This is a genomic window from Mannheimia granulomatis, from assembly GCF_011455695.1.
GTDB lineage: Bacteria > Pseudomonadota > Gammaproteobacteria > Enterobacterales > Pasteurellaceae > Mannheimia > Mannheimia granulomatis_A.
The window spans coordinates 1,959,494-2,074,836 of record NZ_CP015030.1; the positions used below are offsets into that span (position 1 = coordinate 1,959,494).

A 115,343-nucleotide genomic window follows, 5' to 3' on the forward strand; every position below is an offset into this window, starting at 1 on the left:
ATTACAAGCGGAAAGTAACAAGAAAAAAACCGTAATGTAGCTAATCGCCGCACTATTAAAATAACCCATACTGTCATCATGAGTTGAAAATCCACCGATAGAAATCGTCGAAAAACTATGTGAAATCGCATCAAATGGGGTCATACCTGCCAGCCAGAATGCAAAGGCACAAAGCAAAGTGAGACTCAGATAAATCATCCACAATGCTTTTGCTGTTTCTGCAATACGAGGACGCATTTTTTGCTCTTTTAATGGCCCCGGCATTTCAGCTCGATAAAGTTGCATTCCACCAATTCCCAATAACGGAATAATCGCCACTGCTAATACAATGATCCCCATTCCCCCTAGCCATTGCAGAAATTGACGATAGAATAAAATTGCTTTCGGTAAACTATCTAAGCCGGTAATTACAGTTGCTCCGGTAGTCGTCAAACCGGAAAAGGACTCAAAGATCGACTCCACCACATTCAAATCCGGTTTTTCTAAAATAATAAATGGCACTGCTCCTAACAAGCCCAACACAACCCAAAACAGCACCACAATTAAAAAACCTTCTCTGGCTCGTAGCTCGTTTTTGTTACTGCGACAAAACCACCACAGCATCGTTCCGACCACAAAATTCAAAGCAAAAGCCTCTAAAAAAGCCCGTCCGCCACCATCACCATAAATTAAGGCAACCGTTGCCGGCACAAGCATTGTGAAAGAAAAGCACATCACTAAAATGCCGACTATGCGAATAATTGAAAAAAACTGCATTTTTACTCTTAATTCTCTTGTTTAATTAATGCCAACTTCCCCGAAAAACGTTGAGTGAGCTCATTGGAAAACATCTCAAAATCGCTGGGGTTAAAGGCTAATAATAAGTTTACTTTATCGCTAAATTCCTGCTCTAATATCACAATATCTTTCTCACTGATAAGGTGTGAAATGGTATTAAATTGCTCATATTCACATTGCAAGCGGTAGTTTTCTCGTAAAACTTTGCGACTTTTTTCCAACTGCAATAAGGCTTGCTGCACACCGCTACCGTAAGCCTTCACCAATCCACCTGTTCCGAGCTGAATACCACCGTAATATCGCACTACCACAGCAGTTACCTCACCCAAACCAGAACCAAGCAGATAATTTAGCATCGGTTTACCTGCCGTGCCGGAAGGCTCACCGTCGTCAGAAAAACCGTATTGTTGGGAGTCATTCGGTGTGCCTGCAACCGTTGCCCAACACCAATGACGAGCATGCGGATGCAGCATTTTCATCTCTTGCCAAAAGGCTTTAGCTTGTTCCATTCCCTCTGTATGGCGAATATAGGTAATAAAACGGCTTTTTTTAATCTCTTCTTCAAATACTGTTTCTGCTTTTGGGATAAAAAATTCCATAATCTATTACTTCTTGCGCTTTTTGGTGCAATCATACCACATCCATCCACTTTTTATTTAGGCTATTTAATGGTTTAATAAGGCTTTACTTTATCCACTTTTATACAATAACGATTATGTCAAAACTCAATATTATTTTTGCCGGCACACCTGATTTTGCCGCTCAACATTTACAAGCATTATTAGATTCAGAGCATAATGTAATTGCCGTTTACACCCAACCGGACAAACCTGCCGGTCGTGGTAAAAAACTGCAAGCCAGCCCGGTGAAGCAACTGGCTGAAACACATAACATTCCTGTTTTTCAACCGAAATCACTACGCAATGCAGAAGCACAAGCAGAACTCAACGCCTTAAATGCGGACGTGATGGTCGTAGTGGCTTATGGCTTAATTCTGCCGGAAGCCGTACTGAACGCTCCTAAATACGGTTGCTTGAATGTGCATGGCTCGCTGCTACCCCGTTGGCGTGGAGCAGCTCCGATTCAGCGTTCAATTTGGGCGGGCGACAACGAAACCGGCGTAACAATTATGCAAATGGATATCGGCTTAGACACCGGTGATATGCTGCATAAAGTTACAACACCAATTGAGCCAAATGAAACCTCAGCCTCTCTTTACACTAAACTGGCAGAACTTGCCCCACCTGCATTGTTGGAGGTATTAAACGGCTTAGAAAGCCAAGCCTTTAAGGCGGAAAAACAGGATGAAACCCAATCTAATTATGCAGAAAAATTATCCAAAGAAGAGGCAAAATTGGACTGGAATCTCTCAGCCTCACAACTCGAACGCAATATCCGTGCTTTTAATCCGTGGCCGATGAGCTTTTTAACTCTAGAGGTTGAAGGCGTTGAGCAAAGCATTAAAATCCATCAAGCAACTGTATTACCACACCAAAACAAAGCGGCAGGTTCTGTGGTGAATGTGGATAAAACAGGCATTCAAATTGCCACCCAAGAGGGAGTTTTAAACATTACTCAACTGCAGCCGGCAGGCAAAAAACCGATGTCGGTACAAGATTTCCTAAACGGACGAACTGATTGGTTCAGCGTTGGAAAACAGTTATAAAAATCAAACAATAATAAATATAGAAAAATATGCAAACACAACACTCTCTTCACATTGACAATGCTGCTTTTTCACTACATAAACAGCAAAAATTAACCATAAAAAAGCTCATCATTCAACCCAATGATTTCTGGGTGGTAATTGGCGGTAATGGATCGGGGAAGACCGCCTTTTCCCTTGCGTTGCAAGGTAAACTTCCTGTTTATTCTGGAAGTTACGACAACCATTTTCAAAATATTCAGCTCCTCTCTTTCGAGCAACAACAAAAAATCATTGAGAAAATTTTTAACGACCGCAATAACGATAGCGTTTCCCCCGATGATTTCGGCTTAACTGCCCGCCAAATTATGCTAAACGGTAGCGACAAAAACGCTCTCTGTGAGGAATATGCGGAAAAGCTTCGCATCACTCACCTGCTTGAACGCCCGTTTATTCAGCTTTCCACAGGCGAAAGCCGCAAAGTGTTGTTCTGCCAAATGTTGGTGAGTGAACCAGACTTACTGATTTTAGACGAACCGTTTGAAGGCTTAGATCAACAATCGGTACAATATTGGATGCAGCTTGTCGGTGAGCTGCAAAGCAAAATGGCATTAGTGCTGATTGTAAACCGTTTTAACGATATTCCCGAAGCTGCCAGTCATATTGCCCTGCTCGACCATTTACAGCTCATTTTGCAAGGAAAACGGGTGGAAATGGAACAACAAGCGGTCTATTCTCAACTAAAATTTGCAGAAGAGAATATCAATGTACCTTTGCCTGACAGTGCTGTACCGCTGACGGTATTGGATAATGCCATTAATCCATTTGAGCTGGAAAAGGTGAATATTCAATATGGTGAGAAAAAAATTCTCGACAACCTAACGTGGACAGTTGCCCCGAAACAGAATTGGTGGATTAAAGGCCCGAATGGTGCAGGCAAATCCACACTACTTTCAATTATCACAGGCGATCACCCGCAATCTTATGCTAACAAAGTCCGCTTATTCGGTTGCCAACGTGGTAGTGGCGAAACCATTTGGGATATTAAGAAAAACATCGGCTATGTCAGCAGCCAATTACATATGGATTACCGCGTAAATTGTGCGGCAATTGATGTGATTATTTCCGGCTTTTTCGACAGTATTGGTGTATATCAACAAATCCCCAACAGTTTACAACTCAAAGCAATGGAGTGGCTGGAACGCCTTAACTTAGCTGATGTTGCCAGAAAACCGTTCCGCTCACTCTCGTGGGGGCAACAACGCCTGTTGCTTATCACCCGAGCGATGGTAAAACACCCGCCGATTTTGATTTTAGACGAACCGCTACAAGGCTTGGACGGCATTAACCGTAAATTAGTGAAACAGTTTATCGACCAACTGGTCAATAACAGCCAAACCCAGCTTTTATTTGTTTCCCACCAAGACAGCGACGCCCCAAATTGCATCACGCATTTGTTTGAATTTGTTGCAAAAGGGGAAACAAATGAGTCGGGATATGAGTATAGGCAGACAGCGATCATTAAATAATAATCCCTCTCTTATAATCAGCTTATCATCAAGGAAATATGTGCATCATATTTCCTTTTATTACTCACCTATATATTCTGCTTTGATATAAATAAGCTTTTTTTATTATTGGGAATTCTATTAGCTTTACTGCAACATAAATTATGTTTGTAATTATATCGCATTTCATAATAGGAGCATTTATGAGCAGAATTCTAACCCTTCAAGATGTTGATTTTGCTGTAAAAGGAGGATCTATATTTGCATGTGGCGGCGGTGGCTGGATGGAACATGGTTACACTCTAGGCCGTGCAGCTGTTACTATCGGCAAGCCGGAATTAGTTAGCATGGAGGAGGTTGATGATAATGCGTGGATTGCAACTGCCGCAGCTATTGGTGCACCCGGTGGTCTAACTGACTGGGAGATGCTTGGCGTGGATTATGTTAAAGCAGTTCAATTACTACAAGAAGCACTAGGTGAAAAACTATATGGCTTAATGATAGGTCAAAATGGCATGTCTTCAACCGTAAATGGCTGGCTACCCTCTGCAATTCTAGGCACAAAAGTAATTGATGCTGTAGGCGATTTACGTGCTCATCCTACAGGCGATATGGGTTCTATTGGACTTGCCAACTCCCCTGAACAAATGATTCAAACTGCTGCCGGTGGTAATCGCAAAAATAATCAATACATTGAATTAGTGACTAAAGGTGCTACCTCCAAAATTTCTCCGATATTACGCAAAGCATCCGATATGTCTGGTGGCTTTATTGCAAGCTGCCGCAATCCAATACGCGCCAGTTATGTTCGCCAAAACGCAGCACTTGGCGGTATATCACGGGCACTCTCTTTAGGTAAAGCGATCGTTCAAGCCGAAGGCAAAGGCGGCTCAAAAATTATTGAGGCGATTTGTACACATACGGGAGGTTCTATTATTGCATCCGGTAAAGTAAAGAAAAATACCCTTCAATATACCGATCAGGCTTTTGATGTCGGTATCATCCAAATAGGTATAGGGAAAAATGCAGTAAAAATTCACGTAATGAATGAACACATGGCGGTAGATCTTGCAGATGGAACCCGTATTGCCACTTACCCGGATGTCATTACTACTCTTGATACAAATGGCCAGCCAATTAGTGCCGGACAAGTTAAAGAAGATATGGAAATAGTGGTCTTTCACATTGATAAAAACAAGATTCCTCTTTCATCAAGTGTAATCGATCCCAGTGTTTATCCGCCTGTAGAGGCTATTTTAGGCATTGACTTACATAGCTATGCGTTAGGAGAAAAATAAAATGGCTTTTCAAATTCCAACCACAGCAAACTGGGAAAATGGACTTCGTTGCAAAAATTGGCGTACAGAGGCATTACTGCGTTTGCTGGAGAATGTATTAATTGTAGGGGAGGCTCCCGAAAAATTAATTGTTTACGCCGCTCTTGGTAAAGCAGCACGTAATCAAGCCAGTTATGAGTCGATTGTCACATCATTGAAAACAATGACTGAAGATTACACACTCATCGTACAATCAGGTAAACCTATTGGCTTACTAAAAACGCATGCTAAAGCTCCTATTGTCATTATGGCAAATTGCAATATCGTAGGTCAGTGGGCTAAAGCAGATATTTTCTATGAATTAGAACGCCGAGGCTTAATATGTTGGGGAGGTCTTACCGCAGGGGATTGGCAATATATCGGATCTCAAGGGGTCATCCAAGGCACTTATGAAATATTTAGTCGTATCGCAGAACGTTACTTTAAAGGTAATCTAGCCGGTCGCTTTATTCTTTCTGCAGGTCTTGGAGGCATGGGAGGCGCTCAACCATTAGCCGGTTACATGGCAGGAGCCGCAATTCTCGTAGTTGATGCAAATCCTGAAAGTATTAAAAAACGTTTACGGATTGGCTATCTCAAAAAACATACAGATAATCTGGATGAAGCATTAACTTGGATCAAAGCAGCCACAGACAAAAAAGAAGCTATATCGGTTGGTTTATTAGGTAATGCCGCTGAGATTTACCCTCAAATTTACGCACAAGGCCTAATACCAGATATTGTCACAGACCAAACTTCGGCTCATGATTTAGTCTATGGCTATCTGCCACCGGAATTTGATTTAGAAACTGTCAGAAAATTACGAGAAACAGATCATCAAACGTTAATTAATGCAAACTTAAGTGCAATTAAACGCCACCTACAAGCTATGCTTGATTTCCAAAAAGCGGGTTCTATTGTATTCGATAATGGAAATTTAATTCGTACACACGCCAAAAATGCAGGTATTGAAAACGCCTTCGATATTCCTATTTTTACCGAAGCCTTTTTACGCCCATTATTTAGCCGTGCAATAGGCCCTTTTCGCTGGATTGCTCTCTCAAATAACCCTCAAGATATTGCTACGATAGATAATTATGTACTGGAACATTTTTCACAAAACAAAATTATCACAAATTGGATAAATCTTGCCCGTCAATACGTTCCCTTTGAAGGATTACCTGCTCGTATTGCTTGGTTAGGTCACCAAGAACGTACTGACTTAGCTATTGCGGTAAATCAAATGGTTGCTGAAGGTAAGCTTTCCGCCCCCATTGCCTTTACCAGAGACCACTTAGATGCCGGAGCAATGGCTCACCCCAACATTATGACCGAAAACCTCATTGATGGCTCTGATGCCATTGCAGACTGGCCGCTTATCAATGCCATGGTGAATTGTGCCTCACAAGCTGATTTGGTCGCAATTCACTCAGGCGGAGGTGGGTATAGCGGTTATATGACCTCAGCTGGAGTCACTGTCATTGCAGATGGCTCACCGGAAGCTGCTGAACGCTTACGGCTTTCCATGACCAATGATACCAGCCTTGGCATTATGCGTTATGCCGATGCCGGTTACCCGGAAGCACTGGATGAAGCGATACAAAAAGGTCTAAATTATATTCAGCTAAGTTAACCCTAATCTTTATTTAGCAAAAAAATACATAAAAAAGACCGCTTGTAAATTCATAAGAAATTAAAGGAAAAATATATATGCAACACAACACTCAAACTAAAAACAGCTCCGGAAAAGCAGTAGCTGCAACCTCTATAGGTAATGCTTTGGAATGGTATGACTTTAGTATTTTCGCTTTCTTTGCAGCCTATATCGGACATAGTTTTTTTGAAGACGGAAACGAAACCTCCTCCTTAGTGAAAACCTTTCTGGTATTTGGTGTAGGATTTATTGCTCGGCCATTAGGTGCAATATTTCTCGGAGCCTATGGCGATAAAGTTGGCCGCAAGGCAGCACTTACGTTAACCATCGGATTAATGGCATTAGGTACATTTATTATTGCCATTGCTCCCCCGGTTTGGGTGATTGGTGCTGGGGCCCCAATACTTTTATTAGTTGGGCGCTTATTACAAGGCTTTTCAGCCGGTGGGGAAATTGGAGGAGCAACGGCATTTCTCGTAGAATCAGCACCGACTCATAAAAAAGCAACCTATGCCGCATGGTTACAAGCAAGTATGGGTATATCCAATATCCTTGCCGCACTTGCAGGCTGGAGTGTCAGTTCCCTTTTTTCTCCGGAAGAAATTAATCAATGGGCATGGCGTTTACCCTTTATCTTCGGTTTACTTATTGTGCCTGTAGGATTCTATATTCGCAAAACATTACATGAAACAGAGGAATTCACAACCTTACAACAACAAAAAACCGAAAAAACGCCTTTATTAGATATTGTAAGTAAATATCCATCTCATCTGATTGCGGGAATCTTATTCTCTATCCTTTGGACTGTCTGCGTGTATACGTTAATCATTTATATGCCAACCTATTATGCCTCACCTAATATAGGATTAGGTTTCCAACGGAGTGATAGTTTTTTAGGAGCATTACTAGGCAATATCTTTATGGTTATTGGATGTCTATTGTCCGGACGTTTAGCTGATAAGGTTGGTCCTTATAAGATCTTAATCTGTGCAATTCTCGTACTCATGGTAGGTAGCTATCCTATTCTTGCTTGGCTACATTCAAATCCTACAGTGAATAATTTAATCATTACACAAAGTCTGTTCTGCATTATGGTTTCTATCTTTGCAGGTGTTGCACCTTCTGTTTTGGCAAATTTCTTTCCTGTAAGAATACGCTCAACAGGTATGTCAATAACATATAACATTGCCGCTATTTTCTTTGCAGGCTTTACACCAGCATTAATGGCTTGGGCAACAAATATCAATAAATTTGCTCCATCCTTTTACTTGGCCATAACGGGCGTAGTTGCATTAATAGGGTTAGTTTGGATGAGAAAATTAAGCCCAACTACTATTTATTAAAAACATAAAAATCGGAGAACTGACATGCCAAATAAACTCATAAACATATCGATATTACTAACACTATCTTTTACCAGTATAAGCAGCTTCGCATTACAACTTACACCTGACCGCAATCTTACACTTGAACAGGTTGAACAAGTTGCCCGTAAAAATGAGACAGTTAATATCAATGATCAAGCCTGGAAAAATATTGAGCAGGGTCATAATGTAATTCTAGAAGCAGCTCTGAATAATGTACCCGTTTATGGTTTAACCGTGGGTGTTGGCTGGAATAAAGATAAACCTATCTTCATGGAAAAAAACGGCACTAAGGTAGTATCAGATGAATTATTAGCAGTATCAAAAAAGTTTAATAAATCCTCATTAAGAGCTCATTCAGCCGGCCTAGGTGATCCACTGCCTATTGAAACTGTACGAGCAGGTATGTTGATTCGCTTAAATACGATGCTAAATGGAGAAACCGGTGTACAACGAGAAGTAGCCGAAAAATATCTTGAGTTCCTCAACCATGGGATTACACCTGTTGTACCAAGTCGAGGAACTGTAGGAGAAGCAGATATTACCCTAGCCTCGCATATTGGTTTAGCTATGATAGGTGAATGGGACGTATTTTATCAAGGTAAGCGCCAAACTGCTAAAACAGTAATGGAAAGATTAGGCATTCAACCACTAGACCCTGTTGGTAAAGATTTTTTATCTATCTTAAGCACGAATAGCTTAATGGCAGGCGAAGCAACACTTCTCACATTAGATAACCAACGTTTCTTAGATAAACAAATTGCATTATTCGGATTGGTATTAGAAGGATTCAATGGTAATGTGGCGCCATTTAGCGAAATAGCTGTTAATGCCCGTCCTTATGCAGGAATGAGGAAAGTCGCCGAAAAAATACGCAAAACACTTAACGGAAGCGATTTGTGGAAACCATCGGATACTCGCTCATTGCAAGATCCTCTCTCATTCCGTTCTATGGCATATACATTAGGTGCCATTTCGGAAAATATTGACGCACTCAAACAAGCGGTAGAAATTCAGATCAATTCAACCGATGATAATCCTTTAGTATTGACTAAATCTCCTGTGATATCAGCAGACCAGACACAACTCAAACGCTATGAAATTAAAGAAGGTGAATTAGGGGCAATTTACCCTACATCAAACTTTAACTTCTTATCTATCACAAACAAGGTAGAATATTTAAACCAATCATTAGCAAAATTAGCAGAAGTGATGACACAGCAAATTATTCGATTCGAAAATCCGGAATTTACTAAGTTAAGTCGCTTTTTATCTGTACCACAAAATGAAGGGCATGCATTCGGCGCTATTCAAAAACCATTTACAGAAACGAATATCAGAATTAAGCAGCTTGCTCAACCGGTTTCATTCAGCTCAAGTACATTAGCCGGAAATATAGAAGATACTATTACAATGTCTAGCATTGCACTTGCCAATAATCGCCAAATTGTAAACGGATTATATGAAATTGCCTCATTCCAACTTCTGCATGGAACACAGGCTTTAGATTTACGTAGTAACTTTATAGCTAGTGATAGTACGAAAACTATTTGGCAAGAATACCGTAAAATTGTCCCTTTTATAGAACAAGATAAACCTTACACACCAATCATCATAGAAGGAATTGAGTTTTGGAAAAATTATAAGCAATAGGTATCAATAAAAAAATGCGGATAACTATGTATTTATCCGCATTCTGGAATCAAATATTCATTCTTATGGGATTACTTCACCAACTCCCCTTTCGCCTGTAAGTCAGCGTGGTAGGAAGAGCGGACGAATGGACCACATGCAGCGTGTTCGAAGCCCATTTTTTCTGCCTCAGCTCGGAACATATCAAACTCTGCCGGTGGTACATAGCGTTCCACTTTTAGATGATGGCGGCTTGGTTGTAGATATTGACCGATAGTTAGCATTGTCACCCCGTGGTCACGCAAGTCTTGCATCACTTCTAAAATTTCTTCGTTAGTTTCCCCTAATCCAACCATTAAGCCTGATTTAGTTGGAATATTCGGAAACTCTCGCTTAAAGATTTTAAGTAACTCTAACGACCATTTATAATCCGCTCCCGGACGAACTTCGCGGTATAAGCGTGGCACATTTTCTAAATTGTGATTGAATACATCCGGTGGATTTTCTTTCAGAATTGCGACCGCTTGTTCAACACGTCCACGGAAATCCGGCACCAAAATCTCCACTTTACAGTTTGGGTTTAACGCTTTAATTTCACGCACCGTTGCTGAAAAGTGTGCGGCACCACGATCAGGCAAGTCATCACGATCCACTGAGGTAATTACTACATACTTGAGTTTCATATCCTGCACGGTTTCTGCCACTTTACGCGGTTCATCCGGGTCAAGCGGTAGAGGTTTACCGTGTGCCACATCACAGAAGGGACAGCGACGAGTGCAAATTGCCCCCATAATCATAAAGGTAGCTGTACCATGGTTAAAACATTCGTGTAAGTTCGGGCAAGAGGCCTCTTCACACACAGAATGCAAACCGTGACGACGCATACCATTTTTGATACTGTCAATTTTTGCCGAATTTGCCGGTAATTTAATTTTCATCCAGTCCGGTTTTTTCAGTAATTCTTGGTCTGGATCGATATTTCTTACTTGAATAATTGAGGTCTTAGCCGCATCACGATATTTCACGCCCTTTTCCATTTTAAAAGGAGCCATTTTATTCGGATTGGACTGAGCTGTAACCGTAGTCATTAAAATTCTGTATCCTAATTGTTAATAATTTGGGAGGTATTATAGCCTAAAATTGAGATAAAATGATTCACTAATTTTGGCGATACTTCATCACAAGTTAAATCGTTTCGAGCAATTAATTCACTAAGCTGGCACATTTCCAGCCCAACATAACCGCATGGGTTAATATTTCTGAAAGGCGTTAAATCCATATTGATATTCAAGGCTAAACCATGAAAAGAACGACCTTTACGAATCCGCAAACCAAGTGAGCAGATTTTTTGTTCATCCACATAAACTCCGGGAGCATCCGCTTTAGGGTATCCTTCAACACCGTAATCTGCCAAAGTTTTCACCACAGATTGTTCCAATGCCGTCACCAATTCACGCACTGACATCTCTTTACCATTAGCTTTTAAGCGTTTAATATCCAACAGCACATACATGATTTGCTGTCCTAGCCCATGGTAAGTGATTTGACCGCCACGATCACTTTGCACTACAGGGATATTAGTCGGATTGAGCAGATGCTCCGGCTTGCCTGCAGAACCTTGAGTAAAGACAGAAGGATGCTGCACCAGCCAGATCTCATCATCAGTATTTTCATCACGGCTATCGGTGAAAGATTGCATTTTATGCCAAATTTCTTCATAGGGCTGAATACCGAGTTGGCGAATAATCAATTTCATATTTCACACCTATTAAAATAAAGTTGCCCCTAAAGGGGCAGCTTGTGTTCGAAATTATAATACCATTCTTACGCCGGCAATTTTGGCTAATTCGGTATAGAGTGTTTCCACTTGCTCAATATTTTCTGCCAAGATGTCAATCGACACAGAATTATAAGTGCCTTTTGAGCTTTGTTGTTGACGGGGATTGTAGTCGCCCTTGGCGTAAAGCTGAGTAACAGCCACCACATCATCCACTAAATTTTCACGATTCGCACCTACTACTTTGAAAGTAAAGCTGCACGGAAATTCTAATAAATCTTTTAATTTGGCTTGTGGTAAATCTTGTAAATTAATAGCTTTTGATTGCATTTTTTATCCTTATTTTTAAACGGTAAGCGGTGAAATTTTGCAAATTTTTTGCAAAATCACACCGCTTGATCTTGTTCCACACTAAATGGGGATGAAATTTTTAATTACAAGATTAATCAAATAAGCTCTTAACCGTCAAAGCAATCCAATCCCAAGCCTTACCGAAAATACCGGCTTCTGGTACATCTTGTAATACTTGTAAGTTGGTACTCGCAACATCTTTACCATCTAATTGGTAAATCATTTTGCCCACAACCTGTCCTTTGACTAAAGGAGCTTCCAGATTTTTCTTCTCAAGTTCATAACGGGCTTTCAAATCTGTTGATCTGCCTTTTGGTACAGTAACAAAGCTATCTTGGATAGAACCTAATTGTACTTTGTTTGCTTCACCATAATAAACGGCCTGCTCCGCAACTGCTTGAGACGCTTGAATAGATTTTACTGTTTCAAAGTTAGCAAAACCCCATTGAAGCAGCTTTTTACTTTCTACTTCACGGCCTTTATAAGTCGGCACCCCCATTACTACAGAAATCAAACGAGTATTACTATTGGTTGCAGATGCCACCAAGTTATAACCTGCTTTATCTGTGTGCCCGGTCTTCATGCCATCTACGTTAAGCGTTTTATCCCATAACAAACCGTTTCGGTTAGGCTGCGGTTTTTTAATGTTATAGTGAAACTCTTTTTCAGCATAAATTTTATATTCTTCTGGCTGATCACGAATAATATGTGAACCGATAATCGCCATATCACGAGCTGAGGAATATTGCTCCGGATCATCTAAACCATGAACAGTCGTAAAATGGGTATTTTTCAGACCAAACTGTTGTGCGTATTTATTCATTTCATTAATAAATGCCGCTTGAGAGCCTGATACGTGTTCTGCAAGTGCCACTGATGCGTCATTTCCTGACACAATAATTAAGCCTTTCATTAAATCAGCAACAGACACTTTAGTGTTTAAATCCAAAAACATTAATGAAGACCCCGGGAATTTCTGTGCCCAAGAATTCTCGGTAACAGTAACCATATCGCTGTTTTTAACACGACCTTCTTTTAACGCCTCACCTACTACATAGCTAGTCATCATTTTAGTTAATGATGCCGGATACTGGCGTTGATCGGCGTTCAAACTAGCCAACACTTCACCGGAGTTATAATCCATTAAAATATAAGTCTGAGCATTTAATTGCGGAGCTTGTAAATTAAAATTCGCATTTAAATCGGCATAAGCTAAGCTTGATGCTGCGATACTCATAAAACTCATTGCTTTCACTAATGTTTTTTTCATAAATTGTTTCAAATTCCTCTTAGTTACTTCAAAGCATAAAGCTCATTATCTGAGCTTGATTTTATATTCCTATTCAAAATGGCAATTCTGACCTTTGCCGTACCTGAATTATGCATACCAATTTTCTTCGCTGCAGCAGATGATAAATCCACTACGCGAGCATGGCTATATGGCCCTCGGTCATTTATTCTTACGATAACAGAGCGTCCGTTTCGTAAATTAGTGACTTCAATTAAAGTGCCAAAGGGTAAGGTTTTATGGGCTGCCGTCATCTTCGTATTACTAAAAATTTCACCATTTGCAGTGCGACGCCCGTTAAATTTATTAGCATAATAACTCGCAACACCAGTTTGGAAATGCTTGCGAGTAGAATTTTCTTGTAGTGCTTTTGCCGACTGTTTCTGAATCGCCGATCTCTTTTTAGCAACGTTATAAATTGCCTTTTTAGACGTTTTAACTACTTTTTTAGTTACTTTAGAAGTTAACTGCTTCTTTGTTGAGATACTTGACTTAGCTTTTGTACTCTTTGTTGAAGCCAAAGAATTTAATGAACCAAAAGTCAGAAATCCAGCTAACAACAGGGTTACAATTTTACCTAACCTCATATAAGTTTTCCTCTATGTGGATGTCGTTATTGTTTGTAACGATGATAGTTTCACTGCTTTTTGATACCGCAAAAAAGCAAAAAGTTCAAAAGTGCATTGCTTCAATCAATGCACCTAAATATTATTTCAGCTTGTCATAGGGATTATTACTACCCACACGTTTACGATGAACATAGGTAGACATCATTAATCCAAATGCCGCCATCAGTGTTACATAAGAAGTACCACCATAACTGAAAAGCGGTAATGGTACACCTACTACAGGTAAAATACCACTCACCATGCCAATATTTACAAAAACATAAACAAAAAACAGGAGAGCTGTCCCGCCGGATAATATCCGTCCAAAGGCAGAATCTGCTTTTGTTCCGATAACCAATCCTCTGGCAATGATAAATAAATAGATTGCCAATAAAATCAAGACGCCTATCATACCATGTTCTTCACTTAGCACAGCAAAAATAAAATCTGTATGTGGTTCAGGAAGAAACTCTAATTGAGATTGAGTTCCCTCCATCCAGCCTTTACCGTTAATCCCCCCCGAACCAATTGCAATTTTCGATTGAATAATATGATAGCCCGCCCCTAGCGGATCTTTATTCGGGTCAATTAAGGTCATTACCCTTGTTTTTTGGTAATCGTGCATCAGGAAAAACCACATAATTGGGATAAATCCTGCCAAAAATACCACACCTGCCCCAATTAATTTCCAGCTAAGACCGGCTAAAAACAAAACAAAAATACCCGCAGAACAAACCAGAATTGAAGTACCTAAATCAGGCTGTATAGCAACCAACAAGGTTGGGACTAAAATAATAGCAAGAGCAATAAAAGTATCTTTAAAGCTGGGAGGAAGCGGTCTTTTACCTAAATACGTAGCTACCATTAGAGGAACTGCAAGTTTGGCGATTTCTGATGGTTGAAAACGGACAAAACCTAAATTTAACCAGCGTTGAGCGCCTTTACTGGTTTCCCCGACTAAGTCCACCAAAATCAGTAATACTAAACAAAATAGATATAAATAAGGTGATACTTTTTGATAGAAACGAGGAGGAACCATCGCCATCATAAACATTAGCCCCATTCCAAGAGCTACTTGAATAAGACGGTTAGTAAACATCCGCTCATTAGCACCACTTGCACTATATAAGACCAATAAGCCATATCCTGTAATAGAAAATAAACCCACTAACAACAGAATATCCAGCGAAAAAATTTTCCAGAAAAATTTCCTAATTCCACTACTCATTATTGTCCTCTACTGCAAGCGATCGATTTTGTTCAGAATTTTGCAAATTAGGCGGAATGCCAATTCCTTTGCGCAAGGCATAATCCATAATTTGACGAGCTACAGGTGCAGCTGTACTACCGCCACCTCCGGCATTTTCCAAAATTAAGGCAACTACCACTTGAGGTTGTTCATACGGAGCATAACCAATAAACCACGCATGGTCATGTAACTCTTTTTTAATAGCATTTTTATCATAGTTTTTGCCATTTAAATTAAATACCTGAGCTGTCCCTGTTTTACCTGCCGAATGATAAAAAGCTCCGGCAAACACTTTGCGAGCAGTACCGTTTGCGGCATGATTTACATTATACATTCCCTGTTTTGCCAGATTCCAATAAGCATCCGGCACGCCTTTAATATCTTCATATAATAATGGATCTTGATAAGGTGTTACCGTATTACTGCCTTGTACTTCAAGCATTAAATGAGGTGTGTTTACCCGTCCGTTATTAATCAATACTGCGGTTGCTTTTGCTAATTGTAACGGAGTTGAAATCCAATAACCCTGCCCGATCCCAACAGGAATAGTATCGCCTTGTACCCAAGGTTTTTTATAGCGTTTTTGCTTCCACTCACGAGTTGGCATCACGCCGGCAGATTCCTCAAAAATATCAATACCGGTTTTCACACCAAAACCAAATTTTTTCATCCATTCCGACATTTTATCAATCCCCATTTTGTAGGCTAATTGATAAAAGAAAGTATCTGATGATTCTGTAATGGCCTTATTCACATTAGTTAAGCCGTGTCCGCTACGTTTCCAATCTCGATAACGCTGAGTCGTGCCGGGCAAAATCCAATAACCGGGATCGGAAATCGTGGTACTTGGCGTAATCATCCCCTCTTCCAAGCCGGCAACAGCCATAAACGGCTTGATCGTTGAAGCCGGTGGATAAGTTCCTTGGGTAGTACGGCTGTAAAGTGGACGGGTTGGATCTTCTAATAATGCTTTGTAATCCTTACCTGAAATCCCTCCCACAAATAGATTGTTATCATAACTTGGGCTTGACACCATAGCTAAAATACTACTATCTCGTGGATCAAGCACAACAACCGCCCCTTTGTGATTAGAAAGTAACGACATCACATATTGCTGTAATTCCACATCAATACTTAAACGAACACTACTACCGGCAACCCCTTCTTGGTCACGTAACTTGCGAATCACTTTACCGCGGTTATTGATTTCAACTTCCTCAAAACCTGTTTTGCCGTGAAGCTGATCTTCATAGAATTTCTCAATACCCAATTTCCCCATATCATGAGAACCGGCATAATTACCGAACTTACCCTCTTCTTGCAGCTTTTTCTTATCATTTTCATTAATTTTCGCTACATAACCGATAATATGAGTTAAAAGTTCCCCATAAGGATAATTACGTTTATAGTAAGCCTGCACATCTAAACTTGGGAAACGGAACTGATTCACCGCAAAACGAGCCATCTGTGTTTCATTCAGATTACCTTTAAGCATAATCGGCGTATAACGAGAAGTCCGCTTTTTCTCTTTATTGTAGTTCTCAATATCTTCGTCTGTTAAACCGACAATCTCTTTTAACTCCAACAAAGTCTGCTCAATATTTTCCGTTTTCTCCGGCACAATAAACAGACCAAAATAAGTCAAGTTCTCCGCCAACACCTTACCGTTACGATCATAAATCAAGCCACGAGCCGGCGGCACAGGCAAAAGCTTGATACGGTTACCGTTTGAACGAGTTTGGTAATCCTCATAATTCACCACTTGCAAATGATAGAGGTTGGTTAACAGCACACCTGTTAACGCAAGCACCCCCAGAAACGCTACTAAGGCACGACGTGCAAACAAATTACTCTCTGCTTGCCCGTCCCGCACCTTCTCTCGCGAATGGGATGAGGTGAGTTTTCCTAATTTACCAAACATAATATTTTATCTGATACTCTCTGCTAACTATTCTCGGTGATAGGGATGATTAATAGTTAATGACCATGCCCGATATAAACTCTCTGCCACAACAACACGAACGAGCGGGTGAGGTAAAGTTAAAGGCGAAAGCGACCAACTCTGCTCAGCCGCTGCTTTACATTCAGGCGATAATCCTTCAGGTCCACCAATTAATAAGGCGACATCACGCCCATCATTTTTCCATGCCTCTAATTGCGAAGCTAATTGCTCTGTTGTCCAAGGTTTACCGGGAATATCCAAGGTCACCACTTTAGCTTTACCGGCGGCAGCCAACATTGCCTTACCTTCCAGCTCTAAAATGCGTTTGGTATCGGCATTTTTACCGCGTTTTCCTGCCGGAATTTCAATTAACTCAAACGGCATATCTTTTGGAAAGCGACGTTGATACTCCTCAAAACCGGTAGTAACCCACGCCGGCATTCTAGTACCTACCGCAATTAATTGAATTTTCATCTTATGTTTAACTCAACTACAAGCGGTTACTTTTTTATAAAAATTTACTCGCTACGCTCGCACTTCGTACCATCAGTAAAGCCGATGTTCAAACGCAAGTGCTTTTGCAAAATAATCACAAAAAATAACCGCTTGTCTTCTACTAAATTAAAATTATGCCCAAAGTTTCTCTAACTGATACATATCACGGCTATCTGATTGTAATAAATGAACAATTGCTTGCCCAAAATCTACCACTATCCAGTCTGCCACCGCCTTACCTTCGTCACCAAATACTTCAAACCCGGCTTGTTTTGCCTCTGTAATTAAACGATCAGCGGTTGAAGCCACATGACGGCTGGATGTTCCTGTTGCAACAATCATCGTATCAGTAATGCTGGATTTGCCTTTTACATCAATGGCTAAAATATCTTGTGCTTTTAAATCATCTAAGGTTTTTGTTAAAAATTCGACTAAATTTTGTTCCACGTTAATTCTCTCTCATATCATAAAAACGTGGAATTTTAACATAGATTCGAAGGAGAGAAGAAAGAAAGCGGTTATTTTTAGTGAAAAATTTACATACTCCAGCAAACAAAAATCAGGGAAAAACTTCAAAAATGTGAAGTAGATCACATTTATAAAAAACCAACCAAAAATTTTATGTGATCTACTTCACATTTCCAATAGAAACATTTTTGTAACTTTTAAAAGTGGTGCTAATTTACACAACAATTTATTCAACCCTAATTTCTCTCCTTTTCGAGGTCTTTATGTCTAATGTTAAAGTGAAAGTCCAAGGTTTTGGGCGTTTCTTATCAAATATGGTGATGCCGAACATCGGTGCGTTTATCGCCTGGGGTTTCATCACCGCCTTATTTATTCCAACCGGTTGGTTACCAAACGAAACCTTCGCAAAACTGGTCGGCCCGATGATTCAATACTTGCTGCCGCTGTTAATCGGTTATAGCGGCGGTAAATTAGTCGGCGGCGAGCGTGGTGCGGTGGTCGGTGCGATTACCACTATGGGTATCATTGTCGGTACGGATATTCCAATGTTCTTAGGGGCGATGATCGTGGGCCCACTGGGCGGCTGGGCGATCAAAACCTTCGATAAAGCTATTGAAGGCAAAGTGAAAAGCGGCTTTGAGATGTTGGTAAACAACTTCTCGGTCGGTATCATCGGGATGATTTTAGCGATGTTATCCTTCGCTTTCATCGGCGGTATTGTGACCCAAATTTCTGCGGCGTTAGGTGCAGGTGTAGGGGCGTTGGTTGATGCAGGGTTACTGCCATTAACTTCCATCATCGTTGAACCGGCGAAAATCCTGTTCTTAAACAATGCGATCAACCACGGTGTGTTCACCCCGCTTGGTACGGCACAAGCACAAGAAGTGGGTAAATCTATCCTATTCTTGATTGAAGCGAACCCGGGCCCGGGCTTTGGTATCCTGTTGGCGTATATGTTCTTCGGTCGTGGCACAGCAAAACAAACCGCAGGGAGTGCGTCAATCATTCACTTCTTAGGTGGTATTCACGAAATTTACTTCCCGTATGTGTTAATGAGCCCACGTTTAATTTTAGCGGTGATCGCTGGTGGTGCAACAGGCGTGTTAACTAACTCATTATTAGGCGGTGGCTTGATTGCGCCGGCTTCTCCGGGTTCAATCTTCGCGGTACTGGCGATGACCGCACCGGGTGCACACTTTGCAGTGATCGCCTCTGTGGTACTCTCTTGTGCAGTCACCTTCGCCTTAGCGTCTATCTTACTCAAAACTCAAAAAGGTGAAGCCTCATTAGAAGATGCACAAGCACAAACCCAAGCGATGAAAGCGGAAAGCAAAGGTATTGCGACCGCAGCGGTAAACGGCAATGTTCGCAAAATCTATGTGGCGTGCGATGCCGGTATGGGTTCAAGCGCAATGGGCGCGAGTATGTTACGCAAAAAAGTACAAGCAGCCGGCTTAAACATTGAAGTGCAAAACTTAGCGATCAACGATTTACCGCAAGATGCACAGCTGGTTATCACCCACAAAGACTTAACCGCCCGTGCGCAACAACGTGTAGCGACCGCTCAACACTTATCTTTAACCAACTTCTTAGACAGTGCATTCTATGACGGTTTAGTGGCGAAATTAGGCAACAGCCAGCCACAACAAGCGGTGCAAACGGCTGAAAATTCTGCAAAAGAAGAAGCAAACGAAGGCGGTTTAAAACTGCAAGCAGCCCAAGTTTTCTTAGGCTTATCAGCCGAAAACAAAGCGGACGCTATCCGCTTCGCCGGTGAACAGTTAGTGAAAGCCGGTTTCGTTGAGCCAAGCTATGTCAATGCGATGTTCGCCCGTGAAGAGATGGTTTCTACCTACTTAGGCGAAGGCTTAGCCGTACCACACGGCACATCTGATGCGAAAGATAGCGTGATCAAAACCGGTATCGTGGTGTGCCAATATCCAAACGGCGTACGCTTCACCGATGAAGAAGACGGCGTGGCGAAACTGGTTGTCGGTATCGCCGCTAAAGGCAACGACCACATTCAGATTTTAAGCAGCATTACCAATGCGCTTGACGATGAAGAGGCGATGAAAACATTGACCTCAACCAACGATGTTGAGAAGGTGTTGGCGTTGCTAGCGAAGTAATGTAAAAATCTGCCCCCGCTTGCGGGGGCAGAATTATTGTTTATCAGAGGAAAAATTATGAACGCACTCCATTTCGGTGCAGGCAATATCGGGCGTGGTTTTATCGGCAAATTACTCGCCGATGCCGGCATTTTCGTGACTTTTGCCGACATTAACCAAACCCAAATCGACCAAATCAACCAAAACAAACAGTACGGCGTGAAAATCGTGGGTGACGACAGCCGTGTTGAAATCGTGAAAAACATCGCTGCCATCAACTCGAAAGACGAACATGCAGTGATTGAGCAAGTAAAAACTACTGATTTAATCACCACCGCTGTCGGCCCGAACGTGTTGGGCTTTATCGCCCCATTGTTCGCCAAAACGTTAGTCGCCCGTGTGGAAAGCGGCAATACTCAACCGCTGAACATCATTGCTTGTGAAAATATGGTGCGTGGCACGAGTTTCTTCAAAGGCAAAATTTTCGAAAACTTGACCGCTGAACAACAAGCAGAAATAGAGAAATTTGTTGGTTTTGTGGATTCTGCGGTAGATAGAATTGTGCCGCCAGCCGAAGCGAACCCAGCCGATCCACTGGAAGTGACGGTGGAAGAGTTCAGCGAGTGGATTGTCGATCAAACCCAATTCAAGGGCGAGATCCCGCAAATCAAAGGTATGGAGCTGACCGACAACTTAATGGCGTTCGTGGAACGTAAACTGTTCACCCTCAACACGGGGCATTTAATCTGTGCCTACCTCGGTAAACAGGCGGGCGTGCAGTGGATTAAAGAGGCGATTGCGATTGATGAAATCAAAGCCCAAGTGAAAGCGACAATGGAAGAGAGCGGTGCAGTGCTGATTAAGCGTTACGGCTTTGATGCACAAGCCCACGCTGCCTACATCGAAAAAATCCTCAAACGTTTTGCTAACCCATACCTTAACGATGACGTAAATCGTGTAGGGCGTGAGCCAATCCGCAAACTGAGCGAAAACGACCGCTTAATCAAGCCACTGCGTGGTACGTTAGAATACGGCTTGCCGTATGCGAACCTCGTCAAAGGCGTAGTGATGGCGTTGCACTACCGCAACGAAGACGACCCACAAGCGGTTGAATTAGCCGATTTTCTTGCAAAAAACGGCGTGGAAGCGGCGGTAAAAAAATACACCGGCTTAACAGACCAAACTGTTATCGATCATATTGTTGCTTTATACAAATAGTGGTTATTAAACTATTGTGGATTATATAGACAAACTAAACGAGGAACCTACATTAAGAGGGTTCCTCACTCTTGCAACTCAGCTATTTTCCAACCAAGTTGAACAGCTAATTGAGCGGGTATTTCGCAAAACTGATTTTGCCTTAAAATCGGTGGTGGATTCTTTATTTGAGCACCAAGGCCCTTTAGCTGAACTGTCGGTTCGCTTAAAAGTATTACTTGGGTTGGGCGTGATTTCTCCTAAAGTGTTTGAAGACATTTCACTCTTTCTTGAAGTCAAACAGCATTTATATGAAGAAGAGGAGGAGTTCTCTTTTTCACACCCTGCTGTAGTGCAATTTGTAAAAGATTTACATCATATTGATTTTTTCCCCATCAATGAATTGCTAAAAGGTAAATCCTCGCAGGGTAATAAAGGCTCCATGTTATTTCAAATGCAGCAAATGCGTTTAGAAAAAATGATCCGTTCAAGCTTGATTCTTGCTATTACTGAAATTGACGAGCAACTTAATGTTGAAAGTCCGCTGTAATAGGTGGAACTTTCAACTATTTTTTTGATTATCTCGGCTTTTTTCTTTCTTCAAAGAGGTGTAATCTAGCTTAAAGTCTTTTTGAGGATATGGCTATGCAATCGCTTCTCTCTTTTCTTCCCGATTTCTTACAACAACCGCTCTTTTGGGTAATGACGTTGCTCATTTTTGCTATTTGGCAATTTATCCAAAACAAATTGCGGATGGATATTGTGGCATTAATTGTCATGCTCTTTTTCAGTCTAACCGGTATTTTATCAGTTAACGAAGTGCTTGCCGGGCTTAGCGATCCAAATGTAGTACTGATTGCCTTACTCTTTATTGTGGGGGAAGGTTTAGTGCGAACGGGTGTAGCAAATCAAGTCAGTGATTGGTTAGTGAGAGTATCGGGAGCAAATGAAACGAAGGTATTGATTTTATTAATGCTTTCTATTGCAGGGCTTGGTTCATTTATGAGTTCTACCGGCATTGTGGCGATTTTTATCCCGGTAGTATTAGCCATTTGTTCAGGCATGGGAATTTCACCTCGCCGCCTAATGATGCCTCTAAGTATTGCCGGCTTAATCAGCGGAATGATGACTTTAATTGCAACACCGCCCAACTTAGTAGCCCATTCTGAATTAGTAAAAAGTGGTTTTGAAGGCTTCAACTTCTTTAGCTTCACACCAATAGGCCTAATCATTTTAGTGCTGGGAATCGGCTATATGCTGATTGCTCGTCGATGGTTGGATAACGGAGAACAAAACGAAAACCAATCTAGCATTCAAGATTTCTCAATGTCGCATCTTATTGAAGAATATCAGCTACAAGGTCGAGCAAAAATGTTATTGGTTGAACCGGATTCCGAATGTGTGGGTAAAACTATCGGGCAACTAAATCTACGTATTGAATATGGATTAAATATTGTTGCCATTCAACGTAACAAACATTTTAGAACTATCACTATCAATGCATCTGTTAATGAGGCTTTCCAACCAAAAGATATTTTATTGCTTGATACTGCATTAGATGCAGAAACTTATCAACGCTGCTATGAACACTTAAAATTAAAACCCATTGCATTAAAAGGTGAGTATTTTTCCTCCTACGCTAAATCTGTCGGTATGGCAGAAATTTCTGTGATGCCGGAAGCAGAATGCATAGGTAAAACGATTCGCGAACTGAAATTCCGTTCAAAATACCATTTAAGCATTGTAGGCTTAAAACGCAATGGCGAAATTATTCAAAACGAGCTTATCGAAACACCCCTTAAGTTTGGTGATATTTTATTGGTGATGGGCGTTTGGCAACAAATCCGAAAAATGGATAACGATAACCGAGATTTCTTCTTACTTAGATCACCGGAAGAAAGCAAAAAAGCCCCACCGGCATTAAGCCAAGCTCCTCATGCTTTATTTGCCGTTTTTACAATGGTGGTATTAATGATTACAGGCATTGTGCCAAATGTAATGGCAGCGCTAATTGCCTGTTTGTTATTAGTAAAATTCCGATGTGTAGATATAAAAAGTGCTTATGAATCTATTCATATGCCAAGTATCGTATTAATTGTAGGAATGATGCCTTTTTCAATTGCATTACAAAAAACAGGCGGGGTTGATTTAATCGTACAATTCCTACTTGAAGTTATGCAAGATTTAGATGTCCATTTTGTATTAATCACTCTCTTTGTCTTTACCGCTGTCATTAGTGCTTTCATTTCAAATACAGCAACTGCGATCTTAGTTATGCCGATTGCACTTGCGATAGCTAAACAGCTCGGCTACTCTCCTGCTCCATTTGCAATGATTGTTGCAGTTTCCGCTTCCGCTGCATTTATGACTCCGGTATCTTCACCGGTTAATACGATGGTCATGGCACCTGCCGGTTATAAGTTTATTGATTTCGTCAAAATCGGCGTCCCCTTTACCCTATTGGTTATGTTGGTTTCTGTATTTATTATTCCTATCTTATTTCCACTATAGCCTATTACAAGCGGTCATTTTTAGTAAAGAGTTTACTAAAAATGACCGCACTCCAAATGAAAATTTATTTTACAAAATCAGTTTGGTGATCCATACTAATTGCAGATAGTCATTATCTACTATCTAATTACTATTCATTAATCTAATTTAAGGAAACGGTATTATGAAAAAATTAGCAAAACTCAGCCTTACATTATTAGCGGTCACCGTAATTTCAGCATGTGGTAGTTCTGGCGGTAGTAGCAACAATTCTAATTCACAAGCGACTCCATCAAAACCGACTGTAACCACTCCTGCTCCGACAAAGCCGACAACAACCAATCCAACAACAAAACCTACCACAACGAAACCAACAACATCAACTAGCTCTAGCGACAAAATGTGAACAGCTTTCCGTGTTAACGATAGTAAAGAGTTCGATATTAAAAAAGCCTCAACATATAAAACAGAATTAGTAGTTGACAGTAAAACATTACCTGTAGCTTGGAATGGCATTGTATCGGGTGGATTCACAAAACTAAGCAATGCAACAATTAATGGGGTAACTTATAAAGACTTTACCGTTAGTGGTACAAGATATTCTTCTGTGAAATTTGGTCATATTGATGGCTATGTATTTACACAAGGAGATGTAACACCAAAAGCTAGCATTCCAACCAGCGGCAACGCAACTTATCTTGTAGATGGTGTTTTTGTTGCAAACGGTAAAACCTCAACTTCCCAAGGTCATAGCCTAAACGTTGATTTTGCGAATAAAACTTTAAATGGTACTATCGCAACTGATGTAACAGTAACAAATGCTAAAATCAGTGGCAATGAATTTGAAGGTAAAGCCGTTCATAATGGTAAATCAGCAGAACTAGAAGGTCATTTCTATGGCTCGAATGCTGCTGAAATTGGTGGTGCTTATAGCTCATCAAACTTCTCAGGTGCATTTGGCGGTAAAAAACAATAAATTTTTTATTGATATTTTTTGAAGGCTATTGAAAAATAGCCTTTTTTATATCTTATATATCAAATATCACTCATTATGAAAAAAACACTTTTTACTTTCTTAGCTCTCTCGACACCTTTTGTATTAGCAGATGACAAAACACAGCAAATTCAAGAGCAATTAGATAACCAAAGAATGCAACAAAACCGGTATATGGAACCCGCTGAACATCGAGTTAAGCCATTAAATGTAAAGGCTAAAAACCAGGGTAAGAGAGTTTCCATTACTCCTCAGGAGTTATCAAGACAGCCTCAACTGCTTAATTCAGCAATGCTCACAGCATTAGTCATGAATCACACAGATAATGTGGTATTTTTACGACCTATTTATCAGCAACTGCCTGCGAATGAGCAAAATGAACAGATCTTATTATGGGCAGAAGCAATACAACAAAAATCTGAACGTAACTATTCAGACTCAATTCGCCTATATCGTACGCTCATTGCACAAAACCCACAAAGCCAGCCTATTAGATTTCAATTAGCTGCTGCCTTGTTTGAGAATAGAGAAACCGAAGCAGCAGAGGAACAATTCCGCAAACTACAAACAGAGCAATTACCTGCAGAAATTGCTCATATTATTGAGCAGTATTTAAACGCAATCAATAAACAGGATAAATGGAATTTCCAAGGAGGTTTAACCTATTTAAACGACCCTAATATTAATAATGCTCCAGATTCAGGCATAACATATAAGGGTTGGACACCTCCCAAAAAAGAATCCGCACAAGGAATCGGCTTTAATTTTGATGCCGATAAAAAATGGTCTTGGGGTAATGGTTTCTTCCATCAGTTCCGCCTAAATGGTAGCGGAAAATATTACTGGAATAACAAAAAATACAATGAATATTCTTTGCGAGAAAGTCTAGGTTTAGGCTATCAAAATGCGAAGCACAGAATCATGTTTCTGCCTTTTTTAGAACAAATGTGGTATAGCGGTGGTTCAAGCCAAAGCACAAGCACCAAACGTTACTCTAAAGCAGGTGGAATAAATACCCGCTGGCATTATTGGCTAACGCCTCAATGGCAATCGGTACTGAATTACGAATACGCTGAGCAGCGTTATACACGCCGCAAACATCTAAATGGTAACTATCACTTTGTTGCACCATCGCTTTATTACTATCCTAACAGCCAGCAGTATTGGTTTGTTGGTGCAAACTTTAACCGTACCAGTACTAGAGATTTAGACGACAGCTTTATCCGCCGAGGTCTTACCTTAGGTTGGGGACAAGAATGGAAAAACGGATTATCCAGCCAGTTAAGCGTAAGTTATGCTCTAAAACAATATAGAGGTCCAAACTTTTTCAATATCACACAGAAAAATAAAGAATATGGTATTCAAGCAAGTTTGTGGCATAGAGCAGTACATTTTTGGGGAATTACACCACGTTTAACATGGAGTTACACAAAAATAAAAAGTAACCACCCATTCAATAATTATGATAAAAATCGCATATACCTTGATTTTTCTCATACATTCTAAATTATTACTTGTAAATAAAATCGCCCCTATAAATGGGGCGATTTTTTTATGTATTTGCCAACAACTTCTTCAAGCGATACAGCTCATCCAATGCTTGTTTTGGGGTAAGCTCATCGGGTTGAATGGATTTCAAGGCTTTTTCCACCTCACTTTCAGCCGTTACAAGCGGTGGAATTTCATCAATTTCTTGCAAATCAGGCGTAAAGAGTAAATCCGCCTGTGGATGTTCATTTGCTTGCTTGGTTTGCTGAGAAATTTCCTCTAAATGAGCCAAGCGCTGCTTAGCAAGTTGAATGACCTGTTTTGGCACGCCCGCCAACGCTGCCACCGCCAAGCCATAACTTTTGCTTGCTGCCCCTTCTTGCACCGTGTGCATAAAGGCGATGGTATCATTATGCTCCATCGCATCTAAATGCACATTCGCCACACCTTTAAGCTGATTCGGAAGACCGGTTAATTCAAAATAGTGAGTGGCAAAAAGCGTGAGAGATTGGGTTTTCTTCGCCAACCATTCCGCACACGCCCACGCAAGCGATAAGCCATCGTAAGTAGAAGTACCCCGCCCGATTTCATCAATCAGCACGAGACTATGGTCGGTGGCTTGGTGAAGAATATTCGCCATTTCTGTCATCTCTACCATAAAGGTAGAACGCCCTGAGGCGAGATCATCACTTGCACCAATCCGAGTAAAAATACGGTCAATTGGCCCAATCTCCGCACTCTCTGCCGGCACAAAGCTGCCGATATACGCCATCAACGTAATCAAGGCAATTTGTCGCATATAGGTGCTTTTACCACCCATATTCGGGCCGGTCACAATCAACAAATGGCGTTGTGCATTTAAGAAAACAGGGTTGGCAATAAAGGGATCTTTTAACACCTGCTCAACCACCGGGTGTCTGCCGCCTTTAATATTCACTCCTCGCGTTGGGCTGAATGTTGGGCAAACATAGTTCAGGCTATCTGCCCGTTCAGCAAGATTGGTTAGCACATCTAATTCTGACAACACCAATGCCGCAAGCTGTAATTCCCCCAAACGTGGCATCATTAAATCAAACAATTCATCATAAAGCTGTTTTTCGAGTGCCAGCGAAGCCCCTTTCGCTTTCAGCACTTTATCTTCATAAGTTTTCAGCTCAGGGATAATATACCGCTCGGCATTTTTTAGCGTTTGACGACGAACATAGTGAATCGGTGCTTTATGCGACTGCCCCTGTGAAATCTGAATATAATAGCCGTGTACTGCATTAAAACCGATTTTGAGTGTATCAATACCGGTCGTTTCCCGCTCACGCACTTCCAAATTCTCTAAATATTGCGTTGCCCCTTCTGAAAGCTCTCTCCACTCATCCAACTCAGCATGATAGCCCGGTGCAATCACACCGCCATCTCGAATCAGCTGCGGTGGAGTGTCGATAATCGCTCGCTCAAGTAAAGCGTGTAGATCGCCAAAATTCGCAATTTGAGCCAATAATTTATCGAGACTAGCGGTCAAATTTTGTGAATTTTTTGCAATTTCAGGTAATTGGGCTAACGCTGTGCGTAAACGAGTGAGATCTCGCGGACGTGCCGAACGCAATGCGACACGAGCTAAGATTCGCTCCATATCGCCGACTTGCTGTAATAACGGCTGCAATAGATCAATTCGCTGATTTTTAATGAGAGAAGCGATGGTTTGCTGCCTTTCTTGCAATTTGGCACAATCACGAATCGGCTGGTGAATCCAACGTTTCAATAAACGACTGCCCATTGGGGTTACGCATTTATCCAACACATCAGAAAGCGTGTTTTCCGTACCACCGGCAAGATTTTGTGTCAGCTCAAGATTTCTGCGAGTTGCAGCATCTAACAGTATCGTATCGCTATGTTGGGAAAGATGAATCGCATTAATATGTGGCAATGCCGTACGTTGCGTTTCTTGTGCATAATGTAACACACAACCTGCCGCACACAGAGCAACAAGGGCTTTTTCCACTCCGAATCCGGCAAGACTTTGAGTGCCGAATTGGCGGTTTAATAACTGAATAGCGGTCACGAGCTCAAATTCCCACACCGGACGACGACGTAAGCCTTTGTAATTATTTAACATTGAGGCTGCCGAAAAATCTTCAGGATACAAAATTTCCGCAGGCTGTACACGTTGCAATTCTGCGGATAACGCTTCTTTATTAGCCAGTTCACTAATTAAAAATCTGCCCGAAGTCATATCAAGGGTGGCAATCGCAAACACGCCTTTTTCTTCATAAATCGCAGCAACTAAATTATCTTGCCGCTCCGGCAAAAGAGCTTCATCGCTTACCGTACCAGGGGTGACAATACGTACCACTTTACGCTCAACCGGACCTTTTGAGGTTGTCGGATCACCAACTTGCTCACAAATTGCCACCGATTCCCCCAAGGCGACCAATTTCGCTAAATATCCCTCAACCGCGTGATACGGCACGCCTGCCATTGGAATCGGCTCACCCGCCGACTGCCCACGCTTGGTTAAAGAAATATCCAACAACGCAGCCGCTTTTTTTGCATCATCGTAAAAAAGCTCGTAAAAATCGCCCATTCGATAAAAAAGAAGAATGTCTGCATTTTGAGCTTTAAGTTGCAAATATTGTTGCATCATTGGCGTATGAATCGAAAAATCTTGTGTCATCAGTCAGTTAATCCGCTAGAAATCATTGCCGCTAGTGTAACAGATTCATAAGATGGAACAAACAATCGGTGTTTTTTCACAGAAAATTTACCACTAGGTAAACTAGTAATGCCTAAATTTTTTGCTAGAATACGCAAACTATTTCTAATAAGGTTTAATTATGGTAAGAAAACTATTATTACTTTCCACCGGATTTTTAACAGTGGCTTGTACTACCCAAGAAACAAAAATAGAAACCGCATTTCCAGGCGAATTTGCCAATGCCGATTATGTGCTTGCAGACACCGATGCCAAAAAATGGGTGATCGCAAGCGAACAAGCAAAACAATGTATTTACCCCAATTTAACCCGAATTCAGCAGGAGCATTTTTCAAAAGAAGATTCTTATATTTTCTCGCAATATGTATTTTTCTATCCGCTTGAAGAGATCATTGGCGAGCAATATGTCAAAATTATTCAAAATGATGAAAAATCAATGGGTTATGCACAATATTTATTTAAAAAATTGAAAACCAATGAAGCGGTTGAAGCATTACCAAAAAAACAATGTGCAACCTTGCGTGCTAACGCAAAAAATGATTTAGCAGTGGTGAAAGGACAATATCAAAGCGGAATGATTGAAGATGAAAAAGCCCAAGAAGGTAAAGCATCAGGCCAAAAGGTAGCCACCGATGATAATAAATTCTTCTTCGACATCATCAAATGGGGCAGTGCTCTATTGCTCTAATCTATCAACAACACAAGCGGTCATTTTTTACTTAAAAAATGACCGCTTGCTTTTTTATAGCATCCAGTTAATTTGAAATTTAATGAACTTTCTGCAAAGAAAAAAGTCTTAGAATAAAGTTTTTTTCAATAATTCACCCTCTTTTTTATTTAAGGATTTTAAATGAAAACATTAAAAACATTATTAGCATTAGGTGTAGCAATGACAGTTTCAGCAACTGCATTGGCGGAAAGTAATAACTCATTATCAACGCTTAAAGCAAATGCAACTGAACAAATGAATGCAACTAAAGCAGCCACTTCTGAGAAGGCTGCTGTAGTAAAAGCGACTGTAGCTGAAAAAGCTAATGAGGCTAAAGTGAATACCGTTGCTACAAAAGAGAACCTAAAAAACAAAGCTGAGTCAATGAAAGATTCTGCTGCTGAAAAAACAGAAGCAGCGAAAGAGAGTATGAAAGCAAAAACCGACTCAGCAAAAGAAACAGTAAAAGCCAAAGCTGGTGAAACAAAAGATGCGGTAAAAGCTAAAATGGACTCAGCAAAAATGGCTACCACTGAAAAAGCAGCGACCGCACGTGAAACCTTAAATTCTGCCAAAACAACAGTAACTGAAAAAACAAATTCGGTAAAAGCAACCGTTGCAGAAAAAACCGGTACAGTAAAAAAATCACAAAAAGTAAATATCAATACGGCAAGCGAAGAACAACTGCAGTCATTAGCCGGTATTGGCGAAGTGAAAGCAAAAGCGATCGTGGAATATCGTAAAAAAGCCGGAAAAATTAAAAATGCAGCAGAACTTGCCAATATTCCGGGTGTTGGTGATGCAACTATCGAAAAAATCGCACCATATTTAACATTCTAAATTAGAAATGGTAGGGGCGGGTTAAAACCCGCCCTTTGATTTATCAATTATTCGGTTATAGGAATAGTCAAAACTTCGCCTGCACATAATTTTACGGTTCATGCCATAATTTCGCAAAATTATGCAAAAAAATAACCGCTTGATCATTCCCCTCCTTGTATTTCACAAATTCGCCCCCATAACTAGGAAGTATTCATTTGATACTCAACTTATTTACACAAAAAAGGAACAGACAATGGCATTAGATTTCAATTCAGTTGCATTAGACTCAGTAGAAACAAAAGGCGGTTACGGTATCGGCTTACAAATCGGGCAACAACTTTTAGGCAGTGGTATGGATGTGAACGCAGAAGCTGTTGCACGCGGTATTTATGATGTATTAAACAACAACCAACCTGCTATCGACCTAAACGAAGTCACCGCAGCATTACAAGAATTGGGTCAGCGTGCAGAAGCAGCTCAAGCAGAAGCATTCAAAGCAATTGATGCGGAAAACAAAGCATTCTTAGAAGAAAACAAAAAAGCAAAAGGCGTTGTAGTAACCGACAGCGGCTTACAATATGAAATTTTAACCGAGGGTACAGGCGAAAAACCAACAGCCACTTCGACTGTGCGTGTTCACTACACCGGCTCATTAATTGATGGTACTGTGTTTGACAGCTCGGTAAAACGTGGTCAGCCAGCAGAATTCCCGGTAAACGGCGTAATCCGCGGTTGGACAGAAGCATTACAATTAATGCCAGTTGGTTCAAAATGGCGTTTAACCATTCCACAAGAGCTTGCTTACGGTGAGCGTGGTGCAGGTGCTTCAATTCCACCATTCGCAACCTTAATTTTTGAAGTAGAATTATTAGATATTCTATAATCAGCTAAAAATCATAAAGCCCTGTGAATTAAACTCACAGGGCTTTTGGATATTTAATACAACGAAACTATTAATGAATCAGAAAAAATCACTCATCACCCGATTTATCAAAAATATTTTCTTATACGGCAGTTTATTTATCATTATCAGCTTTATGGTAGATTGGTACAGATCGCCCTCAGCACCGCCACAATTTGAGCAAAAAGTGCTATACGATATTCACAAACAGCCGAACATTATTGCCCAATTAAGTCGCGGCAAACCGATGCTGCTCTATTTTTGGGGAAGTTGGTGCAGCTATTGCAAATTTGTCTCGCCCAATATCCAAAAGCTATCCGAAAACGGTACTGAAGTGTTAGGAGTAGCACTTAAATCCGGTGATGATACCGTAGTGAGAACTTATCTAAATGAAAACAGTTATACATTTGCTACTATTAACGATCCAGACGGTGAATTTTCTCAAGGCTGGGGTATTCAAGCCACACCGACAATTTTAATTATCCAAGACGGTAAAATTCGCCACCATACCACTGGCTACACCAGCTACCTAAGCTTGAAAATAAGACTTTGGATTTCAGGACTACTACCATAAAAACAAGCTTAAAAAAATCAACTACTTAGGTGTATAAATGCAAAAAATCGCTAAAAAACCACCGCTTGTATCATCATACCAAGAAAATCACCGGCACTAAATTCATTGTAATTACCGTGGTAATGGATAAAATCAAACGGGATGAACCAAAAATAAAACCGCGGTTTTTGCCGTTGTCAAATTTCACCAATAAATTCGCCATTGCGGTTAAAGCAAAGACTTCTACCACGGTAAAAATAACAGTGTAAATATAAGCAGCAGTTAAGGTTGCTGCTTCTACCGCAATAAACCAAGGTAAAATAATGGCCAGAGCGAGCAAAGGTGAAACCCAAATTAACTGTTGTTTCGTTAAATTAATCTTACGAGAAAAAGAAGATTGCAAACTCACAGTTAAAACACCGTTGATAAACAAAGCAATCGGCGAATGTTCAGGAGCATTTAGCACCTTATCAAACAAATAAGGGAAAATAATAAAATAAGAAGACGCCACACTTAGCGGCACAAATAGCATTAAATGAGCAAACAAAAAATCTTTAGTAATGATTTCCTTAATTTGAGCCAAACGAAATTTCACGCCGCCACTTACCCCCTCTATCGAAGAGAAAGGCTTTATCATAAAGGCAAACAAAACGGCTTCTAAAATAAAGCAGATCCAAATTAGCGTTTCAATCATCTCAAATTGAATAAACGGAATAATGATAAGCGGAGCAAGCATGGAAGACATACTTGTCACTTTCAGATATTTTCCCTGTAATCGCGTTTTGGCAGCATATTCATCGCCGGCAATAGCTAACAAGCAGGCTCTGGCATTGGTGCCGAATAAACAACTCCCCAAACCAAAACAGGTGGTTGCCATCAGCAAGATCAGATAATTATCGGCAGCCAAAAACAACATATAGGCGATAACATCTAACAAACAACCCAACAACATCATTTTCGCCAAACCATAACGATCCCCCCAAATGCCCGCAAGAATCGCCAATGCTTGATTACAAAACAGCAATAACGAAAGCGAAAAAGCAATTTGAGCGTTATCTAACCCTTTTCCTTTCAAATAAAAGAAAAAAACACTCTGCATTGAAAAAAATGCAGTGGTAGAAATAAAACGCCGAATAAGTAACAGTTTTTCTAAAGACATGAAATTGAGGATTGAATTGTTTAAATAAAGAGCGGCTATTCTACTCTTTCAGCGAAAAAGGAGCAATCGCCTTTTGTTTTACCTTTTCGCTTGGTTTCGGTATCATAGCGGCTATCAAAAGTGGCATAGTTTTTGCAAAATTTTTTGAAAAAATGACCGCTTGTAAACTAAATTTAAGGACAAAAAATGAAAGATACCATTGTTGCACAAGCAACACCGATTGGTCGTGGAGGCGTTGGCATTTTAAGGGTTTCCGGTCCATTAGCGGAAACCGTTGCCGAGGCAGTATTAGGTAAAAAACTACAGCCTCGCTTGGCAAATTACTTACCGTTTAAAGATGAAGACGGCACCGTACTAGATCAAGGCATTGCACTATTTTTTAAAGCCCCAAACTCTTTTACAGGTGAAGATGTATTGGAGCTACAAGGCCACGGTGGTCAAGTCATTTTAGATTTGCTGATGAAGCGAATTTTACAAGTTGATGGCATTCGCATTGCCCGTGCCGGTGAATTTTCCGAACAAGCTTTTTTAAATGATAAGCTCGATCTCGCTCAAGCAGAAGCAATTGCCGATTTAATTGATGCTACCAGCGAACAAGCAGCACGCTCAGCATTAAAATCACTACAAGGCGAGTTTTCCAATAAAGTCAATCAGCTTGTAGATTCAGTCATTTACCTCCGCACCTATGTGGAAGCTGCTATTGATTTCCCGGACGAAGAAATAGACTTTTTAGCAGACGGTAAAATTGAGAGTAAATTAAATGAAATTATCAATCAATTAGACAGTGTTCGCCGCGAAGCAAAACAAGGCTCAATTCTACGTGAAGGAATGAAAGTGGTGATTGCCGGTCGCCCAAACGCCGGAAAATCCAGCCTTCTCAATGCCTTAGCAGGACGAGAAGCAGCAATTGTTACCAATATTGCCGGCACAACCCGTGATGTATTGCGTGAGCATATCCACATTGACGGAATGCCGTTGCACATTATTGATACTGCAGGGCTGCGTGATGCCAGCGATGAAGTCGAACGCATCGGTATTAAACGAGCGTGGGATGAAATTGCCCAAGCCGATCACGTATTATTGATGATCGACAGCACCGAACAGCAAGCCGATCAATTCCGTCGTGAATGGGCAGATTTCTTAGCAAAACTACCACAAAATATGCCAGTTACCTTCATTCGAAATAAAGTCGATTTATCTGGCGAGTCGGAGGGATTAATTCAGGTGGACGATTTCACCATGATTCGCCTGTCTGCTCAAACCAAAGTCGGTATTGATTTATTGCGTGATCATCTGAAAAAATCAATGGGCTACCAAAGCTCAACGGAAGGTGGATTCTTAGCTCGCCGACGCCATCTACAAGCGTTAGAAACTGCTGCGACCCACTTAGAGCGAGGCCACGTTCAGCTTACCCAATTCTTCGCCGGCGAACTGCTAGCAGAAGAGCTGCGAATGGTGCAAAATGCGTTAAGTGAAATCACAGGGCAATTTACCTCAGATGATTTACTAGGCAACATCTTCAGTTCTTTCTGCATTGGTAAATAAGATGAGTCTATTCCACCACTTCCAAGCACAATGCCAAACGTACCTGCCAAATACAAACTGTTTTCTGGTAGGCCTAAGTGGTGGAATGGATTCCGTAACACTTCTTCACCTTTTCTCTCGAACCAGCTTTAAAATTCGAGCAATTTATATCCACCACGGATTAAGCCCGAACGCTGATCATTGGGCAGAGTTTTGCGCACAATACTGCAAGCGGTTAAATATTCCTTTTATTTTGCAAAAAGTCGACGTGGACAAATCAAATGGTATTGAAAACGGGGCAAGAACCGCACGCTACCAAGCCTTTAAACAGCACTTAAACGAAAATGAGGTGCTTGCTACCGCTCACCACTTAGATGACCAAACGGAAACCTTTCTGCTTGCCCTTAAACGAGGCAGTGGCATTAAAGGCTTATCTGCAATGCAAGCGGTCAGTTTTTTGCAAAATTTTACCGTTTTTCGACCGCTATTAAACTTCAGCAAAGCAAAATTAGCCGAATATGCCGCCCAACATAAGCTTAGGTGGATTGAAGATGAAAGCAATGCCGATAGCCGTTTCGACCGCAATTTTTTGCGAAATGAAATTCTGCCTAAGCTCAATCAACGTTGGCAACATTTTAACGAAATGGTGGTTCGTTCAGCTCAACATTGCAGTGAACAACAAGCCTTGATTGAAGAACTTTTAAGCGATGAACTCCAGAAAAGAATGGGAGAAAAACAGCAGTTATCCATCGTTGGCTTTGCCGATTTTTCACTCGCTAAACAGCAGCAACTTGTGCGTTTATGGTTAGAAAAATGCGGTATGCCAATGCCAAGCAAAGTCCAATTACAAGCGGTCATTTTTGAGCTAATTTTTGCAAAAGCCGATAAAAACCCTCAGCTTAAAATTAACAACAAATTGATCAGACGCTATCAACAAGCAATTTTTATTACTGAAGAATTAGAAACAATTCCACCTTTTGAAATGGTATTGAATACCGAAACAGAGGTAGAGTTGCCTTATCAGCTCGGTAAAATTATTCGCCATAATCAAGAAGTGATTTACAAAAAAAACGGAAAAAACGACCACTTGTTATTACCAATTGAGCTTGCCGACTCCTCCCTTTCTATCATTATTGGACAACAAGGTAAAGTAAAATGCTACGGCAAACCCCATCGGGAAGAGATGAAGAAAATTTGGCAAGCTTACGGTATACCTGCTTGGGAGCGAGATCGCACACCGCTTATTTTCTGGCAAGATGAATTGATCACCTGCCTTTCCTAACCTCTCGGATGAAAGGCTTTGTGGATCGATTTCAAACGGGCTTTTGCTACCTGAGTGTAAATTTGGGTGGTTGATAAATCGCTATGCCCCAACAACATTTGCACCACACGCAAATCCGCTCCGTGATTCACTAAATGCGTAGCAAAAGCATGACGTAGAATATGCGGCGAAAGTTTATCACCATCGATACCTGCCAGGCTGGCGTAATATTTAATACGGTGCCAAAAGGTTTGCCTTGTCATCTGCTGCCCTCGTCTGCTTGGAAACACAACATCCGACTGCTGATTGTTTAGTAATATAGGGCGAGCATATTGGAAAAACTCCTGTATCCAATAATTAGCCTCTTCACCCAGTGGAACAAGACGTTCTTTATCCCCTTTACCAATGATCCGAACCACACCTTGCTTTAAACTAAGATTATCTGTTGAAAGCGAAACTAATTCCGTTACACGCAAACCTGTCGCATAGAGTAGCTCTAACATCGCTTTATCACGCAACTCAATAGGGTCTAAAGTATTCGGACAATCCAATAAATCCATCACCTGCTCCTCACTCAATGATTTCGGCAAATGCGCAGCTTTTTTCGGTGATATTAAGGTAAGCGTGGGATCGTCTGCACGATAACTTTCAAGATATAAAAAACGGAAAAATTTTCGCAAACAACTCAACATTCTAGCAGAACTGGTTGCTTTATAACCTTGCTCTAAACGCTCTCCAAGAAAGCCTTGTAAATCAATATGATCTACCGACAGAAAAGCCTTAGGTTGGGTAAAATAGTCAGAAAAACGTTCCAAATCCGAACGATACGAGGCAACGGTATTTTCAGATAAACCATGCTCTTGCCAGAGAGTATCAAGGAATTGTTCAATAATAGGATCAAGTTCAGCCATACAAGCGGTTAAATTTAAAAGAAATTTTGCAAATTTTAGCAAACTTTGGGCTATAAAAACAAAAAAACCGATTAGTTTGTACTAATCGGTTCTCATAAGAAATATAAGTGGCGGAACGGACGGGACTCGAACCCGCGACCCCCTGCGTGACAGGCAGGTATTCTAACCAGCTGAACTACCGCTCCACAATATATGGATATTATCTAAAAATAATGGCAGGGGCGGAGAGGCTCGAACTCCCAACACCCGGTTTTGGAGACCGGTGCTCTACCAATTGAACTACGCCCCTAGAATTTTTCTATATTTATCTAGCACTAAAGCGAGTGAAAACTCGCTTATTAATAAGTGGCGGAACGGACGGGACTCGAACCCGCGACCCCCTGCGTGACAGGCAGGTATTCTAACCAGCTGAACTACCGCTCCGCGAATAAGGACTTAGCAATGCCCTACTCTCACATGGGGAAGCCCCACACTACCATCGGCGTTACTGCGTTTCACTTCTGAGTTCGGAATGGAGTCAGGTGGAGCCACAGCACTATTGTTGCTAAGAAAATTCTTTTATTATTTAGTTAGCCTACTCATTAAATAGGCTAACTAAATAAAGCCCTGATGTTGCCCTACTCTCACATGCGGAATCCACACACTACCATCGGCGTCACTGCGTTTCACTTCTGAGTTCGGAATGGAATCAGGTGGCACCACAGCACTATCGACATCAGGAAAATCTTCGATGATTCAGACTTTCTTCGTCTTTCTTTTTATCTTTGTCTTTCCAAATTGTTCTTTCGTTCTTTACTTTCTTCGGCTTTCGCCTTTCATTCGAAACAAGCTGTTACTGATTCTTAATTTCCGTCTTTTCGTTTTGTTTTGTTAATTTCTCAACCCTTTCACTAAAAACACTTGAGCGTTGTATAGTTAAGCCTCTCGGGCAATTAGTATGTGTTAGCTCAACGTCTCGCAACGCTTACACACCACACCTATCTACGTCGTAGTCTTCAACAACCCTTACCGACTTATAGTCGGGGAGAACTCATCTCTTGGCAAGTTTCGTGCTTAGATGCTTTCAGCACTTATCTCTTCCGCACATAGCTACCCGGCAATGCGTCTGGCGACACAACCGGAACACCAGGGGTGCGTCCACTCCGGTCCTCTCGTACTAGGAGCAGCCCCAATCAATTCTCCAACGCCCACGGCAGATAGGGACCGAACTGTCTCACGACGTTCTAAACCCAGCTCGCGTACCACTTTAAATGGCGAACAGCCATACCCTTGGGACCTACTTCAGCCCCAGGATGTGATGAGCCGACATCGAGGTGCCAAACACCGCCGTCGATATGAACTCTTGGGCGGTATCAGCCTGTTATCCCCGGAGTACCTTTTATCCGTTGAGCGATGGCCCTTCCATTCAGAACCACCGGATCACTATGACCTGCTTTCGCACCTGCTCGACTTGTCTGTCTCGCAGTTAAGCTTGCTTATACCATTGCACTAACCTCACGATGTCCGACCGTGATTAGCAAACCTTCGTGCTCCTCCGTTACTCTTTGGGAGGAGACCGCCCCAGTCAAACTACCCACCAGACACTGTCCGAACACCCGATTAGGGCGCTTCGTTAGAACATCAAACGTTAAAGGGTGGTATTTCAAGGACGCCTCCACACAAACTAGCGTTCATGCTTCAAAGGCTCCCACCTATCCTACACATCAAAATTCAATGTTCAGTGTCAAGCTATAGTAAAGGTTCACGGGGTCTTTCCGTCTAGCCGCGGGTACACCGCATCTTCACGGCGATTTCAATTTCACTGAGTCTCGGGTGGAGACAGCCTGGCCATCATTATGCCATTCGTGCAGGTCGGAACTTACCCGACAAGGAATTTCGCTACCTTAGGACCGTTATAGTTACGGCCGCCGTTTACTGGGGCTTCGATCAGGAGCTTCTCTTTCGATAACACCATCAATTAACCTTCCAGCACCGGGCAGGCATCACACCCTATACGTCCACTTTCGTGTTTGCAGAGTGCTGTGTTTTTAATAAACAGTTGCAGCCAGCTGGTATCTTCGACCGGTTCAACCTTCGTCCGCGAGGGACTACAATCTACGCCGGCGCACCTTCTCCCGAAGTTACGGTGCTATTTTGCCTAGTTCCTTCACCCGAGTTCTCTCAAGCGCCTGAGTATTCTCTACCTGACCACCTGTGTCGGTTTATAGTACGGTTTAGTGTAATCTGAAGCTTAGTGGCTTTTCCTGGAAGCGTGGTATCGGTTACTTCAGCTCCGTAGAGCCTCGTCATCACTTCTCGGTGTTAAAAGCGTCCGGATTTGCCTAAACGCTCCACCTACCGGCTTAAACAGGGATATCCAACACCCTGATAACCTAACCTTCTCCGTCCCCACATCGCAATTACACCAAGTACGGGAATATTAACCCGTTTCCCATCGACTACGCTTTTCAGCCTCGCCTTAGGGGCCGACTCACCCTGCCCCGATTAACGTTGGACAGGAACCCTTGGTCTTCCGGCGAACGAGTTTTTCACTCGTTTTATCGTTACTTATGTCAGCATTCGCACTTCTGATACGTCCAGCAAACCTCTCGATTCACCTTCTTCCGCTTACAGAACGCTCCCCTACCCAACAGACTTTCGTCTGATGCCGCAGCTTCGGTGACTAGTTTTAGCCCCGTTACATCTTCCGCGCAGGCCGACTCGACTAGTGAGCTATTACGCTTTCTTTAAATGATGGCTGCTTCTAAGCCAACATCCTAGCTGTCTAAGCCTTCCCACTTCGTTTCCCACTTAACTAGTACTTGGGGACCTTAGCTGGCGGTCTGGGTTGTTTCCCTCTCCACGATGGACGTTAGCACCCACCGTGTGTCTCCTGAGTATCACTCTTCGGTATTCGCAGTTTGCATCGGGTTGGTAATCCGGGATGGACCCCTAGCCGAAACAGTGCTCTACCCCCGAAGGTGTCCGCTCAAGGCTCTACCTAAATAGATTTCGGGGAGAACCAGCTATCTCCCGGTTTGATTGGCCTTTCACCCCCAGCCACAAGTCATCCGCTAATTTTTCAACATTAGTCGGTTCGGTCCTCCAATTAGTGTTACCCAATCTTCAACCTGCCCATGGCTAGATCACCGGGTTTCGGGTCTATACCTTGCAACTCAAACGCCCAGTTAAGACTCGGTTTCCCTACGGCTCCCTTATTCAGTTAACCTTGCTACAAAATATAAGTCGCTGACCCATTATACAAAAGGTACGCAGTCACAGAACAAGTCTGCTCCCACTGCTTGTACGCACAAGGTTTCAGGTTCTATTTCACTCCCCTCGCCGGGGTTCTTTTCGCCTTTCCTTCACAGTACTGGTTCACTATCGGTCAATCAGGAGTATTTAGCCTTGGAGGATGGTCCCCCCATCTTCAAACAGGATATCACGTGTCCCGCCCTACTTGTTGTTAGCCTAGTACCACAATAATGTTTTCGAGTACGGGACTATCACCCTCTGTGGTTGAGCTTCCCAGCTCATTCCTCTAACAAAACTGCTATCACTAACTGGCTCTTTCGCGTTCGCTCGCCGCTACTAACGAAATCTCGGTTGATTTCTTTTCCTCGGGGTACTTAGATGTTTCAGTTCTCCCGGTTTGCCTCATTTACCTATGTATTCAGTAAATGATAGTAGGTTCTTCACCTACTGGGTTTCCCCATTCGGACATCTTGGATTAAACGCCTCTTATCGACTCATCCAAGCTTTTCGCAGATTAGCACGTCCTTCTTCGCCTCTGATTGCCAAGGCATCCACCTTGTGCGCTTAGTCACTTAACTATACAACCTCAAATGTTTTTTTCTCGGTTGCTAAATTAACAACTTGCTTGAGTGCTTTTGTTCACTCAAGACTTCAACTACTCAGACTTTCTTTCGAAAATCTCTCAGTTTTTCAGCTTGTTTCTCAATTTTTAAAGAACATTAAGACAATAAAAATCATCTTTAAATGGCGTCCCCACGGGGATTCGAACCCCGGTTACCGCCGTGAAAGGGCGATGTCCTAGGCCTCTAGACGATGGGGACAACATTTAAAGATGCTTTCCGCTTTGCCATTTTGGGTTAAACATTCTAGCTACTTTTGCCATATCTTGCAAGATTATGACCGCTTGAATGCCTAACTTTCATTCATCTCTTGTCCTGCGCTTATCTATCAAACAATCTGTGTGAACACTTGCTGTCGTTACAGCTCCACTTCGCTCTCGCTTAGCTTCGCCCTTGATTTTTGGTAAGGAGGTGATCCAACCGCAGGTTCCCCTACGGTTACCTTGTTACGACTTCACCCCAGTCATGAATCATACCGTGGTAAACGCCCCCCTTGCGGTTAAGCTATCTACTTCTGGTACAACCCACTCCCATGGTGTGACGGGCGGTGTGTACAAGGCCCGGGAACGTATTCACCGCAACATTCTGATTTGCGATTACTAGCGATTCCGACTTCATGGAGTCGAGTTGCAGACTCCAATCCGGACTTAGACGTACTTTCTGAGATTCGCTCACCATCGCTGGGTCGCCGCCCTCTGTATACGCCATTGTAGCACGTGTGTAGCCCTACTCGTAAGGGCCATGATGACTTGACGTCATCCCCACCTTCCTCCGGTTTATCACCGGCAGTCTCCTTTGAGTTCCCGACCGAATCGCTGGCAACAAAGGATAAGGGTTGCGCTCGTTGCGGGACTTAACCCAACATTTCACAACACGAGCTGACGACAGCCATGCAGCACCTGTCTCAAAGTTCCCGAAGGCACACTCGCATCTCTGCAAGCTTCTTTGGATGTCAAGAGTAGGTAAGGTTCTTCGCGTTGCATCGAATTAAACCACATGCTCCACCGCTTGTGCGGGCCCCCGTCAATTCATTTGAGTTTTAACCTTGCGGCCGTACTCCCCAGGCGGTCGATTTATCACGTTAGCTACGGGCACCAGAGTTAAACCCCAATCCCCAAATCGACAGCGTTTACGGCGTGGACTACCAGGGTATCTAATCCTGTTTGCTCCCCACGCTTTCGCACATGAGCGTCAGTACATTCCCAAGGGGCTGCCTTCGCCTTCGGTATTCCTCCACATCTCTACGCATTTCACCGCTACACGTGGAATTCTACCCCTCCCTAAAGTACTCTAGACTCCCAGTCTGAAATGCAATTCCCAGGTTAAGCCCGGGGATTTCACACCTCACTTAAAAGTCCGCCTGCGTGCCCTTTACGCCCAGTTATTCCGATTAACGCTCGCACCCCCCGTATTACCGCGGCTGCTGGCACGGAGTTAGCCGGTGCTTCTTCTGTAGTTAACGTCAATTGATTGTTCTATTAAAACAATCACCTTCCTCGCTACCGAAAGAACTTTACAACCCGAAGGCCTTCTTCATTCACGCGGCATGGCTGCATCAGGGTTCCCCCCATTGTGCAATATTCCCCACTGCTGCCTCCCGTAGGAGTCTGGACCGTGTCTCAGTTCCAGTGTGGCTGGTCATCCTCTCAGACCAGCTAGAGATCGCGGGCTTGGTGAGCCTTTACCTCACCAACTACCTAATCCCACTTGGGCTCATCTTATGGCAGGTGGCCAAATGGTCCCACCCTTTAGTCCACAGACATTACGCGGTATTAGCTACCGTTTCCAGTAGTTATCCCCCTCCATAAGCCAGATTCCCAAGCATTACTCACCCGTCCGCCACTCGTCACCCAGGGAGCAAGCTCCCTTGTGCTACCGTTCGACTTGCATGTGTTAAGCCTGCCGCCAGCGTTCAATCTGAGCCATGATCAAACTCTTCAATTCAAAAAGTTTAATCGCTCAATATGTACTGACATAAAAATCGCACTCTCAAACTAACTTAAAAAGTTAATTTAAAGAGAAAATGAATTTCTAGTTAAGCACCTATTAAGACTTCAAAATTAAAAAATATTTTTAAATCAAGTCAATCAACAAGTGCCCACACAGATTGTCTGATAAATTTTTAAAGAACAAAATAAAACGACGCACTGCAAATCAACTTAACTCGTCACAACAGCGCGTCGTTGTGTGATGTGCATTATAGAGCTTTTTGCAAACGTTGCAAGTGGTTTTTTAAAAGTTTTTCTCGAATGTGTTATTTTTCATCAAAAACAAACTTTAAGTCTAAATATTCAGCACAAAAAGCTCATTAAACCCCCATTGTTGCATGATTTTTCGTTTAATATCTAAATCATCCGCTTCAATAGTACAAAACGCTGCATTTTTTAGATTTGAAAAACCTTTATTTTCAACCTTACTCTCTTTTTCTAACAAACTTACTACTCGCTTTGCAATGCCTATTCCTGGATCAACAAAGTGACGAATACTAGGTAATAACTGTCGTAATTCTTCTTTAACTAATGGAAAATGTGTGCAGCCTAAAATAACAGTATCTAACTCAGGATGATTTTGCCATTCTCGTACAACAGCTTGCAAACGTTGCAGATTAATCTTTCCAGTTCTCTGTTTTTCTTCCACAATCTCCACCAAATCGGTAGAACCTATTTTCTCAACCACACAATCTTTCGCATAAGTTTCTATTAACTCAGAGACATAAGGACGAGTAACCGTACCTTTAGTAGCTAACAAGCCTATTGTTTTGGTTTTTGATATTTCTGCAGCTGGCTTGATAGCAGGAACCGTTCCAACAATCGGTAAATGAAATTTTTCACGCAATGCAGGAAGCACCGCTGTACTTGCGGTATTGCAAGCCACTACTACCATATCAAGCGGTTGTTTTTCTGAAATTTTTTGCACAATTTTAACCGCTCTTTGAATAAGAACAGATTCAGTTTTTTCTGAATAGGGAAAAAAAGCATTATCAAAACAATATAAATAATGTGCATGAGGTAATACTTTACGGATTTCATCATAAACCGTTAAGCCGCCCATGCCCGAATCATAAAGAAGAATTGTTGGTTTCATGGTGATATAGCGAATAAAAAGTTGGCAAAATGCTACCTTTTTCTGATTCTACATTCAAGTCATCTATTCATTTAATTTAACCTCCTACTAACTTAAGTAAATCAAGCGGTCAATCTCTTGCTAATTTTTACTAGACATCACTTTACAAAGTCGCAATAATCAGCTTGTTATCATTCACTTAGGAGAAACAGGATGCAACAATTTAATACACAAGAAATCGGTTGGATTGGCTTAGGTCAAATGGGCGAACCTATGGTAAAGCACCTATTAAACCATGGCGTAAGAGTGGGTGTTTATAATCGCAACTCGGCAAAAGCGGAGCAAGTTGTTGCTGCTGGTGCAACCGCTTATCCTTCTGTATTAGAGTTAGTGAAAGCTCACGATGTGATTTTTTTAATGATTGCAGATTATGCCGCAGTTCAGCAAGTATTAAGCCCTGAAGTGTTAGCTGAATTAAAAGGCAAATTAGTGGTGAATATGAGTACCATTTCACCAACTCAAAACCAAGCTGTTCAAGCACTTTTAGCTCAACATGATGCGGAATTTGTGGAAGCTCCGGTTTCCGGCTCAAGTAAAGTAGCAGAGGCTGGTAAATTATTGGTGCTTTCAGCCGGTAATCAAGAGATTGTTGAACAACTCAAACCGTTGTTTGCAGCCTTTAGCACTACCACTTTCTATTATGGCGAAGTAGGTAAAGCTGGTGGAATTAAGCTTATGATCAACTCATTATTAGGAATATTTATTCAAGCCTATGGCGAAGCATTGAATTTTGCTGATCAATACGGTCTTCCGAAAGAGCAAGTGATTGAAATGATTTCCGGTTCATTTATGAATAGCCCGATTTTCCAAGCTAAGGTACCGATGTATTCGGCAAATGAATTCCCGCCAGCATTTATGATGAAACACATGACTAAAGATTTTAATCTAGCAAGCGAAGAAATCGCAAAATTAGGTAAATCATTCCCGCTAATTGAGCAAGCAACCAAAACTTACAATCAAGCCAACGATTCAGGTTTGAGCGAAGTTGATATGGCTGCCATTTATCAATTCTTGGCAAAATAAATGAAAATCGGTTGAGTTAATCAAAACACCAACCGATTTTTACAAATAAGGGAAACTTTCTAGAAACAGCTCTTTGATTTCAAGGGAAAACCCATTGATTTCATACACTCCTCGGCGAGCAAACAAACCGTTTTCGGCTTGTGTCCATTCTAATGTCTTTCTGAGAGGATTTTGGGAAAACAGCCATAACCCAATCGGTTCATTGCCGAGTTTCGGTACATTTTGGGCAATATTTTCAATAGTTGATTTCGGCACAAGGGTTTGGGCGAAAATCCAGTTTGTGGTGCCATCTTTTAATAACACTTCACGCAACCAGTATTCCTCATTACAAGCGGTCGTTTTTTGTAAATTTTTTGCAATCCACTTTTCTTGCACCACTTCCACATTAAAATCAACCGCCACTTCACACAGTTTTTGCGTTAAAGAGCCATGGTGTAGTAACCATTGTTGTTGTGCAGGAGAAAGAGCCTCTGGGTTTGTTTGCCACGCTGATTCTGAAAAAACTTGGCGATATTCAAGATAATAATCCATTGTAATTTGTAAATTTTTTGCCATTTTCGACCGCTTGCGAAAATTGAGCGAATAAAAAAAGGTAAATTGTAAACATACAATTTACCTTTTTGTCTTTCATTTTAAAAGATTATTGTTGAATTAATTTTCTCGCAGCTTCAACTACTACTGAAACAGCTTTATGTTCGGTATCGTGAATTGTTGCTTCGTTTGGAATCTCTTGTTGTGTGCGGTTTACAATTACTCCTGCGACCATTCCAGCACGTAAACCCAGTGCAGAACACATGGTAAATAAAGTGGCTGACTCCATTTCAAAATTCATCACATTAAGATCTTGCCATTGCTTTAATGAACCTTGGAAATGACGGTAAATTTTACCAGTGAAAGTGTCATAACGCTCTTGTCCTGGATAGAATGTGTCTGATGATGCCGTGATTCCGACATAAGGTTTAACACCCGATTCTACCGCAGCCGCATAAAGTGCATTAGTACATTCAAAATTTGCCACTGCAGGATATTCCATCGGTGCAAAATGCTGGCTTGCTCCATCTAAACGCACCGCCCCTGTAGTAATTAAAATATCCCCTACATTAATATGTTCTTGGATAGCCCCTGTTGTGCCGATACGTAAGAAAGTACGAACGCCTAATTGGGCTAACTCTTCCACACAGATAGAAACTGAGGGACCACCAATTCCGGTTGAGCAAACCACAACTGGTTCACCATCTAAATATCCTAACCATGAGGTAAACTCGCGAGTAGATGCTAAAAACTCCGGATTTTCCATTTTTTTCGCAATACGCTCGCTTCTTGCAGGATCACCGGGAACAATTGCAATTTTTGCCCCTTTTAACATCGCTTTGGTTAAACCTAAGTGAAATACTTCAGACATATTATTATCTCCTTAATCTTTTCCAAATGAAAGTAACCTCATTCTACCCTAGCAAGCGGTTGATTTACGAAGATTTTTTGCAATCAATGTTGGTTTTTGTGAAGCAGATCAAAGGCAAACGATTTCTTTTGCTTTCAATAAATTCTTCTTTATTCCCAAATTAATCTTCCTCCCCAACCTTCAACACTCTTCTCTGAACTAAATTTCACCATTTCTTTTACAAACTGACACGCTTGCTCCTTATTAAAGAAAAAAGGTGCTTCAAAGAAAACATTAAGACCGCCGATGTATTTAGCCGGATCTAAAATATAATTTACACTAATTGCCTTTGTACAAGCGCCTTTAACGCCAAATTCTTTTAGTTTAGCGTAAACATTTCTATCGTTGTGAATACCAGAATACCAAGCACTGCTTATAAACCTCGCCAGCTCAGCCGTCATAAAATAGCAATTTGTATCAATATGATTATCTGCAACTCCGCTAATATTCATCACACATTCTGTTTCATTTATTTGAAACGGAAACTCAAGTGGCTCTCCATAACCACGAGAATAGTCGCCAATAGACTCCATGGTATCAACACATATAAAATTACCATCAGAATCATAAAATTTACGTAACGCATAAGCATAACCGGATTGATGCTCAATCAATGCATTTACACCTGTTTCGACATGATTAGGTTCAAACCAATTATCATCATCAAGAAAACAAACAATATCTTCTTTTATTAAAAATGGAGCAATCGCATTGATACTACTATTCGTCCAACCATTTGCTCCTGTATTCATCGGCAAATAAGTAACCGTCAAATTGTCAAATTTATTTAAAATATCAGCCGCTTGTTGGTGGTATTTCTCACCATCAACAAATATATAGTGTTTACAAGGGTATGTTTGGTTTTGCACACTAAAAATAGCGCGCTCTAATTCAATTCGACCAACAGTTGAAGTAATTACTGCAACTGTAGGTTTAGTTGATTGAGTGGCACTCATTCTATTTCCTTAAGACCATTAAAAAATTATTTTTATTTATTTGTAAATTTTTATCTAAATTCAACCGCTTGTATTGGAATATTAAGGGATAATCTCACGTAAAATCGGATTTTGCAGAGAAATCAACGTTTCTGTCGATTGAATTTCATCAATTGATTGAATTTTACCAGCCAACACGCTGTGTAATTCCTCAATGGTATGAGTCATCACTTTAATGAAAATGGAATAGTTGCCTGTAGTATAGTAAGCTTCAACCACTTCATCAAATTCACTCAGCTTTGCGATGACCTTATCATAATCTTTTGCCGATTTTAGAATAACCCCAATAAAGCAGCAAACATCATATCCAAGCTTACGTTCATCTACAACAATTTTAGTCGATTTAATTACCCCGGCTTGTCGCATTTTTTCTACTCGTACATGAATAGTCGCAGCACTTACACCAAAATTTTTTGCCATTTCCGCGTAAGGTACACGTGCATCTTTAATCAACCAACGTAAAATTTGCTGATCTAGCTTGTCAATTTCCGCTCTAATACTATTTTTAGTGTGCATTTTTTCTTCCTAAACCCCAATTAATTAAATATATTATAATAAAATACATATTTTTTTAAATAATATTTAACCCAAAGGCTTTTTTATTTAATGAATATTGCATTTTTTAGAGATTTCTTTAAATTAGCACCTATCGTGATTGCATTAAACACGAGAGATAAAAATCAACACTCTTTTTTTAGGAAAGCAAAATGAAAAAATCATTCATCTTACAACAACAAGAAATCAGTTTTGTTAAAAACACCTTTACACAATATTTGATCGATAAACTAGGTATTATTGAGGTACAAGGTCCGATCTTAAGCGAAGTCGGTAACGGCATGCAAGATAACCTTTCTGGTATCGAGAAAGCCGTAAAAGTCAATGTGAAATGTATTCCAAACTCAACCTATGAAGTTGTTCACTCTCTAGCAAAATGGAAACGTCATACTTTAGCTCGTTTTGGGTTCAAAGAAGGAGAAGGTTTATTTGTGCATATGAAAGCACTACGTCCCGATGAAGATTCATTAGATCGTACTCACTCTGTATACGTAGATCAGTGGGACTGGGAAAAAGTAATCCCTGAAGGTCGCCGTGATTTTGCCTTCTTAAAAGAAACAGTAAATGAAATCTATAAAGCGATTCGTTTAACTGAATTAGCGGTAGAAGCCCGTTTTGATATTCCATCAGTGTTACCAAAACAAATTACTTTTGTGCATAGCGAAGACCTAGTACAACGCTACCCAAATATGACAAGCAAAGAGCGTGAAAATGCAATTTGTAAAGAATGCGGTGCTGTATTCTTAATTGGTATTGGCGGAAAACTATCTGACGGTAAAGCTCATGATGGACGCGCGCCGGATTACGATGACTGGACAACCGAATCAGAACAAGGTTATAAAGGATTAAACGGCGACATTCTTGTTTGGAACGAAGAATTAGGCACTGCATTTGAATTATCTTCAATGGGTATTCGTGTAGATGAAACAGCCTTACGATTACAAGTATCAATCACTGGTGATGAAGATCGCTTAGAAATGGATTGGCACAAAGATTTATTAGCAGGTAAATTACCTCTTTCAATCGGTGGCGGTATCGGTCAATCTCGCTTAACTATGTTCTTATTACGTAAAAAACATATTGGCGAAGTACAATCAAGCGTATGGCCGAAAGAAGTCTTTGAAGAATTTGAGAATATTCTTTAATGTGAAAGGCGAACAAATGTTCGCCTTTATTTCATACAAACTAAAAACAATCATAGATATGAAATTTACTCCAGATATTTGCCAAGAATTAGAATTCTATATTTATGCCCTAGTATCGCCTCTAGATAATTCTATCTTTTACATTGGAAAAGGATTTGCTAATCGCATATTTGAACACGAAATATCTGTATTAAATGATCCAAAAGAAACAGAAAAAAATTTAGAAATCAGAAAAATTCAATCCCAAAATAAACAAGTCATAAAATATATTATTACCTATGGCTTAACAGAAAAAGAAGCCTTTATTGTAGAAAATACGCTTATTAGTTTCTGCCAATTATTGGATAAACGCTCATTAAAATTAAGTTCTCTAAAAAACATTATATCTGGTCATAGAACCTCAAAACAAAAAAATAAATTAATTGCTGCTGGTACTGTTGCTGAAATTCAGTCTTTATTTTCTCCTAGACAAGTTCCTTTATCTACATTGAATTTAGGAGAGCATGAAGAAATAATGTTTGTAAAAATTAAACCAACACCTGATATGCTTGGTAAAAAAGAACGAAATTTAACCCATCAAAAATTATTAGATCCAACAGATTCAGCACTACGTATAAGAACTTTAGGTGATTGGGCAATGAATAAAAATAAAGCAGATAACATCACCTATATTTTAGGAGTTTATCCTAGAAGCGGAATGATTGTTAGTGCTTATCAAGTCGGTGTAGATAAAAGTAAAGAGCGTTATTCTTCATATGATGAAAAAAAGAACAAACATAAAGTTACACGATATAACTTTAATGATAATGCAGTTCCTATAGATAAAATTGGAGATGTAGAATTATTTGCTAAACAGGAAGATGGAACTATTCAACATATAAAAATTACTGGAACAAAATATGTCGATGACAGCGGTAAATTATTAAATATTCAATCTGAGTTAGTTTACAGTTCTGATAAATAGCAAATCTAATTATTAGATGCAAAAAATTGGCAAATTTCGACCGCTTGTAAAAAAACAAAACCCCACTAGTGTGGGGTTTTTTATTAGTTAACGTTTATTCGCCAATTTGGTTTTAGTGAGTTCGTAAACTCGCAATTTGGCAATTTCTCGAGCTAACTTAGCCGTCATGTCAGCTGTATTAGCTTTATCAAGAGTTTCTTCAACCTTACGTTTCGCAGCCAGAATACGTTGTTCATCAAGCTCATCGCCACGAATAGCAACATCAGCCAATACGGTAACAACGGTAGGTTGCACTTCGAGGAATCCACCTGAAACATAGATAAAATCTTCTTTACCATCTTCAAAAGTAAATTTCACCATACCAGGTTTGATTGCGGTTAAAAGTGGTGTATGACCTGCATACACCCCTAATTCACCGGCAACTCCTGAAACCCGTACACTTTTAACGAGACCTTCAAAGATTTTACGTTCTGCACTCACTACCGTGAGTTCAAATTGAGATGCCATTTTGTTCTCCTTTTTTTAAGAACAATTACATCTGTTTTGCTCTTTCGATCACTTCATCGATTGAACCCGCCATATAGAACGCTTGTTCTGGAATATGGTCGTATTCGCCTTCTAAAATGCCTTTAAAGCCACGGATGGTTTCTTTTAATGGAACGAATTTGCCCGGCACGCCGTTAAATACTTCCGCAACGTGGAATGGTTGTGAAAGGAAACGTTCGATTTTACGTGCACGTGCTACAAGACGTTTGTCGTCTTCTGAAAGCTCGTCCATACCTAAGATCGCAATGATGTCTTTTAACTCTTTATAACGTTGTAATGTACCTTGTACACCACGTGCTACGTTATAGTGCTCTTCACCAACCACGAGAGGGTCTAACTGGCGAGAGGTTGAGTCAAGTGGATCTACCGCAGGGTAGATACCGAGTGATGCGATGTTACGGCTTAATACTACCGTTGAATCTAAGTGAGCAAAGGTCGTTGCCGGAGACGGGTCAGTTAAGTCGTCCGCTGGAACGTAAACCGCTTGTACCGAGGTGATAGAGCCGGTTTTGGTTGAGGTAATACGCTCTTGTAACACACCCATTTCTTCCGCCAATGTCGGCTGGTAACCTACCGCAGACGGCATACGGCCTAAAAGTGCTGACACTTCAGTACCTGCAAGGGTATAACGGTAGATGTTATCCACGAAGAATAATACATCACGACCTTCATCACGGAATTTTTCCGCCATGGTTAAGCCGGTTAATGCCACACGCAGACGGTTGCCCGGTGGTTCGTTCATCTGACCATACACTAACGATACTTTATCCAATACGTTAGAGTCTTTCATTTCGTGGTAGAAGTCGTTACCTTCACGGGTACGCTCACCTACGCCTGCAAATACAGAGTAACCGCTGTGTTCGATTGCGATGTTACGGATTAACTCCATCATGTTTACGGTTTTACCTACACCCGCACCACCGAACAAGCCAACTTTACCACCCTTCGCAAACGGAGCGACTAAGTCGATAACTTTAATACCGGTTTCTAATAATTCGGTACTGTTTGCTTGCTCTTCGTAGCTTGGTGCTGCACGGTGAATCGTCCAACGCTCTTCTTCACCGATTGGACCAGCTTCATCAATAGGCTCACCTAATACGTTCATAATACGACCAAGGGTTTTAGTACCAACCGGTACTTCAATCGCTTTGTGTGTATTTTCAACTTTTAAGCCACGTTTTAAACCATCAGATGAACCGAGTGCGATACAACGAACCACACCGCCACCTAATTGTTGTTGAACTTCAAGCGTTAAGCCTGTTTCAACTTTTAATGCATCATAAACTTTTGGTACTGCATCTTGCGGAAACTCAACATCGATTACCGCACCGATGATTTGTACAATTTTTCCCGTTGCCATTACCGTTCCTCTATTCTGTGTTAAATTGCAGCGGCACCCGCAACAATTTCATTTAATTCATTCGTAATACTTGCTTGACGAGCTTTGTTATACACCAACTGTAATTCATTAATGAGGTTACCCGCATTATCAGTCGCTGCTTTCATCGCAACCATTCGAGCTGCCTGTTCGGAGGCAAGATTATCTACAATCGCTTGATACACTTGTGATTCTAAATAGCGAACAAGTAAGCTATCTAATAATGCTTGCGGACTTGGTTCGTAGATATAATCCCAAGAACCTGTTGCCGCAAGTGAATCATCTTCAAGTGCTGGCAATGGAAGTAACTGCTGAACAGTCGGTTTTTGTGACATCGTATTGACAAAGCGGTTGAAAACCACGTGCAATTCGTCAATCTCTCCATCACGATAAGCTTGCACCATTGTATTAATGATACCAACCAAATCTTCCATTGCCGGCGCATCACCCAGCCCATTAATATAACCTTTAATCTCCAATCCCATCGGATTAAAGAAAGCAGCAGCTTTATTTCCAACTAAACCGAGTTCAGCTTTTATGCCTTTATCGTCTTGTGTTTTTAACTCATTTAAGACCGTTTTAAATAAGTTGATATTTAAGCCACCACATAAACCACGGTCGGTTGAAACGACTAAATAGCCAACTTTTTTTACCGTCCGTGCTGTCAGGAATGGGTGTTTATAATCAATGTTTCCTTTGGCAATATGGCTGATCACCTTACGAATGTTTTCTGCATATGGGCGAGAAGCCGTCATACGCTCTTGGGTTTTGCGCATTTTAGATGCGGCAACCATTTCCATCGCTTTGGTAATTTTTTGCGTATTACGAACACTTGCAATTTTGGTTCTTATCTCTTTAGCACCTGCCATATTATTTCTCCGCTAAAAAGTTTGGATTACCAAGCACTGTTCTTTTTGAAACCAGATAAAATTTCGTTTAATTTATCTTTGATTTCATCATTGAAATTACCCGATTTTGATAATTCCTGCATAAATTCGCCATAATTGCTTTGAGCATAGGCTAATAAATTTGCTTCAAATGAGCTAACTCGCTCAACAGGAACATCATCAAGATAACCGTATTCTGCTGCCGCAAGAGATAAACCTAATTGTGCTACAGACATTGGCTCAAACTGTTTCTGTTTGAGTAATTCAGTTACTTTTTGACCGTGAGAAAGTTGTTTACGTGTTGCTTCATCAAGATCGGATGCAAACTGTGCAAACGCAGCTAATTCGCGGTATTGAGCAAGTGCAGTACGAATACCACCGGCTAATTTTTTAACGAGTTTAGTTTGTGCAGAACCACCTACACGAGAAACCGAGATACCCGGGTTTACCGCAGGGCGGATACCCGCATTGAATAAGCCGGATTCTAAGAAAATCTGACCATCAGTAATCGAGATAACGTTAGTTGGAACGAACGCCGATACGTCACCCGCTTGGGTTTCGATGATCGGTAATGCGGTTAAAGAACCTGTTTGACCTTTTACAGCACCATTAGTGAAACGTTCTACATAATCTGCGTTTACACGAGATGCACGCTCTAATAGACGAGAGTGGAGGTAGAATACATCACCTGGGAATGCTTCACGACCCGGTGGACGGCGTAAAAGGAGAGAAATTTGACGGTAAGCAACCGCTTGTTTAGATAAATCATCGTAAACGATTAAGGCATCTTCACCACGGTCACGGAAGTATTCACCCATCGCACAACCTGCATAAGGTGCAAGGTATTGCAATGCCGCAGATTCAGACGCGGAAGCCACCACCACGATAGTATTTTCTAACGCACCATGTTCTTCTAATTTACGCACTACGTTTGCGATAGTTGAGGCTTTTTGGCCGATCGCTACATAGATACATTTAATACCTGAATCACGTTGGTTGATGATCGCATCAATTGCCAGTGCTGTTTTACCTGTTTGACGGTCGCCGATAATAAGCTCACGCTGACCACGACCGATTGGTACCATTGAGTCTACCGCTTTGTAACCAGTTTGAACCGGCTGATCAACCGATTGACGATCGATAACGCCTGGTGCAATCACTTCGATTGGTGAGAAACCATCATTTTGGATTTCACCTTTACCATCGATTGGCTGACCAAGGGTATTCACCACACGACCTAATAAGCCACGACCAACTGGCACTTCTAAAATACGACCTGTGCATTGTACTTGCATACCTTCTGCTAAATCAGCATAAGGACCCATTACAACCGCACCAACAGAATCTCTTTCTAAGTTTAATGCAATCGCATAACGATTGCCTGGTAATGCAATCATTTCACCTTGCATTACATCAGATAAGCCGTGGATACGAATAACCCCGTCACTTACCGAAACTATTGTCCCTGTGCTTTGAGCTTCACTCACTACATTAAATTGGGCAATACGCTTTTTAATCAATTCACTAATTTCAGTTGAATTTAGTTGCATTTTTTATTCCTCTTACAAGCTCAACTCTTGACTCAAGCGGTTTAGCTGTCCACGACTACTACCATCAATAACAACATCATCATAACGAATAATGACACCCGCAATTAACGAACTATCTACCGATGAAGTAATACGTACTTTTGTTCCGAGTCGCTTTTCCATCGCGTTAGCAATTTTAGTCTGTTGTGCATCTGTTAGCTGATTTGCAGAAATCACTTCAACATCTTTCACAGCTTCGTACTCTGCACGTAGCTGTAAAAATGCACTCAATACAGCAGGTAATACCGCTAAACGTTTATTCTCTGCCATAACGCGAATGAAATTTTGCCCATATTGATCCAGTTGCTCACCACAAATATTGATAAACGTATCAGAAATCTGACCGCTTGCAAGTGATGAACCGATAAAATCAGCAACCTGCGGATTCTCGGCAACAACAGCAGAAAACTCCAGCATATCCTGCCATTTATTCAACTGACCTTGTTCTAAAGCAAAATCGAAAGCCGCTTTAGCATAGGGGCGAGCTACTGTGCTTAATTCTGACATCTGCCCCACCTTTTTATAGTTCTGCAACTAGCTTATCAATAATATCGTTGTTCGCTGCAGCATCCACTGAACGACCAACAATTTTCTCTGCACCGGCAACAGCCAATGCTGCGACTTTTTGACGAAGCTCTTCTTGAACACGTTTACGCTCACTTTCAACTTCTGCATAACCTTGTTCAATAATACGTTGACGTTCCACTTCAGCTTCTGCTTGTACAGATTCTAAAATTTCATTACGACGTTTTGTTGCTAAATCAATAATATTTTGTGCTTCTTCTTTTGCTTTAAGGATTTCTTGATCCGCTGCAGCTTTAGAATCTGCCTGTTCTTGTTTCGCTTTTTCAGCAGATGCAAGTGCGTTAGCAATGTTTGCTTGACGCTCTTCAATCGCTCTAATTAGCGGTGGCCATACAAACTTCATACAGAACGCTACAAAAAGTGCGAATGCAATCAGTTGGCCAATTAGTGTTGCATTTAAATTCACAACGCCCTCCTAAAAGTCGGTTAAGTTATTCTATTGATGAATAACGGTTAATCAAATCCCGACTTATTTCAATAAATCAATGAACGGGTTTGCGAAAATGAATAGTAAAGAAATACCTACAGCGATCATCGCGATAGCATCTAAAAGACCAGCAACGATAAACATTTTAGTTTGTAAGCTTGATGCTAATTCAGGTTGGCGAGCTGATGACTCTAAGAATTTACCACCTAAGATTGCAAAGCCAATAGCTGTACCAAGTGCAGCAAAAGCTAATAAAATTGAAGCACCAATAATTGTTGCTGTGATTACTGATTCCATAATGTTCTCCATTAAATTGAGGAATTAGCCCGAAGGCTGAGGTTGTTGATAAAAATATAAATTCAAGCAGTCAAACCTATGTAAAAAATCACAAAAATCCTACCGCTTGTAAGGTTAGTTTAATGATCCGCTTTGTTATAAGCAATACTCAAATAAACAATCGTTAGCATCATAAAAATAAAGGCTTGAAGCGTAATAACTAAAATATGGAAAATAGCCCAAACCAAGTGTAATGGAATACCTAGCGCTTGTAACGCAAAGTTATCAGCCATATACATTACTGCAATAAGGATGAAAATTAACTCACCTGCATACATATTACCGAACAAACGGAAAGCCAGTGAAATAGGTTTTGCAAGCAAAGTTACTGTTTCAAGAATAAAGTTTACCGGAATAAAAGCCCAGTGGTTAAACGGGTGTAATGTGTATTCTTTTACTAAACCACCAAAACCTTTTGATTTAACGGTATAGAATAAAATTAACGCAAATACACAGATTGACATCCCCAATGTTGCACTAATATCTGCGGTTGGCACAGCACGTAAGTAGTGAATACCGAACAGATTTGCTAACTGAGGTAAGAAATCGACCGGTACTAAGTCAATCGCATTCATAATAAACACCCAGCAGAAAATCGTTAATGCAAGAGGTGCAATAATATTACGAGGACCGTGGAAATTATCCTTAACTAAGCCATCTACCCATTCAATGACAATCTCAACAAAACACTGTAATTTACCAGGTACACCTGTAGTAGCATTTTTTGCTACTCGAGAGAAAACCCATAAGAAAATCACACCTGCCACTAAAGAGAAGAAGAGAGTATCTAAATGTACTGCCCAAAAGCTATCGCCTGTAGTTAAAAAACTCAAGTGATGGCTAATGTATTCTGCTGTAGTTCCAGCCATAACCTATCCTTTAAAAAACAAAATTAATGGTGACGTTTGCTTAATACAAACGGGATTATATTATTTAAAAATAATGCGATAAAATAACCCGCAAAAAACAAAACAAAATCTAAATTTGGAATGAGTTTAAAACAGACTATTATGAAAATAATAGTGACCAACCATTTTAGTCCTTCACCACGATAGAAAGAACTCATTTTTGTCCGATCTTTTGCAGAATTTCTAAAGAAAACCCAATATACAAAAACAATATGTGGCACAAAGCTAGAAAAACCACCTGCAAGAAAAGAGATACTGTTATAATACCCCTTCCATAAAAAAAGAGTGAAAGCCAAAACTAACATAATTCCAGCTTCAATTCTTAATGCTTTGAGATATTGTGATTTTGCTTTATTGATTACAGCAGACACTTTTTATCCTTTTTGAAGTTAAATTCGACAATCAGGCTAACCATTAGCCACTGTTGATCAATGAAAATCCAACAGAAATTATACCTTACAAATCAATAGTTGCAACCCAAAAACCAGATAAAACGAGGCATTCTTCACATTTTTGAAAAAAACTCCGATTTTTTGTAATAATTACGATAAATTATTTTAAAAAATAGCCAAAATAGTTTATATTTATAACCAAAACTAAAAAGCTGCACTTTATACTTAATCACAAATTTATTACTGCCTCAAAGAATAGATATAAGGAAAATATTATGATTAAAATGAATGACTTAGTAAATAAAACAAATACTCCAAAATCAACCATACTCTACTACATAAAAGAAGGTTTATTGCCCGAACCATACAAAGATAAGCCTAATTTTCATCTTTATGATGAAAGTAACATAAAGCTATTGGAGTTTATCAAATACCTACAATCAAACTTTAATGCAAGTATTTCGCAAATTAAGTCGCTATTTTCTCACCCTAATTTTGATAAAAACAATCCTTACGAAAGTTTGATTCACTCCTTATCATTAATTATGGGGGCAGAAAATGAAACTTTTGAGCCGGAGCAACTTTGCTACGAATTTAAGATAAGTGAGCAAACACTTAATAATTACGTAGCACAAGGATTATTAAATCCTCGTGATGGTATTTTCACCAGTAAAGAGCGTGAAATTTTAAGTATTATCAGCCATTGTAATGCAACAGAATTAAACCTACTACAAGCCTATATTGATGTAGCCAAACAACTGGCACAATTTGAAGTCAATATTACCTTAGAAGGTTTATCTAATAGTGAGCAAAAAGATAACAAACTAAAACATCTTTTTGATATTTTACTTGTACTTAAGCCTTATGTTTTCAATATGGAAACGTTGAAAACTTACCAAAAAATGACTAAATAATAAACCACCGCTCACTTTGATAGTAAGCGGTTATTTTTTAACTAAATTTCGCAAAATCTATTAATTTTATAAAGCAACACTTTACAGTTTTATAAAGATAAGTAAAATATCTATAAAAATAACTCTTAAAAGGGACTTTCTATGTTAAAACTACTGAAAATTACAGGTTTTATTCCTTACTTAGCTATAGCATTCCTTAATGCTAGTGTAGATCTGGCGCATAAAATCACCATCCAAAATATTTTATTAAAAAGTTTTGAAGGCAACACACTAGTAATTTTAACTGCCATTATTAATGCGATGATTTTATTGCCATTTATCTTGTTATTTTCACCTTCTGCATGGCTAAGTGATAAATTTTCCCGAACTAAAGTCATTCGCATCAGCACGGTAGCTGCGGTGATTTTAAGTAGCTTTATCTGCTTATGTTATCTTTTCGGTCAATTTTATTTTGCTTTTGGGCTTACACTTTTACTTGCCGTTCAAAGTGCTATCTACTCACCGGCAAAATACAGTATCATTAAATCGATTGTCGGCACCGAACACTTAGGTATGGCAAACGGTATTATTCAAGCCTTAACTATTGTAGCAATTTTATTCAGCTCATTTGCTTTCTCATTTTTCTTTGAATTTAATTACACTGTATCGAACTCTCCAAACACCATCATAGAAAGCGTTTCACCTATCGGGATTGCACTTGTTGTATTAAGTATTCTTGAAATGTTATGTGCTTTCCGCCTACCTCACTATCCGCAAGCGGTAGAAAAAGAGGAAAAATTTGCAATTCAAAAATACCTTTCGCTTGGTTATTTGCAAGACAACATCAAAGAGCTACGTAAAAACAAAAATATTTGGCTAAGTATTATTGGACTAAGCCTGTTTTGGGGTGTATCTCAAGTCTTGATATCTGCATTTCCGGCACATTATAAAACCACCTTTAACACAGATAACGCTTTGATTATTCAAGCTATTTTAGCAACCAGTGGGATAGGATTAATCATTGGCTCTTATATCGCCGGACGCTCTTCTAAATTACACATTGAGCACGGTATTGTACCGATAGGTGCTTTAGGGATTTTCCTCTCACTCCTTTACCTCTCTTTTTCCCAAAATCAATGGTTGATAACTCTTTGTTCATTTAGTTTCGGTATTTTTGGTGGATTATTTATTGTGCCACTCAATGCAACTATTCAATATTTTGCACCGGAAAAAATCAGCGGCAAAATTATGGCAGGCAATAACTTTGTGCAGAATATCGCAATGGTCTGCTTTCTAATATTAAGCATAATCTTTGTAGAACTTAGTATTTCAACTACAGGATTATTCTTTTTTGCCTCTATAGTTTGTTTAATCGGCAGTTTCTATGCCATTTTACAATTACCCCATTTATTCACCCGTTTATTGTTATTACCGATCTTAAAAACCGGCTACCGTTTCCATGTGGAGGGATTAAAAAATCTACCACAAAGCGGCGGAGTATTAATGTTGGGTAATCACATTAGCTGGATTGATTGGCTGGTACTACAAGCTGCCAGCCCTCGTGCTATTAAGTTTGTGATGTTCCGCCCTATTTATAACAAATGGTATCTAAACTGGATATTCCGTATTTTCAAAGTTATTCCTATTGGAGCAGGCTCAAGCAGAGAAAGTATTCAAACTATTCGCCATTACCTTGAGAAAGGAGAAGTAGTAGCCCTATTCCCTGAAGGTCATATTAGCTATAACGGACAAATCAATGAATTTAAAAAAGGATTTGAATATATTTTAGAAGGCTTAGAAAACGTGACTACCGTGCCTTTTTATTTACGTGGGCTATGGGGTTCAAGCTTCTCACGAGCAAATAATCATTACAAAAATCTCAGTAAAAAAGGGAAACGTGATGTATTGGTTGCATTCGGAAAACCAATTAAAGGCTTTATAAACTCAACAAAAATGAAACAGAAAGTGATTGAGCTTTCCTATTCTGCATGGAATAACTTTATGAACCGCCAAAAGCCACTAACACATCACTGGCTCGGTTCAGCCAAAGCGAATTTATTTAAAACTACTATTGTTGATGCCCAAGGCACAAAACTGAATAATGCTCAATTTATTACCGCAGTTTTACTCTTTGTGAAATCATTAGAGAAACAGCTGAAAAATGAAAAACATATTGGAGTGTTGCTTCCAAGTTCAGCAGCAGGCTCAATAGTCAATATGGCATTAATGGTTTTGGGAAAAGTCCCTGTCAATCTAAATTACACACTAAGTCCAGAAGTGATGGAAAAATCGCTAGCTAAAGCAGACATTAAAACCATAATTAGCTCTGACAAATTCATCCAAAAACTGACAGAAAAAGGTTTTGATTTTTCAACCTTGTTAGCAGATAAGTTACTTTATGCCGAAAATATTGCCAAACATACCACCAAATTTGCAAAAAGCCGTACATTTTTAACCGCTTGTATCACGCCTCAATGGTGGATAAAAGCCCGTTATTTCAAATCGGTTGAACTAAACGATACGGCAACAATTCTCTTTAGTAGCGGCAGCGAAGGTGATCCGAAGGGCATTGAATTAAGTCACAAAAATTTACTCACTAACATCAAACAAGTAAGTGAATTACTCAACTTCCAAAAAGAGGATGTCATCTTAAATTCATTGCCTATTTTTCACTCTTTCGGCTTAACGATAACGACATTATTACCACTCTGTGAGGGAATAAAAATAGTCAGTATTGCAGACCCAACAGATGGTGCGACTATTGGTAAATTAAGTGCTAAGCACAAAGTGTCTATTTTATTTGGCACATCCACTTTCTTCCGCTTATATGTACGCAATAAAAAACTTCACCCATTAATGTTCCAAAATGTGCGAATGGTAATAGCCGGTGCCGAAAAATTGAAAACAGACGTAAAAGAATCGTTCAAAATGAAATTTGGTCTGGATATATTAGAAGGCTACGGCACAACTGAAACCGCTCCTGTTGCAAGTGTGAATATGCCGAATATACTCGATCCTGACACACTCAAAGAGTTTACATTTAGTAAAGAAGGAACTGTCGGAATGCCACTACCCGGCACAATTATCAAAATAGTCGATCCTGAAACATTAGAAGAGCTTGCAGCAGGCGAAGATGGATTAATTCTTATCGGAGGCGGACAAGTCATGAAAGGCTATCTCAATGATGAAGAAAAAACAGCTGAGGTAATCGCAGAAATTGATGGAGAAAGATACTACAAAACAGGCGATAAAGGTCATATTGATGAACAAGGGTTTATCACAATTGTCGATAGATATTCCCGTTTCGCTAAAATTGGCGGGGAAATGATTAGCCTTAGCTCGGTAGAAGAAAAACTGACTCCACTTTTCAACGATGAAACAACTTTGGTTACTACAACAATTAGCGATGATAAAAAAGGCGAACGCGTTGTTTTATTGATAAAAACGGAATTAGAGTTAGAGGAAATCAAAGAAAAGATTAAATTTTCAGGCTTACCGCCAATTATGCAACCAAGCGAAATATTTATCGTTAAAGAAATCCCGTTGCTTGGATCAGGTAAAGTGGATTTTAAAGGGGCGAAAATATTGGCTCAGCAGTTATCTATATAATTTTTAATAGATAACCCTAATATACAAGCGGTCATTTTCTGTGAAAAATTTGCAAAATTTTCAGGAAAAATGACCGCTTGCTATAACAAAAAAGTAGCAACATTGTCGCGACTTCCTAGTAAATAAAATAACTTTTATCAATTAACGATATGGTTGCTCTAAAGGCACTTCTGCATCAGGTTCATGAGTAATGCGGTTACGTAAATCGCGGCGAATAACCTCAATTGTCCAGAACCAGAAAATATGACCGACTAATTCGGAAATATGCTCATATAACGGCCATTCAGCCACAGGTGGAGTTAATCCTAATGCCGGGAATGTAATATAGTGAACACAAATATTAGCGATAAGACCCGCACCAATACCTTGCCAGAACTTAATTTTAGGGAATATTTCCGCAACAATACAATACCCGATCGCAAAAACTAATGAGAAAATCATGTGAGTGACACCAATCCAGTTGAATGCATGATCAGCAAATGTAAATGCAGCTTCTGTTGGATCAATACCAATATAATCACGTAAAAATACGTGTGGCGGATTTAAAAAGGCACGCGAACATTCTTGTAATGCAATTATTTTCGCCGCCACTTGGTCTGCTGCTGCATTCATTGCATCTAAAACGGGTTGTGGACAAGCTGCTGTAAATAAATCAAGTGGGCTACGTGGCGGAAAAGGATGTTCTGCTCCCCATTTTACGAATGCAGAAATAGTGCCGGCAATAATACCGATAAAGGCAGCTAAACCATAACGACGGCGATTTGGATTAGTTTGTTGAAAAATACTCATAATAAAATCCTAATTTGAGTGAATAATAGTGTTGTGTTAATACGCCATTTTTTGAAATAGCATTTCAAAAGGCAAATGCTATTTTGAAGACAATTAATTTAAATTGCAAATTAAATAATTAAAAAGAGTTAACTCCAAATAAATAGATAACATTTTATTTATATTTAATCTTTTTACTTTTTATTTATTTAACAAATAAACATTTTCATAACAAAAAAACACCTTGAAAGTTAATTATATCAAGGTGTTTGACTATTCTATTAAGGTTTAATATATAAATGCTATTTTTGAAGTACGACCAAATGCCTTTCCCCAACCAATTCAGGGACTTCAAGTTGAATTACATTCACCAATTTTACCGGTTTTTTAACTGACTGAACCTCTAGCTCATCATATATCCCTTTTAACGCATAAAACTTGCCGTTTTCATTCGGTAAGTGGTAACACCAATTCACCATATCATCAAGGGAAGCAAAGGCTCGACTTAAAACACCATCAAATTGCTGTTCGTTATATTCTTCCACACGGCTAAGTACAGGGGTAACATTTCGAATTCCTAACTCACGCAAAGCATTTCTAATAAATGTGATACGCTTACCTAAGCTATCTAATAAAACGAATTGCTTATCCGGATTAGCTATCGCAAGCGGAATACCTGGTAAGCCCGGGCCGGTGCCAACATCAATAAATTTATCGCCTTGTAAATGCGGGCTTACTACCAAACTATCTAAAATGTGTTTTACCAGCATTTCATCTGGGTTGCGAACAGAAGTGAGATTATAGGCTTTATTCCATTTATCTAGTAATTGTACAAAGCCGACTAACTGTGCTTTTTGTTGATCGGTTAGGTTAATACTTGTTTGTGCTAACAAGCGGTCTAATTTAGCTAACATTTTACAAATTCCTTCTTTATTTGTGATACAAAATCCCCAAGATAGTTTGTAAATTTTATCGAAAAAACGCCCGCTTGTCGCTGTTACATTTCTCTCACCTATATAAGCAAGGCTTGCTACAAAGATATGAGACTATTAATAAATGTATTCTGCAACTTTACTGCTTGTTAATTTATCAACTAACTATGATGCAATTAATCTAACCCTCCGATAAAACCATTTTCCCTCAGTGCATCTATCACTCCTCGAATCAAATAAGATTGGGAAAAATTTGGAATATAGATTCTTGCCCTTTCTTCCAGTGGCAAAATAAATCCTCTCTCAACCATCTTTTTTATTTGATAAGTACGTTGATTAGCTGTCAAGTGTGGAAAAATCATGCCAATATCCCCTGCCTTAAATTCACTATTCACGACTGAAAAACGCAAAATTTTCGCTTCATCCTCATTAATAAATTGTCTTTTTTGAGAATATTGGATCGCTGGTAGCAAGATTCTTTCATTTAAGAATTTTTGGCTGGTTAACTTATCGACTTTCTGCAACTCCCTTGAGATGCCCGACAGAACATAGGTACACCATTTTTCTAAATCTTCAACTGTCCCGTTATCTGCAACAGATAACATCTCATAATAACGATTTCTGTCGCTACAAAAGACAGCTGTCGGATTCAGTACCCGCCCTCCGGCTTGTACATTAAAGCCATATTTAACTAATAAAGCATAAGTCAACAGGCGTACTGTGCGGCCATTGCCATTACCAAACGGATGAATCCAACCGAAACGATGATGTGCTAAGGCTATTTTCATTAAATCATATTTGGGCTTGTCATTATTATTGATAAATTCGACTAACTCCTGCATATAATTAGGCACTTGAAGAAAATCCGGCGGTATATGGTTGGATTGTGCAATAGCAACTTTATGTTTACGATATTCTCCAGGGGTTTTATCTCCTTCCCTAGTCAAACTCATTACGGTTAATGCGTGTAATTCACGAATGAAATACTCACTGATAGGTTCTCCAGCTTGTAAATGCTCATCAATGAATCGCATTGCATTTTCAATATTACGGATCTCTTCTAATTGCTCAGAAGGACTTGATTGGTTATCTAAATGGTTTTCTACATAGTCGGCTAATGTAGTGTGATTACCTTCAATCCTAGCAGACCCCAAACTTTCCAACATATGGAAAATGCTTTTTAGCTGCATAAAAATGACAGGATGCACATCACCAATCAAACGAAGTGTGCGTAATTTCTCTAATTCAGTGAGTACATCGATCAAATCTGAGTCAAAACGAGGATTTAGTAATTGTAATGGAAAATCTTGAAATGTTGGTTTCATTATCTTGAATATCTCCGTTTACAGTGCTGTTAATAATGAAATAAAAATGATATAAATCAATTAGATAGATAAAGAGTCAGATTTAAAAAGATTCAGACCATATAGAAAATTATCTTGAATTATATTTTAGTATTATCTTTAAAACAATGATAAAAAAACCTTTCACTTTTTAAAGTGAAAGGTTTAACAGACCTTCTACAGCTCGCCTCTCTTCAACATTCCTTGCTTTTTCAAATTCACAAGTAAAATTGAAATTGCAGCCGGGGTAATACCTGAAATGCGGCTTGCTTGTCCGATTGAAACCGGGCGATGTTGCATTAATTTTGCTCGGACCTCATTAGATAAGCTATCTACTTTGTCGTAATCAAACTCCGGTGGAATTTGCGTATTTTCGTGGCGGCGGTGGCGTTCAATTTCGTTATATTGATGCTCAATGTAGCCTTGATATTTAATCGCAATTTCCACTTGCTCTGCCGCTTGTTTATCTTCTAAAGCCGGAGCAAAGAGTGGCACTTGGATGAGTTTTTCATAGCTCATTTCCGGGCGGCGTAATAAATCTTCACCGCTGGCTTCACGAGTGAGTGGCGAACTAACTAACGCATTAACGGCAGCTAAATGCTCTGATTGTGGATGAATCCAAATCTGTTTTAAACGCTCGCGCTCTTTTTCAATATTTTCCATCTTTTGATTAAAGCGAACCCAACGAGCTTCATCAATTAATCCCAATTTGTGAGCAATCGGGGTTAGGCGGATATCTGCATTGTCTTCACGCAGTAATAAACGGTATTCGGCACGAGAAGTAAATACGCGGTAAGGCTCTTTAGTGCCAAGCGTGCAGAGATCATCTACCAATACGCCTGTATAAGCTAAATCACGGGTTGGGAACCAAGCCTCTTTGCCTTGCACTTGTAATGCCGCGTTAATCCCGGCTAACAAACCTTGAGCTGCTGCTTCTTCATAACCGGTTGTTCCATTAATTTGACCAGCAAAGAACAAGCCGTCAATTGCTTTGGTTTCAAGTGTTGGTTTTAAATCACGCGGGTCGAAATAGTCATATTCAATGGCATAGCCTGGCTTAATAATACGAGTATTTTCCAAACCTTTCATTGAATTTACGATGCCCATCTGTACATCAAACGGTAAACTGGTTGAAATACCGTTAGGATAAACTTCGATAGTATTCAAACCTTCTGGTTCAAGGTAAATTTGGTGGCTATTTCGATCGGCAAAACGCATTACTTTATCTTCAATAGATGGGCAATAACGTGGGCCAATCCCCTCAATAATTCCAGTATACATTGGACTACGATCTAAATTGGAACGAATCACATCATGTGTTTGTTCATTAGTATGTGTAATGTAACAAGGAATTTGACGAGGATGATTTTCAACCGCTCCCATAAAAGACATCACAGGTAACACATCATCGCCGTGTTGTTTTGCTAATACATCAAAATTAATGGTACGAGCATCTAAACGTGGCGGAGTCCCCGTTTTTAAGCGATCAACACGCAAATTAAGATCACGCAAGCGATCCGCCAACATGGTCGCAGCAGGATCACCCGCTCGGCCGCCCGCATAGTTATCTAAACCAATATGGATCTTACCCGCCAAAAAAGTACCAGCTGTTAATACAACCGAGCGAGATTTAAAAACTAAGCCCATTTTAGTTACAGCACCTACAGCTCGGTTATTTTCCACTAAAATATCGACCACTTCTTGCTGGAAAATATCTAAATTCGCTTGGTTTTCTAACGCGGTACGTACTGCATTGCGATAAAGCACACGGTCGGCTTGTGCACGGGTGGCTCGCACAGCTGGGCCTTTAGAGCTGTTTAATGTGCGAAATTGGATCCCTGCAAAGTCGGTGGCAATTGCCATTAAACCACCCATTGCATCGATCTCTTTCACTAAATGACCTTTGCCGATACCACCAATAGCAGGGTTACACGACATTTGCCCTAGAGTATCGACATTATGTGTTAAAAGTAAGGTTTTCAACCCCATTCGAGCCGGTGCAAGTGCTGCTTCTGTACCAGCATGTCCGCCACCTACGACAATAACGTCGTAAATTTGGTTATAAATCATATATAGCCTATTTATCTGAATCTAATTTCTAAAAATAATCGGCTATTTTACCTTAAAAAAGGAGAAGCTGGGAAATAGATTTTAAAGAGGAAAAGATCAAACTTAAGTGAACTAAATATAAAAGAGATCTATATAAAGATCTTTATTGCTATTCTTATTAAATCCTCTCATTTTTGTGTATAAAGGATCTTCCTTTTACAAAACAATGAGTTAGATCTCTTTTTATACGTGTATAGCATTATCAATTTATAGATCTAACCTGTGGATAAAAAGTTAAGTTATCCACAGAGTATATTTTTTGTTAAGTTTTTATAGAATAAGTACCAAATAATTCAGACTTTTCCCATAACTTATCCACATAGGGTGTGTCACGCTTTTTAAGATAAATTTATTTTTTTCGGTTTCTAGAGTAGAATTTCTCTTAAATTGTTATTTAATCAATGTGCAAAAATGTCAGAAAAAACCACCGCTTGTCCTTGCCAATCAGGTAAAAATTACTCAGAGTGTTGTCAACCTTTTCATTTGAAAAAGCTCTTTCCAGAAAGTGCCGAGCAGCTTATGCGTTCACGTTATAGTGCTTATACATTAGTGAATATCCCTTATATTGTAGAAACTACAGTACCTAGTCAGCAGTCTTTGCTTGATCAAGCCGCGATGAAAGAGTGGGGTGAGGTGACGTGTTGGATGGGATTAGAAATTGTGAAACATCTATCTTATATTTCTAAAATTCACAGTAGGGTTGAGTTTAAAGCGTTTTTTGCAACACAGGAAGGCAAGCAAGTACACCACGAAAACTCGTTGTTTGTCCAAATGAATGGTAGATGGTTTTTTGTTGATCCAACTGTTCCTTTACCTTCAAAAAAGCAAAATTGCTTATGTGGTTCAGATAAAAAATTTAAACATTGCTGTGGTCATTATCTTTAATTTAATGTGGAACTCTTTTTTAAGTAAATTGACTAAATAAAAGAATTTAATCACTTACCAAGAGGAACAAAAAATGGATTTCAGCAAGATTTTAAATCAAGTGTTAGATACAGCAAAAGATGCTGCAACAAATGGATTAATTAAAGGTAATACCAAAAATGATCAAATAGCGAAAATTGGTGGAGGTGCTGCGGCTCTTGGATTAATTTCAATGCTTTTCGGTCGTAATGGCGGTTCAAGTTTAGCTAAATTAGGTTCTTTAGCGGCGCTTGGTAGCCTTGCTTACCAAGCCTATCAAAAATACCAAGCTCAAAATGCATCAGCATCTGAGTTAAGTCAAAACAGTTTTGAAAATGTTGATGCTAATGCGGCAAGTAAAGTTATTTTACAAGCGATGATTGCAGCGGCTGCGGCCGATGGTGCTATTACGGAAGATGAAAAGGCTACGATTATTTCACAAGTATCACAAGATGCTGAAATATTAGAGTGGATTAGCCAAGAGATGAATAATCCGGCTAGTGTGGAAGAAATTGCCCGCCAAGTTGGAAATAACCAAGCTTTAGCCACTCAAGTTTACTTAGCAGCTCGTGCGGTATGTACAAACTTAGAGCGTAAAGAAATTGTATTTTTAGCTAATTTAGCAAATGCATTAGGTTTACCGGATGCCTTAGTTGAACAATTAGAGAAAGATGCTGGTTTCTAATCTAGAACTATTTTAGATGCAAGCGGTTATATTTTGAGAGTTTTTTGCAAAAAACTTGTGAAATATGACCGCTTGTTCTTTTTATATAAAAACGAAATAAAATATTACTTTCTAGCAACCGTTTGCCCGTTTTTTATTTGATAACTAGATCACAAAAAAGTAAATAAAGCCTTTTAAATAAAGGCTCTTTGGGCTAATCTAAAAGGGATATATTTAATTACATTAGGAGTAAAAAAATGACTATTTTTCAAGTTGCCCAAAATTGGTTAGCGCAAGACCCAGATGCGGAAACCCGTGCAGAGTTAGAGAAGCTAATCACAGCTGCACAATCTGATGAAAAAGCGAAAGCAGAATTAACTTCTCGTTTTGATGGTCGCTTACAATTTGGTACAGCTGGGCTACGTGGTAGATTGCAGGCCGGCTCTCAGGGAATGAATCGTGTTTTAGTGGCTCAAGCTGCAGGCGGTTTAGCTGAATTTGTCAAAGATTATGATAAAGAGCCTTCGATTGTAATTGGTTACGATGGGCGTAAAAATTCAGATGTGTTTGCTCGTGATACTGCTGAAATTATGGCAGCTGCCGGCATTAAAACTTATTTATTACCTCGCAAATTACCTACCCCAGTGCTTGCTTTTGCAATTCAATATTTTGATACCACAGCAGGTGTAATGGTAACCGCAAGTCATAACCCACCGGAAGATAATGGCTATAAAGTCTATTTAGGTAAAGAAAATGGTGGTGGTCAGATTGTTTCCCCTGCTGATAAAGAAATTGCTGCTTTAATTGATAAAGTGGCAAGCGGTGATATTAGAGATTTACCTCGTAGCCAAGATTTTACCGTGTTAGATGATGAAGTGGTTAATGCTTACATTGAAAAAACAGCTTCTCTAGCAAAACAGCCAAAAGCAGAGATTAATTATGTTTATACCGCAATGCATGGTGTAGGCCATGAAGTATTAAGTAAAACATTAGAGAAAGCCGGCTTACCTCAACCGCATTTGGTGACAGAGCAGATTCAACCGGACGGTTCATTCCCGACCGTAAACTTCCCTAACCCGGAAGAAAAAGGTGCTCTTGATTTAGCGATTAAATTAGCAAAAGAGAAAAATGCAGAATTTATCATTGCTAATGACCCTGATGCTGACCGTTTAGCAGTTGCTGTTCCGGACGAACAAGGTAATTGGAAACCTCTTCATGGTAATGTGATAGGTTGTTTCTTGGGGTGGTACCTAGCAAAACAATTCCAATCGCAAGGTAAAAACGGTGTATTAGCCTGCTCATTAGTATCTTCTCCTGCTTTAGCAGAAATTGCAAAAAAATATGGTTTACAATCTGAAGAAACACTAACTGGCTTTAAATATATCGGTAAAGTCGAGAATTTGTTATTTGGCTTTGAAGAAGCACTAGGCTACTTGGTTGACCCTGATAAAGTACGCGATAAAGATGGTATTTCAGCGGCAATTACTTTCTTAGATTTAGTATGTAGCTTAAAACAAGAAGGTAAAACAATAGCAGATTATACAGCTGAGTTTGTGAAAGAATTTGGTGCTTATGTAAGCGGTCAAATTTCAATAAGAGTTTGCGATTTAGCCGAAATCGGTAAATTGATGGCTGCATTACGTAATACTCCTCCAGCTGAAATTGGTGGCTTTAAAGTAACTGAATTTATTGATCATACGAAAACAGAACGCCAAAATGATATTTTAGTGTTCATTTTAGAAAACGGCAGCCGTTTAATTGTTCGCCCATCCGGTACAGAGCCAAAAATTAAATTCTATTTGGATGCTAAAGGAACTGATGCCGAAAATGCGGAACTTGTATTAGCTCAGTTTGATGGAAGTGTACGTTCGCTTCTTCGTCAAGAGCAGTACGGAAAACAAGATTGTTAATTTAAGGTCTGGGCGAACTATGTTCGCCCATTTTATTTTCTTGTTTTGTGATCTCTTTCACAGTTCTAAAAATAACCAATTGCAATTATTTATTTTTTAGCTAAAAATTTAAACACAAGTTTAGAAATATAAACTTATGTTTATTGGAGGCTATTATATGACTGATAATGAGCGTGTTATTTTTGAACTTATTCGCCAAAATCCTTTTATTTCTCAACAAGATATTGCTGATAAAGTGGGTCTTTCTCGTCCTGCTGTGGCAAACATTATTTCAAGTCTGGTAAAAAAAGAATATTTGCTTGGTAAAGCTTATGTGTTTAACAAGCGAAATTCTGTGGTCTGTATTGGGGCTGCAAACCTTGATAAAAAAATTAAAACAAATCATGAATTACAAGGTTATACCTCTAATCCTATTACATCCAAAGTTTCTATTGGGGGCGTAGTTCGCAATATCGCTGAAAACTTAGGCCGTTTAGAACAAAATGTGATTTTAATTTCAACTGTTGGAAACGATCCTGAATGGTCTCGTATAAAAACACTATCCTCGCCTTTTATGAATACGGAATCAGTAATTATGATCGAGGGGCAATCAACAGGTTGTTATACCGCACTTCTTGATATTGATGGTGAAATGTATTTAGGCTTAGCAGATATGTCTATTTATGACCATTTCAAACCAGAACTTCTCATAAAGCAACAACAGTATTTACGCAATGCAAAATGTTTAGTCGTTGACTTAAATTGCCCTAAAGAAACCGTTGAATTTTTATGTGCTTATGCACAAAAACAACAGGTTAAATTAGTCATTATTGCGGTATCAGAACCTAAAATGAAAAACTTACCTAAACAGCTTTTGGGTGTGGATTGTTTGTTTCTTAATAAAGGAGAACTTGGCTCATTTGTTGGGCGAGTGCTGGATTCGGAAGATAAGCTAAAAGAGGCTGTAAACGAAGTTTTAGATTGTGGGGTAAAACAGGTTATTCTCACATTAGGTTCAAAAGGTGTGTTATTGGCGACTAAAAGTAGTTATCAATGGTATCCGGTAAAACCGTTGGAACCTTCGAAAGTGATTGATGTAACAGGTGCCGGAGATTCTTTTAGTGCGGCATTTATTGATACATGGCTGCAAGGTGAAAACGAGCAAAAATGCGTTCTAGCAGGTATGACGAATGCTTATCATACCATTCAATCTGAATTTACGGTTCGAACAAATTTAACTAAAGCACAATTACAAACTGAAATGGAGAACTTTTATGAATAAGTACTTAGTTTTATCACAAGAAGTTAAAGAAGGTATGGCAAAAGGTTTACCAATTGTTGCATTAGAATCAACGATTATCTCTCACGGTATGCCTTATCCGCAAAATGTAAAAATGGCTCGAGAAGTTGAGCAAATTATACGTGATAATGGTGCTGTGCCTGCAACTATTGCGATTGTTGATGGCCAAATTAAAATTGGTTTATCTGACGATGAATTGGAAATGTTTGGTAGTAGCAAAGGAATTGCAAAGGTATCACGTCGAGATTTAGCTGAAATTGTCGCCTCAAAACGTTTAGGTGCAACAACGGTTGCAACCACTATGATCGCAGCAGAACTTGCAGGTATTAAATTTTTTGTGACCGGTGGCTTAGGTGGTGTTCACCGTGGTTGGGAACATAATTTAGATATTTCAGCCGATTTAGATGAGTTTGCTCAAACGAATGTTACCGTTATTTGTGCAGGGGCAAAATCTATTTTAGATCTTCCTGCCACATTAGAATATTTAGAAACTAAAGGTGTGCCTGTTATTGGTTATAAAACGAAAAACCTACCAGCCTTCTTTTGTCGAGACAGCGGCTTACCACTACCACTTTCATCAGATGACTTACAACATATTGCCAATACGATTAAAGCTAAGTGGGAATTAGGTCTAAAAGGAGGTGTAGTTGTTGCAAATCCTATTCCTGAAGAACACGCGTTAGCTCCTGAATACATTGATAGCATTATTGCAAAGGCGGTTAAAGAAGCCGAGGAGAAAGGTGTTGTCGGCAAAGAGATCACACCATTCTTATTAGGTAAAATTGTCGAAATGACCGGTGGTAAAAGCTTAGAGGCTAATATTCATTTAGTCAAAAATAACGCTAAAGTGGGCGCTCAACTTGCTGTAAATTATTTTAATTCATAAAAAGATTGCCGTTTAGTTTTCTAAACGGCTGTTTTTTCATTGGGAGAATGATGTTATGGATATTTTAAATAGTTTATTTGGTATCTTTGTTTTGTTATTGATTGCATTTCTCTTATCAAATAACAGAAAAGCTATAAATTATCGTACTGTTCTAGGTGCACTTACTATACAAATAGGAATTGGTGCATTAATTTTGTATGTACCGGTCGGGCGAAATCTACTTATGGCTATTTCCGATGGTGTTGCTAAAATTATTAGTTTTGGTGCAGAGGGAATGAAGTTCCTATTTGGTGGTTTAGTTAGTGATAAAATGTTTGAGTACTTTGCCGGTGATGGCTTTATATTTGCATTTAGAGTTCTGCCACCAATTATTTTCTTTGCTGCATTAATCTCAACTCTTTACTATTTAGGTGTTATGCAGTTTATTATTAAGATTATCGGTGGTGGATTGCAGAAATTGCTAGGTACTTCAAAAGCAGAATCAACATCGGCTGCTGCTAATATTTTTGTTGGTCAAACAGAGGCTCCTCTTTTAGTTAAACCGTTTATTCAACAAATGACACAATCTGAGCTTTTTGCTGTTATGGTAGGCGGATTAGCCTCTATTGCCGGAGCCTCATTAGCAGGATATGCAGGTATGGGAATTCCATTACCTTATTTAATTGCTGCATCATTTATGGCTGCACCGGGAGGTTTGTTGTTTGCAAAACTATTATATCCACAAACTGAAAAAACAAATGATGATATTAAGTTAGTCGATGATGGTGAAAAACCGGCTAACCTTATTGAAGCAGCAGCATCGGGGGCTGCTTCAGGCGTACAACTGGCTATTAACATTGGTGGTATGCTTATTGCATTCATTGCGTTAATTGCGATGCTTAACTGGATTATTTCAGCACTTGCCGGGTTAGTTGGACAAGAAGGCGTAACAATGCAGTCATTGCTTGGTTATTTATTCCAACCATTAGCTTGGGCTATTGGTGTACCTTGGGAAGAGGCTCAAGTTTCAGGGGCATTAATAGGCGAAAAACTGATTTTAAATGAATTTGTTGCTTATGTGGATTTTCTGAAATATTTAAGCCCTGAATCTGCTATACAACTCAGTCCAAAAACAGTTGCTATAATTACTTTTGCTCTTTGTGGTTTTGCAAACTTAGGCTCAATAGCAATTCTTGTCGGTGGATTAGGTAGTCTGGCTCCAAATCGCCGTAGTGATATTGCACGATTAGGGATTCGTGCAGTAATTGCTGGTTCTCTTTCAAATTTAATGAGTGGTGCAATTGCAGGATTATTTATTGGTATTGGCGGCTCAGTAATGTAGATCGGGTAAATAAAGAGTGAGTGATATGCTCTCTCTTTTTCATATCATATAAATTAAGGAGAAAATAATGGCTCAAAAAATTATTTTAGATTGTGATCCCGGGCATGATGATGCGATTGCGATGATGTTAGCATGGGGAAATCCAAATATTGATTTATTAGCGGTAACCACCGTTGTTGGAAATCAAACGTTAGAAAAAGTGTCTCGTAATGCACTTGCAGTTGCAGAAATTGCCAATATTCGAAATATTCCCTTTGCGAAAGGCTGCTCGCGTCCACTAGTACGGGAAGTTGAAAATGCACCGGATATTCATGGTGATTCCGGAATGGATGGTCCCAAATTACCCGAACCTACTCAACAATTTTCAGACCAGCATGCAGCCAATTTAATTATTGATTTAGTGATGTCTCACCCTGAAAAAAGCATTACTTTAGTGCCAACAGGTGGATTAACCAATATAGCGTTAGCAGCACGGCTAGAGCCTCGTATTATTGAGCGAGTAAAAGAGGTTGTGTTGATGGGAGGCGGTTATCACACCGGTAACTGGAGTGCGGTTGCGGAATTTAACATTAAAATTGACCCGGAAGCTGCCCATATTGTTTTTAATGCCGGCTGGAAGGTTACAATGGTAGGATTAGATCTTACCCACCAAGCATTAGCTACGCCTGATGTTGTTGAACGCTTTGCTGCGCTTAACAGTAAGCCTGGGCAATTTGTGGTGGAGCTGCTTGAGTTTTTCGGCAAAATGTATAAACAAGCTCAAGATTTTGATGCTCCACCTGTACACGATGCTTGTGCTGTCGCCTATGTGATTGACCCAAGTTTAATTGAAGTACAACAAGTGCCGGTCAATATTGAATTAACCGGCACACATACGCTCGGTATGACAGTAGCAGATTTCCGTTACCCGCCAAAACCTTGTAATACTTGGGTAGCAAAAAAATTGGATAAAGAACGTTTTTGGACTTTGGTAATAGACTCAGTGAAAAATCTTAGCTAGAAATATACTAAATGTGTTAAGCGTTGGTATATTCCGCTTTATCATCCAACCAACGCTTAACTAATGCCTGTGCAAGCGGTGGATTTTCGACAATAATTTGCTTAGCGTAGTGCTGAACAAGCGGAATCATTTTGCGATCTCGCATTAAATCAGCCACTTTAAACTCTGCTATTCCGGTCTGTTTTGTACCTAAAATTTCGCCTGTGCCACGAATTTCTAAATCTTTTTCTGCAATGAAAAAACCGTCTTGACTATCTCGCATTACTTGTAAACGTTTACTAGAAATTTTGCCAAGAGGTGGTTTGTACATCAGCACACAATGGGAAGCAGTTGCCCCACGTCCAACTCGTCCTCGTAACTGGTGAAGTTGAGCCAAGCCTAAACGCTCGGAATTTTCAATAATCATTAAGCTTGCATTTGGCACATCCACCCCCACTTCAATTACTGTGGTGGCGACCAATAAATCTAATTCTGCTGCTTTAAACGAAGCCATAATTTCTTGCTTTTCCTGTGGCTTCATTCGTCCGTGTACCAATCCAATGCGTAAATCCGGCAAGGCTCGTTGTAAATCTTCGGCAATGGCTGCGGCTGCTTGGGCCTCTAGCACTTCCGATTCATCAATTAAAGTACAGACCCAATAAGCTTGGCGATTTTCTTGTTTACAGGCTTGATAAACCCGTTGCACAATTTCTGCTCTCCGATCTTCAGAAATCACCACAGTGGTAATTGGCGTTCTACCTGGTGGTAACTCATCAATAATGGAGGTGTCTAAATCTGCATACACTGTCATCGCTAAAGTTCTTGGAATCGGGGTTGCTGTCATAATAAGCTGGTGTGGATAAATATCCTGTCCGTTACTATTTTTTGCCCCTTTTTCTCGTAGCGTTAAGCGTTGATGTACACCGAAACGATGCTGTTCATCAATAATCACTAAGGCTAAATGATGAAATTCAACCGCCTCTTGGAAAAGAGCATGCGTGCCTATAATCATCTGCACTTCGCCATTTTTTATTGCGTCAAGTTGCGCTGCACGGGCTTTTCCCTTCACCTTGCCGGCAAGCCAGCCTACTTCAATACCAAACGGTTTGAGCCAATTAGTAAAATTATTAGCGTGTTGCTCGGCTAAAATTTCAGTCGGAGCCATTAATGCGACTTGTTTACCGTTATCTATTGCTAATAATGCAGCTAAGGCTGCAACTAAAGTTTTCCCTGAACCTACATCCCCTTGAACCAAACGCATCATTGGTGATGATTGGGCTAAATCACGCTCAATATCTGTAGTTACTCTGCTTTGAGCAGAGGTTGGTTGGAAGGGTAAGCTCGCTAAAAAGCGAGATTTTAAATCTGTTTTATAGGTCAGCGGTTCGGCAAATTGTTGTTTCACGCCTAAACGAAGCTGCTGCATTGCTAAATTGTACGCGAGTAGCTCTTCAAAAATCAGCCTTTTTTGAGCAGGATGTTCGCCCTTTTCTAAAATTTCAGCTGAAATTGTCGGTGGTGGGCGGTGCAATAATTGCAAGGCTTCTTTAAGGCTATATTTATGTGGATTGTATTCATCTGGCAACAGTTCTGCCACTTTAACATTATTTAGTACTGCCAAGGCCTGCTCAGTCATTTTGCGTAGTGAAGCTTGTTTTAACCCTTCAGTGGTGGAATAAATAGGCGTGAGCGTTTCAGCAAGTTCAAGTGGTTGATTATTACGGATAATTTGATATTCAGGGTGATGAATTTCTGCCATAAAACGCCCACGTTTTATTTCGCCAAAGGCTTTCACCCGAACGCCGGTGGCAAGACTGTTTTTCATTCCGGCATTAAAATTGAAAAATTTCAGCATAATTTTGCTTGTACCATCAGAAAGGGTAACAGACAAAATGGGGCGTTTACCAAACTGCACTTCGGTAAGCTGAACATAACCTTCAATAGTCGAAAAACTTTCCGGGCGAACATCGGCAATGGGTGTAATACGAGTGCGATCTTCGTATCTCATTGGCAGATGAAATAACAAATCTTGCACGTTATTAATGCCTATGCGGCTTAATTTTTCAGCGATTGCCGCACCAACACCCGAAAGGGCGGTTAAAGGTATGCCATCTAATAATTGTTCACTCATTGTTTTACGGGATTAACTTCATCAATTTAATAATAATTTACCACCAATCGGGAAATTATGAATGAATAATTTTGCAAAAAAACTTGAAAATTTGACCGCTTGCCCCATCTATTTTACGTTTTTAATTCAAAAGGAATAGATAAAATGAGCCAAAACCAAGAAACTCGTGGCTTCCAGTCGGAAGTCAAACAGTTGTTGCAACTGATGATCCACTCTCTCTACTCCAACAAAGAAATTTTCCTGCGTGAGCTGATTTCTAACGCCTCAGACGCAGCGGATAAACTGCGTTTTAAAGCCCTTTCCGAGCCGTCTTTGTATGAAGGCGACGGCGAACTGCGGGTGCGTGTGTCGGTCGATGAAACCCTTGGTACGATTACGATTGCCGATAACGGTATCGGGATGACTCGTGAGCAGGTGATCGACCATTTAGGGACGATTGCCAAATCCGGCACGAAGGAATTTTTAAATACTTTAGGTGCAGACCAAGCCAAAGACAGCCAGCTAATCGGTCAATTCGGTGTAGGTTTCTACTCCTCGTTTATCGTGGCGGATAAAGTCACTGTTAAAACCCGTGCGGCGGGCGAAAGTGCGGAAAAAGGCGTACTGTGGGAATCGGCGGGCGAAGGCGAGTATTCCGTTGCGGATATTGAGAAAAAAGAGCGTGGCACGGAAATCACCTTGCATCTGCGTGAAGACGAAAAAGAGTTCCTGAGCGAATGGCGTTTGCGTGAAATCATCGGCAAATACTCCGACCACATCGGGCTGGCGGTTGAAATTCAGACCAACGAATACGATGACGAAGGCAAAGCAAGCGGTCAAAAATGGGAAAAAATTAACAAAGCCCAAGCCCTTTGGACACGCAGTAAAAACGAGATTAGTGAAGAGGAATATAAAGAGTTCTACAAACACCTGAGCCACGATTTTGCCGACCCGATGATTTGGAGCCACAACAAAGTCGAAGGCAAACAGGAGTACACCAGCTTGCTCTATGTACCGAGCAAAGCCCCGTGGGATTTATTCCAGCGTGAGCAAAAACACGGCTTGAAACTCTACGTTCAGCGTGTGTTTATTATGGACGATGCCGAAGTCTTTATGCCGAACTATCTGCGTTTTATGCGTGGTTTGCTCGACACCAACGACCTGCCGCTCAACGTCAGCCGTGAAATTCTACAAGAGAACAAAGTGACCCAATCGCTGCGTTCCGCACTCACCAAGCGTGCCTTACAGCTTTTAGAAAAACTGGCAAAAGACGATACCGAAAAATACGCCCAATTCTGGAAAGAATTTGGTTTAGTGCTGAAAGAGGGCGTGGGCGAAGATTTCGCGAATAAAGCACAGGTGGCCGGCTTGCTCCGTTTTGCCTCGACCCACAATGACAGCAGCGAACAAGCGGTCAGTTTTGCCGATTATCTTGCAAGAATGAAAGAGGGGCAAAAAGCGATCTACTACCTCACTGCCGATAGCTACGCCGCTGCAAAAAACAGCCCGCACTTGGAGTTGTTCAATAAAAAAGGCATTGAAGTGCTGCTGCTCTCTGACCGTGTCGATGAGTGGATGTTAAGCTACCTCACTGAGTTTGACGGCAAGCCGCTGCAAAGTATCACAAAATCCGACCTCGACTTGGGTGATCTTGCCGACAAGCAGGAAGAAGAGGTGGAGAAAGCCCAACAAGCGGAGTTTGGTTCGTTCTTAGCGCGTGCCAAAGGCTACTTCGGCGAACGTGTCAAAAACGTGGTACTCACCCACCGCTTAACCGACACGCCGGCCGTGGTTTCGACCGACAGCAACGAAATGACGACTCAAATGGCAAAACTCTTTGCCGCTATGGGGCAGCAAGCACCTGAGGTCAAATACACCTTTGAACTCAACCCTGATCACCCGATGATCAAAAAAGTGGCGGATATTGCCGATGAAGCCGAATTCAACGACTGGATCGAACTGCTGTTTGAACAAGCGTTGCTGGCAGAACGTGGCACGCTGGAAAACCCAACGGCGTTTATTAAGCGAATTAACAAACTTTTAAATTAAAAAAGTGCTATTAAAAAAATCCACCTTCAATAAAGGTGGATTTTTTCGTTAATAAATAAAATTTTTTATTATTTCTTATTTGTTTCTGGATTTTTCTCCGCTTTTTGCTCTCTTTGACCTTCTAAAGATTGCTCTTCCGGAGTTGCTTGTTCTTTATGTGGTTTTGGTTCTTTTTGACCAACCGCTTTTGATAATTCTTCAGGTGTTGTTTGTTGAACCAATGGTTTTGGTTCAGGTTTCGTTGATTCTGTAGTGCTTTTTGGAGTCGCTTGAGTCTCTGGTTTTTGTTCATTAGCTAATGTTTTTGAGGCGTCCTGTTTTTCGCCAGATTGCTCTTGATTTGTTTGCGGAAGAGCAGATGGCTGCTGCTGTTGCTGGCCTTCTAGTGATTGCTCCTCAGGCAAGGCTTGCTGCTCGTTTGGTTGCGGAGTTTGTTCTGTTTCTTTCGCTTGCTGAACAGATTCCTCTTTAGTTACAGGCGGTAGGGGTTCTGCTTGTTTTAGTTGCAGTTCTTTATGCTGTTCTGCTGTTTGTTGAGATTGCTGAGATTCTGTTTTTACCGGCTCAACAGACTCTGCTTTTTCTTCTTTTTTCTCATTATTGCCGACAAGATAAGTGCCGCCAATCAATGCTACTAGAACCAGTGCAATTAATAAAAATACTCTAGCCATTGTCTCTCTCCTCAATTGAATTTTTCTTATCCTAACATTTTTTGAACTCAATACACAACAAGCGATCTGTTTTAAGTAAAAATTTGCAAAAAATAAAATTGAGTATTTATAAAGCAATGAGCGGTTAATGGTTGTTCTGTGTGGGGCTAAAAATCAAACAGGGTATTCGGATAAAAATATAAATAACAGCTTACAAGCGGTTATTTTTTTATAGGATTTTGCAAAATTTTCTGAAAATCTAACCGCTTTGTTTTAAAATAGACAAATTTTTCAAGCTTTTAAAATTACAAGAGATAGGAATAGCAATGCGTACAAGTCAGTATTTATTTTCGACCCTTAAAGAAACCCCGAACGATGCTCAGGTGGTTAGTCATCAATTAATGTTGCGTGCGGGTATGATTCGCCCGATGGCATCAGGTTTATACAACTGGTTGCCGACCGGGATTCGTGTGTTGAAAAAAGTAGAAAATATCATTCGTGAAGAGATGAACAAAGGTGGGGCGATTGAAGTGTTAATGCCTGTCGTTCAGCCGGCTGAATTGTGGGTGGAGTCTGGTCGTTGGAATGATTACGGTCCGGAATTGCTGCGTTTTAAAGATCGTGGTGAGCGTGATTTCGTGCTTGGTCCAACGCACGAAGAGGTGATTACTGATTTGGTTCGCCGTGAGGTCTCTTCTTACAAACAACTTCCGTTAAATCTTTACCAAATTCAAACTAAATTCCGTGATGAAGTGCGTCCACGTTTCGGTGTGATGCGTTCGCGTGAATTTGTGATGAAAGATGCCTATTCTTTCCATACTACCAAAGAGAGCTTACAAGAAACCTATGATGTAATGTATCAGGTTTACAGTAACATCTTTACCCGTCTTGGCTTAGATTTCCGTGCAGTACAGGCAGATACGGGGTCTATCGGTGGTTCGGCCTCTCACGAGTTCCAAGTATTAGCCTCAAGCGGTGAAGATGATGTAGTGTTTTCAACCGAGTCTGATTTTGCCGCCAATATCGAATTGGCTGAAGCGGTTGCAGTGGGCGAACGCCAAGCTCCAACGGCAGAAATGCAATTAGTGGATACGCCAAATGCGAAAACCATTAATGAATTAGTGGAAAATCACGGTTTAGCGATTGAAAAAACGGTGAAAACCTTGATTGTAAAAGGCTCAACTGAAGAACAGCCACTTATTGCTTTAGTAATTCGTGGTGATCACGATTTAAATGAAATCAAAGCTCAAAAACATCCGTTAGTGGCAGATCCACTTGAATTTGCTGATGAAGCGGACATTAAAGCAAAAATCGGGGCAAGTGTGGGTTCATTAGGGGTGATTAATTTACCTATTCCTGCCATTATTGACCGCTCGGTCGCATTAATGTCTGATTTCGGTTGTGGTGCGAACATTGACGGCAAACATTATTTCAATGTGAACTGGGAGCGTGATGTAGCAATGCCGGAAGTGTTTGATTTACGTAATGTGGTGGAGGGCGACCCAAGCCCGGATGGCAAAGGTGTGCTTCAAATTAAACGTGGTATCGAAGTAGGGCATATTTTCCAATTAGGTAAAAAATATTCTGAAGCAATGAAAGCGACAGTGCAAGGTGAAGACGGTAAACCGCTTGTGATGACAATGGGTTGTTATGGTATTGGCGTAACTCGTGTGGTAGCGGCTGCGATTGAACAACATCACGATGAACGTGGTATTATCTGGCCAAGTGATGAAATTGCACCATTTACGGTGGCGATTGTACCGATGAATATGCACAAATCTGAACGCGTTCAGGCGTTTGCAGAAGAGCTTTATTCAACCTTAAAAGTACAAGGTGTGGATGTGATTTTTGATGATCGTAAAGAACGCCCGGGCGTGATGTTTGCGGATATGGAATTAATCGGCGTGCCACATATGGTGGTGATCGGCGAGAAAAATCTCGAAAACGGTGAAATTGAGTACAAAAACCGCCGTAATGGTGAAAAACAAATGATCGCTAAAGACCGCTTGTTAGATTTCTTAAAAGAGAACGTAAAAGCGTAATTTGCAAATTTTTACACAAAAATGACCGCTTGTATTCGCTACAAGCGGTTTTTTACTAAAAATAGGCTAAAACTTATTTTTGCAAAATAGTTTTTATTAATAACGCCAATGCAGCCGCGTCATCAACAAGCCCTAGTGGACCTAATATTGCTTCAGGTAAAATATCAACCGGACTAAACATATAAACTAAGATAATAGCAATCTTAATCCATTTTATTTTATCCGTTTTAGCTTTATTCATTTTGCTAACCTATAATTTTTCGACAAAAGAGGGTAACCATTCCTCAGCAGTTGCATCATGATCGAAATTATTTGTTACATCAATGCGTAACGATTCACACACTTGGTTTGCGCCTCTTGCCTTAAGAGACTCTTCCACAATATTTACGGCATTGCAGAAAGTATCATAATCCGAACTACCTAAGCCGATTACGCCAAATTTCATTGAGCTGAAATCTGCTGAACTAGCAGCTAAATCGTTAAAAAGTGGTTGGATGTTATCCGGCAACTCTCCCGCACCGTGGGTGGAGGTTACCACAATTAAATGAGCTTTCCCTTCAATATCTGAGAGGGTTGCTTGGTTAAATAATTCCACCTCAAAACCTTGGCTGCTTAATACATCATTAATGTGATCGGCAACATATTCTGCCCCGCCTAAGGTACTGCCGGTAATAATGCAAATAGATGTCATAGAAAATCTCTTGTTAGAAATAGTGATGAATATTCTAGCGAAGATGGGGTGGTTTGCAAATTATTCTTTTCCCCTTACTTATATAGATATAGGAAATATAGTTTTTCAATATAGTATATCTGTAAAATTATTTGAGAAAAAATGATCGGAAATTTGCGAATAAATGTGTAAATCTGGCACAAATTCACGATGAAACACTACTAGGAAAATTGGGGAATAATTTATCTGTCGAACAACGCCAACGGTTTTTTATTACTCCCTGTACAAAAGCTAAAAATATTATTTATGGACGAGGCTACAAGCTTTTAGATGAGAAAAATGAGAGAAAAGTTAACAAGGCGATATCAAAATTAGCGATTACAAGGGGGTTAGTGGCTCATTGAAAATCGACAGTAGAAAGTATGGATAGAAATGTAAATCTGTGAGCCAGAACACATTTTTTACTTAAAAACAAGAGTATTATAAGTATCAGTTTAACAACCTAAAAAAGGAGGAATAATTGCCGCAATATTTAAAAATTGTTCTTATGACCATCACAGCAATTGTCATGGATGGTTATTTAACATCTCTTGGCATTGATACCGTATATAGATTTATCATAGCTATTCCAATAATATGGCTTGTAGTATGGCTGTTAGAGAAAATCACAACCTACTTTAAAAAGTAAGGAGAAATGATTAAATAGATAAAGAGCATTTAATATTTTTTCAAATCTTTCAGAAAAATTAGTTTTATACTGGTAATATAATTCACAAATTTAGATTGAAATTTTTTTACAAAAAAGCACCTTGAGTGATAAATCACATCAAGGTGCAAAGGTTTTATTTATTGTTCAGGAAATTAAAGAAACTTCGCTTTTAACTCTTTCACAACGGCTTTTTGTTGTGCGTTGAGTTCTTTGGTCATTGGCTCACGGCAGTAGCCTGCTTGTACGCCTTCTTCTTCCAATAAGCCTTTAATGGTTTGGTATAAACCGTTGCCTAAAATACCTTCGATTAAATCGTTGGTCACATTTTGAATTTCAAATGCTTCTTTGATTTTACCTTGTTGCGCCAATTCAAAGATTTGACGTGCACGAATACCGTTTACGTTGAAGGTTGAACCGATTGCACCATCAATACCCAATACTGCTGCCGGCAACATCATTTCATCGAAACCTGCATAAATTAAGTGGTTCGGGAATGCTTTACGTAAACGTTCTAATAGGTAGAAATCGCCCGCGGTGAATTTCACACCGATGATTTTTTCGTTTTGGAATAATTCAGCAAATTGAGCCACACCGATGTTTACGCCGGTTAAGAACGGGATAGAGTAAACGATCATCGGGCTTCCGGTTTCACGAATAATGGTTTCGTAGAAATTTTTGATTTCCGGGAAGCTGAATTTGTAGTAGAACGGTGTTACCGCAGATAAAGCATCATAACCTAATGAAGTGGCATATTTACCTAACTCCACCGCTTCTTTTAAGTTTACACTTCCTACTTGAGCGATTAATGCAATTTCATCTTTCGCTTCATCTTTTGCAATGCGGAAAATTTCTTTTTTCTCTTCGGTTGAAAGCATGAAGTTTTCGCCGGTTGAACCACCCACGTACAAGCCATCCACTTTCATCTTGTCGATGTTGTGGCGGATAATCTGGCGTAAACCTTTTTCATTGATTGTGCCGTCTTCGTTGAAAGAAACGAGTAAGGCACTAAAAATACCTTTTAAATTTTTCATTTGAATCTCCAAAATAAGAATTTTGTTAAAGAGTTAATCCTTGTTTAAGACGGTTTTCCGCCCACCACGCAGCACCGATTAATCCTGCATCCTGTCCGGATTTTGCATTTTCTAATGCACACTGATAAACAGCGGGCATTTCAGATAAGTAACGTTGAACGAGTGGTAAATAGCCTTCCGCTAATCCAACACTACCGCCTAAAACGACTTTTTGTATATCTAAACTGATTTTTAAATCTGCAATTAAATTGGCAATTGCTTTTGCAGATCTTTCGACTAATTCGACCGCTTGTGGGTTACCTTGTCTAAAGCGTTCAAACGCTTCTTTTGGTGAACAAGGGTTTTCCCATTTGCTTGAAACTGCTTCAATTGCACGGCCGGCAGCAACGGCCTCTACACAACCGATGCGTCCACAACCACAAACAGGGCCGTTTGGATCAGACAATGTATGACCTATATGACCGGCAATACCATTTGGGCCGGTTTGTAATTCACCGTTTAAAATAATGCCACCACCTACACCGGTAGAAACGGTAATAAAAACAAAATTTTTAACCGCTTGCGGAGGTTCAAATAAATATTCTGCACAGACAGCAGCTTGTACATCATTTAATAAACCGATAGGTTTATCGGTATGGCGTGCAATGCTCTCTTTAAGTGGGAACTCCGCTAATCCGCCCAAGTTTTTCGGGTTCAATGCGGTGAGCACACCTTGATTAATAATGCCTGTTGAGGCAACAGAGACAAAATCAAATTGCCCTTGGTAGCCCTGTATAATCTCTGAGATAGCTTGGTGTAAACTTTCTGCCTGATCTTCCTGAGGTCTGTCGGTTGGCGTTTGAATTTGCTTACGTTGCTCCACTTGGTTGTTGTAAACAATAGCGGTCGCAATTTTGGTACCACCAATATCTATGGCTAAACAACGCATACGCTTACCTCTATTTTTGTGCTGATTTTACCGAATCGGCAAACCAGCTCACGATATGCTCTAAACGTGTTAAAGCTGAGCCAACCGTTACATAATCAGCCCCGATTTCCATCGCTACTTTGGCGAGTTCTGGAGTGTTATAACGCCCTTCTGCCATTACATTACAGCCTGCCGCTTTTAAATCTTTTACTAATTGATAATCCGGCTCATCGGGAATTGGGCCGCCTGTATAGCCTGACATTGTACTGCCGACAATATCAAATCCTAACTGTTGGCAATGCAAGCCCTCTTCCAGAGTCGAGCAATCAGCCATTGCTAAGCAACCTTTTTCGTGAATACGTTTTACCGCATCTTCAATGCTGACAGGACGAGTACGGAATGTGCCATCTACGGCAATAATATCCGCGCCGGCTTCAGCTAAGGCATCAATATCTTCTAAGAAAGGGGTAATACGGACAGGCGAGTCAGGTAAATCACGCTTAACAATACCGATAATCGGCACTTCAACCGCCGCACGGGTAGCTTTTAAATTATCCACTCCCTCAATGCGAATACCTTTAGCTCCACCAATCACTGAAGCTTGCGCCATTGCGGCAACAATTTCAGGTTTATCCATCGGACCATCATCTACAGGTTGACAAGAGGCAATAAGTCCGTTTTGAATTTTGTTTAAAATAGTATCACGAGATAGTTTTGACATAATAGTTCCTTTTTTTACATTTCAAAAGGTAGTCAATGGACTAGATTTTGGGTGTGAAGAAATACTCCAAATAATTATACTTTAATAAATATTTACTACAAATAGAAAAATGGAAAAATGTGAGATAGGTCTCATTTTTTATAAAAAATAAGATATTAGTGCGAGTGAAAATGAAAAAAGCAGTTGGAAACAACTGCTTTTAGTATGTGGCGGAAATGCATGGGAGTTGAACCCACCCGAGAACGCTGGCGTCCTCAACAGGATTTGAAATCCTGCCACCTCACCGGAGATGACGCACTTCCGAATGTCTGGCAATATTGTACTTTATTTATTAGAATTGTCCAAAATATTCTCTTAATAATAAATTTTATGCAGCCATTATTCCGACAAATTCCTTCTCTCGACTTACTATTAAAAAAGCCACAAGCGGTCGAATTATGTAAAAATTTTGCATATTCTACGGTAGTAGAGCAGGCTCGATTATTGATTAACCAAGCTCGTCAACTTATTGCTGAACAGCAGGTTGTTCCCTCTTTTATTTGTGATGAAAATGAATTTTTCCGCAAATTGGAGCAAAAGCTTAAATCTTTAAGTTCGGTTGATATTAAAACGGTATTTAACTTAACCGGCACGGTGTTGCATACTAATTTAGGGCGAGGTTTGTGGTCGGAAAAAGCGATTGAAGCAGCAACTAATGCAATGCGAAATAATGTAGCGTTGGAGTTTGATATTACAGAGGGCAAACGTTCACATCGTGATAATTTTATTTCCGAGTTAATACAGAAACTTACTGGGGCAGAAGCTGCTTGCGTGGTAAATAACAATGCGGCAGCGGTGTTGTTAATGTTGGCAACTTTTGCTCAAGGCAAAGAGGTAATTGTTTCCCGCGGCGAATTGGTGGAAATTGGCGGGGCATTTCGCATTCCCGATATTATGGTTCAGGCAGGTTGTAAATTGGTGGAGGTTGGTACCACAAATCGCACGCATTTAAAAGATTATCGCAGCGCGATCACCGAAAATACCGCCTTTTTAATGAAAGTTCACACCAGTAATTATCATATTGAGGGCTTTACCAGCTCAGTATCGGAAGAAGAACTGGTGGCATTAGGCAAAGAGTTTAATTTGCCTGTGGTGAGCGATTTAGGTAGTGGTTCGCTTACTGATATGCAAGCCTTAAATCTACCTGCCGAACCAATGGTGCAACAAAAAATGGCTGCTGGCGTGAGTTTGGTTTCCTTCTCGGGCGATAAATTATTAGGCGGTCCACAAGCCGGCATTATTGTAGGTAGCAAAGCGATGATTGAACAACTGCAACATCACCCGTTAAAGCGGGTACTTCGTTGTGATAAGGTGATTTTATCTGCCCTTGAGGCAACACTTCGCCACTATCTGTTTCCGGAAAAACTCACAAGTGCTCTACCAACATTGAACCTGCTTACTCAGTCGGTTGAGGTGTTACAAAATAAAGCAGAGCGGTTAAAAACGGCATTAAGCAAGCGGTTAAATTCCCACTATATTTTGCAAATTGAACCCAGCCTCGCCCAAATCGGCAGTGGAGCCTTACCGAAAGAAACTCTGCCTTCGGTAGCAGTAACTATTTCCGCGGAAAAACAGAGTGATTTGATTGCTTTAGAGAAACAATTTAAAACCTTCCCAAGCCCGATTATCGGACGATTTGCTCAGCAGAAATTCTGGTTGGATTTAAGATCGGTGGCGGAGTTTGAAAAGTTGATTGAAATGTTGGGATGAAAAAAGGGAGTATATTTGCTCCCTAATTTTTATTTATCGCCACACTCAAAAATTTCGGCTTTAACTAAATAGCTATGAATATGCTGGCTATCCATAGTTTGATCTGGGCAATCAATCCCAGTAGCGCAGTATGCCACTTCAAGAGGTAGATATGAGTATAGATAAAGAGATTTTTTCAAAACAACTTGGTATAAACATAGCAAAATATAGACAGGCATTAGGATTAACACAAGAACAACTAGCCGAAAAATTAGATTTAGGTAATGAGGCTATATCAAGAATTGAGCGTGGAGTTGCAATACCTAGCTTAATGAGATTATTTGAGTTTTCTAAGGTTTTTCATTGTAATGTTGCAGATTTATTATCTGAAGGCACAACTAAAAAAGATGATATTGAATATATAGCCTTGTTATTGAAAGATCTTTCAGAAAATGATCGCCAATTTACAATTAGAATGTTGGAACAATTAGTTGTTCATTTAAGAACCAAACCTTGAACTTTATCCAAATAAGGCTAGAATGTTTATTATTCAATAAATAGAAGGGGAATGTATGGATATTACTTTATCGCATAATTTTCTGGAAACAGATAAGCAAAAGCATTTCTATACCAGTGATGAGCTTGATTTACTCAATAAAAACCCGATTATTGCTGAACAATTTTATGATGCAATAAAAAGCGAAGTCGATAAACTTTCCTACACAGCTGATGTTTATCGACTTCGCAAGCAAAAAAGGAATTCCCATTTTAAATGGGAAGTATCAAGTAAAATTCCTGATAGGTCAGGAAAATGTCTATATTGTAGATTTTAAATCTGCTCGTCAAAACAGTTACTGATTTTCACACAAGGACTTCTCATGATCATCTGCACCGCAGGCCATGTCGATCACGGCAAAACCTCTCTTTTAAAAGCCTTAACAGGTAAAGATACAACTCACTTACCCGAAGAGCAAAAACGTGGGTTAACTATTGATTTGGGGTATGCTTATTTGCCTGTTGAAAATGATATTTTAGGGTTTATTGATGTGCCGGGGCATCAGCGTTTTTTATCGAATATGCTTGCGGGGCTTGGTGGGATTAATCACGCTTTGTTGGTGATTTCTGCTGAGGAAGGCATTAAACCTCAAACTGAAGAGCATTTGGATATTTTGCGTTTGCTGAATTTCCAACATATTATGGTGGTGATTACTAAAGCCGATCGGGTGGAAGAAGCTCAAATTTCACGATTAATTGAAAACATCAAAAGCCAATATTCATTTCTGGCAGACTCGAAAACGTTTATCACTTCAGCGAAAACAGCTCAAGGCATTGAGGAATTAAATGCTTATTTAATCGAGCTTAATCAACAAAGTCATGCTATTCAAAAACCGTTCCGCTATGCAATTGACCGTGTATTTAATGTTAAAGGTGCAGGTTTAGTGGTAACCGGTACAACGGTTTCGGGGCAAGTAAGTGAAGGAGATGAACTGTTTTTATCGAATGGTAAAAAACTGAGAGTAAAAGCCATTCATGCACAAAACAGCCCTTCAAACACAGGCTATGCCGGACAGCGTTTGGCGTTAAATATTGCCAATGTGGAAAAAGAGGATATTCAGCGAGGCGATTGGGTTACCGGACTTGAGCCGAAATTTGCTACCGATCGAATTACCGTTTTGCTTACGGCAAATCAGACGTTAAAAGAAAACAGTATTGTGCATATTTACCACTTTGCGTCTCATATCACCGGCAAATTGAATCTGCTTGAGGTAAAGCAAGCGGTCAAAAATCAGCAATATTTTGCAGAAGTGATTTTGGATGAAGCTTTGCATATCGCTGTGGGCGATAAACTTATTTTACGCAGTGGTGATGACAGCCAAACTTTGGCCGGAGCTGAAGTGCTGGAAATCGATTCCCCGAAACGGCATAAACGTAGTGATGAGCGTTTGGCATTTGTAAAAAATTTGGCAAAAACAACCGCTTGCCATGATTTTACAGTACGAGTGAACTTGTGCTTACAAAACCGAGCGAAAGAATTGTCGGCACTTCAATGGTCTGAACAATGCTTTGCTGAAGATATTGCGGCGCTGGGTTTTAACACTTCCTCAAAATGGGTGTTTACTTCTGAGTTTAAAACGCAAGCTCAACAAAAAGTGTTAGAAAAAATGGCGGAATATCACGGGCAACACCAAGATCAAATAGGGGTAACCAAAGCCCGTTTATATCGCATTGCGTTACTGGATTTACCTGAAAATCTGGCAAATCAATTTATTGATGATTTAGTTGAGCAAAAACAACTTACCAATAGCCGTGGCTGGTTGCATTTGCCGGCTCATCGCATTGAATTTGATAAGGAAGAATTGCAACTTTGGCAGCAAATTCGACCGCTTTTTGAAGCGACAAACCAAGCTCTTTGGGTACGAGATATTGCAAGTTCATTATCTGTTGATGAAACAAAAATGCGAAATTTACTCTATAAAGCCGGGAAGCTGGGTTATTTGATTCCTATCGTAAGAGATAGATTTTTATTAATTGATCAGATAGAAGCCTTTGCTCAATTAATAAAATCGTTTATTCAAGAGAATGGCGCTATTTCGGTTAATCAGTTGCGAGATCAATTAAATTATGGACGAAAGCTTACGGTTCAGTTGATTGAGTATTTCGACCGTTCCGGTTTTTTAAGACGCAAAGGTGATGTGCATTTGTTGCGTGATAGTGAAACTTTTTAGCCATACTTATTTTGATTATAAAAAATAATTTTACTAATTAGAAAATCTATGCTAAAAACTTGGAGCTAAGAGGCAAATGCAACTCAAAGAAGTTTCGTATCTCTTGTGGTGTTTTGGAGCAAAAGCTTATAAAACAATAAAATCATCCTTTTCTCATCCTTATGCTTAGGAGTTAAAAATGAAAAAATTAGTTAAACTTTCTTTTCTTGCAAGCCTTGTGATGGGCAGTGCTTCTGTTCAGGCTTCTGAAACATTTGTGACTATTGGTACCGGTGGTCAAACAGGGGTTTATTATGTGGTAGGTCAATCTATTTGCCAATTAGTGAACCGTGATACTGCAAAAACAGGTGTGAAATGTAATGCGCCTTCAACCGGTGCTTCTGTGGCGAACTTAAATGCGATTGCTGCAAAAGAGATGGATATGGGGATCGCACAATCTGACTGGCAATACCATGCATACAATGGTTCAAGCTCATTTGAAGGCAAGAAAAACGATAAAATCCGTGCAATTTTCTCACTTCATGCAGAACCGTTTACAGTAATGGCTCGTACTGATGCTAATATCAAATCATTCGATGACTTAAAAGCTAAACGCGTAAATGTGGGCGATCCGGGTTCAGGTACACGTGCAACAATGAATGTGATTTTAGCTGCAAAAGGTTGGACGGATAAAGATTTTAAAGTAGCTTCTGAATTAAAACCGGCAGAAATGGCTTCTGTAATGTGTGATAACAACTTAGATGCGATTACTTATAACGTAGGTCACCCAAACGGTGCGTTAAAAGAAGCTGCTGCGTCTTGTGATGCGAAGTTAGTACCGGTAACAGGCCCTGAAATTGATAAATTAGTGGCTGATCACTCATATTATGCGAAAGCAACTATTCCGGGTGGTTTATACAAAGGTTCTGACGAACCAACAGAAACTTTCGGTGTATATGCAACCTTAGTGACCTCTGCAGATGTTGATGCAGATAAAGTTTACACAGTAACGAAAGCGGTATTTGATAATTTTGACCGTTTTAAACGTTTACACCCTGCATTTGAGCACTTAAAACAAGAAGAGATGATTAAGAATGCTCTTTCTGCTCCATTACATGAAGGGGCGGTACGTTACTATAAAGAGAAAGGTTGGATTAAATAATTTTTTATTCTCCTAACTTTATTCAATCAGCACGTTTTTCAGCGTGCTGGTTTTTTGCTTTTGGGGAACTGTTGATAATTTATCAATTTTTACCTTTGATTGATAACTTATCAACAGTGTCTTAGACATCAAGCGGTTCTTTTTTGAAAAAAATTTGCAAAATTTTATAAAATAATGACCGCTTGTATTTTTTGAGGGATCTTTTATGTCAGTTGAATCTAAAGTTGATTATGATGACCTACAAGATATGGTTGCTTCCAATGATTCCGGTGGGCGAACACCATCGGGGCTTGCGAAAAAAACCATTATTTATGTCGCTATTCTTTGGTCTTTATTTCAAATTTACTATGCCTCGCCTATCCCGTTCGTATTACAAGAATGGCTAACTCACGCAGGCATTAATTTAAATGTGGTGGTAGATGATACTAAAGCGCGTTCTATCCATCTGGCATTTGCGATGTTCTTAGCGTTTTTATCTTATCCTGCTTTTGCAACTTCACCTAAACACCGAATTCCACGAATTGACTGGATTTTTGCGTTTGTAGGGGCGTTTTTGGCACTGTACTATCTTTTCTTCTATGAAGGATTGGTTAAACGCTTTGGTGCCCCAAATCTGCAAGATATTATTGCTGGCTGTGCAGGTGTGTTGTTGGTACTTGAAGCTACCCGTCGCAGCCTTGGTTTACCTTTGGTGGTGATTGCGATTGTATTCCTAATTTATAACTATTTTGGACAATATTTACCGGCGGATTGGATTATCAGTCACCGTTCAGGCTCCTTATCGCAAATCATTAACCAACAATGGATCACTACCGAAGGGGTGTTTGGTGTGGCCCTTGGGGTATCGACTAAATATGTATTCTTATTCGTCTTGTTTGGTGCATTACTAGATAAAGCCGGAGCTGGTAACTACTTTATTAAGACAGCTTTTGCTTATTTGGGGCACTTACGTGGAGGTCCGGCAAAAGCTGCTGTGGTTTCTTCTGCATTGACCGGCTTGATTTCCGGTTCATCTATTGCGAATGTTGTAACTACAGGGACTTTTACCATTCCTATGATGAAGCGTGTGGGCTTTACAAAAGAAAAAGCTGGAGCGGTAGAAGTTGCTTCATCGGTAAACGGTCAAATTATGCCACCAGTTATGGGGGCTGCGGCATTTTTAATGATCGAATATGTCAATATGCCGTATAGTCAGTTGATTACTCACGCCTTCTTACCAGCATTGATTTCTTATATTGCATTGGTTTATATCGTGCATTTAGAAGCGTGTAAAATGAACTTACAAGGGTTGCCAAGAACTGATCCGCCAAGCCCGATTTTAATTTTCTTATTAAGAACTGTTACTTCTATTTTAGTGGTAGTTGGCTTAGTGCTTGCAGTGAATTACGGATTGGGCTGGATTCGTGTTGTGGCTCCTGACTATGCATTTACGATTGTTTGTGTACTGTTGACGGCATGGTATGTGTTGGCTATTCGCCGCGTAGCAAGCTTCCCTGATTTAGAGGCTGATGATCCAAATTCAGATATTGTGAAACTACCGTCAAGAAAACCGACTGTAAATGCAGGCTTACATTATTTAATTCCTGTGGTGGTTTTACTTTGGTGTTTAATGGTTGAAATGCTTTCTCCGGGGCTTTCTGCTTTCTGGGGAACGGTAACTTTAATTTTCATCCAATTAACTCAACGCCCATTGTTAAATTTCTTCCGTAACGAGAGCATTACAAAAGAAATTATTAAACAAGGCGTGAAAGATGTGGTGGATAGTTTAGAAGCGGGTGGTCGTAATATGACCGGTATCGCTTTGGCAACTGCAACCGCAGGGGTGATTGTTGGGGTTGTTGCCTTAACCGGCTTTGGTGTTCAGCTTTCAAGCGTGATTGAATTCTTGTCGATGGGAAACATTATATTAATGTTAATTCTCGTGGCAATATTCAGCTTGATTTTAGGTATGGGGTTACCTACTACTGCAAACTACATCGTGGTTTCTTCCTTGATGGCAACGGTAATTGTGGAAGTCGGTCGCCAAAACGGTTTAATTGTACCGTTAATTGCTGTGCATTTATTCGTATTCTATTTCGGAATTATGGCAGATGTTACTCCACCTGTTGGTTTAGCCTCTTTCGCAGCCGCTGCTATTTCAGGGGGAAGCCCGATTAAAACCGGTATGGTGGCATTCTTATATAGTTTAAGAACGGCAATTTTACCTTTCCTATTTATTTTTAATACGGATTTACTATTACTGGATCTTCGTTACCCAGGACAAGGGTGGGTTGTATTTATTACCGCCACGGTTGGTGTATTGGCCTTTACCTCAGCGACAATGAATTACATCCTAACTAAAAATAAATGGTGGGAAACGGCATTATTGGTTATTGCTGCGTTTGCTTTATTCCGTCCGGGCTTCTTTATGGAGCGTATTTATCCGTCTGAACGTCATATTGAGCCGATTCATTTGAGTCAAGAGCTACAACAGGCGAAAGTAGGACAAAATATTACCTTAAAAGTCGAGGGCTTAAACCCTTATGGTAAAGAGATAGAGTTTTATGCTCAAATGCCTGTACCGGAAGGTAATACGGGTGAAGAACGTTTGAAAAATCTCGGTTTAACTTTACTTCAAACGGAAGAAAAAATTGAAGTAGACGGCGTTGAAACGCCAAAAGTGGTGATTGATATGGTAGAGATTGATTCACCGGCGGCAAAAGCAGGTTTAAACTGGGATCAAACCTTACTCTATGCAGCTGTTCCTCAGCCTGCACCAAGTAAAGAGTGGATTTTTATCCCGGCATTGTTAGCTGTATTTGGTATTGTGGCAAACCAACGCCGCAGAGTCAAAAAACAGCAGTAGTAGCTTAAATTAAGAGAACGCCTGCTTTGGCGTTCTCTAAGGATTAACTATGTATAATAAATTACTTATTGCGATTGATTTAGCTGATCTTAATAGTGCTAAATATGTAGTAGATACCGCACTACAAATTACGGCAAAAAATCCAAATGCGGTTTATCGTGTCGTTTCAATCATTGAGCCTGTGGATAACAGCTTAATTTCGGCTTTCTTACCTAAAAACTTTGATAAAGAAGTAGTACAAGAAGCTAATCAAAAATTGCATGATTTTACAAAAACGCACTTTCCGGAAGGTTCAAAAGTGCAACATATCGTGGCTTACGGCACTATTTACGAAGAAATTTGCCGTATTGCTGATGAAAAATCAGTGGATTTAATCTTAATGTTGGCAAGTAGCAAGCCTAAAGCAAAAGGATTAAGTTCCAATACCGTTAAAGTTGCTCGTAACACCAGCAAGCCAATTTTAGTGTTAAGATAACAAATCTTGCGTTATTCAGTTACAATAGTGCCATTCTGCTCGAATGGCATTTTTATTTATGACAAAAACGAAAAAACTTTCTTCTCGTGCACTTTCTCCTAGAGCTATTAGTGCGAACATTATTTTACAAGTGCTAGACCAAGGTAAATCGCTTTCTACCTTAATCCCTGAAGCACAAAAACAGCTAGACCCTAAAGATTTTCCCTTGGTGCAAGAAATCACTTTTGGGGTATGTCGAATGCTGCCCCGCTTGGAATCGATCATCAAATTATTGGTAGAAAAACCGCTTAAAGGCAAAACGCGTTTGGTGCATTGTTTGTTATTAGTGGGATTATATCAATTACTTTATATGCGAGTGCCGCCTCATGCTGCTGTGGATGAAGTAGTGAATGCTACCAAAGCATTAAAACTGGATAGCTTTCGAGCATTAACTAATGGTGTGCTACGTCGTTTTTTACGTGAGCAGGATGAAATTTTGGCGAAAGTTGATAAGCATTGGCAGACTTATCACCCTGAATGGCTGGTAAATAAGCTGAAAAAAGCCTATCCAGATTGGCGTGATATTATTGAAGCTAATAACCAACGCCCTCCTATGTGGATTCGGGTAAACCAACAACATATTAAAGCGAAAGATTATTTGGTGTTGTTGGGGGAGATGGTTGCAAAAAATTTGCAAAATTCTACCGCTTGTACGCCTGATTGTGCATTACTGTTAGATAAACCTGTGGCAGTAAATCAGCTTATGAATTTTGAACAAGGCTGGGCAACGGTGCAAGATGTTCACGCACAATGGGCTGCGGAATTGTTAGAGGCTAAAAACGGCGAAACGATTTTAGATGCCTGTGCTGCACCGGGTGGTAAAACTACCCATATTTTAGAAAAAGCCCCACAAGCAAACGTGATTGCCTTAGATATTGAAGAAAGTCGTTTAAAACGCGTGCGTGAAAATTTAGTTCGACTTGGACAGGCTGCACAAGTCATCTGTGGAGATGCTTCAAAACCGCAAGAATGGCTGACGGATGATGTGATGTTTGATCGCATTTTACTTGATGCACCTTGTTCGGCAACCGGAGTCATTCGTCGCCATCCTGATATTAAATGGCTACGCAAAGAAGGTGATATTGCTGAATTAGCTGCATTACAGAAAAACATTCTTGAGGCTTTATGGGCAAGATTGAAACCAAAGGGTATCTTACTTTATGCAACCTGTTCTGTTCTTCCTGATGAAAACAGCGAGCAAATCAAGAAGTTTATGCAATCTCATCCTGATGCTAAACAGGTAGAGATGAACTTTAACGGTGAAAAAGTAGTAGAAAAACAGTTTTTTCCGCATGAAAACGGTGGAGATGGTTTCTTCTATGCAAAATTACAAAAAGTGGTAAATTAAATGAAAATTATCATTTTAGGGGCGGGGCAAGTAGGCTCAACGCTGGCAGAAAATTTAGTGAGTGAGGACAATGATATTGTTTTGGTTGATAACGACCCCGCACGATTAGATAAGCTAAAAGATAAACATGATTTACAGGTCATTCGTGGTGAATATGCATCGCCCCGTGTATTGCGTGAGGCTGGGGCGAATGATGCTGATCTTTTGGTCGCAGTGACCGATAGTGATGAAGTAAATATGATTGCCTGCCAAGTGGCTTACACTTTATTTAATGTGCCAACCAAAATTGCCCGTATTCGCAGTGCAGACTATGTGCGGGAAAAAGATCAGCTTTTTAATGATGATGTCTTGCCTATAGACCATATTATTGCTCCTGAAATTTTGGTGAAAAAAGATATTTTGCGTTTAATCCACTACCCAGGAGCATTACAAATTGCGCATTTTGCCGATGAATTAGTGAGCTTGGTGAATGTGAAAGCTTATTATGGTGGTCCTTTAGTCGGGTACCCGATTTCGGCATTAAAGGATCACCTGCCTCATATTGAGGCAAGAATAGTCTCTATTTTCCGGCAAGATAAACCGATTTTTCCGCAAGGCTCAACTATTATTGAGGCCGGAGATGAAGTCTTTTTTATCTGTGCAACCCAACATATTCGGGCTGTGATGAGTGAATTACAGCGTTTAGATCGACCGCATAAACGTATTATGATTGTGGGGGGAGGAAGTATTGGGTCTTCTTTAGCGCAAGATTTGGAAGATCAATATAGGGTAAAAATTATAGAGCGTAACCCGAAACTAGCGGAAAAATTAGCGGAAAAACTCTCCAATACTTTAGTATTAACCGGCGATGCCTCCGATGAAGAATTGCTGTTTGAAGAGCATATTGAGAATATTGATTTATTCCTTGCTGTAACCAGCGATGACGAATCCAATATTATGGCAGCGTTATTGGCAAAGCGTTTAGGTGCGAAAAAAGTGATTATCCTTGTGCAACGTTTAGCCTATTTACACCTTATTCAAGGCGGAACGATTGATATTGCAATTTCTCCTCAACAAGCTACCATTTCTGCGTTAGCTAGCTATGTGCGAAAAGGGGATATTTTACAAGTTTCTTCTTTAAAATTAGGGGTTGCCGGTGGAGTGGAGATCATCGCACACGGTGATGAAACTACCTCTAAAGTGGTTGGTCGTCAAATTAAAGATTTAAAACTGCCGCAAGGTGCGATTGTTGGTGCGATTGTGCGTGGTGAGGCAGTGATTATAGCCCATAAATCCACTATTATTAAAGAACATGACCGTGTCATTATTTTTGTAAATGATAAAAAACAAATTGATGAAATTGAAAAACTGTTCCAGATAGGTGTGTTCTTCTTATAACTCTCAAATAAGTTGGTAAGTTTTTATTAAAAACTTACCGCTTGTTAGATTCATACCATCATTTATTTTCTCCTCTTTTCTTTTCCTAACTGCCTATCTTATTCATTACAAAAGTGTGATCTACCTCTCAAATTTACAAAAAAATTTATAAGCATTTGATTTTAAAAGGTTTTTATATTTTTACTTTCATTGACTTTGAAGTGTCTTGGGAGTAACTTGTGAAACGTAATTTTACTATTTGAAATCCTAAGCGTTAGAGGTATCCAAAATGACTATTCGAGTATCTTATGAAGATTTAAAAGCACAGTTTAAACGCGTTTTACTTTCCCGTAATGTACGTGAAGAAATTGCTGAAGAGTGCGCAACGGTATTTGCCGACACTACACAAGCAGGTGCGTATTCCCACGGGGTAAACCGTTTTCCACGTTTTATTCAGCAATTAGAGAATGGCGATATTGTGCCTGAAGCGGTGCCAACCAAAGTGCTTTCATTAGGGGCAATTGAGCAGTGGGATGCTCATCAAGCCATCGGTAACTTAACCGCCAAAAAAATGATGGATAGAGCGATGGAGCTTGCCTCCCAAAACGGGATCGGTGTTGTTGCATTGCGTAACGCAAACCACTGGATGCGAGGCGGTTCTTACGGCTGGCAAGCAGCGGAGAAAGGCTACATCGGTATCTGCTGGACGAACGCTTTAGCGGTAATGCCACCTTGGGGAGCGAAAGAGTGCCGTATCGGGACTAATCCGTTAATCGTTGCAGTGCCAACCACACCAATCACAATGGTGGATATGTCTTGCTCAATGTACTCATACGGAATGCTCGAAGTGCACCGCTTAGCCGGTCGCCAAACCTTCGTGGATGCTGGTTTTGATGATGAGGGCAACCCAACCCGCGACCCCGCAACAGTGGAGAAAAACCGTCGTTTAATGCCAATGGGTTTCTGGAAAGGTTCGGGCTTATCGATTGTGTTAGATATGATCGCAACCCTGCTTTCTAACGGTGAATCCACTGCTGCGGTTACCGAAGATAAAGATGACGAATACTGCGTTTCCCAGGTGTTTATTGCAATTGAAGTCGATAGACTGATTGACGGCAAAACCAAAGACGAAAAACTTAACCGTATTATGGATTACGTTCGCACAGCAGAGCGTGCAGACCCGGATGTTGCTGTTCGCTTACCTGGCCACGAGTTCACCCAAATTCTCGCTGACAACAAAGCCAACGGTATTCCGGTCGATGACACCGTGTGGGCGAAATTACAGTCGCTGTAATTTAGGACAGAGGCGGAGCCTCTGAGGAATGCGTAAACCCCACACGGCTCGTGTGGGGTACAACGAACGGAGCAATCAATGTTTTTCGGTCATATTTCAAATTACAACCCTGCACAATATCCAAAAGCAGTTCAATTTGCGTTGGATTATTTAAAAAATACCGATTTTGACGCGATGGAAGCAGGTGTTTACGAATTAAAAGGTCGTCGTATTTACGTTCAAGTGTTAGATCTTGAAACAAAAGAGAAATCCGCGTTTCAGCCGGAAGTTCATCAAAATTATTTAGATGTGCAATATTTACATAAAGGGGTGGAATTAATGGCTGCCTCCATTGATTTAGGCAATAACCCTGTAGCGGTGGAATATAATCCTGAGCGTGATATTAAATTTTACGCATCGGTGCAAAACGAAAATGAATTCCGCTGCGAAGCAGGTAACTTTGCGGTATTTTTCCCTGAAGATACGCACCGCACGGCAATTTTTGCCGGTGAGGCAAAAATCCGCAAAGTGGTCGTAAAAATTGCGATGAGTGAGATTTGAGGTAACTTATGAGAGCCTTTGTACAATTAACCGGAAAAGTATTAGAGGTGTTGGCGGTAATTATTTTATCGGCAATGTCGATTTTGGTTTTCCTCAATGTGGTTCTACGTTATGGCTTTAACAGCAGCATTAACGTCACCGAAGAAATTTCTCGTTTTATGTTCGTTTGGCTCACCTTTTTAGGTGCAGTATTGGCATTTAGTGAAAATCAGCACGTAAGTGTCACTATGCTGACAGATAAACTTTCACCAATGAAGAAGAAAGTATTAGGTGTGCTAACAGATTGTATTATGTTGTTCTGCTGCTATTTAATCATTGACGGTAGCTGGATTCAATTTAACTTAAACCTGCATAACCTTGCTCCAATTTCAGGTTTGCCGCAAGGCATTACCTTCTTAGCAAGTACAGTCGCCGGTGTGTTAATTGCTACCTTAATTGCCGCTAGAATTATTGGAAATATCGGCGTTATTGCGAAAGGAGAAGTTAAATGACAGTCGTAATTTTTCTTTCGGTCTTACTAGGCTCTATCATTCTAGGGATTCCTGTTGCCTTCTCACTACTCGTATGTGGCGTAGCGTTAATGCTGCATTTGGATTTATTCGATTCACAAATTCTTGCTCAACAAATCGTCAGCGGTGCAGACAGCTTCTCGCTAATGGCGATTCCGTTCTTTATCCTTGCGGGTGAAATTATGAATGAGGGCGGCTTATCCAAACGGATTATCGACCTGCCGATGAAATTAGTCGGCCACAAACGCGGCGGTTTGGGCTTTGTAGCAATTCTCGCCGCCATGATTATGGCAAGCCTTTCCGGCTCTGCGGTGGCGGATACTGCGGCAGTTGCAGCGATGCTGCTGCCGATGATGAAAACCACCGGCTATCCGATTGACAAATCCGCTGGCTTAATCGGCACAGCAGGGATTATCGCCCCGATTATTCCGCCAAGTATTCCGTTTATCGTATTCGGTGTGGCAAGCGGTGTCTCTATTACCAAACTGTTCTTGGCCGGTATTTTCCCGGGCATTATGATGGGAATTTTCTTAGCCCTGTTATGGTGGTGGCAAGCGAAGCGTTTAGATTTAATGACCTTCTCCAAAGCGACCAAAGAAGAACTGTGCATTTCGTTTAAAAACAGTATTTGGGCGTTGTTACTGCCTGTGATCATTATCGGTGGTTTTCGTTCAGGGATGTTTACCCCAACCGAAGCCGGTGCAGTGGCGACTTTCTATGCTTTGATTGTTTCGCTGTTCGTTTACCGTGAAATGAAGCTCAAAGATTTATACAAAGTCGTATTAGCCGCAGCGAAAACCACCGCCGTGGTCATGTTCTTGGTTGCAGCGGCTAACGTAACAGGCTGGTTAATTACGGTGGCAGAATTACCGACAATGTTAACTGAATTGTTAGAGCCGTTAATTGAAAGCCCGACAACCTTGTTATTAGTGATTATGTTTGCAGTCTTCATTATTGGTATGGTGATGGACTTAACCCCAACGGTCTTAATTCTCACGCCGGTACTGATGCCGTTAGTGGAAGAGGCTGGGATCGACCCGGTTTATTTCGGCGTGCTGTTTATTCTCAATACCTCAATCGGCTTAATTACCCCGCCGGTGGGTAACGTGTTAAACGTGATAACCGGCGTATCTAAACTGCCGTTTGACCAAGCAGCTCGGGGTGTGTTCCCTTACTTAATGATGATGATTTTCTTGTTACTTTTATTGGTGTTCTTCCCGTCACTGGTACTTGTGCCGTTGGAATGGATGCAGTAAATGAAATTTAACTTTGCAAGCGGTGAGAAATTGCAAAAAATTTGTAAAAATCGACCGCTTGCACCCCACAATTTGTTTATCACAGGAGAACCCTATGAAACTTTTTAATTTAAAAACCTTAGCTGCCTTAGTCGCAGGTGTTGCCGTAATGAGTTCTTCAGCAATGGCTGAAACTTCACTACGTTTCGGTTATGAAGCACCACGTTCCGACAGCCAACACATCGCAGCAAAAAAATTCGATGAGTTATTGGCTGAAAAAACGAAAGGTGAAATCAAATTAAAATTGTTCCCAGACAGTACTCTCGGTAACGCACAAACCATGATCAGCGGCGTGCGTGGCGGGACGATTGATATTGAAATGTCAGGTTCACCCAACTTCACCGGCTTAGAGCCAAAATTAAACGTGATCGACATTCCGTTTATCTTCAAAGATCGTGAGCACGTTTACAAAGTGTTAGATGGTGAAATCGGTCAAGGCTTATTAAAAGATTTAGAAGCACAAGGCTTAAAAGGTTTAGCATTCTGGGATGTGGGCTTCCGTGCGTTCTCAAACTCTAAACACGCCGTAAACAAACCGGAAGACATCAAAGGCTTAAAAGTCCGTACCAACCAAAACCCGATGTACATTCAAGCGTTCAACTTGTTAGGTGGTAACCCAGTACCAATGCCGTTATCTGAGCTGTACACTGCATTAGAAACCCGTGCAGTCGATGCTCAAGAGCACCCAATCGGCATTTTCTGGTCTGCAAAACTATATGAAGTACAAAAACATTTAAGCTTAACCAACCACGGCTACACGCCGTTAATCGTGGTTATGAATAAAGCGAAATTCGACAGCTTATCCCCTGAGCTTCAAAACGCATTATTAGCTGCAGCAAAAGAAGCAGGTCAATTCCAACGTGACCTGAACGTGAAAAACGAGAAAGAGATCATCGAGAAATTACGCAAAGCAGGTATCGAAGTGATCGAAAAAGTGGATAACGCACCGTTCAAAGCCGCGATTGAAGCTGAAGTGCGTAAAGCCTTCGTTGAAAAACACGGCGATGACTTATTGAAAAAAGTGGATGCTTTAGCTCAATAAATTGACTTCATTTAAGTCTAAAACTCCCCCAACGCGGGGGAGTTGCAGTATAGACTCGACATTCTTAGGAGAGACTATGAAACTTTTTAACCTCAGAACCCTTGCTGCATTAGTTGCCGGCTTTTCTCTGTTTTCCACTGCTCAGGCAGAAAGCAATTTCCGCTTTGCCTATGAAGCCCCTCGCTCAGATACTCAACACATTGCGGCGAAAAAATTCAATGAGTTGCTGCAAGAAAAATCCAACAAAGCAATTAAATTAAGTCTGTTCCCCGACAGCACTCTCGGCAATGCCCAAACCGCCATCAGCGGTGTGCGTGGCGGTACGATTGATTTGGCAATGTCCAGCTCATCTAACTTCACAGGTTTAGTGCCGAAATTAAATGTGATTGATATTCCGTTTATTTTTAAAGATCGTAACCATGCTTATGCAGCATTAGACGGTGAAATCGGGCAAGGCTTATTGAAATCCCTTGAAGAGCAGGGCTTAAAAGGCTTAGCGTTTTGGGAGGTAGGTTTCAGAGCGTTTTCTAACTCAAAACATCCTATTACCAAACCTGAGGATATCAAAGGCCTAAAAATCCGTACCAACCAAAACCCAATGTACATTCAAGCCTTCTCTATCTTAGGGGCAAACCCGGTGCCAATGCCGTTATCTGAGCTTTACACCGCACTTGAAACCAAAGCGGTTGATGCACAGGAACACCCAATCGGTATTTTCTGGTCAGCAAAACTGTATGAAGTGCAAAAATATTTCAGCTTTACCAACCACGGCTACACCCCGTTAATTGTGGTAATGAATAAAGCGAAATTTGATGCGTTATCGCCTGAGCAACAAAAAGTATTGGTGGAAACCGCCCAAGAGGCAGGTAATTATCAACGCCAGCTTAATTTAGAGAATGAGCAAAAAATCATTGATTCTCTGAAAAAAGCGGGTATTGAATTTGTCGATAACCTCGACACCACGCCATTCAAAAATGCCGTTTCTGCTGAAACCCGAAAAGCGTTTATTGAGAAAAACGGCGATGATTTAGTCAAAGCAATTGATGCATTGGCGAAATAAAAATAGAGCCACAGCGTGGCTCGGTTAGACTAACCTCACACGGCTCGTGTGAGGTACAAGCGGTCAAAAAAGTAAAAAATTTTACAAACAACTTCCTCAAAGGAGGAGCAATGGCACAGCCCATTTTAAGTATGCAACATATCATCAAACGCTTCGGCAGCCATACCGCAGTGAATGATGTCAGCCTCGATATTTATTCGGGCGAAATTGTTGCCCTGCTCGGTGAAAACGGGGCAGGCAAATCCACCTTGATTAAAATCCTCGCCGGTATTTACGACCGTGATGAGGGCGACATTCTTTTCCACAATCAAAAAATCCAATCCGCCCACGCCCTTGAAAAAGGCAACAAAAAACCGATTGCTTTTATCCACCAAGACCTTGGCTTAATTGAGTGGATGACGATTGCCGAAAATATGGCGTTTGTGATGGGCTTCCCACGCCGCTTCGGTTTAATCGACTGGGCGAAAGTGCGTGAACAATCGCAAAAAGCCTTAGACTTCGTTGGCATTAAACTCTCTGCCGACACCCGTGTATTTGATTTAAGTCGCACTGAAAAAGCATTACTTGCAATAGCCCGTGCGATTGCCGTTAATGCTGAAATTTTAGTGTTAGACGAACCCACCGCGTCTCTTCCGGCCTCAGACGTAGAACATCTTTTCACTGTACTCAACCGCTTGCGTGAGCAAGGCGTGGGAATGATCTATGTAACCCACCGTTTAGACGAAGTGATCGCCATTTCCGACCGTATTCTTGTAATGCGTGATGGCTTCCCTGTCGCGGAAGGCGAAACCAAACTTTACGATGTGAAAGGCTTGGTAAAAGCGATTGTCGGCGAAGAAAGTCGTGGCAGACAGCGTGTCGATTTACCAACCAACACCCCTGAAATTTTAAGCCTTGAAAATGTGGTGGTGGGCGACACCGGCCCGGTCAATTTCCGCCTGCACAAAGGCGAGATGATTGCGTTAGCAGGGCTACGTGGTGCAGGCCAAGAGGAGATCGGACGTTTATTATTCGGCGAACGTACGCTCGACAAAGGCGAAATCCACTTAGACAAGCGGTCATATTCCGCCAAAAATCCGCAAGAGGCGATTGCCAAAGGTGTTGCGTTAGTGGCAGGCGACCGCACCCGTGAAAGTGTGTTTATGTCGATGACCACCAGCGAAAACCTGTTTATCAACCCTGTTTTAAGCGGGCATTCAGCATTAAAACGCTATTCCCGCCGTGAGGAGTGGGGCGAGAGCTGGTACAAATTCCAACTGTTCGATATTCGCCCGAAAAACCTGTTTATTGATGCCAGTGCCTTATCCGGCGGTAACCAACAGAAAATCGTGTTGGCACGTTGGATGCACCTTAATACGCCAATCCTGATTTTGGAAGACCCAACCGCCGGTGTGGACGTGGGGGCAAGGGCAGAAATTTACGATCTGCTCAACAAAGCACTCGCTGAAGGCGTGGCAATTATCGTGATTTCCACCGACTTTGAAGAGATCGCCCATTTATGCAACCGTGCGTTAGTCTTCAACCGTGGCGAAATTGCGGGCGAACTGCTGAATGAAGAAGTCACCTTTGCGAATTTGCTGGCGTTGGCATCGGATAGTCAGTCGAAACAACAATAACTTACTCTCGCCCGCTTGCGGGAGAGAGACAGCTCAAAATAGCGTAAGGCTATTTTGAGCAGAGAGAGGGCAAACAAGCGGTCATTTTTCTTAAAAATATTGCAAACCCTCTCCCTCCGAAAGCCTCACGGCTTTCTCCTCCCTCTCCCGCAAGCGGGCGAGGGGAAACGACAGAATTTAAACGGAGTAATCTATGGCTCAAACAAATATTAAATCCACTGCGTTAGAACAACCCGTCTCTATCGCCCGTGATGGCTTTATGGCGTGGTTCTCGCAAATGTCCACCCGCTACGGCTTATTATGGCTTTGCGTGCTGTTGGTGATTATTTTCTCACTCACCACCGAGTCTTTCGCCTCAATGCTCACTTTAAATGCGATTTTAGAAAGTAAATCAAAAATCGCCCTGTTAGCCTTAGCGGCAACCACCACGATGATCGTGGGTAAAATCGACTTGAACGTCGGTTTTGGGATCGTGTTATGGCACATTTTAGTGATTACCCTGCAAGTGCAATACGGCTTCTCGTGGTATATGGCGATTCTCATCGTGCTAGTGATCGCTGCCCTTTACGGCTTGCTGAATGGGATTTTAGTCGCATTAGCAGATATCGACAGCTTCGTGGCAACCTTAGGTTCAGGTACAGTGCTGTATGCCGTGGCGTTATGGCACTCAGGCGGTCGTCAAATTGTGGGGGATTTACCCGATGAATTTATCGCCCTAAACAGCACGGAGATTTTCGGCATTCCAATCTCTGCCTTCTATGTGTTGGCGGTGGCTATCGTGATGTGGTTAGTCACCGAACACACCCCAACAGGGCGTTGTATGTACGCCGTCGGTGGTAATCCAACCGCTGCTCGTTTAAACGGGATTAACATCAAAAAATACACTATCGTGCCGTTTATTGTCTCGAGCGTGATCACTGCCTTTACCGGTGTGCTGATTTCTGCACAACAAGGCGTCGGTCAAGCAAGCGTGGGTATGGACTACTTACTGCCTGCATTAGTCGGAGCATTCTTAGGCAGTACCACAATTCGCCCGGGACGGATTAACGTGTGGGGAACGGTGGTCGGTATCGCCATTCTCGCTATCGGGATTTCAGGTATTCAACAATTTGGTGGAGCGTTCTGGGTTGAGCCGCTATTTAACGGTGCAACGTTACTACTTTCCATCACTATCGCAGGCTATGCCCAGCGCAAACGCTTGTTAAACCAAAAAGCTGTACAGAAAAAATCAACCAACTAACCTTTGAGGATTTGATTATGAAACGCACATTTCGTACAACCTTAACCGCACTCGCAACGCTAACCGCTGTAGCTTTCGGCAGCCAAGCTTTTGCAAACGACGATCCGTTCGTGCAAGAAGCGAAGCAACTCGTTGCAGCCGCCACCGCCAAACAAGAAAAATGGGACGGCCCTACTACCGGCCCGCAATTACAAAAAGACAAAACCGTGATCTTCATCGCATCCGATATGAAAAACGGCGGCGTACTCGGGGTGATTGACGGGATGAAAGAAGCCGTCGGGGCAACCGGCTGGAAACTCGATGTGTTAGACGGTGCAGGCACGGTAAACAACCAACTGGCCGCCTTAAACCAAGCGATTGCCCGCAAACCGGATGCGATTGTGATTGGTGGCTGGAACCCGAACGTGGCAAAAATCCCACTGCAAAAAGCAACTAAAAACGGCATTACGCTTGCGGCGTGGCACGCCACACCTGAGCCGGGTGCGATTGATAAATACGGCATTTTCTATAACGTAACCTCTGATTCCGATGAAATTGCTCGCTTATCTGCAATGTTGGCGGTAGCAGAGTCTAACGGTAAAGCGAAAGCGATTATCTTAACCGACTCTTTATATGAAATTGCGTTACGCAAAGCGAACGTGATGAAAGAAGTGATCGAAAAATGTAAGGAGTGTAAGGTGTTAGAGTTTATCGATACCCCGCTTGCCGATACCTCAAGCCGTATGCCTAACTTAACCTTCAGCTTACTGCAAAAATACGGTGATGATTTAGAGTACGCCTTAGCCATCAACGATCTCTACTTTGACTTTATGGCGCCATCTCTACGTTCCGCCAACAAAGACAAACCATTTAGCATTTCTGCAGGGGACGGCTCGGTAACTGCTTACCAACGTATCCGTGCCGGTGATAAACAGTTTGCCACCGTGCCAGAACCGCTCAACCTCCACGGCTGGCAGTTAGTGGACGAATTAAACCGTGCGTTTGCGAACGAAAAACCGTCCGGCTACGTGACTCCGGCTCACTTAGTGACCAAAGAGAATGTTGCCTTTGACGGCGGCGAAAACAACCTTTATGACCCACAAAACGGTTATAAAGAGGCTTACAAAGCAATTTGGGGCGTGAAGTAACCCCAACAAGCGGTTGGATTTTGCAAATTTTTTACAAGATCTGACCGCTTGTAACGAATAATGAAATAATTTCTTCGATTATGGCTACTGCCAAATCTCCCCTAACCCCTCTTTGCTAAAGAGGGGGATCTGTTCTTAGTAAATTGAAATTTATCTTACTTAACAACATTGCTGATGAGTGAGAGAAATCTATACATCAGATAATATAATTCCCCTCTTTGAGCTATGAGGGGTTAGGGGAGATTTGGCAGAATCAAAAACGGAGTTCAGAATAAAAATGCGCAATAAATTTATCCCTCAAATAGCCGACCCGCGTTTTGTTGAGCTGGTCGGCAATACTTTTGAAATCGAAGAACTGTTTGATCAGGCTATCTGGGCAGAAGGCCCGGCGTGGAGCAAAGCTCAACAGGCACTTTATTTCAGCGATGTGAAAGGCTGCACACTGTACCGCTGGACAGAAGCCAACGGCACGCAAATTTTCCGCCAGCCGTCGCACTTTTCCAACGGCAACGCCTTTGATGCCAACGACAACCTGATTACCTGCGAACACGGCAACCGCGGCATCAGCTTAACTACCCCAAGCGGTGAGTACCGTTTTTTAGTCGGCACATTAGACGGCAAACGCCTCAATTCGCCGAATGATGTGGTGGTCAAATCGGACGGCACAATTTGGTTTACCGACCCGCCGTATGGCATTTTGTCCGACAACGAAGGCAAGCAATCGCCAAGTGAAATTATCGGCTGCTACGTCTATTGTTACGACCCGAAAACCGATAAACTCAATATCGCCACCTTCAACACTATGCGACCAAACGGCTTGGCATTGTCGCCCGATGAAAAACAGCTTTATGTGGCAGATATGTCGAGCGTAGAGTTTGACGGCGACGGCTTGCACCATTTGGTTGTGTTCGATGTGGACGGCAACAAATTGAAAAACCGCTGTGATGTGGCGGAAATCAACCCTGGCATTCCGGACGGCTTTCGCATTAAACGCAACGGCGTGATTTTCTGCTCGTGCGAAAACGGCATTATTGCCCTCTTGCCGGACGGCACGGAACTCGGGCGTTTTGTACTCGGTAAACCGACCTCAAATTGCAGTTTCAGCGATGACGAGCAAACGCTGTTTATTACTTGCTCGAATAGTGTTTACCGCTTAACAATGAAGCCGTAATAATGAACAGCAAGGCAAAACATTTTCGCTCTACAAGCGGTTATTTTTTCGAAATTTTTTACAAAAACGGACGTGCTTCGTCCTCATAATATGGGAAATAAAATGAACTATACTCTTGGCATTGACTGTGGCGGCACTTTTATTAAAGCCGCGCTTTTTGATAATCAAGGCAATATTAAGGCGTTACATCGAGAAAATGTGTCTGTCATCAGCGATTCAGCAGGCTATGCAGAGCGTGATATGCAACAGCTTTGGGCTGTGTGTGCAGAGGTGGTACGTTTAACCGTCGAAAAAAGTGGCGTCAATCCAAGTGATATCAAGGGCGTCGGTATTTCTGCCCAAGGCAAAGGAGCATTTTTGCTGGATAAAAACAAGCAGCCGTTAGGCAGAGCGATTCTTTCTTCCGACCAACGCTCGCTTGAAATTGTAAAGCAGTGGCAAGCTGAGGGGATCCCACAAAAACTTTACCCGATTACCCGCCAAACCCTCTGGACAGGGCACCCTGTTTCGATTTTGCGTTGGATTAAAGAGAATGAGCCGGAACGCTATGCACAAATTGGTTCGGTCTTGATGTCGCACGACTATCTACGTTTTTGTTTAACAGGCGAACTGCACTGCGAAGAGACCAACATCTCCGAAAGTAATCTCTACAATATGGAGAAGGGAGAATACGATCCTGCATTAGCGGAGTTGCTCGGTTTGCAAGAAATCATCGAAAAACTACCGCTTGTGATTAAGCCGAATGAGATTGCAGGTTATGTGACCGAACAGGCTGCCGAACGGTGTGGTTTAGCGGTAGGTACCCCGGTGGTCGGTGGTCTGTTTGATGTGGTCTCTACCGCTCGCTGTACGAACCTAGACGATGAAAGCAAGCTCAACGTGGTGCTAGGCACTTGGTCTGTAGTAAGTGGCATTACCGATTATCTTGATCCTAACCAAGAGTTGCCTTTTGTTTATGGACGTTATGCAGAAGCCGGCAAATTTATTGTTCACGAAGCCAGCCCAACCTCGGCCGGGAATTTAGAGTGGTTCGTAAAACAGTGGAGTAATTTAAGCTACCAAGAAATCAATGAAGGCATTGCGGCATTACCTCCTGCCGGCAGTTCTGTACTGTTTGTGCCGTTTCTGTATGGATCTAATGCCGGCTTGGGTATGCAGGCAAGTTTCTACGGTATGCAGTCTTACCACACGCAAATGCATTTGTTGCAAGCGATTTACGAAGGTGTATTGTTTAGCTTAATGACGCATTTAAACCGTATGTTTATTCGTTTTCCACAAACGAATGTGCTACGGGTTACCGGTGGGCCGGTGAAATCAACAGTCTGGATGCAAATGTTAGCCGATCTAACCGGTATGCGTTTGGAAGTACCGCAAGTGGAAGAGACAGGTTGTTTAGGTGCAGCATTAATGGCAATGCAGGCAACAGGGCAAGATATTAGCCAAGTTCAAGCACTAAATACCGATATGCAGGTGTTTGAGCCAAATAGCGAAAATTACGATGCTTATCAAACAAAATATCTGCATTATCAAAAGCTGACAGAAGCTTTAAAAGCAATGATTTAAAAGGTGAAGTATCCTATTTAAAATAGTGATTTTTCGCAAAAATTAGAGAATATTATTGATGTTTTGTGGCATTTAATTTATTAATTAAATTTAATAATATTTAAATTAAAGCTTGACAGTAGTTTATATGACAGGTATTTTAAAAATGAAACATAAATAATTATGTTTTAGCTGTACTTATTATTTAATCCAACACAAACACAAGGAGTAGAGTTATGAGTAAAAGTTTAGATGCGAAGCGTGAAGAATTAACAAATGAAATCCGTGATATTTTAAAAAATGCGGAAGAATTATTTAATGAGACATCAGATTCTTCTACTGAAGAATATAAAAAATTAAAAGATAAATTATCAAAACAATTCGATGATGTAAAAGGTCGTTTTGCTACCTTAAAAGATGACACAGTTGATAGTGCAAAAACTGTAGTTAGAAATACTGACACTCTAGTTCAAGATAATCCATATAAAGCAATTACTGTTGCTGGTGTGGTTGGCTTATTATTAGGTGTTTTAATTTCTAGAAGATAATTATTTTTAATTTATTTTTATTGAGTTAAATAATTAAGCCACGCCATATTTGGTGTGGCTTATTGTTTAATATAAGGAATGTTAACAATGTTAGATAATATTAAGTCAGGATTTAGAAATAGTATCATTACCCTATTGGAAATAGCCCAAGTTCGCGGTGAAATGGCAAGGCTGGAAATTAGTGAGCAAAAAAATCAACTGGTTTCAGTTTTAATATTTGTATTATTGGGTTTTATATTTTTACTGGTTTCATTTATTAGTTTATTATTTGGCTTAGATAATTATTTATTGCCTGATCAGAAAATTAAAGTATTTTTTGCAATTTCAATTGTTGCATTCATTGCTGTAGTTATTTGCGGTGTAATGATTTTATCTTCTTTGAAAAAGCAACGGAATTTTATGCAAAGTACATTAACAGAGCTAAAATTAGATATTGCCGCATTCAAGAATGCTTTAACATTGAAACAGAATGGAGAGCATTAAAATGGAAGAGATGAAATTAACAGAAAAAGAGCTTTTAATTCTAAAAGGTAATGCACTTAGAATGCGATTTAAAGCAGAAACCAATAAAACGAAAAGCGAAATTATCCAACCTTTTAAACAAGTTAGAGAAACAGGTTTTGCTTTGGTAAGCTCGCCTGCAGTTAAAACTGTCGCATTGGATTTCTTAATAAAAAGATTATTTAATGTTAAAGGTTTAGGCTATTCGGCATTGGGGCTGGCTGCACTATTTTTATTGCAGCAGAGAAACGGTAATAGACGATAAATAATATACAAGCGGTTAAAATTTGCAAAATTTTTGCAGATTTTAACCGCTTGCTTTAGGTTATTGGCGTAATTATTGTGGTTTATAATCCACTAATAAATAGTTTTTAGCTACATCAAGGAATTGAGTGACTTGCTCTTGTTGCCATAGCTCATCTTTACCTAATTCTTTTGCCATAATTGCTGCCACTTTAGCTGCACTGTCGATTGCTGCTCTTGCATCGGTAAATAGCAAACGAACACGGCGGGCTAACACATCTTCTACGGTTTGTGCCATTTCTTGACGAACCGCCCAAATTACTTCAGCAACAGTATATTCCATTCTTGGATGGATTTTTTCTGCATATTCCGGATTACTTGTCATTAATTCACGTAAATGTGGAATATCTGATCCATATACATAAAGATGGTCTTGAAGATTGACTTTTTCTGCCGGGATATTGCCGTGAATCGGTAAATTCACTGTAACACATGGTTTTTTAGCTAATGTGGAATGCACTTTTAAGGCTTCTTCAACAGTATCTTCTGCCATTTGGCGATATGTTGTCCATTTACCACCTGTAATAGTAATTAAGCCGCTATTTGGGTCAGTCAATACCTTATGGCTGCGAGAAACTTCTTTGGTACTTTGACCTTCTTTTTCCGGCGCAGCAAGTGGGCGTTGTCCTGCAAAAACTGCTTTTACGTCATCACGCGTTGGTTTTTTAGTGAGGTATTGACCGGCTGTTTCTAAAATAAAGTTAACTTCTTGCTCTAACGGAATCGGCTCGTAAGATGGATTTTCAATAAGTGTATCAGTTGTACCGACAACCAGCACCTCATGCCATGGCACAGCGAATAATACTCGACCATCTGAGGTTTTTGGAATCATTAAAGCATCATTGCTTGGTAAGAATGATTTATCTAAAACTAAATGAATACCTTGGCTTGGTACAACGAATTTTTTCTGGCTACCGTGATCCATACTTAAAATATCATTCATAAATACGCCGGTTGCATTAATAACAGCTGTACCGAATACAAGGTGTTCTTGTTGATTTAGTTCATCATAGAAGGTTACACTATCAATTTTACCTGCTGGTGTTTTGTGTAAAGAGATCACTTTAGCATGGTTAAGTACCGTACCTCCATGTTCAACCACGGTTTGTGCCATATTAATGGCAAGTCGTGCATCGTCAAATTGACCATCTTGGTAAACAGTACCGGTACGTAAGCCGGAATCGTTTAATGTAGGTAAACGTCTTTTTGCTTCGGTTTTGCTAATATTTTCGGTTTTACCTAAGCTTAAATTGCCCGAGAGCATATCATATAAACCTAAGCCAACACGATACATTACGCAATCTTTTAGTTTGTAGTTTGGAATAATAAAACTTTGATTTTTAAATAAATGTGCTGCATTTTTAGCTAAACGACCGCGCTCACGTAAGGCTTCTCTTACTAAAGCAACATCCCCATTTGCTAAATAACGAACGCCACCGTGTACTAATTTGGTACTACGGCTTGAAGTTCCTTTTGCGAAGTCATGGCCTTCCAACAGTAAGGTTTTATAGCCACGAGATGCTGTATCTACAGCAATACCTAAGCCACTTGCGCCACCACCAATAATAATGAAATCCCATTTTTGAGTTTGTTGCAATTGAGCTAGTTGTTCATGTCTTTGCATTTTTTACTCCTTTTGTTCGAATAAGAACATCTGATTTTTACATAATTAGCATAAACGAAAATAAAATGAGTTAAAAGCTATTTGTTCAAAAATTAGAACTATGTCACAAAAAAATATTATTACGCTAATTTTTAAAGGATTATTAGCGGTTATGGAAGAGATTTACCGCGATAGGTTTAAGATAGAATTTTTAGTAATAAAGATTTTCTTTTTCGAATATTTTATGGTGTTTAACGTGAATTTTTTGTGAAATAAATCACATTTCTGTAAAAAATAACTTTGCCATTTTCAATTTTCATTTATTATGACTTTCTCTGAAGAGGAATTATTCCGAGGTTTTAACTAAGTTATTTATATTTATTGGAGAATATTATGTTTGGTCCATTTAAACCCGCTCCGCATATAGCGGAACTACCGGCGGATAAAGTTGATGCAAGATATAAATTCTTGCGTTGGCAAGTATTCGCAGGGATTTTCTTCGGCTATGCCGCTTACTATTTTGTGCGTGCTAACTTCGACCTTGCGAAGCCAGGTTTGGTTGAGGCTGGGCTATATACTAAGAGCCAGCTTGGAGCAGCTGGTGCTGCTTTTGGTTTGGCTTATGGATTATCTAAATTCTTTATGGGAGCTATTTCTGATCGCTCAAATCCTAAAGTATTTTTATCATTTGGATTATTGCTATCAGGCTTGTGTATGACTCTAATGGGCTTAATGCCTTGGGCAACATCAAGTGTTTTAGTTATGTGGGTAATGATCTTCTTGAATGGCTGGTTCCAAGGTATGGGTTGGCCGCCATGTGGCCGTACTATGGTTCACTGGTGGTCTAAGTCTGAGCGTGGGACAATAGTATCTGTTTGGAATACTGCTCATAATGTCGGGGGCGTTGTACCTGGCGTACTCGTTGTACTTGCTGCTACTTTATATTTCACTCAATTTGGTGTTGAGGCAAAAGCAAAAGATGTTTGGCAACAAGCACTCTATTACCCTGGTATATTAGCAATGATCTGCTCGATCTTTGTTTATATGGTAATGAAAGATACTCCACAATCTTGCGGTTTACCACCGGTTGAAAAATGGCGTAACGACTATCCAGATGACTATAACGAAAAAACCTACGAGCATGAGTTAAGTACAAAAGATATTTTTGTAACTTATGTGTTGAAAAACAAATTGTTATGGTATATCGCGATTGCAAATGTGTTCGTTTACTTAATTCGCTATGGTGTATTGAAATGGTCGCCTACATATTTGAATGAAGTGAAACATTTTAATATTAAGGGGGCTGCATGGGCATATACTATTTATGAATTAGCAGCTATTCCAGGTACACTACTCTGTGGTTGGGTCTCTGATAAATTACTAAAAGGTAAACGTGGTTTAACCGGCTTCATCTTTATGATTTTAACCACCGCAGCGGTCGTTGCATTCTGGCTCAACCCGGCTACACCGGAAGCAGAAATTGCGAGCTATGCAGGTAAAGCGTGGTATGAAAACCCATATCAGTTAATGGACTTCGTTTGGATGACCACTATTGGCTTCTTAATCTACGGCCCTGTTATGCTGATCGGTTTACACGCTCTTGAGCTTGCACCGAAAAAAGCGGCAGGTACGGCAGCAGGTTTTACTGGTTTATTTGGTTACCTAGGTGGTACTGTTGCAGCTGAAGCGGTTGTGGGCTGGGCAGCAGATAAATTCGGCTGGGACGGCGGTTTCTATGTGATGATCGGCGGCGGTGTGTTAGCAGTTCTTTTAACCTTCATTGTGATGATTGAAGAAGGCAAACACAAAGCGAAATTAGGCGACCATTACGGTAAGTAATTGCTTAAATTATTAGAAGGAAGGACTATTGTTCTTCCTTTTATTTTCAAATAAATAAGGTGGTTATTATGAAATTTAAATTAACAACACTTGTTAAAGCATTAACTCTTTCAGCGGTTGCAATGAGTGCTTATGCACAGCAATCAGATAAATTAATTATTGCTCACCGTGGGGCGAGTGGTTATTTGCCGGAGCATACGCTGGAATCCAAAGCCTTAGCCTTTGGGCAACAAGCGGACTATTTAGAGCAAGATCTTGCGATGACCAAAGACAATCGCATTATCGTGATTCACGACCACTTCTTAGACGGTTTAACCGATGTGGCGAAAAAATTCCCTGAGCGTAAACGGGCGGACGGTCGTTATTATGTGGTCGATTTCACCCTTGATGAAATCAAAACCCTTGAAATGACCGAAAACTTTGAAGTCAAAGACGGCAAACAGGTACAAGTTTATCCGAACCGCTTCCCACTGTGGCAATCGCACTTCACCATTCACACTCTTGAAGAAGAACTGGAATTTATCCAAGGTTTAGAAAAATCGACTGGCAAAAAAGTCGGTATCTATCCTGAAATCAAAGCTCCATGGTTACACCACAAAGAGGGCAAAGACATCGCACTTGAAACCCTGAAAGTGCTAAAAAAATACGGCTACGACAGCAAAAACTCGCCGGTTTATCTGCAAACCTTCGACTTTAACGAGTTAAAACGCATTAAAACCGAATTGCTACCGAAACTTGGTATGGACGTGAAATTAGTGCAGCTCGTGGCTTACACCGACTGGCACGAGACCGAAGAGAAAGATAAAAACGGCAACTGGGTCAATTACGATTATGACTGGATGTTCAAAGACGGTGCGATGGCAGAAGTGGCGAAATACGCTGACGGCGTAGGCCCAGGCTGGTATATGCTGATCGACAAAGAGAAAT

General features: G+C 40.5%; 97 protein-coding genes, 5 tRNA genes, 4 rRNA genes and 1 pseudogene (2 of these 107 running past the window's edge). 57 read left to right on the plus strand and 50 right to left on the minus strand.

Annotation, left to right across the window (positions count from 1 at the left end):
• Both A4G16_RS09500 and A4G16_RS09505 read right to left on the minus strand, forming a co-directional pair.
• Nucleotides 1-756 carry the 5' portion of a TrkH family potassium uptake protein gene (locus A4G16_RS09500; protein ID WP_165889644.1) on the minus strand. Its footprint begins 729 nt before the window's first position, so only the first 756 of its 1,485 coding nucleotides appear in the window; it begins with the start codon at nt 754-756; its stop codon lies off the left edge, out of view.
• 8 nt (nt 757-764) lie between these two features.
• The gene (locus A4G16_RS09505) at nt 765-1,376 is read right to left on the minus strand and encodes a YigZ family protein (RefSeq protein WP_165889645.1); all 612 of its coding nucleotides are present in this window, start codon (nt 1,374-1,376) and stop codon (nt 765-767) included.
• 116 nt (nt 1,377-1,492) lie between these two features.
• Between A4G16_RS09505 and fmt the strand changes: the two genes are divergently transcribed.
• The 6 genes from fmt to A4G16_RS09535 all read left to right on the plus strand — a co-directional run bounded on the left by fmt (nt 1,493) and on the right by A4G16_RS09535 (nt 9,917).
• Nucleotides 1,493-2,443, plus strand: coding sequence for a methionyl-tRNA formyltransferase (gene fmt / locus A4G16_RS09510; protein ID WP_165889646.1), 951 nt, complete (start codon nt 1,493-1,495; stop codon nt 2,441-2,443).
• Between the two features lie 29 nt (nt 2,444-2,472).
• Nucleotides 2,473-3,951 carry a molybdate ABC transporter ATP-binding protein ModF gene (gene modF / locus A4G16_RS09515; RefSeq protein ID WP_165889647.1) on the plus strand — a complete coding sequence of 493 codons (1,479 nt, stop codon included), beginning with the start codon at nt 2,473-2,475 and terminating at the stop codon, nt 3,949-3,951.
• 182 nt (nt 3,952-4,133) lie between these two features.
• Nucleotides 4,134-5,228 (plus strand): DUF917 domain-containing protein, encoded by a 1,095-nt coding sequence (locus A4G16_RS09520; protein WP_165889648.1) that lies wholly within the window; start codon nt 4,134-4,136, stop codon nt 5,226-5,228.
• Nucleotide 5,229: 1 nt separating this feature from the next.
• Complete coding sequence (locus A4G16_RS09525) at nt 5,230-6,879, plus strand: urocanate hydratase (RefSeq protein ID WP_165889649.1); 1,650 nt, start codon at nt 5,230-5,232, stop codon at nt 6,877-6,879.
• A gap of 77 nt (nt 6,880-6,956) precedes the next feature.
• Nucleotides 6,957-8,243, plus strand: coding sequence for an MFS transporter (locus tag A4G16_RS09530; RefSeq protein WP_165889650.1), 1,287 nt, complete (start codon nt 6,957-6,959; stop codon nt 8,241-8,243).
• Nucleotides 8,244-8,267: 24 nt separating this feature from the next.
• Nucleotides 8,268-9,917, plus strand: coding sequence for an HAL/PAL/TAL family ammonia-lyase (locus tag A4G16_RS09535; RefSeq protein ID WP_165889651.1), 1,650 nt, complete (start codon nt 8,268-8,270; stop codon nt 9,915-9,917).
• Between the two features lie 71 nt (nt 9,918-9,988).
• Here A4G16_RS09535 and lipA read toward each other — a convergent pair whose 3' ends face one another.
• The 9 genes from lipA to rsfS all read right to left on the minus strand — a co-directional run bounded on the left by lipA (nt 9,989) and on the right by rsfS (nt 18,053).
• Nucleotides 9,989-10,984 (minus strand): lipoyl synthase, encoded by a 996-nt coding sequence (lipA, locus tag A4G16_RS09540; RefSeq protein WP_027073940.1) that lies wholly within the window; start codon nt 10,982-10,984, stop codon nt 9,989-9,991.
• A 14-nt stretch (nt 10,985-10,998) separates the two neighbouring features.
• Nucleotides 10,999-11,652: a lipoyl(octanoyl) transferase LipB gene (gene lipB, locus A4G16_RS09545; protein WP_165889652.1), complete on the minus strand. Its 654-nt coding sequence runs from the start codon at nt 11,650-11,652 to the stop codon at nt 10,999-11,001.
• A gap of 54 nt (nt 11,653-11,706) precedes the next feature.
• Nucleotides 11,707-12,003 (minus strand): DUF493 family protein YbeD, encoded by a 297-nt coding sequence (ybeD, locus tag A4G16_RS09550; RefSeq protein ID WP_027073942.1) that lies wholly within the window; start codon nt 12,001-12,003, stop codon nt 11,707-11,709.
• 112 nt (nt 12,004-12,115) lie between these two features.
• Nucleotides 12,116-13,294 carry a serine hydrolase gene (locus A4G16_RS09555; protein ID WP_042804550.1) on the minus strand — a complete coding sequence of 393 codons (1,179 nt, stop codon included), beginning with the start codon at nt 13,292-13,294 and terminating at the stop codon, nt 12,116-12,118.
• Between the two features lie 23 nt (nt 13,295-13,317).
• On the minus strand, nt 13,318-13,899 hold the full coding sequence (locus tag A4G16_RS09560; RefSeq protein ID WP_165889653.1) for a septal ring lytic transglycosylase RlpA family protein: 582 nt from the start codon (nt 13,897-13,899) through the stop codon (nt 13,318-13,320).
• 121 nt (nt 13,900-14,020) lie between these two features.
• Complete coding sequence (rodA, locus tag A4G16_RS09565) at nt 14,021-15,148, minus strand: rod shape-determining protein RodA (protein ID WP_165889654.1); 1,128 nt, start codon at nt 15,146-15,148, stop codon at nt 14,021-14,023.
• The gene (gene mrdA / locus A4G16_RS09570; RefSeq protein ID WP_165889655.1) at nt 15,141-17,090 is read right to left on the minus strand and encodes a penicillin-binding protein 2; all 1,950 of its coding nucleotides are present in this window, start codon (nt 17,088-17,090) and stop codon (nt 15,141-15,143) included. The genes rodA and mrdA overlap by 8 nt, the downstream gene beginning before the upstream one ends.
• 27 nt (nt 17,091-17,117) lie before the next feature.
• Nucleotides 17,118-17,585, minus strand: coding sequence for a 23S rRNA (pseudouridine(1915)-N(3))-methyltransferase RlmH (gene rlmH, locus A4G16_RS09575; protein WP_165889656.1), 468 nt, complete (start codon nt 17,583-17,585; stop codon nt 17,118-17,120).
• 153 nt (nt 17,586-17,738) lie between these two features.
• On the minus strand, nt 17,739-18,053 hold the full coding sequence (gene rsfS, locus A4G16_RS09580) for a ribosome silencing factor (RefSeq protein WP_027073948.1): 315 nt from the start codon (nt 18,051-18,053) through the stop codon (nt 17,739-17,741).
• Between the two features lie 284 nt (nt 18,054-18,337).
• Here rsfS and A4G16_RS09585 point away from each other — a divergent pair, with 284 nt between their 5' ends.
• From A4G16_RS09585 to A4G16_RS09600, 4 genes are all read left to right on the plus strand, one after another.
• Complete coding sequence (locus tag A4G16_RS09585; RefSeq protein WP_165889657.1) at nt 18,338-20,203, plus strand: PTS mannitol transporter subunit IICBA; 1,866 nt, start codon at nt 18,338-18,340, stop codon at nt 20,201-20,203.
• 57 nt (nt 20,204-20,260) lie between these two features.
• The gene (locus A4G16_RS09590; RefSeq protein ID WP_165889658.1) at nt 20,261-21,400 is read left to right on the plus strand and encodes a mannitol-1-phosphate 5-dehydrogenase; all 1,140 of its coding nucleotides are present in this window, start codon (nt 20,261-20,263) and stop codon (nt 21,398-21,400) included.
• 13 nt (nt 21,401-21,413) lie between these two features.
• Nucleotides 21,414-21,929: an MltR family transcriptional regulator gene (locus tag A4G16_RS09595; protein WP_165889933.1), complete on the plus strand. Its 516-nt coding sequence runs from the start codon at nt 21,414-21,416 to the stop codon at nt 21,927-21,929.
• Between the two features lie 95 nt (nt 21,930-22,024).
• Nucleotides 22,025-23,890 (plus strand): SLC13 family permease, encoded by a 1,866-nt coding sequence (locus A4G16_RS09600; RefSeq protein ID WP_165889934.1) that lies wholly within the window; start codon nt 22,025-22,027, stop codon nt 23,888-23,890.
• Nucleotides 23,891-24,037: 147 nt separating this feature from the next.
• On the opposite strand, the gene A4G16_RS09605 is transcribed toward A4G16_RS09600, so the two are convergent.
• On the minus strand, nt 24,038-24,268 hold the full coding sequence (locus tag A4G16_RS09605) for a hypothetical protein (protein ID WP_165889659.1): 231 nt from the start codon (nt 24,266-24,268) through the stop codon (nt 24,038-24,040).
• Between the two features lie 208 nt (nt 24,269-24,476).
• Here A4G16_RS09605 and A4G16_RS09610 point away from each other — a divergent pair, with 208 nt between their 5' ends.
• A complete protein-coding gene (locus A4G16_RS09610; RefSeq protein ID WP_165889660.1) occupies nt 24,477-24,845 on the plus strand; it encodes a Slam-dependent surface lipoprotein in 369 nt (122 codons plus the stop codon).
• Between the two features lie 75 nt (nt 24,846-24,920).
• Nucleotides 24,921-26,369 carry a surface lipoprotein assembly modifier gene (locus A4G16_RS09615; protein WP_165889661.1) on the plus strand — a complete coding sequence of 483 codons (1,449 nt, stop codon included), beginning with the start codon at nt 24,921-24,923 and terminating at the stop codon, nt 26,367-26,369.
• Between the two features lie 46 nt (nt 26,370-26,415).
• Here A4G16_RS09615 and mutS read toward each other — a convergent pair whose 3' ends face one another.
• The gene (gene mutS, locus A4G16_RS09620; RefSeq protein WP_165889662.1) at nt 26,416-29,016 is read right to left on the minus strand and encodes a DNA mismatch repair protein MutS; all 2,601 of its coding nucleotides are present in this window, start codon (nt 29,014-29,016) and stop codon (nt 26,416-26,418) included.
• A 160-nt stretch (nt 29,017-29,176) separates the two neighbouring features.
• Here mutS and A4G16_RS09625 point away from each other — a divergent pair, with 160 nt between their 5' ends.
• The 4 genes from A4G16_RS09625 (at nt 29,177) to A4G16_RS09640 (ending at nt 32,061) form a co-directional block, all read left to right on the plus strand.
• Complete coding sequence (locus A4G16_RS09625; RefSeq protein WP_165889663.1) at nt 29,177-29,743, plus strand: DUF5358 domain-containing protein; 567 nt, start codon at nt 29,177-29,179, stop codon at nt 29,741-29,743.
• A gap of 162 nt (nt 29,744-29,905) precedes the next feature.
• Nucleotides 29,906-30,604: a helix-hairpin-helix domain-containing protein gene (locus tag A4G16_RS09630; RefSeq protein WP_165889664.1), complete on the plus strand. Its 699-nt coding sequence runs from the start codon at nt 29,906-29,908 to the stop codon at nt 30,602-30,604.
• A gap of 235 nt (nt 30,605-30,839) precedes the next feature.
• Nucleotides 30,840-31,469 (plus strand): FKBP-type peptidyl-prolyl cis-trans isomerase, encoded by a 630-nt coding sequence (locus A4G16_RS09635; protein WP_165889665.1) that lies wholly within the window; start codon nt 30,840-30,842, stop codon nt 31,467-31,469.
• 73 nt (nt 31,470-31,542) lie between these two features.
• Nucleotides 31,543-32,061 (plus strand): protein disulfide oxidoreductase, encoded by a 519-nt coding sequence (locus tag A4G16_RS09640; protein ID WP_165889666.1) that lies wholly within the window; start codon nt 31,543-31,545, stop codon nt 32,059-32,061.
• A 73-nt stretch (nt 32,062-32,134) separates the two neighbouring features.
• Here the strand turns inward: A4G16_RS09640 and A4G16_RS09645 are convergent, their stop codons facing one another.
• Nucleotides 32,135-33,199 carry an MFS transporter gene (locus tag A4G16_RS09645; RefSeq protein WP_165889667.1) on the minus strand — a complete coding sequence of 355 codons (1,065 nt, stop codon included), beginning with the start codon at nt 33,197-33,199 and terminating at the stop codon, nt 32,135-32,137.
• 186 nt (nt 33,200-33,385) lie between these two features.
• Between A4G16_RS09645 and mnmE the strand changes: the two genes are divergently transcribed.
• Nucleotides 33,386-34,744, plus strand: a complete 1,359-nt coding sequence (gene mnmE / locus A4G16_RS09650) for a tRNA uridine-5-carboxymethylaminomethyl(34) synthesis GTPase MnmE (protein ID WP_165889668.1) — start codon at nt 33,386-33,388, stop codon at nt 34,742-34,744.
• A 1-nt stretch (nt 34,745) separates the two neighbouring features.
• On the plus strand, nt 34,746-36,005 hold the full coding sequence (gene tilS, locus A4G16_RS09655; protein WP_165889669.1) for a tRNA lysidine(34) synthetase TilS: 1,260 nt from the start codon (nt 34,746-34,748) through the stop codon (nt 36,003-36,005).
• Here tilS and xerD read toward each other — a convergent pair.
• The 10 genes from xerD to murI all read right to left on the minus strand — a co-directional run bounded on the left by xerD (nt 36,002) and on the right by murI (nt 43,833).
• Nucleotides 36,002-36,895 (minus strand): site-specific tyrosine recombinase XerD, encoded by an 894-nt coding sequence (gene xerD / locus A4G16_RS09660; RefSeq protein ID WP_165889670.1) that lies wholly within the window; start codon nt 36,893-36,895, stop codon nt 36,002-36,004. The genes tilS and xerD overlap by 4 nt on opposite strands.
• 108 nt (nt 36,896-37,003) lie before the next feature.
• Nucleotides 37,004-37,080: transfer RNA gene (locus tag A4G16_RS09665), tRNA-Asp, on the minus strand.
• Nucleotides 37,081-37,108: 28 nt separating this feature from the next.
• A tRNA-Trp gene (locus A4G16_RS09670) sits at nt 37,109-37,184 on the minus strand.
• Between the two features lie 57 nt (nt 37,185-37,241).
• Nucleotides 37,242-37,318: transfer RNA gene (locus tag A4G16_RS09675), tRNA-Asp, on the minus strand.
• A gap of 10 nt (nt 37,319-37,328) precedes the next feature.
• Nucleotides 37,329-37,444: ribosomal RNA gene (gene rrf, locus A4G16_RS09680) — 5S ribosomal RNA — on the minus strand.
• A gap of 55 nt (nt 37,445-37,499) precedes the next feature.
• Nucleotides 37,500-37,615, minus strand: a 5S ribosomal RNA gene (rrf, locus tag A4G16_RS09685).
• A gap of 191 nt (nt 37,616-37,806) precedes the next feature.
• Nucleotides 37,807-40,707, minus strand: a 23S ribosomal RNA gene (locus tag A4G16_RS09690).
• 167 nt (nt 40,708-40,874) lie between these two features.
• Nucleotides 40,875-40,950 (minus strand) — tRNA-Glu (locus A4G16_RS09695).
• A 203-nt stretch (nt 40,951-41,153) separates the two neighbouring features.
• Nucleotides 41,154-42,693: ribosomal RNA gene (locus tag A4G16_RS09700) — 16S ribosomal RNA — on the minus strand.
• Together the 16S, 23S and 5S rRNA genes with 4 tRNA genes alongside form the textbook arrangement of a ribosomal RNA operon.
• A 339-nt stretch (nt 42,694-43,032) precedes the next feature.
• Complete coding sequence (gene murI, locus A4G16_RS09705) at nt 43,033-43,833, minus strand: glutamate racemase (protein WP_165889671.1); 801 nt, start codon at nt 43,831-43,833, stop codon at nt 43,033-43,035.
• Nucleotides 43,834-44,025: 192 nt separating this feature from the next.
• Between murI and A4G16_RS09710 the strand changes: the two genes are divergently transcribed.
• Nucleotides 44,026-44,895: an NAD(P)-dependent oxidoreductase gene (locus A4G16_RS09710; protein WP_165889672.1), complete on the plus strand. Its 870-nt coding sequence runs from the start codon at nt 44,026-44,028 to the stop codon at nt 44,893-44,895.
• Nucleotides 44,896-44,934: 39 nt separating this feature from the next.
• Here the strand turns inward: A4G16_RS09710 and A4G16_RS09715 are convergent, their stop codons facing one another.
• The 4 genes from A4G16_RS09715 to asnC form a co-directional block, all read right to left on the minus strand.
• Nucleotides 44,935-45,426 carry a chorismate--pyruvate lyase family protein gene (locus A4G16_RS09715; protein WP_165889935.1) on the minus strand — a complete coding sequence of 164 codons (492 nt, stop codon included), beginning with the start codon at nt 45,424-45,426 and terminating at the stop codon, nt 44,935-44,937.
• 109 nt (nt 45,427-45,535) lie between these two features.
• Nucleotides 45,536-46,297 carry a uridine phosphorylase gene (gene udp, locus A4G16_RS09720; RefSeq protein WP_027073526.1) on the minus strand — a complete coding sequence of 254 codons (762 nt, stop codon included), beginning with the start codon at nt 46,295-46,297 and terminating at the stop codon, nt 45,536-45,538.
• A gap of 149 nt (nt 46,298-46,446) precedes the next feature.
• A complete protein-coding gene (locus tag A4G16_RS09725) occupies nt 46,447-47,292 on the minus strand; it encodes a glycosyltransferase family 2 protein (RefSeq protein WP_165889673.1) in 846 nt (281 codons plus the stop codon).
• A gap of 81 nt (nt 47,293-47,373) precedes the next feature.
• Nucleotides 47,374-47,847 carry a transcriptional regulator AsnC gene (asnC, locus tag A4G16_RS09730; protein WP_027073524.1) on the minus strand — a complete coding sequence of 158 codons (474 nt, stop codon included), beginning with the start codon at nt 47,845-47,847 and terminating at the stop codon, nt 47,374-47,376.
• A 191-nt stretch (nt 47,848-48,038) separates the two neighbouring features.
• Here asnC and asnA point away from each other — a divergent pair, with 191 nt between their 5' ends.
• Together asnA and A4G16_RS09740 are read left to right on the plus strand one after the other, a co-directional pair.
• A complete protein-coding gene (gene asnA / locus A4G16_RS09735) occupies nt 48,039-49,031 on the plus strand; it encodes an aspartate--ammonia ligase (protein WP_165889674.1) in 993 nt (330 codons plus the stop codon).
• A 16-nt stretch (nt 49,032-49,047) separates the two neighbouring features.
• Nucleotides 49,048-49,995, plus strand: a complete 948-nt coding sequence (locus A4G16_RS09740) for a GIY-YIG nuclease family protein (RefSeq protein WP_165889675.1) — start codon at nt 49,048-49,050, stop codon at nt 49,993-49,995.
• A gap of 87 nt (nt 49,996-50,082) precedes the next feature.
• Here A4G16_RS09740 and A4G16_RS09745 read toward each other — a convergent pair whose 3' ends face one another.
• From A4G16_RS09745 to A4G16_RS09785, 9 genes are all read right to left on the minus strand, one after another.
• Nucleotides 50,083-50,502, minus strand: coding sequence for a F0F1 ATP synthase subunit epsilon (locus A4G16_RS09745; protein ID WP_027073522.1), 420 nt, complete (start codon nt 50,500-50,502; stop codon nt 50,083-50,085).
• Between the two features lie 25 nt (nt 50,503-50,527).
• Nucleotides 50,528-51,901 (minus strand): F0F1 ATP synthase subunit beta, encoded by a 1,374-nt coding sequence (gene atpD / locus A4G16_RS09750; protein ID WP_165889676.1) that lies wholly within the window; start codon nt 51,899-51,901, stop codon nt 50,528-50,530.
• Between the two features lie 20 nt (nt 51,902-51,921).
• Nucleotides 51,922-52,788, minus strand: coding sequence for a F0F1 ATP synthase subunit gamma (atpG, locus tag A4G16_RS09755; protein ID WP_165889677.1), 867 nt, complete (start codon nt 52,786-52,788; stop codon nt 51,922-51,924).
• 26 nt (nt 52,789-52,814) lie between these two features.
• A complete protein-coding gene (gene atpA, locus A4G16_RS09760; protein WP_165889678.1) occupies nt 52,815-54,356 on the minus strand; it encodes a F0F1 ATP synthase subunit alpha in 1,542 nt (513 codons plus the stop codon).
• A 12-nt stretch (nt 54,357-54,368) separates the two neighbouring features.
• Nucleotides 54,369-54,902 (minus strand): F0F1 ATP synthase subunit delta, encoded by a 534-nt coding sequence (atpH, locus tag A4G16_RS09765; protein WP_117471560.1) that lies wholly within the window; start codon nt 54,900-54,902, stop codon nt 54,369-54,371.
• A 13-nt stretch (nt 54,903-54,915) separates the two neighbouring features.
• Nucleotides 54,916-55,386: a F0F1 ATP synthase subunit B gene (gene atpF / locus A4G16_RS09770; RefSeq protein ID WP_027073517.1), complete on the minus strand. Its 471-nt coding sequence runs from the start codon at nt 55,384-55,386 to the stop codon at nt 54,916-54,918.
• 63 nt (nt 55,387-55,449) lie between these two features.
• Complete coding sequence (atpE, locus tag A4G16_RS09775; RefSeq protein WP_005599073.1) at nt 55,450-55,704, minus strand: F0F1 ATP synthase subunit C; 255 nt, start codon at nt 55,702-55,704, stop codon at nt 55,450-55,452.
• Nucleotides 55,705-55,823: 119 nt separating this feature from the next.
• Nucleotides 55,824-56,612: a F0F1 ATP synthase subunit A gene (gene atpB, locus A4G16_RS09780; protein WP_165889679.1), complete on the minus strand. Its 789-nt coding sequence runs from the start codon at nt 56,610-56,612 to the stop codon at nt 55,824-55,826.
• A gap of 23 nt (nt 56,613-56,635) precedes the next feature.
• Nucleotides 56,636-57,022: an ATP synthase subunit I gene (locus A4G16_RS09785; RefSeq protein WP_165889680.1), complete on the minus strand. Its 387-nt coding sequence runs from the start codon at nt 57,020-57,022 to the stop codon at nt 56,636-56,638.
• A 296-nt stretch (nt 57,023-57,318) separates the two neighbouring features.
• On the opposite strand from A4G16_RS09785, the gene A4G16_RS09790 reads away from it, so the two are divergent.
• Nucleotides 57,319-57,957, plus strand: coding sequence for a MerR family transcriptional regulator (locus tag A4G16_RS09790; RefSeq protein WP_165889681.1), 639 nt, complete (start codon nt 57,319-57,321; stop codon nt 57,955-57,957).
• A 141-nt stretch (nt 57,958-58,098) separates the two neighbouring features.
• Nucleotides 58,099-61,545 carry an acyl-[ACP]--phospholipid O-acyltransferase gene (locus tag A4G16_RS09795; RefSeq protein WP_165889682.1) on the plus strand — a complete coding sequence of 1,149 codons (3,447 nt, stop codon included), beginning with the start codon at nt 58,099-58,101 and terminating at the stop codon, nt 61,543-61,545.
• Between the two features lie 141 nt (nt 61,546-61,686).
• Here the strand turns inward: A4G16_RS09795 and A4G16_RS09800 are convergent, their stop codons facing one another.
• The 4 genes from A4G16_RS09800 to mnmG all read right to left on the minus strand — a co-directional run bounded on the left by A4G16_RS09800 (nt 61,687) and on the right by mnmG (nt 66,658).
• A complete protein-coding gene (locus A4G16_RS09800) occupies nt 61,687-62,334 on the minus strand; it encodes a YagU family protein (protein WP_165889683.1) in 648 nt (215 codons plus the stop codon).
• Between the two features lie 281 nt (nt 62,335-62,615).
• Nucleotides 62,616-63,227 (minus strand): 16S rRNA (guanine(527)-N(7))-methyltransferase RsmG, encoded by a 612-nt coding sequence (gene rsmG / locus A4G16_RS09805; protein ID WP_165889684.1) that lies wholly within the window; start codon nt 63,225-63,227, stop codon nt 62,616-62,618.
• Nucleotides 63,228-63,421: 194 nt separating this feature from the next.
• Complete coding sequence (locus tag A4G16_RS09810; RefSeq protein ID WP_165889685.1) at nt 63,422-64,570, minus strand: Fic family protein; 1,149 nt, start codon at nt 64,568-64,570, stop codon at nt 63,422-63,424.
• A 195-nt stretch (nt 64,571-64,765) separates the two neighbouring features.
• Nucleotides 64,766-66,658 (minus strand): tRNA uridine-5-carboxymethylaminomethyl(34) synthesis enzyme MnmG, encoded by a 1,893-nt coding sequence (mnmG, locus tag A4G16_RS09815; protein ID WP_165889686.1) that lies wholly within the window; start codon nt 66,656-66,658, stop codon nt 64,766-64,768.
• Nucleotides 66,659-67,108: 450 nt separating this feature from the next.
• Between mnmG and A4G16_RS09820 the strand changes: the two genes are divergently transcribed.
• From A4G16_RS09820 to A4G16_RS09850, 7 genes are all read left to right on the plus strand, one after another.
• Nucleotides 67,109-67,582 carry a YchJ family protein gene (locus A4G16_RS09820; protein ID WP_165889687.1) on the plus strand — a complete coding sequence of 158 codons (474 nt, stop codon included), beginning with the start codon at nt 67,109-67,111 and terminating at the stop codon, nt 67,580-67,582.
• Between the two features lie 73 nt (nt 67,583-67,655).
• Complete coding sequence (locus tag A4G16_RS09825) at nt 67,656-68,285, plus strand: tellurite resistance TerB family protein (protein WP_027073508.1); 630 nt, start codon at nt 67,656-67,658, stop codon at nt 68,283-68,285.
• A gap of 236 nt (nt 68,286-68,521) precedes the next feature.
• A complete protein-coding gene (locus tag A4G16_RS09830) occupies nt 68,522-70,174 on the plus strand; it encodes a phospho-sugar mutase (protein ID WP_165889688.1) in 1,653 nt (550 codons plus the stop codon).
• Nucleotides 70,175-70,331: 157 nt separating this feature from the next.
• On the plus strand, nt 70,332-71,435 hold the full coding sequence (locus A4G16_RS09835) for a carbohydrate kinase (protein WP_165889689.1): 1,104 nt from the start codon (nt 70,332-70,334) through the stop codon (nt 71,433-71,435).
• Nucleotides 71,428-72,339: a pseudouridine-5'-phosphate glycosidase gene (locus tag A4G16_RS09840; protein WP_165889690.1), complete on the plus strand. Its 912-nt coding sequence runs from the start codon at nt 71,428-71,430 to the stop codon at nt 72,337-72,339. Before A4G16_RS09835 ends, A4G16_RS09840 begins: the two co-directional genes overlap by 8 nt.
• Nucleotides 72,340-72,394: 55 nt before the next feature.
• The gene (locus A4G16_RS09845) at nt 72,395-73,660 is read left to right on the plus strand and encodes a NupC/NupG family nucleoside CNT transporter (RefSeq protein ID WP_165889691.1); all 1,266 of its coding nucleotides are present in this window, start codon (nt 72,395-72,397) and stop codon (nt 73,658-73,660) included.
• 67 nt (nt 73,661-73,727) lie between these two features.
• The gene (locus A4G16_RS09850) at nt 73,728-74,660 is read left to right on the plus strand and encodes a nucleoside hydrolase (protein ID WP_165889692.1); all 933 of its coding nucleotides are present in this window, start codon (nt 73,728-73,730) and stop codon (nt 74,658-74,660) included.
• A gap of 16 nt (nt 74,661-74,676) precedes the next feature.
• Here A4G16_RS09850 and recG read toward each other — a convergent pair whose 3' ends face one another.
• A complete protein-coding gene (recG, locus tag A4G16_RS09855; protein WP_165889693.1) occupies nt 74,677-76,770 on the minus strand; it encodes an ATP-dependent DNA helicase RecG in 2,094 nt (697 codons plus the stop codon).
• A 144-nt stretch (nt 76,771-76,914) separates the two neighbouring features.
• Between recG and htpG the strand changes: the two genes are divergently transcribed.
• Nucleotides 76,915-78,798 carry a molecular chaperone HtpG gene (gene htpG / locus A4G16_RS09860; RefSeq protein ID WP_165889694.1) on the plus strand — a complete coding sequence of 628 codons (1,884 nt, stop codon included), beginning with the start codon at nt 76,915-76,917 and terminating at the stop codon, nt 78,796-78,798.
• Between the two features lie 68 nt (nt 78,799-78,866).
• On the opposite strand, the gene A4G16_RS09865 is transcribed toward htpG, so the two are convergent.
• Nucleotides 78,867-79,469: a hypothetical protein gene (locus A4G16_RS09865; RefSeq protein WP_165889695.1), complete on the minus strand. Its 603-nt coding sequence runs from the start codon at nt 79,467-79,469 to the stop codon at nt 78,867-78,869.
• Between the two features lie 305 nt (nt 79,470-79,774).
• Here A4G16_RS09865 and proS point away from each other — a divergent pair, with 305 nt between their 5' ends.
• Nucleotides 79,775-81,490: a proline--tRNA ligase gene (gene proS / locus A4G16_RS09870; protein WP_165889696.1), complete on the plus strand. Its 1,716-nt coding sequence runs from the start codon at nt 79,775-79,777 to the stop codon at nt 81,488-81,490.
• A 73-nt stretch (nt 81,491-81,563) separates the two neighbouring features.
• Here the strand turns inward: proS and A4G16_RS09875 are convergent, their stop codons facing one another.
• The 6 genes from A4G16_RS09875 to A4G16_RS09900 form a co-directional block, all read right to left on the minus strand.
• The gene (locus tag A4G16_RS09875) at nt 81,564-81,731 is read right to left on the minus strand and encodes a DUF1232 domain-containing protein (protein ID WP_080686571.1); all 168 of its coding nucleotides are present in this window, start codon (nt 81,729-81,731) and stop codon (nt 81,564-81,566) included.
• Nucleotides 81,732-81,740: 9 nt separating this feature from the next.
• Nucleotides 81,741-82,181, minus strand: a complete 441-nt coding sequence (mioC, locus tag A4G16_RS09880) for an FMN-binding protein MioC (protein ID WP_165889697.1) — start codon at nt 82,179-82,181, stop codon at nt 81,741-81,743.
• An 840-nt stretch (nt 82,182-83,021) separates the two neighbouring features.
• Nucleotides 83,022-83,900 carry an N-acetylneuraminate lyase gene (nanA, locus tag A4G16_RS09885; RefSeq protein WP_165889698.1) on the minus strand — a complete coding sequence of 293 codons (879 nt, stop codon included), beginning with the start codon at nt 83,898-83,900 and terminating at the stop codon, nt 83,022-83,024.
• A 25-nt stretch (nt 83,901-83,925) separates the two neighbouring features.
• Entirely contained in the window at nt 83,926-84,828 is a 903-nt protein-coding gene (locus A4G16_RS09890; protein ID WP_165889699.1) for an N-acetylmannosamine kinase, read from the minus strand.
• Between the two features lie 10 nt (nt 84,829-84,838).
• A complete protein-coding gene (locus A4G16_RS09895; protein ID WP_165889700.1) occupies nt 84,839-85,528 on the minus strand; it encodes an N-acetylmannosamine-6-phosphate 2-epimerase in 690 nt (229 codons plus the stop codon).
• Nucleotides 85,529-85,735: 207 nt separating this feature from the next.
• Nucleotides 85,736-85,830, minus strand: a tRNA-Sec gene (locus tag A4G16_RS09900).
• Nucleotides 85,831-85,897: 67 nt separating this feature from the next.
• On the opposite strand from A4G16_RS09900, the gene selA reads away from it, so the two are divergent.
• The 23 genes and pseudogenes from selA (at nt 85,898) to A4G16_RS10015 (ending at nt 110,936) form a co-directional block, all read left to right on the plus strand.
• Nucleotides 85,898-87,277 (plus strand): L-seryl-tRNA(Sec) selenium transferase, encoded by a 1,380-nt coding sequence (gene selA, locus A4G16_RS09905; protein WP_165889701.1) that lies wholly within the window; start codon nt 85,898-85,900, stop codon nt 87,275-87,277.
• Nucleotides 87,278-87,407: 130 nt separating this feature from the next.
• The gene (locus A4G16_RS09910; RefSeq protein ID WP_237052370.1) at nt 87,408-87,773 is read left to right on the plus strand and encodes a helix-turn-helix domain-containing protein; all 366 of its coding nucleotides are present in this window, start codon (nt 87,408-87,410) and stop codon (nt 87,771-87,773) included.
• 55 nt (nt 87,774-87,828) lie between these two features.
• Nucleotides 87,829-88,089 carry a hypothetical protein gene (locus A4G16_RS09915; RefSeq protein ID WP_237052371.1) on the plus strand — a complete coding sequence of 87 codons (261 nt, stop codon included), beginning with the start codon at nt 87,829-87,831 and terminating at the stop codon, nt 88,087-88,089.
• Nucleotides 88,090-88,134: 45 nt separating this feature from the next.
• A complete protein-coding gene (selB, locus tag A4G16_RS09920) occupies nt 88,135-89,982 on the plus strand; it encodes a selenocysteine-specific translation elongation factor (protein ID WP_165889702.1) in 1,848 nt (615 codons plus the stop codon).
• Nucleotides 89,983-90,160: 178 nt separating this feature from the next.
• On the plus strand, nt 90,161-91,123 hold the full coding sequence (locus A4G16_RS09925) for a TAXI family TRAP transporter solute-binding subunit (RefSeq protein WP_165889703.1): 963 nt from the start codon (nt 90,161-90,163) through the stop codon (nt 91,121-91,123).
• A gap of 205 nt (nt 91,124-91,328) precedes the next feature.
• Nucleotides 91,329-93,968, plus strand: a complete 2,640-nt coding sequence (locus tag A4G16_RS09930; RefSeq protein WP_165889704.1) for a TRAP transporter permease — start codon at nt 91,329-91,331, stop codon at nt 93,966-93,968.
• 49 nt (nt 93,969-94,017) lie between these two features.
• Nucleotides 94,018-94,443: a universal stress protein gene (locus tag A4G16_RS09935; protein WP_165889705.1), complete on the plus strand. Its 426-nt coding sequence runs from the start codon at nt 94,018-94,020 to the stop codon at nt 94,441-94,443.
• A gap of 43 nt (nt 94,444-94,486) precedes the next feature.
• Entirely contained in the window at nt 94,487-95,830 is a 1,344-nt protein-coding gene (rsmB, locus tag A4G16_RS09940) for a 16S rRNA (cytosine(967)-C(5))-methyltransferase RsmB (RefSeq protein WP_165889706.1), read from the plus strand.
• Nucleotides 95,831-97,207, plus strand: a complete 1,377-nt coding sequence (gene trkA / locus A4G16_RS09945) for a Trk system potassium transporter TrkA (RefSeq protein WP_165889707.1) — start codon at nt 95,831-95,833, stop codon at nt 97,205-97,207.
• 274 nt (nt 97,208-97,481) lie between these two features.
• Nucleotides 97,482-98,480 carry a 3-dehydro-L-gulonate 2-dehydrogenase gene (yiaK, locus tag A4G16_RS09950; protein ID WP_027073488.1) on the plus strand — a complete coding sequence of 333 codons (999 nt, stop codon included), beginning with the start codon at nt 97,482-97,484 and terminating at the stop codon, nt 98,478-98,480.
• Between the two features lie 78 nt (nt 98,481-98,558).
• Nucleotides 98,559-99,020 (plus strand): YhcH/YjgK/YiaL family protein, encoded by a 462-nt coding sequence (locus A4G16_RS09955; protein ID WP_165889708.1) that lies wholly within the window; start codon nt 98,559-98,561, stop codon nt 99,018-99,020.
• Between the two features lie 8 nt (nt 99,021-99,028).
• On the plus strand, nt 99,029-99,511 hold the full coding sequence (locus A4G16_RS09960; protein WP_165889709.1) for a TRAP transporter small permease: 483 nt from the start codon (nt 99,029-99,031) through the stop codon (nt 99,509-99,511).
• On the plus strand, nt 99,508-100,785 hold the full coding sequence (locus A4G16_RS09965; protein ID WP_165889710.1) for a TRAP transporter large permease subunit: 1,278 nt from the start codon (nt 99,508-99,510) through the stop codon (nt 100,783-100,785). The genes A4G16_RS09960 and A4G16_RS09965 overlap by 4 nt, the downstream gene beginning before the upstream one ends.
• Nucleotides 100,786-100,879: 94 nt before the next feature.
• Complete coding sequence (locus A4G16_RS09970; RefSeq protein WP_165889711.1) at nt 100,880-101,866, plus strand: TRAP transporter substrate-binding protein; 987 nt, start codon at nt 100,880-100,882, stop codon at nt 101,864-101,866.
• Nucleotides 101,867-101,942: 76 nt separating this feature from the next.
• The gene (locus tag A4G16_RS09975) at nt 101,943-102,926 is read left to right on the plus strand and encodes a TRAP transporter substrate-binding protein (protein ID WP_165889712.1); all 984 of its coding nucleotides are present in this window, start codon (nt 101,943-101,945) and stop codon (nt 102,924-102,926) included.
• Nucleotides 102,927-103,036: 110 nt separating this feature from the next.
• A complete protein-coding gene (locus tag A4G16_RS09980; protein WP_165889713.1) occupies nt 103,037-104,542 on the plus strand; it encodes a sugar ABC transporter ATP-binding protein in 1,506 nt (501 codons plus the stop codon).
• Between the two features lie 193 nt (nt 104,543-104,735).
• Entirely contained in the window at nt 104,736-105,782 is a 1,047-nt protein-coding gene (locus tag A4G16_RS09985) for an ABC transporter permease (protein ID WP_006249001.1), read from the plus strand.
• 17 nt (nt 105,783-105,799) lie between these two features.
• Nucleotides 105,800-106,909 carry a substrate-binding domain-containing protein gene (locus tag A4G16_RS09990; protein ID WP_165889714.1) on the plus strand — a complete coding sequence of 370 codons (1,110 nt, stop codon included), beginning with the start codon at nt 105,800-105,802 and terminating at the stop codon, nt 106,907-106,909.
• A gap of 277 nt (nt 106,910-107,186) precedes the next feature.
• On the plus strand, nt 107,187-108,080 hold the full coding sequence (locus tag A4G16_RS09995) for an SMP-30/gluconolactonase/LRE family protein (RefSeq protein ID WP_165889715.1): 894 nt from the start codon (nt 107,187-107,189) through the stop codon (nt 108,078-108,080).
• Between the two features lie 90 nt (nt 108,081-108,170).
• The gene (locus A4G16_RS10000) at nt 108,171-109,643 is read left to right on the plus strand and encodes an FGGY-family carbohydrate kinase (RefSeq protein ID WP_207951364.1); all 1,473 of its coding nucleotides are present in this window, start codon (nt 108,171-108,173) and stop codon (nt 109,641-109,643) included.
• A 200-nt stretch (nt 109,644-109,843) separates the two neighbouring features.
• Nucleotides 109,844-110,170: pseudogene (locus A4G16_RS10005) on the plus strand (DUF883 family protein); the annotation flags it as partial.
• Nucleotides 110,171-110,257: 87 nt separating this feature from the next.
• Nucleotides 110,258-110,653, plus strand: coding sequence for a phage holin family protein (locus A4G16_RS10010; protein WP_165889717.1), 396 nt, complete (start codon nt 110,258-110,260; stop codon nt 110,651-110,653).
• Between the two features lies 1 nt (nt 110,654).
• Nucleotides 110,655-110,936, plus strand: coding sequence for a hypothetical protein (locus A4G16_RS10015; RefSeq protein ID WP_237052372.1), 282 nt, complete (start codon nt 110,655-110,657; stop codon nt 110,934-110,936).
• A gap of 72 nt (nt 110,937-111,008) precedes the next feature.
• On the opposite strand, the gene A4G16_RS10020 is transcribed toward A4G16_RS10015, so the two are convergent.
• The gene (locus tag A4G16_RS10020) at nt 111,009-112,598 is read right to left on the minus strand and encodes a glycerol-3-phosphate dehydrogenase/oxidase (RefSeq protein WP_165889719.1); all 1,590 of its coding nucleotides are present in this window, start codon (nt 112,596-112,598) and stop codon (nt 111,009-111,011) included.
• A 372-nt stretch (nt 112,599-112,970) separates the two neighbouring features.
• On the opposite strand from A4G16_RS10020, the gene glpT reads away from it, so the two are divergent.
• Nucleotides 112,971-114,416: a glycerol-3-phosphate transporter gene (glpT, locus tag A4G16_RS10025; RefSeq protein WP_165889720.1), complete on the plus strand. Its 1,446-nt coding sequence runs from the start codon at nt 112,971-112,973 to the stop codon at nt 114,414-114,416.
• A 68-nt stretch (nt 114,417-114,484) separates the two neighbouring features.
• A protein-coding gene (gene glpQ, locus A4G16_RS10030; protein WP_165889721.1) for a glycerophosphodiester phosphodiesterase crosses the window boundary here: on the plus strand, nt 114,485-115,343 show its 5' portion. 215 nt of this gene lie beyond the right edge of the window; 859 of the gene's 1,074 nt are visible here — the first part of the coding sequence; it begins with the start codon at nt 114,485-114,487; its stop codon lies off the right edge, out of view.

What these genes read in the sequence shown, in the direction of transcription:
- A4G16_RS09505 (WP_165889645.1), bottom strand. Translation starts at nt 1,376, where the DNA reads ATGGAATTTTTTATCCCAAAAGCAGAAACAGTATTTGAAGAAGAGATT.
- fmt (WP_165889646.1), top strand. Translation starts at nt 1,493, where the DNA reads ATGTCAAAACTCAATATTATTTTTGCCGGCACACCTGATTTTGCCGCT.
- modF (WP_165889647.1), top strand. Translation starts at nt 2,473, where the DNA reads ATGCAAACACAACACTCTCTTCACATTGACAATGCTGCTTTTTCACTA.
- A4G16_RS09520 (WP_165889648.1), top strand. Translation starts at nt 4,134, where the DNA reads ATGAGCAGAATTCTAACCCTTCAAGATGTTGATTTTGCTGTAAAAGGA.
- A4G16_RS09525 (WP_165889649.1), top strand. Translation starts at nt 5,230, where the DNA reads ATGGCTTTTCAAATTCCAACCACAGCAAACTGGGAAAATGGACTTCGT.
- A4G16_RS09530 (WP_165889650.1), top strand. Translation starts at nt 6,957, where the DNA reads ATGCAACACAACACTCAAACTAAAAACAGCTCCGGAAAAGCAGTAGCT.
- A4G16_RS09535 (WP_165889651.1), top strand. Translation starts at nt 8,268, where the DNA reads ATGCCAAATAAACTCATAAACATATCGATATTACTAACACTATCTTTT.
- lipA (WP_027073940.1), bottom strand. Translation starts at nt 10,984, where the DNA reads ATGACTACGGTTACAGCTCAGTCCAATCCGAATAAAATGGCTCCTTTT.
- lipB (WP_165889652.1), bottom strand. Translation starts at nt 11,652, where the DNA reads ATGAAATTGATTATTCGCCAACTCGGTATTCAGCCCTATGAAGAAATT.
- ybeD (WP_027073942.1), bottom strand. Translation starts at nt 12,003, where the DNA reads ATGCAATCAAAAGCTATTAATTTACAAGATTTACCACAAGCCAAATTA.
- A4G16_RS09555 (WP_042804550.1), bottom strand. Translation starts at nt 13,294, where the DNA reads ATGAAAAAAACATTAGTGAAAGCAATGAGTTTTATGAGTATCGCAGCA.
- A4G16_RS09560 (WP_165889653.1), bottom strand. Translation starts at nt 13,899, where the DNA reads ATGAGGTTAGGTAAAATTGTAACCCTGTTGTTAGCTGGATTTCTGACT.
- rodA (WP_165889654.1), bottom strand. Translation starts at nt 15,148, where the DNA reads ATGAGTAGTGGAATTAGGAAATTTTTCTGGAAAATTTTTTCGCTGGAT.
- mrdA (WP_165889655.1), bottom strand. Translation starts at nt 17,090, where the DNA reads ATGTTTGGTAAATTAGGAAAACTCACCTCATCCCATTCGCGAGAGAAG.
- rlmH (WP_165889656.1), bottom strand. Translation starts at nt 17,585, where the DNA reads ATGAAAATTCAATTAATTGCGGTAGGTACTAGAATGCCGGCGTGGGTT.
- A4G16_RS09585 (WP_165889657.1), top strand. Translation starts at nt 18,338, where the DNA reads ATGTCTAATGTTAAAGTGAAAGTCCAAGGTTTTGGGCGTTTCTTATCA.
- A4G16_RS09590 (WP_165889658.1), top strand. Translation starts at nt 20,261, where the DNA reads ATGAACGCACTCCATTTCGGTGCAGGCAATATCGGGCGTGGTTTTATC.
- A4G16_RS09600 (WP_165889934.1), top strand. Translation starts at nt 22,025, where the DNA reads ATGCAATCGCTTCTCTCTTTTCTTCCCGATTTCTTACAACAACCGCTC.
- A4G16_RS09615 (WP_165889661.1), top strand. Translation starts at nt 24,921, where the DNA reads ATGAAAAAAACACTTTTTACTTTCTTAGCTCTCTCGACACCTTTTGTA.
- mutS (WP_165889662.1), bottom strand. Translation starts at nt 29,016, where the DNA reads ATGACACAAGATTTTTCGATTCATACGCCAATGATGCAACAATATTTG.
- A4G16_RS09625 (WP_165889663.1), top strand. Translation starts at nt 29,177, where the DNA reads ATGGTAAGAAAACTATTATTACTTTCCACCGGATTTTTAACAGTGGCT.
- A4G16_RS09630 (WP_165889664.1), top strand. Translation starts at nt 29,906, where the DNA reads ATGAAAACATTAAAAACATTATTAGCATTAGGTGTAGCAATGACAGTT.
- A4G16_RS09635 (WP_165889665.1), top strand. Translation starts at nt 30,840, where the DNA reads ATGGCATTAGATTTCAATTCAGTTGCATTAGACTCAGTAGAAACAAAA.
- A4G16_RS09640 (WP_165889666.1), top strand. Translation starts at nt 31,543, where the DNA reads ATGAATCAGAAAAAATCACTCATCACCCGATTTATCAAAAATATTTTC.
- A4G16_RS09645 (WP_165889667.1), bottom strand. Translation starts at nt 33,199, where the DNA reads ATGTCTTTAGAAAAACTGTTACTTATTCGGCGTTTTATTTCTACCACT.
- mnmE (WP_165889668.1), top strand. Translation starts at nt 33,386, where the DNA reads ATGAAAGATACCATTGTTGCACAAGCAACACCGATTGGTCGTGGAGGC.
- tilS (WP_165889669.1), top strand. Translation starts at nt 34,746, where the DNA reads ATGAGTCTATTCCACCACTTCCAAGCACAATGCCAAACGTACCTGCCA.
- xerD (WP_165889670.1), bottom strand. Translation starts at nt 36,895, where the DNA reads ATGGCTGAACTTGATCCTATTATTGAACAATTCCTTGATACTCTCTGG.
- murI (WP_165889671.1), bottom strand. Translation starts at nt 43,833, where the DNA reads ATGAAACCAACAATTCTTCTTTATGATTCGGGCATGGGCGGCTTAACG.
- A4G16_RS09710 (WP_165889672.1), top strand. Translation starts at nt 44,026, where the DNA reads ATGCAACAATTTAATACACAAGAAATCGGTTGGATTGGCTTAGGTCAA.
- A4G16_RS09715 (WP_165889935.1), bottom strand. Translation starts at nt 45,426, where the DNA reads ATGGATTATTATCTTGAATATCGCCAAGTTTTTTCAGAATCAGCGTGG.
- udp (WP_027073526.1), bottom strand. Translation starts at nt 46,297, where the DNA reads ATGTCTGAAGTATTTCACTTAGGTTTAACCAAAGCGATGTTAAAAGGG.
- A4G16_RS09725 (WP_165889673.1), bottom strand. Translation starts at nt 47,292, where the DNA reads ATGAGTGCCACTCAATCAACTAAACCTACAGTTGCAGTAATTACTTCA.
- asnC (WP_027073524.1), bottom strand. Translation starts at nt 47,847, where the DNA reads ATGCACACTAAAAATAGTATTAGAGCGGAAATTGACAAGCTAGATCAG.
- asnA (WP_165889674.1), top strand. Translation starts at nt 48,039, where the DNA reads ATGAAAAAATCATTCATCTTACAACAACAAGAAATCAGTTTTGTTAAA.
- A4G16_RS09740 (WP_165889675.1), top strand. Translation starts at nt 49,048, where the DNA reads ATGTTCGCCTTTATTTCATACAAACTAAAAACAATCATAGATATGAAA.
- A4G16_RS09745 (WP_027073522.1), bottom strand. Translation starts at nt 50,502, where the DNA reads ATGGCATCTCAATTTGAACTCACGGTAGTGAGTGCAGAACGTAAAATC.
- atpD (WP_165889676.1), bottom strand. Translation starts at nt 51,901, where the DNA reads ATGGCAACGGGAAAAATTGTACAAATCATCGGTGCGGTAATCGATGTT.
- atpG (WP_165889677.1), bottom strand. Translation starts at nt 52,788, where the DNA reads ATGGCAGGTGCTAAAGAGATAAGAACCAAAATTGCAAGTGTTCGTAAT.
- atpA (WP_165889678.1), bottom strand. Translation starts at nt 54,356, where the DNA reads ATGCAACTAAATTCAACTGAAATTAGTGAATTGATTAAAAAGCGTATT.
- atpH (WP_117471560.1), bottom strand. Translation starts at nt 54,902, where the DNA reads ATGTCAGAATTAAGCACAGTAGCTCGCCCCTATGCTAAAGCGGCTTTC.
- atpE (WP_005599073.1), bottom strand. Translation starts at nt 55,704, where the DNA reads ATGGAATCAGTAATCACAGCAACAATTATTGGTGCTTCAATTTTATTA.
- atpB (WP_165889679.1), bottom strand. Translation starts at nt 56,612, where the DNA reads ATGGCTGGAACTACAGCAGAATACATTAGCCATCACTTGAGTTTTTTA.
- A4G16_RS09790 (WP_165889681.1), top strand. Translation starts at nt 57,319, where the DNA reads ATGATTAAAATGAATGACTTAGTAAATAAAACAAATACTCCAAAATCA.
- A4G16_RS09795 (WP_165889682.1), top strand. Translation starts at nt 58,099, where the DNA reads ATGTTAAAACTACTGAAAATTACAGGTTTTATTCCTTACTTAGCTATA.
- A4G16_RS09800 (WP_165889683.1), bottom strand. Translation starts at nt 62,334, where the DNA reads ATGAGTATTTTTCAACAAACTAATCCAAATCGCCGTCGTTATGGTTTA.
- rsmG (WP_165889684.1), bottom strand. Translation starts at nt 63,227, where the DNA reads ATGTTAGCTAAATTAGACCGCTTGTTAGCACAAACAAGTATTAACCTA.
- A4G16_RS09810 (WP_165889685.1), bottom strand. Translation starts at nt 64,570, where the DNA reads ATGAAACCAACATTTCAAGATTTTCCATTACAATTACTAAATCCTCGT.
- mnmG (WP_165889686.1), bottom strand. Translation starts at nt 66,658, where the DNA reads ATGATTTATAACCAAATTTACGACGTTATTGTCGTAGGTGGCGGACAT.
- A4G16_RS09820 (WP_165889687.1), top strand. Translation starts at nt 67,109, where the DNA reads ATGTCAGAAAAAACCACCGCTTGTCCTTGCCAATCAGGTAAAAATTAC.
- A4G16_RS09825 (WP_027073508.1), top strand. Translation starts at nt 67,656, where the DNA reads ATGGATTTCAGCAAGATTTTAAATCAAGTGTTAGATACAGCAAAAGAT.
- A4G16_RS09830 (WP_165889688.1), top strand. Translation starts at nt 68,522, where the DNA reads ATGACTATTTTTCAAGTTGCCCAAAATTGGTTAGCGCAAGACCCAGAT.
- A4G16_RS09835 (WP_165889689.1), top strand. Translation starts at nt 70,332, where the DNA reads ATGACTGATAATGAGCGTGTTATTTTTGAACTTATTCGCCAAAATCCT.
- A4G16_RS09840 (WP_165889690.1), top strand. Translation starts at nt 71,428, where the DNA reads ATGAATAAGTACTTAGTTTTATCACAAGAAGTTAAAGAAGGTATGGCA.
- A4G16_RS09845 (WP_165889691.1), top strand. Translation starts at nt 72,395, where the DNA reads ATGGATATTTTAAATAGTTTATTTGGTATCTTTGTTTTGTTATTGATT.
- A4G16_RS09850 (WP_165889692.1), top strand. Translation starts at nt 73,728, where the DNA reads ATGGCTCAAAAAATTATTTTAGATTGTGATCCCGGGCATGATGATGCG.
- recG (WP_165889693.1), bottom strand. Translation starts at nt 76,770, where the DNA reads ATGAGTGAACAATTATTAGATGGCATACCTTTAACCGCCCTTTCGGGT.
- htpG (WP_165889694.1), top strand. Translation starts at nt 76,915, where the DNA reads ATGAGCCAAAACCAAGAAACTCGTGGCTTCCAGTCGGAAGTCAAACAG.
- A4G16_RS09865 (WP_165889695.1), bottom strand. Translation starts at nt 79,469, where the DNA reads ATGGCTAGAGTATTTTTATTAATTGCACTGGTTCTAGTAGCATTGATT.
- proS (WP_165889696.1), top strand. Translation starts at nt 79,775, where the DNA reads ATGCGTACAAGTCAGTATTTATTTTCGACCCTTAAAGAAACCCCGAAC.
- A4G16_RS09875 (WP_080686571.1), bottom strand. Translation starts at nt 81,731, where the DNA reads ATGAATAAAGCTAAAACGGATAAAATAAAATGGATTAAGATTGCTATT.
- mioC (WP_165889697.1), bottom strand. Translation starts at nt 82,181, where the DNA reads ATGACATCTATTTGCATTATTACCGGCAGTACCTTAGGCGGGGCAGAA.
- nanA (WP_165889698.1), bottom strand. Translation starts at nt 83,900, where the DNA reads ATGAAAAATTTAAAAGGTATTTTTAGTGCCTTACTCGTTTCTTTCAAC.
- A4G16_RS09890 (WP_165889699.1), bottom strand. Translation starts at nt 84,828, where the DNA reads ATGCGTTGTTTAGCCATAGATATTGGTGGTACCAAAATTGCGACCGCT.
- A4G16_RS09895 (WP_165889700.1), bottom strand. Translation starts at nt 85,528, where the DNA reads ATGTCAAAACTATCTCGTGATACTATTTTAAACAAAATTCAAAACGGA.
- selA (WP_165889701.1), top strand. Translation starts at nt 85,898, where the DNA reads ATGCAGCCATTATTCCGACAAATTCCTTCTCTCGACTTACTATTAAAA.
- A4G16_RS09910 (WP_237052370.1), top strand. Translation starts at nt 87,408, where the DNA reads ATGCCACTTCAAGAGGTAGATATGAGTATAGATAAAGAGATTTTTTCA.
- A4G16_RS09915 (WP_237052371.1), top strand. Translation starts at nt 87,829, where the DNA reads ATGGATATTACTTTATCGCATAATTTTCTGGAAACAGATAAGCAAAAG.
- selB (WP_165889702.1), top strand. Translation starts at nt 88,135, where the DNA reads ATGATCATCTGCACCGCAGGCCATGTCGATCACGGCAAAACCTCTCTT.
- A4G16_RS09925 (WP_165889703.1), top strand. Translation starts at nt 90,161, where the DNA reads ATGAAAAAATTAGTTAAACTTTCTTTTCTTGCAAGCCTTGTGATGGGC.
- A4G16_RS09930 (WP_165889704.1), top strand. Translation starts at nt 91,329, where the DNA reads ATGTCAGTTGAATCTAAAGTTGATTATGATGACCTACAAGATATGGTT.
- A4G16_RS09935 (WP_165889705.1), top strand. Translation starts at nt 94,018, where the DNA reads ATGTATAATAAATTACTTATTGCGATTGATTTAGCTGATCTTAATAGT.
- rsmB (WP_165889706.1), top strand. Translation starts at nt 94,487, where the DNA reads ATGGCATTTTTATTTATGACAAAAACGAAAAAACTTTCTTCTCGTGCA.
- trkA (WP_165889707.1), top strand. Translation starts at nt 95,831, where the DNA reads ATGAAAATTATCATTTTAGGGGCGGGGCAAGTAGGCTCAACGCTGGCA.
- A4G16_RS09955 (WP_165889708.1), top strand. Translation starts at nt 98,559, where the DNA reads ATGTTTTTCGGTCATATTTCAAATTACAACCCTGCACAATATCCAAAA.
- A4G16_RS09960 (WP_165889709.1), top strand. Translation starts at nt 99,029, where the DNA reads ATGAGAGCCTTTGTACAATTAACCGGAAAAGTATTAGAGGTGTTGGCG.
- A4G16_RS09965 (WP_165889710.1), top strand. Translation starts at nt 99,508, where the DNA reads ATGACAGTCGTAATTTTTCTTTCGGTCTTACTAGGCTCTATCATTCTA.
- A4G16_RS09970 (WP_165889711.1), top strand. Translation starts at nt 100,880, where the DNA reads ATGAAACTTTTTAATTTAAAAACCTTAGCTGCCTTAGTCGCAGGTGTT.
- A4G16_RS09975 (WP_165889712.1), top strand. Translation starts at nt 101,943, where the DNA reads ATGAAACTTTTTAACCTCAGAACCCTTGCTGCATTAGTTGCCGGCTTT.
- A4G16_RS09980 (WP_165889713.1), top strand. Translation starts at nt 103,037, where the DNA reads ATGGCACAGCCCATTTTAAGTATGCAACATATCATCAAACGCTTCGGC.
- A4G16_RS09985 (WP_006249001.1), top strand. Translation starts at nt 104,736, where the DNA reads ATGGCTCAAACAAATATTAAATCCACTGCGTTAGAACAACCCGTCTCT.
- A4G16_RS09990 (WP_165889714.1), top strand. Translation starts at nt 105,800, where the DNA reads ATGAAACGCACATTTCGTACAACCTTAACCGCACTCGCAACGCTAACC.
- A4G16_RS09995 (WP_165889715.1), top strand. Translation starts at nt 107,187, where the DNA reads ATGCGCAATAAATTTATCCCTCAAATAGCCGACCCGCGTTTTGTTGAG.
- A4G16_RS10000 (WP_207951364.1), top strand. Translation starts at nt 108,171, where the DNA reads ATGGGAAATAAAATGAACTATACTCTTGGCATTGACTGTGGCGGCACT.
- A4G16_RS10010 (WP_165889717.1), top strand. Translation starts at nt 110,258, where the DNA reads ATGTTAGATAATATTAAGTCAGGATTTAGAAATAGTATCATTACCCTA.
- A4G16_RS10015 (WP_237052372.1), top strand. Translation starts at nt 110,655, where the DNA reads ATGGAAGAGATGAAATTAACAGAAAAAGAGCTTTTAATTCTAAAAGGT.
- A4G16_RS10020 (WP_165889719.1), bottom strand. Translation starts at nt 112,598, where the DNA reads ATGCAAAGACATGAACAACTAGCTCAATTGCAACAAACTCAAAAATGG.
- glpT (WP_165889720.1), top strand. Translation starts at nt 112,971, where the DNA reads ATGTTTGGTCCATTTAAACCCGCTCCGCATATAGCGGAACTACCGGCG.